Here is a 115,343-nt window from a genome sequence, read left to right as displayed (position 1 = left end):
ATTTTGGTTGAATAGTATCAGAAAACGACGGCGCAAGCGCATCCTCACTCCCTTCGGCAACCTGGAAAAGAATGCTGGCTACCGAACCTGTCTGAATACCAGAGATGCCTATATAAAACGCGGCAAGATCGGGTGCCTGCGATATGGCTGTAATGTTGCCATCAATTAAACCGTGAAATTGTTTTTTGAGGAAAGCATGCTGCTCGGCCTGGCCAAACGGTGTTTCATGAAAAAACTGAACGTTGTGGTTCACGTAGTCGGCCAGCAAACCGGCATTGTTATTACTGCTTGTCAGTTTATCAATATCGTTTGAAGCCGTTGCTTTGTAGTCGATGGTAAGCGAAGCAATTTCAGGTGTATAAGGCAGTGACGGTATAATTGCGCCGCCATCCTTTTTAATCATGGCTGCCGCAAACAGTTTAGGGTACTCACTATGCAAAAAGTCGCGGTCTAAATTGATACGGATATAGTTATCCTTCACCCCGGCCGAAAAATTTTCTGTTTGTGTTTGTACCTGCGTACCGGTTTGCTGAAAGCCTATAAAACCCAGTGTAGGAAAAAAGAACTGCATGGGCTGTACATATTGCTGCACGAGTGCTTTTTCGGCCTGAGCCCCCCATCCGTAATTAAATGCGCCGGATACGTTGAAGTAAAGATATTGGTTAACAAAACTGGGGGCCTGATTTACCGGCTGAGGCACACCATCCGGTGTTAAGGTAAATGAGTCATCAAGCACACTGATAGAACTTCCTCCATCGGGGAACCATTTTCCATCTTTAATGAACGATACCTTTGCTGTAAAGCTATCTTTATTGGCAATAACCCGGCCGCCATAATCGCTAACGGCAGAAGAAGAAGTGATTCCATAATCACCAGGCGCAAAAGTCGGCTTTACAAAATTTACCCGGTAAGCATTGTAATAATCTTCAATGGGGCTGGGTACTCCTTTCCAGTTAATTTGAGGGGTGATCTCTGTCCACTGTTTTTGAAAGATCTCGGCATTTCCAATATAAAGGTTTGAATGTATTTTGGGTACTGCCCCAAAAGCAAAGAATGGTTTTGAGGGGTCAACCTTACCGTTATCATTTTCAACCGCCAGGTTTTTCATGCCGGTTACGGCAACATCAATCTGTACGCTATCCAGCCGGGCCTTACTTAATGCCTGGTAAACAGGGTAAGCGTTGTCCTGAACGGTCATCAGCAGGCGGATAACCGGAAAATCGGTTTTGTAATTTTCTTTATGGATAGCCTGATTATAGGGCACTACCGCTTTAGCTTTAGGTGGTACATTTACAGTTATGATCAGTTTTTGCTGGTTCAGCGTAGCGGGCGCTGTTGAAGGAAAATCAGCCTGTAGCCAATCTTTTTCAGAAGTTAAGAAAACTTTAAAAAGCTGCCCTATTAATGCTGGATCAAAGGCATTGAGCCCGGTAAAGTTAAGTGTTAGGGTTATAGTACGGTCGCCCTCGCCCAGAAGTAAAACACTTGAAGCAAAAGCAAAACCCATTGACGCGGTTGGCCAGCTATTACTGCCAAAGGGGTTCCATTTAGGTACATCATCCTTAAAAGGTGTACCCAGGCCATCTGCCGAAAAAGTAACATCGGCATAAGCAACTTTATTATCTGCAGCCGATTGATACCAGCTTTTCATGGCAGCTATGGTAGCGCTGTTTACTGCCAGCTCGGCGGTGGTTTTAAAAACAATCGGTTTAGGTTTAGGGCTTTTATCCTTACCTGCATCAAGCGCTGTATCCTGCGGCAATAAAAAACCGGTGAGGTTACGGGCCAGTTCAAAAATGATGTGCACTTTATCCGGTACTTCCGGTCTGTTGCGCAACTGCAATACCCGTTTAAAATAAAAATCAAGATGACGGCCGGTAAACTGGTTCAGCGCATCTTCTGAGTGCTGCAGCAGCATAATAAAGCACATGAACAAGGCAAGGTGTGGTTCAACATCGCTTTTAATGCTTGAATCGGGAAATCCCAAACCTGCATTTTGCATTTTTACCTCAACCTGCTTCAAAAAATCCTGCAGCGCTTTTTTATCCTGGATAAAAAACGGTTTCCAATCGCCCTGGGGATAGTTGCAGTCTTTAGGGGTATAATAATTTATTTTATCGGCATAAGCAGCCGCAAACGTTAGCCAGTCTTCCATGCCCAATTCCTCAATTGGGGCGTAGGCTGGGTCAAGCGCTTTCAGAAAGCGCTGTGACTGGCTTGAGCCATCACGTTGAAGCGGATTTTTATCGTTACAGGCCATGGTTTTGGTTATGGGTTGGTAGTTATGCTGGTAATGTCATTTTTATAGTAAGGGAACACGTAGTTATACCTTGAATTGGTGGTACGTACTGTGTAGTTAAGCTTAATAAGCAAAATCCCTTCATTATCCATACTGGTGTCAACCTCGGTGCTGTTAAGCGTTATTCTTGGTTCAAAGTACAGTACAGCGGTTTCAATCAAATCTTTGATATAGGTTTTGAGGGTGAGGTTCACCGCTTCAAAAACTATTCTTTGTAAATCACACCCAAAGGTTGGCTGCATAATGCGCTCGCCCAGCCGGGTGGTAAACAATATGCCCAAACTGCTTTCAATATCAGCCTCGTCGGTAAGCATCTCAACTTTACCGGCAGCCTTGTCAAAACTTGGCGGGAAACTCCATCCCCGGCCTATAAAAGGTATTTTTGGTTCCATTGATCAACCTCCGATTATTACTGTTGGGCAGCCTAACACTATCGATCCGCCGTGGGCTGTGCTATCGCCCATGCGGGCGGCGGGTTTTCCGCCTATCAACACCGTCGCCGAACCCATGATTATTGAATCGGGCGGCCCCACACAGGTACACATATCGCCAACGCATACCGCAGGCATGCCGCCAATGAGCACCGTTGGTACTCCCGGCCCTATCACCGGCCCGCCTACATGAGGCACTACGCCTGTAACCATCGGGCAAACGTGCATATCGCCTATCCGTGCTGCTGCTCCCATTTTTGTTATTAATTTATTTGTACAATTGAGCCTTTTAATGCCGCCGTGCCGCTTGATTTAACCTCAACGCTGGCCGATCCCTCGGCCGATAGCGCGGTATTGGCTTTAAGACTTAAATTCATTCCCTCGGCATTAAAATCCTGCTGAGCTTTAAGCACCAGCTTGCCCTGGGTTTCGATGGTTATACCATCGCTATTCATTTTTATCGAGTTATTGTTCTCGTCTTTTAATTCTATCGCCCCGGCATCTTCATCCATGGTTATTTTCTTACCGGCCGGCGTTTCGATGGTTACCGATTTTTTATCGTCATCAAAAATGAGTTTCATTTTACTACGGGTTACAAAACCCTTTTGATTATTGGCATCGGCTGCAGTTAGCGGAGCCGTTTTGTTACTGCTGTTAAGCATGCCCAGCACTACCGGTTTACGCGGATCGCTGTTTAAAAAGCCTACTACTACTTCGTCGCCAACTTCGGGCAAAAAGAAACTTCCGCGGTCTTTTCCGGCATCTAAGGTGGCTACACGGGCCCAAATCCCCTGGTCATCCGGACTTATCACCGGCATGCGTACCAAAATTCGGCATTCGCCATCAGGGTCGCTTTCCAATTGGGTTACCACACCTATCTGCAAACCTGGTACCGCCTGGATCAAGGCCGAAGCAGGCTTTATACTGGTTTCAAACTTTTCGGTAAACCATTGCGGGTCTAACCCAAACTGTACCTCAAGCTGCCAGTCGCCGGCAGATACATGATGCTGAATATGACTAACAAAGGCGTTGCCGTTAAACCTATCGCTCAGGTTGCTGAGCTTGATGATCATGCCCGGCTTTACTGTGTGGATGCCTTTAAACTTTACCCTACCCCGCACTTTTGAAAGCACCTGTTTTTGCTTAAGCGCTGTTGCCCAGGCCTGCAACTCGGGCTGCGAAAGCTTGCCGCCATGATTGAGCTGATATTTACTTTCACTGAACACCCCGGCAAGATCATCGCTTGACAGGTTGCCATTCAGCTCGCCGGATGGCGGGTTGGCATCAACCTTTTCAATTTCCTGCGAAGCGGGGTTCCAGGTGCGACCGGTTATGGAAGGGAACTGAATGCGCGAATCGATCTCGGCGTCCAACTCCAGCATAGTAGCGCCAAATGATAATTCCACAACCGCTGTGCCGCTTATTTCGGGCTTTTTGATAGAAAGGGTATTATCATCTGTATAAACAAGCATTCCGTTTATTTCGGCGCGGCCGGTTATGAAATCCCAATCGGTAGCTTCATATTGCACAAGGTCGCTGGTGGTAATGTTCATATCAGCCACATCGGCAGTTAAACCGCTGTATGTACCGGCCACAGTACTTATGGCATCACTATCTTTCACATTTTCGCCAAAATATTTGCTATGGCGGGCAAGGGTCATGGCAATGGCCTTATCCCGGCATTCAATAACCAGTTGTGAACCACTGTTGCGTAATTTGATGCTGTGCTTGATAACCACGCCTTTAAACAGCGTATAATTATCCGACTCGTAACCACACAGAATCTCGATGTTTTTTCCCGGTATAAATAAGTCGCCGTTGCTGGCGTCAAACTGTTGAGCCGAGGTATCACCATCTACGATTACAAGCTTGGCAGCAGCGATGCGGTTTACGCCCTTATCAATCACAATAGCCTCCACCTGCAGGGTGCGCGGTATCTCGGTACCCTCAATTTTTACAATGGGGGTAACAACGGTACTTGGCCGGGTGGTTTCTATGGTGCGGCTATCTGCCATGATCTGTTATTGGTTTAATGGTGGGAACTTGATTTTTGTACCTGTTTCGAGATACCTGAAATCGTTGAGGTTGTTTGCCTGGGCCACTTCGATGTAATACTTTGAATCGCCGTAGATCTGGTAGCAGAGCAATGGCAACGTATCACCTTCATTGATCACCCTAACCTTAGTTAAATCGGGAGATTGGGCATTTTCTTTGGCAACCCGCTTTTTATCCTCAACCGAGCCAATAAATGAGGCTTTTACAACGGCCCTCAGCGGCCGGCCCTGGCTATCAAACAGTTTGTAGCTGATATCCATTGTTTCCAATGCGCCATCAAACTGAAGCGTGCCCCAATAAATGCTTACAAACCTTGGCCGGTGCTTATCGCCCTGGTATTCAATGATGAGCTTTTGCAGGTTGTCGATATCTTCATCAACCCCTAAATCACCGGCTGTAGCACCATTAATAACTCCGGTCCTGTCAAACATCAGCTCGAAATCCATCTTCTGCGGTTCGATTTTGGAAAACTTAGGCAGTTTGCCCGATGTTCCCTGCGCCTGCTTGTCAGAATACTTGATCTCAATTTTCTGGCTGTAGCTTTCGGGGTTCACCTGTACCGTCATGGAGCCTTCTTCCTTTTTGCTCTGCGGATCTGACCAAGCCACGATCTTCATTTTGGTTACATTATCGGCCATCAGCGTTCGTTTTTATTTTTCAAAATCTCTAATATCTGCTCAACGCATTCGGCAATGATCTCATCTTTATCACCACCTCCGCCGCCTTTTGCACCACCTCCGCCACCACCGGCATTTGAATCCTGCTCGGCCGGACTTTGGTTTACGCTCACACGGATGTTCAATTCTCTGATCTCGATTGGCATAACATCAGGTTTGAAGGGTGTAATACTGGTATTGCAGCTCAAAGCTTTCAATTGCAATACTGTTTTGCTCGGCATTCAAATCGCTCAGGCTCCATTTTTTTGGCCAGGCCTGTACTACATTCCAGGTTAAAAGCGGGTCATGCTCTTCGTTAAGCAGGCTTACGGTAAGATCTTTAGGTTCGATAATAAAATTATTGAATACGTTATTGCACCAATCCATCAGCAGTTTTGATTCGGTAATGAGCCCCCTTTTCAGCACCAGTGCCGGAAACTTGGCCCTTACCGGCAGCGCGTGTTCAAAACGGTTTTCTCCACCCTCCTTTTTGGATTCTGTTTCCATCTCCATGGATAGGCCCGATACATTCTGGAACCTGCTGTCGATGTTCTCATCGCCGATACCCGTAAACACCACCTTAAAATGAAAGCCTAAAGGCGGATAACCCGATTTTGCGTCGAAGGCCATGGTTAGCCGTTTTTGATGGTTAAACCTTCATGAGCAACCTCAAGCGTTTCAATTGCTGCCTCGTTGGCATCCGCCTTTAAATCGGCAGACTGGATCTTAACCGGGAAGGCATTTTTTACCGACCAGGTAACTACCGGCTGATGCTCTTCATTAAGCAGGTTAATGGTAAGGTCGCGACGGTCTATCTGGTTTAGTTTTACGGTGTTCATCCAATCATAAAACTCGTTGTCATTAGCAAATGTGCCGCGTTTTAGGGTGATGTTACCATATTTGCGCATACCAGGCATCTTTACCTTATTGTATTCCTTGCTGCTGCCTTCGCGGTATTCAATCACTTCGGTTTCTATCTGTAAGCCGGTTACTTCTGTAAAACCGATACGTGTGCCACCCCAGTCAACCTGGAAATGGAATTTGGGTAGAGGATAATTTGCCATTTTATTTGTTTTAAATGAAATTCAACAGATTTGATTTAATTAACTCTCCTGCATTTTGTGTGAGAAGCGGAGGATGATGAACTCGGCAGGCCTTACTGCAGCCATGCCTATTTCCACTATCATGCGGCCTTCTAAAATGTCGAGGGCGGTCATGGTTTCGTTAAGGCCAACATGTACAAAAAACGCATCTTCGGGTTTAGCGCCTTGTAAGGCACCGGCACGCCATTGCAGCGTTAAAAAGTTCTGGATCATCACCCTTACTTTTGTCCAGGTGTTGGCATCGTTATTTTCAAACACGAAAGGATAGGTAGCTTTTTTAACAGATTCTTCAACCATAATGAAGAACCGCCTTACCGGGATGTAGCGCCATTCGTTATCATTACCGGTTAAGGTACGCGCGCCCCAAACCAAAGTTCCGCGGCCGGCGAAGGCCCTGATAGCATTAATTGATTTACCGGTAGCAGTAACGTTCATATCGTCCTGATCGCTGTTGTCTATTTTTACAGCAGGGCCAATCACGTTGTTAAGACTTACGTTGGCAGGCGCTTTCCAAACGCCGCGAGAGCCATCAACATTGGCATAAACCCCGGCAATTGCCCCTGATGGCGGGATGGTGCTCATTTTAAGCGTTACTGCAGAGTTTGCCGCACCAAAAAATACATTGCCCGAAAACAAGGCCTGCTCGGCAAGGTTTTCATAAAACAATGCGCCGTTAATTAAACCGCCCAAACCTGTAAGGATAGTAGCAACGGTATCACTTAATGCCTGTACAATTGATAGTGCTCCTGCTGCATCCTTAGTAAAATTGTCGGCATTAGCCACTATCGCTGCAAAGGTTGAATTGTTTACCCACGGCGTGCCATCCAACACCGAATATGCAGTTGCCGGGGTACGGCCAGCAGTAGTATTGGCAGCTACCTTGGCATTTTTTTCATAGGCAATCAGATTGGTGATAGCAGCTTCAAGCTTGGCATCTTTGCTTAACGCGTCAATGTCTTTGCCATAAAGCGCGCCAACTGCCGGTGCGTCTTTGGCTTTTTTCCCGGCCGTTACAATTGCTGCTAATAAATCCAGGTAAGCAGTTAACTGCACATCAGGTGTTACGTTTTGTGCAATGTTGTTTGCCAGCGCAGTTAATTTTGCCGTTACAGCATCAGTGCCGGTAGTTCTTAATGCTGTTGCATCTGCAGCCGCAGTAAAAACCAGGCCGGTTACTTTATCCGTATCCTTTATTGCGCTTTGCAGGTTGGTTACCAGCGTTTTCTCGGCGGGACTTTTTGAAAAACTATCATAATTGGTGATCTTGGCCGGTGTAGCGGCATTATTCCAAAGTTCCAGCTGCCTGAAATCAACGTTAACATCGTAGCTTGTAATGATCCATGGGTAATAAGCTGCACCGTAGTTTAGGTTATTGATCCCTATCGAACTTCGGAAATTATCTATAGGCTTATTGGTTGTATCCTGACGTTTATCGCCCTGCAAAACGTCAAGTATCGAAAACCTATCCTGCATGGTAGCGCACAGGGCTAATGCTTTGGTTTGCAAACCGCTAAAGCCAACAAGGTCGGGATTACCACCGGCTAACAATTGAACCGCATCAGGGAAAAGGATCAGCGTAGGCTCATCCTCGGCCGAAAGCGTATCAATACCTCCAGATATAGGAGCTGCTGTTACCGCTGCTGAAAAATCTCCAACCGAAACAATATAACATGGCCCGCCACCATTATCAAAGTATTGTCTTAGCGATACATACAACAGAAAGCGCTTATCGGGTACTACGTTCAGGATTTGGTTTGTAGCCGGGTTAACAGTAACCTTAACGGTTGTGGATACATAGTCGCCCCCAAATAAACTTTCAAACTCCAGTAACGACTTTATGCGGGTTGGTACATTCACCAGCGATTTACCTTCGGGGGTTAGGGCAAAGGCTGTAAACCCAATAAAGGCAGGTATAGCGGTTTCAACCTGGGCAACTGATGGCGGAAACAGTGCAATCTCCTGCACGTAAACTCCGGGTGTTTTATAAGCCATGACTAATTGATTTAAGATTGAACCATTTTATGACTGAAACGCAGAATGATAAACTCGGCCGGACGAACCACAGCCATACCCACCTCAACAATGAGCCTGCCTTCAAGAATATCTAAGGAGGTCATGGTTTCGCCAAGGCCAACGTGCACAAAGAAGGCATCTTCGGGCTTAGCACCCTGTAAAGCACCTGCTCGCCATTGCAATATTAAAAAGTTGGCTATCATGCCACGCACCTTTGCCCAGGTATTACCATCATTTGGCTCAAATACGAAGGGCTGGGTTGAGTTTTTAACCGATTCTTCAACCATGTTAAAGAAACGCCTTACCGATATGTAACGCCATTCGTTATCATTACCGGCCAGTGTACGCGCGCCCCAAACCAATACACCTTTACCCGAAAATGCCCTGATGGCGTTTACCGATTTACCGGTGCTGGTAACGTTCATATCTTCCTGGTCGCTGTCGTCAATTTTAACCATTGGGGCCGATACCAGGTTGAGGCTCACATTTGCCGGCGCTTTCCAAACACCGCGGGTATTATCAACAGATGCATACACGCCTGCTATTGCCGCCGCCGGTGGCAAAATAACCGAGAACAGGTTGGTTTGCTGCGTAATATAGTTATACAGATCACTGTTGATGTGATAGATAGAATTGGCGGTATTGGTATCATCCCGCAATACCGCAGTGGCCGGAAAATCTGCAGTAGTGACGCCGGTTCCCGAAACGATCAGCTGTTTGCTTTCATTGCTGAAATAATTGATGCTGGTTTGCAGCCACGGATAATATGCGGCCCCATAACTAAGGTTATTAACCCCGATGGCTGTGCGGAAGGCTGTAGCTATATCGCCGAATGCTTTTTTGCCTTTATCGGCTACTGCCACATATGGGTCAATAAGCACCACCCTATCCTGTAAAAATGCGGCCTGAGCCAATGCTGCTGTATATAAACCGTAGTAATCTGCGGCAACAGTAAGCGTTACCGCATCGGTAAACAGCAGAATGGTGGGCTCGTCTTCTTTTTGAACTGCGGCAAGCGCATTGGTAAGCAGCGTTTTATCAACAGCAACTGCCGCACCGGTTTGCCCTGCCGAAACGATATAACAAGGCCCGCCGCCATTAGCAAAGTAAAGCTGCAGGCAATAATACATCCTGAATTTCAGGGCTGCATAAGGATCATCAATGGCAGCATCAAATGAAAACACCCCGGCCGCCTTTTTAATTTTGATACCGGTTGCTGTTCCGGTTGTGGTAAACAAAGTATTTTCGGCAAAACCAAAAATCTGCTCGTACTCTTTAAGCGATTTGATCCTGACAGGGTTGTACTGTAATGATGCCCCGTTATAGCTAATATTTTGTGTGTAGCCTATAAAGGCCGGGATAGCCGTTTCAACCTCGGCTACCGATGGAGGTAGGAGCGGAATTTCTTCCACGTAAACACCCGGAGTTTTGTATGTTGTTGCCATATTACTGTTTTTTACTTGCTAAAAAAATATGTCCGAAAAAATCTGGTTGGTTTCTGGTTTTATGAGCGACGCCGTTGCATTAGGCAAGTCGACAGTGGTCAGATTATTATTTTTATCCTTCACTTTCACGGTTATGAAACCCTGCCTTGTAAGCGGCAGCGCATTATCACTTACCGATGCGGCCCCAAAAGCTGTACCTATATAGCGCCAGTAAGTAGCCCTGTTTTTGAACCGCAAGCTAAACACCGGCGATTTCAGGGTAGTATCAGCCTGCAGAAGGTTATATACTGCATTGCTGGTTTTAACGCAGATATCAATAAAAGCCCATGCCGATGCATCTGTACTATAGTAAAACGGAAAATCATCTGTATAGCCAGTATCAGCCAGGTGGGCAGTATACAAGCCCTCAGGCAAACTGCTTATGTCGGCTTTTATAATATTCAGAGGGCCTGTTTCTACACTGGTAACTACATTCACCACGTTACCAGCCCTGTCTTTTATAGTTAATGCCGGAGTTTTATTTGCAACCGTTACCTGGTAGGTAAATACGCGCCCACACTGACGGATCAGATCGCTGTTGCCGGCGTAAGCCAACGGTTTTCCACTAACCAGCGGATCGGTGATCCAATTACCTGCAGGTGTGGCCCCGGCGGTTGGATCGAGGTTATTTTTTTTCTGGGCGATGAACAATTTGGTTGGTGTAGCCTGGTTATCAACCAACATATCACCCGGATAGTAATCGGTTGCCGCCTTATATACATTTGGTGTGGCAGTTATAAAAGGTGACACACGGGGTGATAATGACGGATCGTTAGTAAAAAAATACACCATTCCGTCGGGCGCTTTTAACGGCAGTGAACTGTAGTTGGCAAAAAGGCCATCGTTAATAGCTAAACTAAAGCTGAACACCTCGTTATCTGCCGGAACTATCTGCGGTTGTTCCTTAGTACCGTTCAAAGTATACGGGATGCCGGTAATAACACCGGTTTCAGTTTGTTTATAAACTATATGCAAACCCGCAAACTTTGCCCTTGTTGCTTTGGTAGGCGTTAAGCTCATGAAACTGCCTATGTCATAACGCTCCAGCATAGCCAGGCGCGCATCGGCGCTCAGCGTATCGAAAAGCGTTACGCCGTCATCCAGGTGATAATGATGACGGATGTCAATCTCAAATAGCGTTTCGTAGTTCAGGTCAAGTACCATCGGGTTATAATTTATAGGTTTACCGCCCGCACAAATCGTTAACTCAGTTTATCGGTCAGTTCTATCTTTTTAATGATGCCACGTGTTTCGGTTACATTGTCGCGTAATATTTCAACCAGGCGAACTCGGTATAGTACATATGGAAATTGTTTGCCACCCAGCGTGCTCCACAGGTAATTGGCCTGCTCAAATGTGGGCGAGTAGATATCGAGTATAAGGCGAAAATCGCCGAGCCCAACTTTTGTAGTAGGGCTGTTTTGTTTGGTAAACGTGTTTTTGCCCTGAAAAAACTCAACTATGTGTGACAGAAAGATCAGTGATTTTTCATACGAGCTAAAAAGACATGACGAAAACAAAACATACAGATTTAGGTACATAGGTGCATTGCGGTAATTGATATCGTCGCCATTACGCACATAGTTGGGTATGTTTTTCATGGTAAACTCTTCAGAGATATTTACCAGTGTCACCAGGATATTTTCCAAACCTTTGATCTCATCATCGCTCAGATGGGCCACATTTTTAAGCTGGGTAAAGGTTGAACTAAGCCCGCTGTTCCCGTCGGTTGTTTTGAGATAGTTATTTAACTGCTCAGCTAAAAAGCTTAAGGTTTGGTAAATCATGATAATTAGATGTTTATAGGTGGTTGCAGTTTGGCTGCTGATGTTATACCAAAGTTGGGCATCAGGCTTTAGTAACATGCAAGTGTATGCACGCTAATTACCACGTATTTATACGCAATTAAGGCACGTATAAATACGTGGTAATGAATAGGTTAAAAGAACATAAAACCTGTAAATTTCATCAAAAACAAACTTTTTAAAATGGATAGCCAGGCGGCAGAGCTTACTCTTCTTCAAACTCTATAATTTAGGCGCGGCGTAATAACGGCAAAATCGGCACAACCCGTATCTAATTGATGTTCAAACAAATATCCAAAAATCAGGATACTACTATCCTAAAGGATACCGGTATCCTTCAGGATAGTAGTATCTTTTTGATAGTTGACCGGGGTAATTTTGCTGCTACAAAATATACAGCAATGAAAATATTACATCTAATCAGCAGCCCGCAGGGCGAAGCATCTTTCAGCGTAAAATTAGGCAATGCCATTGTTAATGAATTACAATCGGCCCATCCGGATCATACATTAACTACTCATGATTTAACCACCACGCCATTCCCGCACCTGGAAGAGGCGCACCTCACCTCTTTTTATACTCCTGAAGAAAAAAGGACACCGGAGCTTGCTGAAGCAGCAAAAAATTCGGACGAGGCAATTGCCGAACTCATGAGCGCAGACGCCCTGGTTATTGATACGCCGATGTACAACTTCGGCATTCCATCAACCTTAAAAACATGGATTGACCACATTTGCCGCGCTGGTAAAACTTTCAGCTATGGTGAAAAAGGCCCTGAAGGTTTGGTTAAAAACAAAAAGGTATATCTGGCCATATCGTCAGGCGGCGTATACTCCGAAGGCTTTATGAAACCATATGACTTTACCGAGCCTTATTTAAGAACAGTTTTAGGCTTTTTAGGCATGACAGATGTTAAAACATTCCGTGTTGAGGGTGTAAAAGTGCCAAGCCTGCAGGATACCGCTTTATCCAAAGCGATAGAAGCTATTGAGCTTTAATAAAAAAGCCAAAGGGAAGCAAGTGCTTCCCTTTGGCTTTTTTATTATTCATAATTAAACCTTTACAATAAAACTATCTGTTAAAACAGATGTATTTTCATCTTCATCGGCTACAGTATAATAATCTCCGGTTAGGGTAATCCCTCTGTCATCACGTTCGATGCTTATTTTTAGGAAGCCATGCCGGGTATCGCAACTATGCAAAAGGCTTACGCCATCAAACCGGGAATCTTCGGCAGTAAACCCTTCATTGTCGGTCAAGGCAATCGGATGCAATTCGTCAAATCCGCCGGTACCGGCAACAATATAAGGCATCACGGTTAAATCATCATATTGCTTATTAAAACGCTGGTAGTTGTGTACGTGCCCGCTAAAAACTACATCAGGCCGGATGCCCGTCTCTTCAAAAACTCCCTCAAGAAAATCGATCATCGGCAAACTGGCCCCATGATTAATATCGGCCGAATAAGGTGCATGATGCATACAAAGGATAATAGCTTTGTCAGGACGTTGCATATCTGCCGATCTTAGCTCTTCCATAAACCAATTGCGTTGCTCGCGGGTAACAAAGCCGTACTTGGGCACATTGGTATGCAAACCAATAATGGTTGCCAGCGGCGTTTCCATTGTCCAGTAAATATTGGGCTGCGGCATGCTTTTGCGATTGATCTTGCGGCTTAACATTACCGGGCGCGAAACAGTATCACAAAACACTGTGGTAAACGCATCAAGGCTTTGATAGGGTATTTCGGCAGCCGGATTTACATCGCTATCATGATTGCCGGCTATCGCGAAAATTGCCCCCGGATACAGGCTATATGGCTCAAAAAACTGGTCATAATAATTTTTAGCCTCGCCGTGATTGTAAACAACATCGCCCAAATGATATAAAAACATAGGCTTATCGGCACCGGAAACATTCTTGTATTGCGCAGCCATCAAGCCGGCTATACGTCGTTGTGACCCGGGGTTACGGATACTTCCGGTATCACCTACCATATGAAAAACCATTTTATCACCGGCTATATCAGGCACTACGTCATATATAGATAAATGATATGGATAGTTACCCGATGGTTCGGGCAGAGGCTGAAATTTATAGCTGTCATCCGGCTGATCTTTCTTGATAACCGGACTGGTATGTTTTAATGCCGAAACTAAAGCCGTCTGCTCCATAATGCCCACAAAATTACGAAACCTAATATTAAGGCAGGATTAAATTCAGCCTTAATGCCTACAGCAAGCGTCTGGTGGTAATTGAAGTGCTTACCTTTGCGGCATGAAAAACTACAAAATAATCTTATCTGCAACCCTGCTTACGTTATCGGCATGTAGTGTTAACAAAGTAAAAAACACGTCTGCTGGTTCTGATTCTGCTAAAAATCAAAGTTCTGCCCCTGCTGTAAGCGCAAGCCTATTTGCCAAAATGCAAATAAAGCCTGCCGTTAAAATTGGAGACGCTGTTGAACTAAAATTCACCGTCTATAACGATGCCGACACAGCCCGTCAGTTTTGCAAATGGCATACTCCATTTGAACCTTTGATGAGCAAATACCTTGACGTTAAAGATGCAAGTGGCCAGGAAATGCAATACAAAGGTGCTATGGCCAAAAGAATCATGCCGCCACCGGCCAGCAGTTATGTTAAAGTTAACCCTAAAGATAGCTTATCAACCACTATCGACTTGTTAAAGGCGTATGATATTACTAAACCATCGAAATACACTATAGTTTACGTGGGGCAAAATATGAGTGGACTTACGATGAAAGACAGTGTAGAATTTGTTTATGAAGGGAAGTAAGAAAGGGATAAACATTTTGGGCACTCGTTGGCTCAAAACTATTATAAGTAACTCACCCTCTTTAATTTAAAAACCTTCTTTTTAAATTCCCCTCTCGAGAGGGGGCGCGAAGGGAAAGCGCGATAGCAGGGGTGTGTTGTGCGATTAGCTTATCAAAGCAGAAACACACCCCTCCGCCCCTCTCAAGAGGGGATTCGCACAATCCTCCCTTTTACAGTTGTCCTTTAAGTTAACTCCTTTACTCTTTAAGCGGTTACCGCTTTCATTTTCGCCAATGCAGTTTTTGCTACCGTTAAAGCATCCTGCGCATAATAACTCTTATTAAAAACCTCGAACGAGATCACCAGCGGCCGTTCGGGGTTTTTAACTATTTGCAGGATCTGTTTAAGCGGAGCAATACCATCGCCGCAATAAACCCTGTCCGGTTCAGAGATTTGTTCTGGACTAATACCTCCGGGATAGTCGTTTACATGAAAAATATCCAGTGCATGATGGCCAACATAATTCAGGGCCTCAACCGCCGACCGGCCTTTAAAAATGTGGAATACATCAAGCAAAATGCGGGCATTAGGATTACCACATTGCGTAGCCACATAAAGTACCTGACTTATATGTTTGAGATTTTGTGAGCCTCCCCACATCTCTAACTGAGGCATAACGCCGGTTTGCTCGCCCATTTTCAGGATGGTAAGATATCGTTCAGTAACCACATCCAGATCGATTACGGGGCCTTTGGTCATGCCTGCAGGTGGCGCCGCTATGCGGTGGCAACCTATTTTTGCCAGCATTTCCATTTCCTGCTGTAATTGTTCTAAACCTTTTTTGCGGGTTGCCTCATCATCAACCAGCCATGGGGCAAAGCCTATAGCGTCTTCAATTTTCAACCCCAATCCGTCAATGATTTTTTTTGCTTCGGTTAATGTGCCTCTACCCTGCAGATAGGTTTGCAAAGTATCTATCCAGATTTCAACAGAAGTAAAACCTGCTTTGGCGGCTACTTCAAGTTCCCTGACAAAACCAAGGTTATGCCCGCGAATAGTACTCATGTTTAACGAGTAAACAAAGCCATTACCTGCTTTTGGGGCAATTGGTGTAGCCGTTGCACCCGCTTCGCTCAACACAGCGGCACCTGCCGTTAAACCTATTGCTTTTAACACTTGCCTGCGGTTTAAATTGCTCATATATTAATCTTTTAAACCTTTCAGATAAGCAATGGTAACCGGTAACTGTTCGCTGTACGACGGACTTTCATCCTCAATAAAGTAATGTTTGATACCCGCCTTTTTCGCAGCTTTCAACACTTCGGGAATATTAATTTGGCCGGTGCCTAAAGCAACGTCATTTTTGGTATCGGTGCCGCCGGTAAGGTCATTAGCTACTCCCTTGCGGATATCTTTCAGGTGCATCAGTTTCATTCGCGAAGGATACTTATTGATCAATGCAGCCGGATCCTGCCCGCCGTGGAACGACCATAGGATATCTATCTCAAATGAAACATATTTGGGATTAGTATTTTGGGCGATATAATCAAACAGTGAACCATCATTGTAAGAGCCAAACTCATAGCCATGGTTATGGTAGCAGAAAGTTAAACCTGCTTCGCTTAAAATTTTGCCCACACGATTAAAATCTGTAACCGCCTTTTTGGCATCATCCAACGTAAACTCCTTACCATGCGGAATCCAGGCAACCATTACGTACTTAGCACCTAATATTTTGGCCAGCTTGATCACACTGCCCGGATCATTGACAATAGCCTCATACCCTGCGCCGGTTGATGGGATGCTGATTCCACGGTCATCGCACATTTTCCTGAATTCTTCAGGTGGCATGCCTTTTGGCCCTTCGCCTTCAATTTCGGTAATGCCTAATGACTTGATTGTATCTAATACAGACGCAGTGGCTTTAGGCATGCTACTGCGAAATGTGTAGGCCTGTACACCGATCTGATTGGTAAATAATGGTTTGCCTTGTGCCGAAGCTTTCTGTTGCCCTAAAGCCATGGCGGCGAAAAGGGCTATAAAGATGGTTGATTTTTTCATGTTTTTTGAAGATAAAAATGCGTCATTGCGAGGTACGAAGCAATCCCCGATTAGCAGGTTCGCTCTGTAAAGTTTGCGATTGCTTCGTTCCTCGCAATGACGGTATGTAAATAAGTCTACTCAACAAACTGAATATCCTTTAAATTTAAAATACCATCACTTGGTTTAGAATGTTTTATGGCGAAGAAATATACGTCGTGTTTTCCACTCACAGGCTTATTTAACTGTCCGGTTACTTCACCCGTTTTGTCCCAGGCACCCGTGGTTGAATAAGCTACGGAGCTGATCACCGGCCCGGCCTGCGAATCAATCCTTACTTCGATCTCGCCATCGTAATCTTTGGACGCATATTTATAAGCAAACTTGCTGATATTGGTCAGGTCGATATTTCTGAACAGCACGTATGATTTATGATTACCTGCCGAAAGATCATCTTTAAACCTGTTGAAACCTTTCAATTCATCGGCATAAACCGCCTTAATTGCCGAATTACGCAAAACCACCATATCAGTAGCCTTCAATGGGCCAACAACTTTACCGCCTTTATCGATATAAGAGGCCAACAGCGTATACTCACCACGCGGCTCAGCATTATTGAATTTTAAGTTGAGCGTACCTGTTAAAGGCAGCGGCAACACAGGGCTCTTTTTATCTGTTAGCGAAAAAATGTACTTCACAATTTCCTTCGTATCGGCATTTGATAGTTGCGGGTGCGCACTCATCACATGTTCGGTACCCCAGCTACCAGCACCACCGGCTATTATCTTTTTAGATAGCTGATCTATCGCTCCTTTCTGCATTTTATACCGGTTGGCAATAGCCAAAAAACTTGGCCCTACAGCAGTTTTGTTGATAGTGTGGCACGATTTACAATCACTGTTAGCAATCAAACCTTTGCCGGGATAACTTACTTCTGTAGTAGATAAAGCAGTCAGGTTTTGTGTTGTACTATTGGCAGATGGCTGCGGATTATATATGTAAAACAGTTTCACCTTTTTAGGGTCGATCTTGCCATCCTCCTTATCGCTAACTACTACATGATAATGGAATGGTTTACCTTTCCAGATGAATGATTTATTATCGGCGCTGGCTATAGTAACTTCAGGTTTGGTATTGCCAACCCTTACAATTACGGTATCGCGACCGGATAAACCGCCTCTATCAGTGACTTTTAAAATAGTTCTATATACACCCGGCTTAGTAAAAGTATAGCTGGCCGATGGTGTGGCTGCACCGACTGTTTTACCGTCAAACAGCCACTGGTAGGTGATCTTGTCGTCATCATCAAGGTCTTTACTGTTTTGGCTGCTGAAGCTTACTTTAAGTGGAGCCTGCCCAGCTATTTCCTTCTTCGCCGGAAATTCCTTTACCTCAGATGTCAGGAACTTCATTTTATTGAATTTATTAAAAGCAGCAGTGTCCGAAATGCTGGCTTTGGCTATCGGCGCACGGTTGCCTGTATTATACTCGATCTTGACCAAACGGGCATCTTCATTCTGCGCACCATAAACCGAACCGTATTCCAGCATATACAAAGCACCATCAGGACCAAACTGCATGTCTATTGGTCGCCTGAAATCACCGTTGGCAGGCATAAAGGCTTCGTTACGCAGGTAGTTCTCGTTCTCATCAAAACGGAGGTCTATCACCCAATTGCGCATCCAGTCGGCTACGAACAGCGTACCATCATAATATTCAGGGAATTTATTTGGATTTTTGACACTTTTATCAAACTCATAAAAATCACCACCTATGGCACAACGACCGCCCATACCTAATTCCGGAAACTCATCTGAAGCAGCATAAGGGTACCAGATCATTGCAGGCATAGCCGGAGGCAGCACATTTAAACCGGTATTATTAGGCGAATTATTTACCGGCGCTTTAGGATCAAAGTTTGGCCCCGGCTTGGCGTTCACAAAATCCCAATGCGAGTAGGCAAAATTATTGCCCACAAAATATGGCCAGCCAAAGTTCCCGGCTTTCCTTGCCTGGTTAAACTCATCATATCCGCGCGGGCCACGAGGTGAATCATTACCTGCATCCGGCCCTATCTCGCCCCAATATAAAACCGAAGTTTTAGGATTTACAGCAATACGGTAAGGATTGCGACAACCCATTACATAAATTTCGGGTTTAGTTTTAGCCATACCTTTCGGAAAAAGGTTGCCTTCGGGGATGGTATAAGTGCCGTCAGCTTCAGGATGAATGCGCAGGATCTTACCTTTAAAATCATTGGTATTGCCAGCACTGCGTTGCGCATCAAGGCTGTAATGCTCAGTACCCGGGCGTTCATCCAACGGCGCATAACCATCAGACGGAAACGGGCTTGAACTATCGCCCGTAGACAGATACAGGTTTTTATCCTTATCCCAGGCTAATGAACCACCATGGTGAGCACCACTTACTTTTTGTACAGGCACTTTAAACAAGATCTTTTCTGATTTTAGGTCGAGTACATCTGCCGGGCTTAATTTAAAACGGGAGAGCTGAAAATTAAGCGGCTCAATAGTTTGTCCGGCTGGCATGTAATAGATATAAACAAACTGGTTCTTTTCAAAATCCGGATCAAGCGTCAAACCAATTACGCCTGTACCTCCTTCATAAGTGATCGGGAACTTATGGATCACTTTAAACTTGTTGGTTTTAGTGTTGTAAACCGAAAAATTGCCCATCAATTGGGTAAAAAACACGCGACCGTCTTTGGCAGCAGCCAGTTCCATAGGCGAGGCAATGTTGCTCACCAGCACCGTTTTGATAAAGCGGGTTTGATCCGGAGCTACTTTTGAGTATGATTTGCCATAATCAAGCGGCTTGCCATTGCCCATAGCGTATTTAATGCCACCCAGCAGCTGTCCCAAAAACAAGGGATCGCTGTAGCTTTCATCGGTATGGCCGCAACCTGTGTAAAAAGCACGCCCGCCATCAAACTCATGATACCAGGTTATAGGGTGATTAGCCCCGTTGGTGCCGCCATCGTATGTATTTTCATCAAGGCTTGCCAGCACATGAATGCCGCTGTAAATAGATTTGTAGTTGTACCACTCGTCGGTACGCTCCCACCTTGTGGGCAGGTTAGCCGTAGCTGGCTGGCTTTTATCCGTTACATCAATAGTTGCCTTGCGAATATTGGAATTATTGGGGTGGCTTGAAAAATACGCGCCAACCAGTTTGCCGTACCATGGCCAGTCGTACTCGGTATCAGCGGCAGAATGTACGCCCATGAAGCCGCCGCCTGCCTGGATGTAGCGTTCAAAAGCCGCCTGTTCAACGGCATTAAGCACATTGCCAGTAGTGCAGTTAAATATTACCGCCTGGTATTTTTTAAGGTTATCATCATTAAAATTAGCCGAATTGGTGGTTGTATCTACATCGAATCCATTCTCTGTGCCTAATTTTTGAATGGCAGCTATCCCGAATGGGATGCACGAGTGATGCCAGCCTAAAGTCTTGGAAAATACAAGCACGCGCGGCTTGTCGAACGGTTTTTTAAAGGAATAAAGCAGGAAAGTTAATCCTGTCAAAAAAACGTAGGTGAGTTTTGTTTTTAATGACATGTTTGAGATTATTATTGGTTTACATTTAATGAACAGCCATAAAAGCAGCATTATTCTGCCTTGCTAAAAGGATTTACGTACAAGGCAAAAAAAATAAATGCAGTGTTGCTAAAAAGGGCTGTTCAGATAATTGGCTTACACAATAATAACTATTTAAAACATTCAGAGTGTATTAATTACACTTTATTTTATACAGCGATGGCTTTGTAATTGAATTGTTACCACCATCGATACGGAGTGATATACGGCCATCACAAAAAGACGAATAATCTTGCATATAACTCTCTTCATTGCCGTTGACTTTAGTCAACGGAATAATGGACACGATAGGTGGCTTCAGCCGAAACGCCGCCTAATTTGGGCTAAAGCCCGGTTATTTGTTTCTTTTTACCGTTGACTAAAGTCAACGGTAATGAAGAGGCTCTCTCTTTCAAAAAAGATCATTTAATTTCTTCAAAAACAACGAACCCCACAGACACCTATCCGCGGGGCTCGTACTAACCATTACAACCCAGGGCACGTCACCTAACAGCATGCCCCTTTATCTTTAAATTCCGGGCGCTACATCTTCGTAGTACTCGGGTATTATGGCTTTCTGGATCAGGGTATTCTTATGTTTTTCAAGCAGCTTTTTCCACCAGAACTGGTATTTTCGGGGGTATACTACCCTATCCTTATAATCACGTTTACACAAGCCCTCGTACGAGAGCAGTTTATTCATAACCTGGCGCGAATGGTCAACTACCATGTGCGATTTGGGTGTATATCCCATAAGTCTGTTGATCTCGCGATTGGCTTTACCAAGCAGTATCAGCTCAAAAATGTGAATGTGAAAGGTTGAAAATCCTTTTGTTCTTAAAAACGGGCGGTGAAATGTTGCTGACTCTTTCATAAAAAATAGCTTAGGTTAATAGATCCATGATTATTCTGTTTTTACTACTGTAAATTCTGTGCGTCGGTTAAGTTGCCTGCCTGCGGGGTTATCCTTGCCGTTAGGCAGTGAGTTTGGCGCTACAGGCATACTTTTTCCATATCCTTTGGCGTAGATGCGATCGCTGGTTATTCCCTGGCTTATGATATAATCCACGCATGATTGTGCCCTGGCCTGCGACAGCTTGATGTTATATTTCACGCTACCTATCGAATCTGTATGCGCGCCAAGCCTAACAATGATCTTAGGGTTATCTTTCATAATAGTAACCAGACTATTGAGCACCGTTTTAGATTCGGGCCTCAGCGTTGCCTTATTGAAATCGTATAAAATATTATTGATCACAATAGGTTTATCCTTTTCAAAGGCCTGTAAGCAGATTTCGGCATTGTACAGCGTATCGTTGCTCATCTGACCACTTGCTGGGATAGGCAATATCTTGGTGAAATAGCCTGTTTTCTCGAGCTTTAAATTGTATGGCCTTTTTGATGTTACTTTAAAAGCATATTTGGCATCGGCCCCGGTAGTTAGCTCCTTAAGCGTTTGCTTTGCCAGCGAGTCGATAAAACTCACTTTAACACCGGCCAATGGCTTGCGGGTTTCGCAATCAGTGACTATACCGGCCAGAATAAAACTCTTGTTGTGTACCTCAAACAGGTTCAAACAACAATCTGATTCCCTGTCTGAGCTGATGTACCATTTATTAGCATCCTTGTTATCGGGGATAAAATACAGATCATCTTTAGCCGAGTTCATGGGATAGCCCATGTTTACCGGTGCGCTCCAGTTGCCGATATCACCTTTACTTTCAAAAAAATCAAATCCACCTAAACCGGTAAAACCTTTCGAGCTGTATATCAACCTTTTTCCATCAGCATTATAATAAGGTGCCTGCTCATTACGATCTGTATTAATAGTGCTGCCCAGGTTCACGGCGTTCGTAGCGTCACCGTCATCGCCTAAATCACTCACCCAGATATCATCGCCGCCAAAGCCACCAGGCTTGTTTGATACGAAGAATAGCTTCTTCCCATCAGCAGTGATAAAGGGCTGTATCGCGTTATAACCTTCAGCATTAACATTATTACCGAGCTTATGTAACGGCTGCCAGCTGCTGTCCTGTTTTTGGGTAAAATAAATGCTATGGTAAACTTTGCTGCCTTCTTTATACCAGCGGGTAAGGTACATCCGTTTGCCATCGGGGGTTAATGAAGGTGTACCATATTCGGTTTCCTTTTTGGCATCATTATCTTTTAAGGTAATTACCTGCGGTTTCAAACCACCGGCAGCATTAGCCGTATAAATACGGTTGATATGCTTTTTATCATCCTTTGCAAAGCGCGATGAGGTAAACATAAAGTTATCACCTGTTTGAAGCAGTGCATAGTCTGAGCCATCCGAGTTCCAGTCGCCTTTTAGTTTTACAACTTCAAGGAGTTGCGGGTATTTGTACTGTTCCTTAGCGAAAGTGCAGTTAGCTATTTCTTTATTGGCGATAGCTTTGTTTTCGTCAGTTTTATCATAACCGGCATTAAACTGCTGCAATTCGGCAATGGCATCATCAAAGCGCTGTATGGCGCGAAGGCATACCCCATGCCAAAGTCTCGCGAGCGGGTAGGTTGACGCATCCGGCGCATCAATAGTCTTTTTATACCAGCCTTCGGCCTCGATATAGTTTTCGTATAAACGGTATGATTCGGCCAGCCTGTAGCTCACATAAGTAGCATCGGATGGCTTATCCTTTTTTGGTGCCTTGTTCATGGTTTGAAACGGCACCTCCTTGTTTTGCAGCAGGTGCATACCTTCGGCAACCTTACGGTAATAAAAGGCGGCTTCGTAATAATCCTTATCCGCAAATGCCCTATCGCCCAGGTTACGAAAATCCTTACCGTACTGGCCAAAACAAGTTAGGGTAACGGCCGATAAGAAAATAGTTATAATTATAGCTCTCATAGTTAAGCGATTAAAGCCTTGGACAAACAGGTTCAGGTTCCTGTACGCGTTTGCGGAATACATAGCTCAGCGATAGTTCAAAACCACCATTACCACCTGTGGCACGGTTTAAGGATGAAGTGTTAACATCATAACTTGCTCCTATAATGAGGCTTTTCACATGGTAACCAACATCTGCAACGGCGGCATCTTTAAAGCGGTACAGGAAACCCAGGATGAGGCCATTATCGTTCTGAAATTTAAATTCAGAGTAAGCGCCCAAACCTTTTATATCTGCGCCTTGCTGTTTGATATAAACCGCGTTTGGTGTCAGGTCGAAGAAATCAGAAGCTTTGATCTTTAAACCGCCATGAACGGTATAGCGTAGAGGAATCTTCCCACCGGATGTTGCGGAAAAAGCATCTTTAGGTCTTGATAAGTGCCCTACACTTACACCGCCAAAGGCATTAACATCCTTAAAAGGATCACCGTCGTAATAAAAGATCCCGGCGTTGGCGTCAAATACGGTGCTGTTGGTGGTATTGAAGTTTTCAAAGCTTGGCATGTTGGGGTCAAAGCCGCCTATTGGGGTGTACTGGCTGCCAAACTGCAGCTTGTTCATATCAAAACTGCGGTTGATGATACCCGCCTGTACGCCGAAGCTCAATCGCTGATTTCCATCGGCAGAAATAGAGATTGCATAGCCCAAAGCACCATAAGCACTCAGGTAATTGAAACTATGCCCACCCGACGACTGATCAAGGATATTTACACCAAGGCTTAGTTTATCGGTTGTACGCATATCGGCAGAAATAGCCGCCGTTTGATAGGCGTTATTGATGGTTGCCCATTGGCTTTTAAAGTTTGCGTTCACACGCGAATCGCCGTTAATAACTCCGGTCAAAGCAGGGTTGAGCCATAACGGGTAAGCGTAGTACTGTGAAAAATGCGGATCAACCTGAGCTGATAACCGCCCTGCTACTACAATGAGGAGCAGCAGGGTAACAATTGTGATTTTATTTCTCATCGTAGTAGATTGATAGTTCCTTTTCTTTTGATCACTTGTCCGTCGTTAAGTGTGGCCTCAACGTAGTACACGTATACGCCCACCGGCTGCGCCTTGCCCTTATAAGTTCCATCCCATCCGGCCGATTGATTGGTAGATTTGAAGAGCAATCCACCCCACTGATCATATATCGACATATTCATGCCTTTGATCACGGTACCAAATACCAGGAACGTATCGTTATTGCCGTCGCCATTAGGACTGAAGGCGTTAGGGATAAATATGCTGTTGCCAAGCGGATTGGTTGTTGTACCCGTTACTGCTGCCGAGTTATCGCTCAATTCGCAACCTGAAGTGCCCAGCGCCCTCACCACAATGGTGGCGCTTTGCAGCGGCTGCAGGTTATCAACCTTAAAGGTTAGCGCTGTACCAACACTGCTGAAGGTTGAGCCATTGTTCAGGCTGATCTCGTATCCGGTTGCCCCGGTTACTGCTGCCCAGCCAAAGGTTATACTTGTTGCTGTGGTTTCTGTAACATTAACTGCCGGCGTTGCAAGCTTTTGCAATACCTGTACAGTTACAGAAGTACGTGTGCCTGAATTACAACCACCGCTGTTTGAAGCCTCAGCATAGTAGGTAGTAGTTTGGTTTAGCGCCGGTGTAGTGAAGCTATTGCCTGTAGCCAATGCTGTTCCGCCTGTTGCATCAGCATACCACTTGATGGTAACATTAGCAGTAGCGCTAACAGTAAGTGTAGCTGTGCTGCCCGGACAAATACCTGCATTTGGCCCATTCACTGCAGGTGCAGTTGGAGCGCCAAGTATAGTTATTGCGGCAGATGCTCTTGCTGGTGAACTACATCCTGCAGCATTCACAGCTTCTGCATAATAAGTTGTGCTGGCTGTTAACGAAGGCGTAGTAAAGTTTGTACCTGTATAAACCGGTGTACCTCCTGTAGCTGCTGTATACCAGTTATAACTAAAGCCTTGCTGTGGGTTTGAGATACTTAACAATACCTGCGAACCTCCACAAGCCGTTGGGCTGCTGTTAACCAGCAACGGTGTTGATGGCGGTGCCGAAATAGTCACCTGAACAGTTGCTGCCGATGAGCTGGCACATGATCCGTTGCTGGCGTCAACGTAGAAGGTAGTATTTGCCTGGATAGGATCAGTGGTATAGGTTGAACCGGTAAACAACAGGTTGGTGCGGGCTGCATTGCTATACCATTTGTAGATGATATTTGCCTGCGGCGATTGTACCGATAAAGTCGCTGTATTTCCGCTGCACACAGGCACGTTAGCCAATGTTGGCACCGGTGTATTTGGCTGCGGAACAATAACCACATTTACGGCCAGCCTCGCCGAAGCATTACAGCTCTGGCTATTTGAAGCCTGCACGTAGTAAGTTGTATTTGCCGATAATACCGGTGTTGTAAACGCTGTACCGGTATATAGCGAGCTACCTCCGGTTGCTACGTTATACCAGTTGTAGGTAGTACCTGCATCAGGATTACTAATGTGAATTATAGCTGCGCTGTTTTGACATACAGACAGATCGGCCGCTACTACCTGTGGTGTTGGCGTTGTAGTATTGCCGATGGTTACCTGAACAGCCGTGCGCGTAGTTGAAGCACAACTTCCATTGCTTACGGCTTCAACATAATAAGTTGTAGCTGCTGTAAGCGGAGGCGTAGTGTAAGTTGCACCGGTAAATATTGGCGCACCTCCGGTTGCCGCTGTATACCAGTTAAAGCTTACATTAGGTGTAGTACTGGTAGCGGTAAGCGCTATAGTACCGCCCGAACATACGGTGGTATTTCCACCGCCTTGTGCTGTTACCGTAGGCGCGGTTGGTATTTGATTTACATTAATGCTTACGGAAGTGCGACCGGTTGATGTACAACCGGTACTGTTCACTGCCTCGGCATAGTAAGTTACGTTACCTGCAAGCGCCGGTGTATTAAAGCCTGTACCGGTAAACAATGGTGTACCTCCGTTAGCTGCACTGTACCAGTTATAGGTAAACCCAGCTTGCGGATTTGAAATACTAAGCGTTACAATACTGTTAATACAGGTTTGTACCGTGCTGCCATTGGCAATTACCGGAGCCGACGGTGCAGCCTGGATGCTCACCTGAGCTACAGTTAAGTTAGCGCTTTGGCAACCTAAGGCATTAACTGCCGCCACATAATAAGTTGTATTGGCAGTAATTGGCCCTGTAATGTAAGTTGTGCCTTCAAATACTTTGGTTGTTTGCGATGCATCGCTGAACCACCGGTAGGTGATACCCGCCACTGGCGACTGGATCTTCAATGTAGCCGGTGATCCTGAACAAACCTGAACGCTGGCGCTTTCCAATGCCGGATCGCCAGGTAACGGATTAACTGTTACTTTTACCTGCGTACGGGTTGAGGCATTACAGTTACCGGCCTGTGCTGCCTCTACATAATAAGTGGCATCTGCAGTTAATACCGGTGTATTGAACTGTGTACCGGTGTACAACAAGGTTCCTCCGGTTGCAGCGGTATACCAGCGGTAAACAACACCTGTTACAGGGTTGGCGATGCTCAGGCTTGTTGATTCACCTTCGCACACATTAAGGCCGCCTGCACTGGCTTGTATAACCGGAGCAGTTGGTATGGGCTGCACGGTAATATCGGCACGGCCGCGGGTTGGGCTTGTACATCCTGAACTGTTTGATGATTCAACAAAGTATGATGCATCAGCAGTCAAGTTATTTATAGTAAATATCGGCCCGGTAAATACGGGAGCACCGCCTGTTGCAGCTGTGTACCATTTGTAGGTTAAGCCATTAACCGGGTTGTTGACACTCAGTGTAGCACTGCCGCCGCTGCATACATTAGTGGTAGCAGCGCTCAATACCGGTGCTGTAAGCGAATTGGTTACCGTTACATCAACGGCTGTACGTGCACCGTTATTTGAACAGCTTGTAGTAGCACTGGTTGCCTGCACATAATAGGTTGCATCTTGTGTAAGAGCCGCCGTAGTGTAAGTGTTGCCAGTCTGCAACACAGTGCCGCCGGTTGCAGTCGCAAACCATTGATAGTTAACACCCGCAACCGGGTTAAGTACAGCTAAAGTAGCGGTGCTGCCCGGACAAACTTGCACATTGGCTGATTGCACTCCCGGTGCCGCCGGACGGGGATTTACCGTAATTGTAGCTTTTGTACGCGATGGGCTTACGCAGCTGCCATTGGTGATCTCGGCATAATAGCTAACTGTTGCAATTGGTGTTGCCTGGTAGTTAGCACCGGTGAATACTAAGGTACCGCCGGTTGGCGCGTCGTACCAGTTCACGGTTGCACCTGCGGCATTGGTTACCGACAAGGTAACTGCATCGCCCGAGCAAACAGATACCGCGTTTTGTGCAAGTATTGGATTTACCGGAGCAGGGGTAACATTTGCAGTTGCCGCTACCCTGTTAGGGTTAGGACAGTTGTTTGATGTACGGCTGCTTTCTACGTAGAAATTAGTGGTAGCATTTAATGCCGCAGTGGTGTAATTATTACCGGTATGGAGCAATGTACCGCCAACTGCTGCGGAGTACCATTTATAAGTTACTCCGGCAACAGGATTAGCTACTGTAAATGTAGCCGTTCCGCCGGCGCATATATTATCTGTTTTAGCTGTAAGCTGAGGTATTGGTACCTGCTTGGTTGCGTAGTAAATATTTAGCGAGTTAAACAGCGATACTGTTGTGGTTAACCTCACCTCAATGGCGTTATAAACAGCTTTAGGCACAAATTTTACCAAAGCAGTTTGACCGCCCGCAAGTATGGTTACCTTGATCAATGTGCTGCTTAGCGCAATCCTATCGTTATTATCAGTATTGCCATTGAATGAACCTATCTGCAGCTGACCTAATACACCTACCGATGCCAGGTTAACCGGTACTTTTATTTTCACCGTTACAGTATCACCGGCAAGGCCAGCATCGCCAAAAATCAGTTTCTGGCCTACGTAACCTACAGCTCCAACACCAAGGTTAAGTTGACTAAAGTTAACTGTATCAATATCTACAGCATTATCAGGATTTGTTACACCGCACAGCAAGCAGGCAACACCGCTGGTACTGTTGGTTTGGGTCGATGCAAAATCGCACGAAGTAGAGAATACCGGGTTAACGATTACTGTAACTGGCGTACGGGTTGTGCTGATACAGCCTGTAGTATTTGATACAGCCTCAACGTAGTAGGTTGTATTGGTAGTTAAAGCTGGAGTAGTAAAGGTAGCACCTGTGTGAACCGGTGTACCACCTGTTGCAGTACTATACCAGTTGAAGGTAACATTAGCAGTTGTTGAACTGGCTGAAAGTTGAGCTGTTTGCCCGGATGTGATCTGTCCGCCAACCGGAACCACCGTAATAGTAGGTGCAACCGGGGTTGGGTTTACGATGACATCGGCTTTGGCGCGGCTGGCACTTGTACAGGTGCCGGTAGCAGCTTCAACATAATATGATGTGTTGGCAGTTAAAGCAGGGGTAACGTATTGTGCACCTGTATGTACGGGGGTACCGCCTGTTGCAGTAGTATACCAGTTAAAAGTAACACCAGGCTGAGTTGATGAAGCCGTTAAGGTAACCGTTGAACCAGAGCAGGTTTGTGTACTGGCCTGTGAAACTGTAGGAGTAACAGGAGTAGCGGTTACATTTGCAGTTACTTTGGTACGGCTACTGCTGCTGCACTGACCTGCGTTTGATGCCTCAACGTAATATGAAGTAGTAGCAGTTAAAGCCGGAGTAGTGAAGCTGTTACCTGTAGTTATAGGTGTACCGCCTGTTGCAGTAGCATACCAGGTGTAGGTAACACCATTAACCGGTGTTACAGCAAAGGCAGCAGGCTGACCGGCACAAACGGTTGTATTAGGTACCGCCACAACCGGAGCAGCCGGTGGAGTAGTAACATTTACTTGTACAGGCGTACGAACAGCCTGCGAACAGCCATCGGCAGTGCGGCTGGCTTCGGCGTAATAAGTTGTTGATGCGGTTAAAGCCGGGGTAGTAAAGGTTGCACCGGTAAATACTGGTGAACCACCGGTAGCCGAAGTATACCACCTTACAGTTACGTTTGCCGGAGCAGTAGCTGTCAATGTAGCCTGTGTGCCGGAGCAGGCAGTAACTGGTGAAGCCGCTATAACAGGGGCTGGAACCGATTGTGAGGCATCATAAATATTCAGGCTGCTGAATACACCCGCAAGGGCGGCGTTCAACCTTACTTCTACCCTGTCAAATGTATGGGTGGCTTTAAAGGCTACCCTGAAACGGCTTGTACCACTCAATAACTGGATATTGATCAGTGAGCCATTTACGCTGAAATAATCGTTATTAAAGGTTGCACCATTGTAAGTACCAATCTGAATTTGAGATAGTACGCTCACGCTGGCCAGCGTTCCGGGAACACCTAATTCAACTATTATGCTGTCGCCTGCTATACCTGTATTGGCAAAGCGCAGGGTTTGGCTGGCGTATGAATTAACCAATCCCACAGGAACCAATAATTGAGAGAACGTGTTGCGATCTGCATCAACAGATCCGGTAGCGTTCAGCACACCGCAGCCTACGCATAGTAAGCCGCTGGTGGAATTGGTTTGATCGATAGCGGCGTCGCAAGGTACAGGATTTGAACCCTGCTGATTTACAGTTACTATACCGGTTGCCCTTGTGGCCGATTTTACGCCGGTTGCGGGGATTGATGACTCAGCATAGTAAATGGTATTAGCAAATTCAGGTGGAGTTGTGTAAGTAGCTCCTGTAAAGATACTTGTACCACCTGTTGGTGTAGTAAACCAGTTAAATACAGCGCCAGGCGTAGTTGATGACGCGGTGAATGCAGTAGTCTGTCCCGGACTAACCGTAGTGGTTGGCGGGGTCACATTTACATCAGGGATTATAACAGGCTGTACGCTAATGATTACAGGTGTACGTGTGGCCGACACACAATTGCCCAGCGCAGTACCTGCGTAATAGGTTTTGGTAGCTGTTAAAACCGGGGTGACATAAGGGTTACCGGTAAATACCAGGTTACCTCCTGTTGGCGCGTCAAACCATTGTATAGTAGCACCATTGCTGGCGGTTGCATTTAAAGTAGCTGTTTGCCCGGCAGTGATGGTTACATTTTGAGCGGTAACTGTTGGTGCCGGCGGAGCATCATCAACAATAACATTTACCGGGAACCTTACTGTTGAAGCGCATGAACCACGGCTATATTCTACATAATAAGTGGTGTTGGCATTTAAGGCCGGAGTTGTATACGATGAGCCGGTATGTACAACAGTACCACCAATCGGTGCATTGTACCAGGTAAATGTTCCGTTGGCAGGCGATGTAATATTGATCACTGCGCTGCTGCCTTTACAAATTTCAGGAGCAGTTGGGTTAAATACCGGTTGCGGGAATTGCTGTGCCGCGTAGTAAATATTCAAAGGCGTAAGCAAGCTTGCAACTCCAGAGTTTATTTTTATGGTGATACGATCATATGCTCCCGTTGCCGGAATTAAAACTACATATTTATTTGAGCCGCCGCCAAGCAGGGATACTTTTATCAAAGCACTGTTAAGTGCAAGCGTTGAAGTTGGAGTAGTACCGTTAGCTAATGTCACCTGGATATTACCCAGAACGGCGGCACTTAATAATCCATTAGGATTTTGCAGTACCAGTTTAATAGTATCGCCTGCAAAACCCGGCTGTTGGAACCGAAGTTCCTGCTGAGCGTATCCGCCCAATAAACCAGCCAGCACATTGATGGTTGACGCTGTCGTAGTATCGGCATCAGTTGCAAGCAATTCATTGGTTACACCGCAACCTAAACAAATACCATTGACAGTAACAGTTTCCTGGTTAGCAAATGTACAAGGTGCGTTAGTGTTAATGGTTACATTAATAGTGATTGCTGTACGGCTGGCGGATGTACAACCGGTGCTGTTAACCGCACTTACATAGTAAGTAGTATTGTTGTATAATGCCGGGGTTTGGAATGTAGTACCGGTAAATACTGGCGAAGCAGCATTTGCTGATGTATACCAGTTATAAGTAACACCGGTTTGTGTATTGGTAACGCCGATAGTAGTTTGCTGACCGGCAGCTATCGAGCTATTATTTGCTGATAAAGTTGGATTAGCCGGAAGTGGCACAACGGTAACATCAGCCTGGGTACGTTGAGCACTTGTACAGCCGCCTGCGTTTACTGCTTCTACATAATAGCTTGTGTTATTGTGTAATGCAGCTGTTGTATAAGTCGGCCCGGTAAATACTGGTGTACCACCGGTTGCTGTGGTGTACCAGTTATAGGTAGTCCCGGCGGCAGGAGTTGTTACCGCAAGGGTTGCAACGCTGCCGTCGCAAATGCTTACACTGGTAGCGTTAAGTGCGGGAAATGTTGGCGGCGGAGCCAGGGTGGCTGTTACCTGTGTACGGGTTGTACTTACACAGCTTGTGCCCGCTACGGCTTCAACAAAATAATTGGTGGTTGCATTGATAGCAGCGGTTGTAAAGCTGTTACCTGTATGAACCAGTGTACCGCCTGTCGCTGCCGAATACCAGTTATAGGTTACCCCGCTAACCGGGGTTACATTAAATGTTGCTGTTTGGCCTGCACACACACTTACATTTGCTGCCGCAACAACCGGTGCCGCAGGTATAGTTACTACATTGATAGTGACCGGTGTACGTACAGCCTGTGTACAACCGTCAGCGGTACGGCTTGCTTCGGCGTAATAAGTTGTTGATGCACTAAGGGCCGGTGTAGTGAAATTAGCACCTGTGCCAACAGCGGTACCACCGGTAGCTGAGGTATACCATTTTACAGTAACATTAGCCGGAACTGTCGCTGAAAGTGTTACCGGAGCGCCTGAGCAAGTTGTAACAGGAGTTAACGCGATAACCGGAGCCGCTACAGATTGTGAAGCGTCATATACGTTAAGAGCACTGAATACTCCTGCCAGAGCAGCGTTCAGTCTTACTTCTACCCTATCGAAGTTATGAGTTGCTTTAAAGGCTACCCTGAAACGGCTTGTGCCACTTAATAATTGGATATTGATCAATGATCCGTTTACATTGAAATAATCATTATTGAATGTCGCACCGTTATAAGTGCCAATCTGAATCTGTGAAAGTACGCTTACACTGGCCAGTGTTCCCGGAACACCTAATTCTACAATAACACTATCACCTGCAAGACCTGTATTGGTAAACCTTAATGTTTGGCTGGCATACGCATTCAGTAATCCAACCGGTACTGCTAACTGTGAGAAAGTATTCCTGTCCGCATCAACCGAACCTGTTGCGTTGAGTACCCCACAACCCATACAAAGTAAACCACTTGTGGTATTGGTTTGGTCGATAGCAGCATCGCAAGGAACAGGACTTGACGCCTGTTGATTGATAGTTACTGCGCCAGGCGCTCTTGTAGCTGATTTTACACCTGTGGCAGTCACCATAGCTTCGGCGTAAAAAGTAGTATTGGCAAACTGAGGGGGGGTAGTATAAGTAGCACCGGTAAAAATGCTTGTACCGCCGGTTGGCGTAGTAAACCAGTTAAAGGTTACCCCCGGTGTAGTTGACGAAGCAGTAAACGAAGTTGTTTGACCTGCATTAAGCGCTACTGTTGGTGGTGTTACCGATACGGTAGGGATAACTATAGGCTGAACGGTAATATTAACCGGTGTACGGGTAGCCGATACGCAACTGCCTAAAGCAGTACCAGCATAGTAAATTTTATTAGTAGTTAAAACTGGTGTAACGAATGGATTTCCTGTATGTACCAGGTTACCGCCGGTTGCTGCATCATACCATTGTATGGTAGCACCATTGCTGGCAGTGGCATTTAAAGTAGCTGGTTGTCCGCTGGTAATGGTTACGTTTTGAGCAGTAACAGTTGGCGCTGCCGGAACATCATCAACCAAAATAGTAACAGGGAACCTTACAGTACCGGTACAGGTACCACGGGTGTATTCTATGTAATAAGTTGTATTGGCATTTAAAGCCGGAGTTGTAAACGAGGTACCTGTATGTACAACGGTTCCGCCGGTTGGCGCGTTGTACCAGGTGAATGTACCGTTAGCTGGTGAAGTAATATTTATAACCGCGCTACTGCCTTTACAAATTTCAGAAGCGGTTGGGTTAAACACCGGTTTCGGAAACTGCTGCGAAGCGTAGTAAATATTAAGCGGGGTTAAAACACTGGCCAGGCCTGAATTTATACTGATAGTGATCCTGTCATAAGCACCTGTCGCCGGGATATAAACCGCGTATTTATTTGAACTGCCCGCAAGCAGGAACACTTTTATCAGTGCATTATTAAGCTGATAGCTTGCAGTAGTAGTAGTACCATTAGCAAGTGTAACTCCGATATTACCCAAAACAGCGGCGCCTAATAAACCATTAGGATTTTGCAGTACCAGCTTGATAGTGTCGCCTGCAAAACCCGGCTGTTGAAAGCGCAATTCCTGCTGAACGTTACCGCCGATTAACCCGGCCAATACGTTAATAGTTGATGCGGTAGTTGTATCCGCATCAGTAGCCAGGGCAGCATTAGTAACTGTACAACCTAAACAAAGCCCGTTTACAGTTGATGTTTGCTGATTGGCAAAAGTACAAGGTGCATTAGTATTGATGGTTACGGTAATGGTAACTGCAGTGCGATTGGCTGATGCACAACCTGTAGCGTTTACAGCGCTTACATAGTAAGTTGTATTATTATATAATAAAGGCGTTTGGAAAGTAGTGCCGGTAAATACCGGAGCACCGGCATTTGCAGATGTATACCAGTTGTAAGTAATACCTGCCTGCGGACTGGTTACGCTGATACTTGTTTTCTGTCCCGCCGCTATTGAGCTGTTTGCCGCAGATACCGCCGGATCAGCCGGTAGCGGCGTAACGGTAACAGTCGCCTGGGTACGCGCGGCGCTGCTGCATCCGCCGGCATTTACAGCTTCAACATAGTAAGTTGCATTAGCGGTTAAAGCCGCGGTAGTGTAAGTAGCTCCGGTAAATACCGGGGTGCCTCCGGTTGCGGCAGCGTACCAGTTATAAGTAGTACCTGCAACCGCTCCGCTTACCGATAAAGTAGCAACGCCACCGCTGCAAATAGTTACGTTGGCAGCAGTAAGTGTTGGCGCAACTGGTGGCGCTGTAATATTAGCAGTTATTTTGGTACGGGCTGCGCTTGCACAGCTTCCGCCTGCAACTACTGCTTCGGCGTAATAGCTTGTGGCGGCAGTTAAGGCCGGTGTAGTAAAGCTATCGCCGGTGTGTAATAATGTACCGCCGGTAGCGGCGCTATACCAGTTTATGGTAACGCCGGCTACGCTGGTGGCGGTAAACGTAGCGGTTTGCCCTGAACAAACGCTAACAGTATTGTTGGCTATAACCGGTGATGCCGGTACAGCATTTACAGTAACAGTTACTTTAGTTCGGTCCGACTCGTCGGTGCATCCACTCCGCATGGCGGCAACGTAATAGGTTGCCGAAGCTGTTAAAACAGGTGTTGTAAAGGCAGCCCCGGTAAATACTGGTGATCCGCCTGTTGCTTGTGTATACCAGTGAAATATGGTATTTGGTACCGCAGTGGCTGTGAATGTAGCTGTGGTACCTGTACAGATCTGGGCATCATTTGATGCTACGTTATTTATTTTAATTACCGGTTTGGCAATTAATCGTTGTATCTCATATAAATCGAGGGTTGACAATACGTTGGCAACGCCCCCCAGCCTTAGCTGCACCCTGTCGAAAACTTTACCCGGCACAAAAGTAATTACCACCTTGCGCCTGTTATTGGTAAGATCAAGCAAACGAACTTGTAATAATGACGAACTTAAATAAGTAAGATCATTATTATCCGTATTGCCATAATAGGTGTTTACTGATGAACCTGCCAGCAAACCAACCTGCAGCAAGGCCTCCGGCACTGAAAGGGTTAACCTCACAGAGTCACCAATTACCGATGGATTTGAAAATATGACTGTTTGTTGCGCGTATGCTCCCAGTAAGCCTACACCGGCATTTAGGGTAGATGCTGTGTTCAGGTTTCCGTCGATAGCATTCTGTGGATTTACCACCCCTCCTACGTTAAGCCCTAAATTCAGCAACGCTGAAGATATACCATGAAGCTCGTCGATAGCAGTGTTACACACAGCCGGGCCGGCGGTGGTTACAAATCCTTCATATAAATATAAGCTGCTCAATGCACCGACCAATCCGCCATTAAGTGTAACCCTTATGCCATCATAAGCTTGTGTTGGTGCAAAACTCAGTTCAACCTGGTTATTATTGCTCAATGCCGATACCAGTGTTGCCGCCGAAACTGGTGAGCCTACAGGCGTGTAACCATTATAAGCCTGTAGCGTTACACCGCCAAGCGCTGTCAAACTAAGTAAATTATCCCCCGTACCTAATTTAACCGTAACGGGAGTTCCGGCTGGTTTGGTTCCGCCAGGGAATGTAAGGGTTTGATAAGTTTGTGCAGCAACCCCCACGGTTACGTTTAAGGTAGAATATGTTTGAAGGTTGCCGTCAGCAGCATTACCCGGATTGGTTACTGTACAGCCAAGACACAATAAGCCGCCTGCGCCCGGTTGCTGGGCATTGGCATAAGTGCGCACTCCCGACGGATTTACCGGTGGCGTAGTTGAGGTACTACCTACAGTTAGCGAAATCTTTGTCCGTTCTGATTCATCGGTACAACCAGTACGCGAAGCAGATACATAATAATCAGTAGATGCTGTAAGTGCAGGTGTGGTATAGCTTGGCCCCGTAGCCACCGGCGATCCGCCAGTTGCCTGTGTGTACCAGTTAAATGTAGTATTGGCAACAGCATTGGCAGTAAGCGTTGCTGTTGAGCCCGAATTGATCTGCGCGGTAACGCCCAATACATTATTGATTTTTGTAACAGGCCTTGGTATCAACCTGACAGCCTCATAAAGGTCAAGGGTCGATAATACATTGGCAACACCACCAAGGATGAGTTGCACCCGGTCAAAAACTTGAGCAGGCGCAAAGGTTATGGTAACCTTTCGCCTGTTGTTAGTCAGGTCAAGCAGCCGCAGATTTAAAAGCGACGCGTTTATTGCACTTTGATCATTATTATAAGTATTGCCAAGATAAGTCGCTACCGATATATTTGACAGTAGCCCCACATCTATTAATGACTGCGGTATCGATAAGGTCATCCTCACAGAATCGCCTATTACAGAAGGGCTGCCATATATAATAGTTTGCTGCGCATATGCGCCAAGCAAACCCACACCTGCATTTAAGGTGGATGCCGTATTAAGGTTACCATCAATGGCATTCTGAGGATTTGCTACCCCTCCTACATCAACACCCAAACCCAATAAGCCTGATGAGATGCCATGTAATTCATCTACGGCCAAACCGCAAACACCGGCACCTGTACCGGTTGTAAAAGCATCATATAAATAAGTATTTGCCAAAACGCCGGCTAAGCCTCCGTTAACGGTTACCCTGATGCGGTCATAAGCCTGCGCAGGAGTAATGCTAACCTCAACCTGATTGTTATTGCTCACGGCGGTAAGCAATGTAGCAACGGTTACCGGGGTACCGATAGCAGTGCTTCCGTTATATGCCTGTAAAAAAACGCCTCCAAGCGCAGTTAAACTCAGTAACTTATCACCCGACCCCAATTTAACAGTGACCGGGGTGCCTGACGGCCTTGAGCTTTGAAATATTAATTCCTGGTAGGTTTGTGCTGCAACACCAACTGTTACATTTAAAGAGGAGAATGTTTGTACATTACCATCTGCTGCATTTGCTGCATTTAACACTGTGCAGTTTACACAGGCAACTCCGGTTACCCCATGTTGCTCGGTATTGGCATATGTTCGCTGCGCCTGCGCATATTTAATATTAAACAATGCCAATAAAATAAATAACACTGAAAAAGCGTTTCTGTTAAAGGCGGGGTTTCTCATAAGGCATAGATATTTGAAATAGACTCCGTAAAGCTAAATCAAGCCTATGCAATACTAAAAGGGCTTTTCATTCATTAAAAACTGTTCCAGCCATATTGTTCAGTATTTAATCACCCCCGTTCATTCTGTTTTCTATATTCATTTTCTGTTCATTTTATTCATTCGTCAAATACAACCCAAAGGAATATCATTTTCCCAAAAACATAAATCTATTTCCAATTAACATACGTATTATTGACTAAACAAAATATGTGAAAATATTTGTTTCGCCATGTATTAACAATATCCCGTTACCCCAGGGAGTTACTTGAGCCTTTTATAACATTTTACTTTAAGAGTCTTCGCTAATTGTGTTAGTGCTATTTTGTTTTAACTGACTTATGTTTTGACTGACTTAGTGGTTAATAATATTCACTTTTAAACCTTTACCAATGCATCTATTTTCGACTTATCATTTTGATCTGTTAAAAAAAGAACTGACCGAAAAAGCCGGCATGGCTTATATTACCCCTGCCGACTGCCGGGCCTTGTCATTAATGTTATTTAATAAAACTCAAAAAAGCATTAGTGAAACCACGTTGAAACGGATCTTTGGATTTGCGTACAGCAAGTTTACCCCATCATTATTCACGATGAATGCGCTTGCCGAGTTTTGCGGTTACACCGGATGGGATGCATTTTGCCAAAGCAGGCAAAAAACGATTGTCAAAAAAGAGAATCATGTGCATAAACCAGGCAAAATAACTGCCAAAGCCGAGCGTATCACCAATTTTACGTTACAAACACAGGTTAATCACTCAGGCATACCATTTCAGTATACCACACCACGAAAGTTTATTGACGACCAGTTATCCATATTCATGCAACAACCTTACACAGCTACTGTTTTTACAGCGCCAGCAGGTTATGGCAAAACAATTGGGCTATGCCATTGGGTCAAAGATTTGATAAAATCCAATATGCAAAAGGATGAAAAGGACCTGATATTATTTTTTAATGGTAACACACTCAATTCGTCTCTTCAAAATATTCACCTTAACCACTGGCTAATGGGCCTTATCGGCCTTTCGCCCGACGAAGACCTGGAAGACCTGGCCGAAATAGCTGAAGATTTTAACGGACGGCTTATATTGATCATTGACGGTTTCGACGAATTTCATTTCAGGAATAACACCTTCGAAACTGTATTTAATCAATTGGCCGATATTATAGCTATGTATCACAAATACTCATGGTTTAAGGTTATACTAACCATGCGTTCGTCTACCTGGAGCAATTTCAGGGAAGATATTATAGCAAAACCCGACATATGGTTCACTGGTTTTATGATGGATAGTAATCAAAAACTCAATGTGCCCCTGTTCACTTCTGAAGAAATCAAAAAACTTTGTGATAATATAAACCCCAATATTGCCCATGATATAACTTTACCTGTCATTGATAAACTAAGCCATCCGTTATACTTTCAATACTATTACCAGCGCTATACTGACAACTTTAGTTTAGCTCATTTTAATGACCTCACCTATTATGATCTTGTAGGTGCAAACTATTATCATAATGTTTACAAAGGCCATTATGCAATTGAAAAAGTATTATTGATCACCGGCATCATCAATCAAATGGATACCGATAACAGGGTGTATGAAGTTAGTAAGATCAGGGTATACGAGCTCATCAAAAAGTATGGATCTGCATACCAGGAAATGGTTAGCGCAGGCATTATCGAAGAGTTAAACCTATCGCGTGAAAGCAAGCTAAACTTCATTGTTAAAATGATTGATGAAGCTACCCTTGAGTATGCCCTTGCCATGATCCTCATGTACAACAATAATTATGTATTTGATGATAATCTTGTAAACTTAACCGATCTGGTATTCAGCCGTGATAAAAAACTCCCTATCATAAAATGGTTTATTTATAATGCGGTACATAAAGATTATAAATTTGAGCTTAAGGCGCTGTTGAACGTGCAACTGCTCCCAAATGAAAAATCTGAGATCATAGGCTTTATTGGCGAATTGCTTAAAATTCAACATGTGAATACGCACATGACCGAGCGGATGAAAGATCTGTTTAAACAGGTATGCAGCGAGGAGTTCTTCAATTATTTCATCAGCCTTGAGTTTATTGATGCAACCTATGAAGAAGTGCTGGAAACATTTTTACATTTCCCATTATCAACTCAACAACAAATATTGATAAAAACCTGCCTTTCTGCTATTGCAGTAATGCAGCTTGATTTAACAAAGATCGAAAAACACCTTACCGATTTAAAGCAGTATAATTTAACAGCTATACAAAATTTGCCCGTAAACCCGGTAAACTGTATCGAAACCATCCTGTTTTATCTCAAATATGGTATTATTAAAAAAGAGGCTTTAACCGAGATAACCAAATTTTACTTTAACCCAGTTCAAAGTGCAGGAGTTTCAAGGGGCTTTATCGAAGTGGTTTATCTGCTGGCCTTATACACCTCTACCATTTGCCAAAAACATAACAAAGCAGCCAAGTTCATTAATGGCTTAAATAAAGTGCACAGAGGTTCAATGGGGTATTCATTCATCTTAAAAACTATTATGGCCGAATCATACCTGGCATCAGGTTATGAAGATAAGGCAAGGGGTATTTTCAATGAAATAAGTCACGCCTATAGTGAGCAGGACGGCGGTTTTACTACTTTTATGAAAGTGCTTTATGAAGGGTTAAAAATAAAATTGGCATTACCGGTAAGCAACCACCTTTCCGTTGTTAACAATATTAAAAACCTTATTAAATTATGCGACGATTCAAAACAGACCATAGTTAAAGTTAATACGCTTGGTTTTATACTTAGTAATTATGCTATTTTAAAAGAAAACGTATATGTATTTAACGACCTGTATTTTGATTTTATAAAAAGTATCCGCAACAATGGCTGCCGCACCGAGCATTTTATGAATGATGAAATAAAATGGGCAGAGACTGTACCTGTGAATAATTCATCAAACAGGCTAAAAAGTTTTAACCTAAACCAGAATTAAGATAAGATCTGGTTCCGGTACTGGCGCGGGCTTACTTTTTTGATCACTTTAAAAAAGCGGTTAAAATTTGATACATTATTAAAACCGCATTCATAGGCTATATCTGTAATACTGGCTTCTTTATTGCCCAGCAACTTACAGGCATAGCCTATTCTTGTTTCATTTACAAACTGGGTAAATGACTTTTGGGTACGGGCCTTAAAAAACCTGCAAAATGCAAAAGTGTTCATGTTAGCAACATCAGCAATTGTATTGAGCGAGATATCCTCCCTGAAATTATCAAATATATATTTAAATACCTGGTCCATACGCTTGCTGTCATGATATTGATAATAATTGATATAATTAATACTGGCCAGCAGGCTATGCTCGGTATCCGAACTCATAATATTGAGGATTTCGAGCAAGGTGATGATCTTTTGCAATCCATCAAGTTGCAGTATCTGATACATTAGTTTTACAACCTGTTCGCGGCTTTTGCCTTTCAGCTCCACTCCTCTTTGCGCCTTATTCAAAAACGATTCTACTTTACGTATGTTCCCAAATGCCGAAAGGTGCATGAGCAATTTTGACGGATTGAAATGAATGGATAAAGAATGCGCATAAGGCTCGGCGTCATCTTCATTTGTTTGCTCCCGCGTATTGTGCCAAACATGCGGAATATTTGAGCCGAGAAAGATAAGCTCCCCGCTTTCAAAGTAATCAACCAGGTCGCCAATTATCCTTTTACCCGAACTTTTGATGATGTGCACCAACTGACATTCTTCATGAAAATGAAACTCACTTGAAAAAAAAGGAAGCTTTACCTCCCGGGCAACAAATAGGTCATCTGACTGTACGCCGTCAGATAGAACGGCCAAAATCGGTTTCATTTTAACAGAATATCACTAAAAAAGCTAAATATAAGCAAAAATACTATCGAAAGTTGCCAATTAAAGTGAAAGTAAAACAGCAAACCGAGCTAATTTTACGGTATTATACTTTATCTCAAAAGGCATAATAAACCGATTTACAAACACAGGAAACAAGATTTCATCCCGGCTTTTCTATTGAGAACAGTCTGAAATTATTTGCAAAATATATTTACTTACATGTACATTAATAAAATTGAAGTTACCGACAAGCGTTTTAATTTAGGCAATGGCGCCGGATCTGATGCTGTAAACGATTCAACCCAATATGCTTACGCCATTTGCGAACTGCACACCGATAGCAGCGTAAAAGGCATTGGCCTGGCCTTTACCCTTGGCGCCGGTAACGACCTGGTATGCAAAGCCATACAATACCTTTCCGAAACATTAAAAGGGCGCGAAATTGAAGAACTCATGGCCGATTTCGGTTCTGTTTACCGTTCTATACTTGATTCGCCCACTTACCGCTGGCTGGGCCCGCACAAAGGCGTGATGCAGTTGGCGCTGGCAGCCATAGTAAACGCATGCTTCGATCTTTGGGCTAAAAGCCGCCAGGTGCCACTTTGGAAGCTTTTGCTTGATCTAAGTCCGAAAGAACTGGTGGCTACGCTTGACCTCAACTATCTTGAAGATGTATTGACTATTGAAGACGCGGAAAATATATTAAAAGGAAACTTCGCAGACCGTACACTCCGCAACAATGTTTTGCAAACAGGCTATAAGGCATACGATACATCAGTGGGCTGGTTTAACTATTCCGATGAGAAGATCAAAGAGAACGTGGCACGTGCCATTGACCACGGTTTTACGGCCATGAAGTTAAAAGTAGGCTCCAATGATCCGCAGCGCGATATCCGCAGGGCAAAGCTGGTTAGGGCCGAAGCAGGAGATAAAACAACTATTATGCTCGATGCCAACCAAAAATGGAACCTGCCCCAGGCTATCTCCATTTGCAAAGAACTGAGCAGCATTAACCCCTACTGGATAGAGGAACCTACCCACCCCGATGACGTATTGGCACATCAAACGCTGGCAAAAGAAATTGCACCGCTTAAAATCGCTGCGGGTGAGCATATTCCTAACAAGATCATCTTTAAAAACTTTTTACAGGCCGGTGCTATGGATTTTTGCCAGGTTGATTGCGTACGCGTTGGGGGTGTATCCGAATTTTTGACGATAAGCCTGCTTGCAAAAAAATTCAATATACCCGTAGTGCCGCACGTGGGTGATATGGGGCAGATCCATCAGCATTTGGTATTGTTTAACCATATAGCTATTGGGCACGAAAACTTATTTTTGGAACATATACCGCATTTGGCCAAATATTTTAAAAATCCGGCCAATATTAGTGGGGGCTATTACGCAGTGCCTGCTGAAGCGGGCAACAGCAGCGACCTTGTAACCAGCTAAACACCCAAAATGAACCAATTATTAAACAAAGTAATATTTATTACTGGAGGCGCATCGGGCATTGGCCTGGCCTGCGCTGAGGCTTACATCCGCGAGGGGGCAACCGTTTTTATAATGGATGTAAATGAGCGCGCCCTTTATAAAACCCTCGACCGTTTTGGTGGCAACCATGAAGGTATTCCCGGCGATGTATCAAAGGCGGCTGATGTAAAAGCAGCCTTTGACGCCATACGGAAACATTATGGCAAACTTGATGCTATTCATAACAACGCGGCTATAGCGCATCCCTCAAAACCTGTTGATGAAACCGAAGAGGATGAATGGGATGCCTTGATGAACGTTAACCTCAAAAGCCTGTTTTGGACAACCAAATACGGTATTGATTTGCTTAAAGCATCAAAAGGCTGCATTTTAAATACCAGCAGTATGGCCGGCGATATTGGTCAAAGCCTGCATGCTGCTTATACCGCAACCAAAGGCGGCATTAATGCCCTTACCAAATCAATGGCGCTTGATTATGCACAATATGGCATCAGGGTAAATGCTGTTTCGCCGGCTGGCGTATGGACACCCTTACTTAAACAATGGGCAGCAGAACAGCCTGATCCCGGGTCGATAGAGAACTACCTGAATAATATCCATGCTTTAGGCTACTGCCCCGAGGGTGATGTAGTGGCAGATGCCGCAGTCTTCCTGCTTTCGGATGCGGCACGGTTTGTAACCGGCTGCATTATGCCCGTAAGCGGTGGTGCCGAATTAGGCTACAGACGATAAAACAAGATATGAACCATGAACAAAACCAACGGTAATGTAACAAAATATCTGGTGCCGCTGCTGATAGTAATGAGCCTGATGTTTTTCTGGAATTTGAGCCGTAATATTAACGACGTGCTTATTCCACACCTAAAAAGAGCTTGCCAATTATCCGATCTGCAGTCCTCGCTGATCCAGTCGGCATTTTTTGGAGCTTATTTTTTGATGGCTTTACCTGCCGGGCGTTTCATTGAAAAAATGGGTTACAGGGCAGGGATGCTCACCGGACTTATCCTGGCAGCCATTGGCGCCGCTATATTTTATCCAGCCGCCACCACCCGGTTTTACCCAGTATTCCTGTTGGCTTTATTTACCATGGCATCGGGCTTTGCTATACTGGAGGTTACCGCTACCCCCTATATTTCAAAACTTGGCGATCCGGATCATGCTTCAAGCCGGTTAAGCCTCGCTGCCGCAGTTGGTTCGATGGGAGCCACTATAGGCCCATTCATCGGCTCTAAATTTTTGCTGCATGAAAAAGATATTCCGGCAAACCTTATCCAGTCATTTAACCCAGAGCAACTAAAATCATTTTTAAGCAGCGAGGCGCATCTGGTTATTCCTCCTTACCTAACGCTGGCGGGGTTGTTTATAGCCTTATGTTTAGTACTTTACTTTTTAAAACTGCCGGTCATACACGAGAGTAATAATCGCCAAAAACTATCGGGAGTATTTAAGTTCAGGCATACCATGCTTGGCGTAATAGCAGTTTTTGCCTACTTAGGTGCCGAGGTTGGCGTGGTGAGTTTTATCATTCGCTATACAAAGTCATTAAATATTGCAGGTATTACTGAGCAAAAATCAGCGCTGTTTATCACTCTTTACATGGCACTGGTTTTAGCCGGACGCTTGCTGGGGGCATTTTTGCTTAAGCAGGTAAAACCCAATAAAGTGCTTACCCTATGCAGTGTAGGCGCGTTTACGCTGATATTGGTATCGGTACTTACCGGCGGCTATCTGTCCATAATTTCATTGTCTGTAGTAGGGTTGTTTACCTCAGTAATGTATCCTATTATTTTTACGCTCAGCATCAAAAACATAGGTAATTACACCAAGGTAGCTTCATCATTACTTATTATGGGTGTTGTAGGCGGCGCAATTATTCCTCCAGTAATGGGGGTAATATCAGATCATTTTAGCATCAGGATGGCATTCATTGCACCATTGCTTTGTTATGTGTATGTATTTTATTATGGTATAAAAGGTTATGTTGTGAAGAATAAAGCTTACTCGGATGAATCTGAAGAACCTTCATTAACGGTGATCGGGCATTAAGCTCTTTCAAACCTACGAAGTTTTAAAAACTTCGTAAGTTTTTAACGGACGAGCCATGAACCATCAACAATGAACTATTGACCAAAACCATCAATACAATATTGCGCAACTCTTTGTCTTTTTAACATTATTTAGTTGTGAAAAACACACTTATTACAACTAAATTGTTTCAAAACACCATTCTACGCACTAAAGCAAAAATACCACGTCAAAATAGTATCAAAACAAATCAATTTAAGTACAATTAATTGTTAATGCCCTACATATTTTTACGCTGATTATAAACACCAGTTTCTAAGGTTTTACAAAAAAGCTTTTTATCAAAAACAGCAATTTCAAAAAAAGACATTTTTTGAAATTGGGTTATCACAACCAAAACCGAATGATTAAATTTTTTTTGATTACGCTATTATTTGGGTTCACGGCCGGTATTGCCTCAGCACAAAACCATGAAAATGTAAGTGCAGGCAATGCCCCAGCCGTATATACAATTCAACATACAACTAATGATAGCTGGAAAGGATTTGAACGGGTCAATATCACTATAGGCCATCACAAAGCTTATTATGTAACCCCAAAAAAGTCACTTGAAGGCAATCCATGGGTATGGCGTGCCTCCTTTCCAGACTGGCACACAGATATCGACAGTATACTGTTATCCAAAGGTTTTCATGTTGCCTTTGTAAATGTTGACGACCAATACGGCAGCCCATATGCATTGCAGGTTTGGGATGCTTTTTACCAATATTTAACCACCCAAAAATCGTTTGCCGCCAAAGTTGCGCTTGAGGGTGTAAGCCGCGGCGGCTTATATGTATATGGCTGGGCCAAACGCAATCCTGATAAAGTAAGCTGCATTTATAATGAAGCCCCTGTTTGCAATATTAAAAGCTGGCCGGGCGGTAAACTCAGCGCCCCTGGCGATGCCAACCTGTGGAAACAGTTGCAGGAGGTATACCACTTTACAGAGCAACAGGCACTTGATTACAAAGACAATCCTATTGATAACCTTGATGGCCTTGCTGCATTTAAAGTACCTGTTATGCACATTATAGGTATAAATGATAAGGTAGTCCCCAATGCCGAAAACACTAATATCCTTGCTCAACGCTATACCGCGTTAGGCGGACCGATGATGATATACCCGGTAACTGCCGGTCCGCAGGAGTTGAACGGACACCACTTCCCTATTGAACATCCCGAACACTGGGCCGGTATGATCATGGGCTACAGCTATCCTATAAAAAAAATATTACCATACGCCGATTATTTTATTTGCCGTAACGGCCTTGCTAATAGCCTCAATATAATTAGTGAAGGCAAAAAAGCTACGGTAGCTTTTTTAGGCGGATCAATTACCTATAACCCTGGCTGGCGCGAAAAGATAAGCCGCTACCTTACCGAACGCTTTCCTTCAACCAGTTTTCATTTTATACAGGCCGGGATTCCCTCGTTGGGTAGTGTACCGCATGCTTTCCGCTTACAGCGGGACGTACTTGATTCGGGCAAAGTTGATTTAATGTTTGTTGAAGCTGCAGTAAACGATAATGTGAACGGGCTGGACAGCCTTACTGAAGTAAGGGCATTAGAAGGAATTGTAAGGCATGCAAAAAAAGCTAATCCGCTGATGGATATCGTCATGATGTCATTTGTTGATCCGGATAAAATCAGGGATTACAATAACGGCAAAATTCCGCTTCAAATAAAAAACCATGAACTAATTGCAGCACATTACGGCTTACCATCCGTTAACCTGGCTAAAGAAGTTACTGACAAACTTAATAACCACGAGTTTTCATGGGAATATGATTTTAAAGACTTGCACCCCGCTATTTATGGGCAGGAACTTTACTTTGCCACAATAAAAAGCCTGCTCAGTACATGCTTCGATCAGCAACAGGCAACTGCTTCTAAAGCAAATCCAATGCCCAAACCGCTTAATGCATTCAATCTCGGCAATGGCCATTATTACGACATTCAAAATGCTACGAATCTGAATGGTTGGGCAATTAATCGCGATTGGGCGCCAAACGATAAGCTAAGCACCCGTCCTGGTTTTGTGCATAAGCCCATGCTCATTGGCACTAAACCGGGGGCATCACTAACACTCCAATTTACCGGCACTGCTATAGGAATGGCAATAGCATCCGGACCGGATGCCGGCATTATAAGCTACAGTATTGACGGCGGCATCGAAAAAAAAATGGACCTGTACACAGAGTTTAGTTCATGGATCTACCTGCCATGGTACGTAACCTTTAGTACCGATCTTAAAAAAGGCACACACACGCTCAACCTGAAAATTGAAGCCGATAAGAGTAAAAACAGCAAGGGTAACACGTGTCAGGTAATCTATTTCTTAACCAATTAATTTTTTCCAAACACAGAAACAGGTCATAAACAAGGCTTAAAACTTTTAATTGTCATGTTAACATATAAAGAAATCAAATATTTCACCACTAAAAAAGCCTTTTATCATCTCCGCCTTAAACGCTGTATAAAAAAATGACCTCTGCATAGTGTCCATCTCAAAAATTTCGCAATGAAAAAAACGGCAATTATTATTCTTTACCTGTTTTCGATAATCAAAGTTGGCTTTGCCCAACAGGATATTCCTGTAAAAACCCCGAAAACGGTTTTAGATGACTTCATGTCCAAGCGCTTCGGCATGTTTATACACTTTGGGCCGGTAACCTTACGTGGTACCGAAATTGGCTGGAGCCGAAATAAAGAAGTAGCGCAGGAAGATTATGATAACCTGTACAAAGAATTTAACCCGGTTTTATTCAACGCCGATGCTATTGTAAAAGCAGCCAAAGATGCTGGTATGAAATACCTTGTGATCACCGCCAAACATCATGATGGATTTGCTTTATGGCCATCTGCCTTTACCGATTATAACATTAGTAAAACACCCTATAAACGCGATATAGTGGCCGAACTGGCTGCTGCATGTAAAAAGCAGGGTGTACTTTTTTGCATCTACCATACCGTGCTAGACTGGCACGACCCTAACTACCCTATCCACAACCCTTACGATTCGACTAAGAATGTTAAGGGTAATATGGTGGCCTTTAAAACGCAAATGAAGAATGAGTTAGAAGAACTCATCACCAAATATCATCCCTACCTGCTTTGGTTTGATGGTTACTGGGAAAAACCATGGACCAATGCCGACGGGCAGGAGATTTACAATTTCATCAAAAGTGTTGATCCAAACGTTATTGTAAATAACCGCTTAGGTAAAGAAAGCGAAAAACTGAATGACCAATCGGTAGGTGATTACCTTACCCCAGAGCAGCGCATCGGCCAGCTTAACATGAGCGAACCATGGGAAAGTTGTATCACCATTTGCCAGCAATGGGCCTGGAAACCTAACGACAAAATGAAAAGCGCACGGGAATGTATTCAAACATTGGTAAAAACCGCTGCCGGTAATGGCAACCTGCTATTTAACGTTGGCCCAATGCCAGATGGTCGTATTGAAGCCCGGCAGGTTGAAACCCTGCAGCAAATGGGTGCCTGGCTCAAAAAATATGGAGAAAGCATTTATGGCACTAAAGACGGCCCCTTCGCACCAAATGATAACTATGCTGTTACACGTAGGGGAAACAAGATCTATTTGCACATATTTCAGAAAAAAGGCAATAAAATTGCATTACCAAACTTGCCCGGTGTTAACATAGCCAATGCCTACGTGCTGGGCGGAACCAAAGTAAATTATAACCAAGATACAACGGGCTATAGCATTGATTTGCCGCAAACTTTACCCGATGCAAATAGTAATGTTATAGTACTGGAACTGAATAAAAACGCCGAAGAAATCCCTGTAATTGCAGCGGGTAAATAAACTTAAAACAGAAAACCTAATTAACATAAACATGCTAAAAAGAACGCCCCTGCTAATAACTGTAATGATAACAGGTATTACAACGTTTACTCACGCACAAACAAAACAATTAAAACTTTGGTACAAACAGCCTGCCCAACGCTGGGAAGAAACCGTAGCCCTTGGTAATGGCCGTTTAGGAATGATGCCCGACGGCGGCATCACTAACGAAAAGGTGGTATTGAATGATATTACCATGTGGTCGGGGTCATCGCAAGATGCCAATAACTACGAAGCCTATAAAAAACTACCCGAAATAAGAAGCCTACTTGCGGCAGGTAAAAATGTAGAGGCTCAGGCCATTATTGATAAATCATTTGTTTGCACAGGTAAAGGATCAGGTGGCGTGCCATTTGGCTGTTTCCAGATGCTTGGCGACCTTAACCTGAGCTACCAATACAAAGGCATTGATGATAAAGATGTAAAATATGATAACTATGAGCGCGAGCTTTCATTAAATAATGCCCTTGCTAAAACCACTTACCAGGTAAATGGCGTTACCTACAAGCGCGAATACTTTACCAGTTTTGGTAATGATGTAGATATAATAAAATTAAGCGCCGAAAAGCCAGGAATGCTTAACCTGAGCATCAATATCAGTCGCCCGGAACGTGGGGTTACCAGTACAGCAGGTAATGAACTTGATCTTACCGGTCAGCTGGATAACGGCACCGACGGCAAAGGTGTGGCTTACAAAGCGAGAGTAAAGGCAAAACTAACCGGCGGCTCGTTAAATACCACCCCTACTTCGCTGATTATTAAGGATGCAACCGAGGTGATCATTTATGTATCGGCAGGTACAGATTTTAAGAATCCGCAGTATCTCACCAAAATAGACGGCGCACTGAAGGCCGCTATGAAAAAACCTTATGCTTCAGAAAAACAACAGCATACAGCCAACTTTCAAAAGTTATTTAACAGGGTGAACATTGACCTTGGCACATCAGAGGCCGAGAAACTAACAACAGATCAAAGACTTATCGCTTTCCGCAATAACCCCGACGCGGATAAAAGCCTGCCGGCCTTATTTTACCAGTTTGGCCGCTACCTGAGCATCTGCAGCACACGTGTAGGCCTTTTGCCGCCAAACTTGCAGGGTTTATGGGCTAACGAAGTGCATACCCCATGGAACGGCGACTATCACCTGGATATCAACATTGAAATGAACCAATGGCCGGTTGAGGTCTCCAATTTATCAGAATTAAACCTGCCCCTCGCCGATCTGGTTAAAGGTATGGTGCCCCATGGCGAAAAAACAGCAAAAGCCTATTACAATGCTGATGGCTGGGTAGCCCACGTAATTACCAACCCATGGGGTTTTACCGAACCGGGTGAGAGTGCTTCATGGGGAGTTTGTAAAGTTGGCTCGGGCTGGCTTTGCGACAATCTGTGGCAGCATTATGATTTCACAGGTGATAAAAACTACCTGAAACAAATTTACCCGATACTGAAAGGTGCCGCGCAATTTTACAACAGTATGCTTATCAGCGATGCTAAAACAGGCAGGTTGGTTACCTCGCCTTCATCATCGCCCGAAAACAGTTTTTACCTGCCCGATGGCACACACGCCAGTATCTGCGTAGGCCCAACTATTGATAACCAGATTATCCGCGAGTTGTTCAATAACGTGATAACCGCAAGCAAAGTGCTGGGTACAGATGCAGCATTCAGCAAAACGCTGGCTGCCAAAGTAAAAAAACTTCCCCCTCCGGGTGTTATAGCTAAAGATGGCCGTATCCAGGAATGGATGGAAGATTACAAAGAAACCGAGCCGCAACACCGCCATGTATCACACCTGTACGGTTTATTCCCGGCATCTGAGATTACACCAGAAGCTACTCCTGCACTTGCCGAAGCCGCCAAGAAAACTTTAGAAGTACGTGGCGACGACGGCCCAAGCTGGTCTATCGCTTACAAAATACTATGGTGGGCCCGCCTGCATGATGGTAACCGTACCTACAAACTGTTTAAAGAGCTGATGAAGCCAACCATCAAAACCGATATTAATTATGGCGCTGGCGGCGGCGTATACCCTAACCTGTTATCAGCAGGTCCTCCGTTTCAGATTGACGGCAACTTTGGTGCAACAGCCGGCATTGCCGAAATGCTGATCCAAAGCCATGCAGGTTTTATTGACCTGATACCATCTATCCCCGACACATGGAAAGCACAGGGCGAAGTAAAAGGCCTTAAAGCCCGTGGCAATTTTACCGTTGATATGAAATGGAAAGATGGTAAAATAATATCTTACAAAATAACCTCTCCTACTCCACGTACGGTTAAGGTAAAAGTTAACGGACAGGTTAAAAGCATAATGGCCGCTAAAGCTTAATAATAGCTTATAAGCAAATAAGGCACCCTTTTCAGGGTGTCTTATTTATAACAAATTATTCTTTATTAAGCCGTAATTGCAAAGAATGCGATATGGTTTAAATACCCTGTTGTATATAATAAATAAAATGTAACTTAGACATTTAATAACCTAAAATTCATGCAAAACTTTCTTACCCGTTTTATAATTGCTGTGCAATTGTCCGGCTTGCTTTGCGTTTGGCAGCCGGCAATTGTTTCAGCATCGGTCAAAACCAACGCTATCCAACCAACACCGCAAGAGAATATATCGTTTTCATACGGCCCCGCCGGCATGATCAGCTACAACCAAAAAACCGGCACTTTTTCCGTTATCGAAAACGGTAAAACCGTACTTGGTAATTGTTATAGCAAAGCCGGCATCAACGGAAAATTTATTACTTCAACGGCATACAAAAGCGTTGCTTATACCAAAGCCTTAATAACCGATGGTTTTGGTAAAGGCGTAAAACATACTTTTACCTTAACAGGCAACAACTTGCCAAACATGGTGCAGGTGTTTTATACCTACCCATCGCATAAAGGCTATTTTTTTGTCGAACTTCATATTGAAGGTAAAAACCTGAAAACAAATTACATGGAGCCAATTGCAGGTAATATGGCGGCAATTGCCGGCGACGCCCGTTCCTTATTTGTACCTTTTGATAACGATACTTTCATCAGCTATGATTCAAAAACGTTTAAAGCACCGCTCACCAATACCAGCGCCGAAGTTGGAACCATTTTTGACAACAGTAGCCGCAAAGGCCTGGTGTTTGGGTCTGTAGAACACGAAACCTGGAAAACCGGTGTGCGTACCGTTGCCAAAAAAGACAGCCCCAATACGTTTGAAGTATGGGGTGGTTATACCGAAGAAGCTGTAAACCGTGATAAAATTGCTCATGGTTTTATCAGCGGCAATACAGTTAAATCGCCTAAGGTATTTGTTGGCTGCTTTGCCGACTGGCGTAACGGTATGGAGGAGTTTGGGAAAGCCAACCGAATTGCTGAGCCTCCTTACGTCTTTAACTGGACAAAACCTACCCCTGTTGGCTGGAACAGCTGGGGTGTTATGCAGGAAAAACTGAATTACGACAAAGCCATTAAAGTAACCGACTTTTTTGCCGATAGCATTCCGGCCTTCCGCAATGGCAATACTGCTTTTATTGATCTCGATTCGTTTTGGGACAACATGATCAGCGGTGGCTGGGAAGGAGATTTTAGCAAACTGAAATCATTTGCAGATTACTGCAAATCAAAAGGCTTACAACCCGGCGTGTACTGGGCCCCATTTACTGATTGGGGATGGAAAGGCGGCCCCGATCGCAAAGTTTTAGGCAGTAACTATACCTATGGCGAAACATGGACAAAAGTTGGCGATAGCTATCATGACATCGACGGTGCCCGTGCAACCGATCCAACCCATCCGGGCACTTTGCAACATATCGACTATGTGATTGGCAAATTAAAAGCATGCGGTTTTAAAATGATCAAGATCGATTTTCTTGGCCACGCGGCAGCCGAATCAAGTCATTTTTATGATCCTAAAATCACTACCGGTATGCAGGCCTATAAAAAAGGGATGGAACACCTGATTGATCAGCTTGGTGATCAGATGCTGGTTTATGCGGCCATCTCGCCCAGCCTGGCAACCGGCCGTTACGCCCACATGCGACGCATTGCATGCGACGCCTTTAAAACCATAAAGGATACCCGTTATACATTAAACAGCGTAAACTATGGCTGGTGGCAAACTTATCTGTACAATTATATCGATGCCGACCATGTTGTACTTTCAACCGAAACCGAAGGCGCTAACAGGGCAAGGATGCTCTCGGCAGTTGTTACAGGAACGTTCATAACAGGCGATGACTTCTCTACCCATGGCCAATGGGGCAACAGGGCTAAAGCTATGTATCAAAACCCTGAAATTTTAAAAGTTGTACAAAACGGAAAAGCTTTCAGACCGGTTGAGGGGAATACTGAAACAGGAACAACGGAGCAGTTTTCACTTAAAATTGGCAATAGCTTTTATCTGGCACTGTTCAATTACGGTGATACTGATAAAGCATATACTATCAACCCGAAAAGGATTAGTCTTGAGCCAGGGAAAACAGCAAATGCGAAATCGCTGCTACAAGGCACTAACGTAAACACCAATAGCGTTTTAGTAAAAGCAGGAGATGCTGAATTATTAAAATTTGAATTGAACAAATAAACGCTGCAAAGGCGCCGGCAACAGATGCCCCTTTTATCACCGGACGCCTTTTGAGGGGATGAAACCCTGTATCATTTTTAACTGTTTAATTTAACTGATTTTGCCCGTTTGCATGCAAGTGGGCATTTTGATTTTTTGGCGTTCATGCAGCATTTGTTTTTGTTGTGTTTCATGCTTGCCACATTATTTTTTTCTATCTGGAGTGAAGAAAAAAACAATCCCCCGGTAACGGCCAATATGGTAAAAAATTTCATAGCAGTAGGTTTTAACTTAAGAGACGATGTTTTTTGGAGAATGTTACAGCAATGAAACCAAATGTTGATTTTCGCACATTTTACTAACAAGGATAAGCCTAAAAGACACGTCATTGCGAGGCACGAAGCAATCCCCAATTTGCAGGTCCGCCCTGTATAGTTTGGGATTGCTTCGTGCCTCGCAATGACGAAATGGAGAGTTCCCCCCTAAAAAGCAAAAAGTCAGTGACCTCGCGTTACTGACTTTTTAATTAACTATTAACTGACCAAATATCCTTAACAAAAAACTATCTGGTACTACAAACATAGGGTGTTAAAGGCGTGCTATATGTGTGAAAAGCACCATCTTAACACAAAAAGAAAACTCTTATCACGCTGATTGCCTGTACTTTAACGGTGTAATCTTATAATGCGTGCGGAACAATCTTATGAACGAGCTTGGGCATTCGAACCCCACCATGCCAACTACCTCATTTACAGGGTAACGGGTATCTTTAAGCAGCATCAACGAGCGTTTTAAACGCAGCTGGATCAAAAACTGGTGCGGTGTTAAACCAAATGCCTGCTTAAAAGTGCGCAGCAAATGATTAACCGAAAGGCAGGCATGTTCGGCAAGATCTTCGAGGCTAATATTCTGATTATAATTACTGTACAAATATTCTTTAGCCAGGTTGAGGCGACGCAGTATCTCAACCCTGGTACCCTGGTTTAAAAAATCAAGCTTTTCGACTTTTTTACAGATCTCATCATTATAAATATGAAAATAATTGATAAGCGTATGATGCAGGTATTCGTTGATCAGCATTTCATCCTGCATTCCATTGTCCAGATGTTGTTTCAGGTGAAATACATTGTATTTTATATCACCTGCAAAAGGATATATGGTTTCATTAAATTCGGGTTGCGCTTTGCTGTTGCCATAACCTTTATTTAACAGGTTGTCATCGTCAAAAGTCCAGCAATCTTTAAAATCCTGCAAAAACTGCTGATCAAAATTAATGGCAAACGACTGCACCTGCTGATCAAGATCAGTATCGGTTGAATATTGAGTCCCCCTGTTCAGGATCAGGAATGAATCGGGGTATATAGACAAATGCCTGCGGCCAATATCATAACGTTCATTACCGCTTAAAACAAAGCGAAGGCTTAAATCTGAAGTATACTGCGGCCCCTGTCTCTGGCCACCAGTGCGGCTTACAATCTTATTGTTGTTGCGTAATACTTTTGAATAGTCCATTGTGATATGATTTTATTGTTCGTTATAATTTCTTTCTTCCAGTAACATAAATTTGTTGCCTGCCGGATCTAAAAACTCGGCCGCCAATCCGGCAGGTAAGTAAGCCGGCGATTTGCAAAAAAACACGCCTGCCGTACGAAGCAAATGATACTCTTTCAAACAGTCGGTTGTGTTTATAATAATATTACTCTTATCACTGCTGCTGTCGTTATTAGTTACAAGCAACGCCACATTTAATTTATCCGACTGGATCACCGTGCTTTCCCTACCCTCATAAAATGTCATTTTACCAGTTACCCTGAAGCCTAATTTTTGGGTATAAAACTCAATTTGGCCCTCAAAATCGGCAGTATACACAGGTAAATATTTCAATTTCATTTTTAAGTAGTTTTTAACAGAAACCAGATTTAATAATGGAAATCAGCCTGTTGGCCGGGGGCAGCATACAGGATAATTTTTTGAAGCGGGTTTACAGTAGCCGGTCAGTTAAAACTACTTAACATATCAAAGGTACTTTACCGGCGGGGGGATAGTATCCCCCTATTTGGGGGATTTATGAATTAGTAGAATTTGAGGGTTGTTGGCAGTAAATTGTTATAAGACCATATCATTGCACGAAGAAATCGCACGGAAACATGACCGCTTTGTATCGCATGCGGTTGCCACGCTGCGCTCGCAATGACATGGTTTTAAGATACACTCTAATGTAAAGCCTGATTAACTATATCAGCTTATTTTGCCTTGCCAGTTTAATAGCATCAGCACGTGAGTTTACATCAAGCTTAAGGTAAATGTTTTTGATATGGCTGCGAACGGTTTCAAGATCAATAAACAATTCATTGGCTATCTGCGCGCGGCTTTTGCCCTCACCTATCAGCTCCAGGATCTGAGTTTCACGTTTGGATAAAGGCGATTCCTGGTTTTTTTGGAACGAGCGGATCACCAGGCGGGCAATATTAATGCTCATGGGGCCACCACCTTCCCGCACTTCTTTTATGGATTCGATGATTTTGGTTGAAGGCGTATTTTTAGTAAGATATCCTGAAGCACCGTTTGCCAGCGCGTTAAAGATTTGCTTTTCCGATTCATAAACAGTCAGGATCAGGACATAGCAATTAGGCAGCAGCTTTTTTAATTTAGGAATAGCATCAATACCATTAACACCTGGCAACTCTATATCCAGCAATATTACATCTGGTTTATCTGTAGCTATTTTTTTTGAGGCTTCGTCATATGAGCAGTAAGTACTAATCACGTCATACCCCTCAGTGGCGCCAATTAAAAAGGCATAGCCATCGCGCAGGGTTTCATCATCCTCAATAATACTTACTTTAATAGTACGCGCCATGTTTAATTACTTAGTTGATTTTTGCTAAATTTTAACGTTACTGATGTGCCTTTACCAGCTTGTGAGTTAATAAGCAATGACGCGTTGATGCGTTTGGCCCGGGCATTAATATTGTTGATACCCCGGCCCCGATGGGCAGCATTACTGTCAAACCCTTTACCGTCATCTGTCACCCTCATTGCTATCGCGTTTTTATCGCTTTGATCAAGCTCAAAAATCACCAGCCCGGCATCGGCATGTTTAAGGATGTTATTTAACAGTTCCTTAAATATCATGGTGATGTTGCGGCTGTACTCCATGGGCAGCTTTATCAGCTGGATATCTTCATCAACATCGGCAAACTCAAAATCAACCGGTACATCATGAAAAACCTCTATCCCAATCTCGCGGATATGGTTGAGGGTTTCATACAGGTTATCACTTTTAGGGTCAAGTGCCCACAGGATATCTTTTGTACCGTTGTATAATGATGCTGCATTTTGCTTGATCTGATCAACAATTCCACGCTGATCTGCCTGCTCCTTATCTATTTTGGCATTCAGTATCTCTGATAAGACGGTGATACGGGTTAATTTGTTACCTAAATCGTCATGAAAATCTTCGGCTGTTTGCTGGCGGATCTTTAGCTTCTCTTCGCGCTTCATGGCTTCAATTGCCTTTTCACGTTTTATTTTACGCTGATGTACCAAATTTTGCACTCCAAAACCAAGAAACACCAACAATACAATAGCCAATAACCTGAAGGTAAATGTTTGATAAAAAGGCGGAATTATAACAAAACTAAAACTGGCCATCTGCGGCGACACCTGCCCATCCGGGCTTATTGCCTTTACCTTAAATGTATATGTACCAGGCGGCAGCGAAGGGTAATTAACCACATTATTACGCATAGGCGAACTAAACGCACTATCTAACCCAACCAGTTTATATTGATAAGTTACCGCGTCCGGGTTTTTAAGATACACCCCCAGAAAAGATATTGATAAATGGTTTTGATTATGCTTTAGTTCGGCCCAGTCATCAAGATCTATTGAGGAGCGCTTTTCACCATCTTCTTTCATCAGCTGTACCGATTTGATGAACACGTGTGGCGGTGGCGACGCAACCATTTTTGTCATCGTATTATATACCATAACGGCTTTAGTTGTGCTGATCCAAACCTGGCGGCCGCGGTGCATAATAGCGTTTTGATTGGCCTCAACTACCGGTTCCTTAGAACCTATGTTGTCAATTACCCAAAAAGTTTTCTTTATGGGATCATATTGCATCCTGTTGATTCCGCGCCCGGTGCCCATCCAAAGCCTGCCTCGTTCATCGGCCACAAGACTGTAAATACTGTTGGCCTTGAGACCGTCGTCAATATTATAAATATTTACCGCCCCGGTTGTCATATCCCAGGTGTATAAGCCGCTGTCGTCGGTGCCAACCAGCAGCAGGTCGCGATACCGGATCATGCTGTAAACCGCAGTAGCCGGAAACGATTTGAGTTTAAACGAAGGAACTATTTTTTTATTTACGGCCAGCATAACACCGCCTTGTGTTCCTATCAAAACAGAATCACGCCCCAGGCCAAGCATTGAAGCCGAATACGAAGGGATACCTTCCAGCTGTTTCAATTCGCCGTTTTGATAATAATAACAGCCCATGGAAGTGGCAAGCCAAATAGTACCGTCTTCAGTTGCTGTGATAAAGTTGTAAGCAAAGCCCGAACTGTTTTTGATTTGTCTGAAACCGGTTTTATCATATTGCCACAAACCGGTTTGACCGGTACCAATCCAAACAGTGCCGTTTTTATCGGTATATAAACTTTGTACTCCCTTTAAATATGGCGAACCTGTTGGCACAGGTACTTCGCTGGTCTTTTTTCCATCGTAGCGCAAAAGACCAGCCCCATCAATCCCCATTAAAACATTGTTGTTCCAATCCTCCGTAACCGACATTACAATTTTTGAATCCGGGATGCCCTGTGTACGGTCAAACACGGTATATCTGTCGCCTTCACAGCGGTAAAGACCATTGCCAAGGCTGCCCAGCCATAAGTTTTTATCGGCATCAAAATAAATATCGGGGATAGAGTTATCGGTAAGTCCGTTTGATGAGTTATAGTGAATTACCTCATCGTCGTCCATAATACAATAGGCACCGTTGTCGGTACCCAGCCAGATGTTGGCATCGGCATCCTGTTCAATACATAAAAGCTGGCCTTTTATTTTTCCGGTAATCATTTTTGAGTCCAGCGGTTTAGCAATCCCATCCTTTGCGCACAACAAGCTTGAACGGGTTAACAGGTAGGTTTTGCTTTTATCAAAACGATCAAAAAAAATGCGTTTGATAATCTGTTCTTCATACTGCGGGCCTACATCAATTGCATGTTCCCATTTTTTCCCTTTAAGGCGGTAAATCCCTTTTTTATAAACAGCCGCGTAAAGTATGCCTGCGCTGTTAACGGCCAAACTGGTAACAAAAATATCTGGATTATCGTTGATAGGCACGTGCTGCATCTTATCATTTTTAATCCTGAATAGTGTACCTGCAGATGTTACCCAAATAGTCCCCTCCCCGTCCTGGGTTATATTGCCTACAAAATAACGCTTCAATGGTATATCCGGCTTGTACTTTACAACGCGGCCTTTGTAAAGCCTTGCAAGGCCATTCATGGTGCCAAACCACGTACAGCCCCCTTTATCTGAAAAAATGGTTGCAACATAGTTATCAGGTAAACCGGTTAAGCGGGTATAAGCCGTAAAGTCCTTTCCGTCAAAACGGCAGGCGCCTCCAAAGGTACCTATCCACAAACGATGATCGGTATCCATCGAAAGCTTGTTAATTTGCGACTGGATAAGCCCATCTTCAATATCATAGTGCGCAAAAATGTATTTCTGTGCGTAGGTCCGGCCTGTAAACGATACCATACATACCAGCAAACACAAAAACAGAAAAACGGGGAAACGGGATAGCTTATTCAATTAAAAACGTAATTTAAATTACATGTATGGGGGTGCAATTAAAAAGTTAAATTAAAGCTAATTAAAATAAAAAAAATCACCCCAATAGGGTGATTAATTATTATCAGTTAATGGAGTAAAATTTAGTTTTTGGCTACTACAGAATTGTCGTTGGTTAAAGGTGTTTTTATATCCTCAAACATTTTGCAAACCTGGGTAATTTTCCAGTCTTGTTTGTCGTTTTTTTCGATGATCAGGTAATCATGCTGCGAACAGTTTTCATAATTAAAATCAACCCTCGCAATCACCATAGCATCGCTTTTGGCAAGTACCTCATAGCTTGACGCACAATTTTGTGTTGTACCGGCATCTTTTTTCATCATGCTCACCAGATCGTCTTTTTCCTGTACCAATACCTTTTCTCCACGCGGGATCTTCAACACAGAATTATCGCTCATGATTGATTTTAATTTCTTGAAGTTAGAGGTCATATGGCTGTCAATGAAATCGCGGATCACACTGGTGTACTCAGTTTCGGTTGCTGGTCGGGCGTAAATGGTGCTGGCAGATAATAACCCTACTATACATGCCAATAAAAATTTATTTTTCATCTGTGATATTTTTTTGATCAAATGTGGGCAGGGTTTGATCAAAAAAATATGCCTATCACACCTAAGCTACTGTACCTGGCCCGCCCATAGCTAACTTAGCAGTAAGCAGGTGTTTTTCGCCTATCAAGTTCATTTTTCGCACATTTTCCATAACCGGGCATTTAATGACAATCCGTTTTCAGATAATTCTTTAATTATCAATAAACCAAATCAGAAACCACCGCAGGTATTTAAATCTCTACGAAATATTTTTATTTTTGAGAGCATCGTTTACCTATAAAACCCCCACTGTAACTTGGAACCTACTGAAAACTTTTTCCGAAGTATTGTTGAGGCATCGCCCTTTCCTGTGTACATGTGCATGGGCAAGGATAAGTTCATAGCCATAGCCAACGAAGCTGCTTTAAAAGCCTGGGGAAAGGATAAATCAGTAATTGGGAAACCATTTGACGAAGCGCTGCCTGATCTTGATGGCCAGCCATTCAGTAGCCAGATAAGCGAGGTGTACAATACCGGCGAAACTTACTACGGCAACAATGAACCGGCCGAATTTATAATTAATGGAAAGCGACAAATCAATTACTATAAGTTTACCTTTCAGGCTGTGCGTAATACGCGTGGTAAAATTGTAGGTGTTATCTGTTTCTCGACCGATGTTACCGAAATTGAGCATGCACGGCAGGCTATGGAAGAGAGCAGGTATACTTTGTATAACATGGTGAAGCAGGCTCCTGTAGGTATCTGCATTATTAACAGCGACAACCTGGTAATTGAAGTAGTTAACGATTCGTATCTTGAGCTTGTTGGCCGAAAACGTGCAGAAATGGAAAACCGGGGCATTTGGGATGCCATACCTGAAGCCGCCGATCTATACGGGCCCGTAATGGACAATGTTATTGAAACGGGGCAACCAATTACCGCCAAAGAGCATAAATTATTACTGGTACGCAATGGAGTGCCCGAAATGGTGTTTATTGATTTTGTTTACGAGCCAATAAGAGGTTTTGACGGCGAAATCAGTGCCGTTATGGTCATTGCTATTGATGTAACTGAAAAGTTTTTTGCCCGGCGCAAAATTGAAGAAGCCGAAGAAAGAGCCAGGCTTGCAGTTGAAGCAGCCGAAATTGGCACCTTTGACCTCGATCTGGTTACGGATGAGATCCTTACCTCCGAAAGGTTTAACATTATTTTTGGCGTTGGCCGCGATGTACCGCGCGATCTGTTTTTAAACGCACTGCATCCCGATGATGTAGAATTACGCAATAATGCTCATAAAACTGCCCTTACCACCGGAAAACTATTTTATGAGGCGAGGATCATATGGCCAAATGGCTCTATACGCTGGATCAGGGCGCAGGGCAAAGTTTATTATGGCTCAATAAACAAGCCATTACGTATACTGGGCACTTTGCTTGATATTACCGATTTTAAACATTTGCAGCAGCAAAAAGACGATTTCATTAGCGTAGCCAGCCATGAGCTAAAAACACCGATGACATCCATCAAGGCGTCAATGCAACTACTGGACAGGTTGATCAAGGTTGATCCTTCGTCTGATAAGATCCCTCAATTTATCAGCCGTGGTAACAGCAGCTTAAATAAGATGCAGCAATTGGTTGATAGCTTGCTCAATGTATCAAAAATAACTGCGGGGCAGCTATCTTTACATAAAACTCATTTCCTTGCCGCACAAATGATCAATGAATGTTGTGATCATATCAGGCTTGCAGGCACGCATGAATTAGAACTCACCGGAGATACCGAACTTCTGCTATTTGCCGACAGGCAACGCATTGACCAGGTTGTTGTTAACTTCGTAAACAACGCAGTTAAATATGCACCCGAAAGCAATCATATAATAATCAACATTGCCAAACAGGACAACGAGGCCAAAATATCTATCCAGGATTTTGGTAAAGGTATTCCTGCCGATAAAATTCCGCATTTATTTGAGCGATATTATAGGGTTGACACTTCCGGGATTCAATACTCAGGACTTGGACTTGGCTTATACATCAGCGCGGAGATCATTGACCGCCATGGGGGCCAAATGGGTGTTGAAAGCGAAATTGACAAAGGCAGTACTTTTTGGTTTACATTACCGCTAAATTGAATTTAAAAATCAATTGAAAATAGTAAAACCCATACTTATTGTTCTATTGTTTTGCCTGCTTACAGTTTTCACACAAATTGGCGGGCTGGTTTATATTATTTCGATAGGCTTTCATAAACTGACCAACAACACGGTAAGCAATAAATACCGGCAACTTACAAAGCTTGCCGTTTTTATCTTTCTTTATTGCCTTGCAACTTTTTTAATTGTGCCGCCGCTTGCCAGGTTATGCGGCAGGGTGCCCCTTTCATTCTCGGAAACCAACCACTTACGGCCGTTAAACCGGCTAACCTGCTTGTTTAACCGTAATTATGTTCGCCCTCGGCTTAAGCAGGCCGCCTTTGCCGTGGCCTCCGAAATGAACAAAAAATATCCGGGTAGCACCTTAAATTATCTTGATGCAAGCTTTCCCTTTATTAACGGTTTTCCGCTTATGCCACACCTGAGCCATAATGATGGCAAAAAACTGGATCTTGCATTTTTTTATATTGATAACAAAACAGGATTGGAGACTAATAAAACGCCATCTTCAATCGGGTACGGGATTAGTGAGGGGCCGCGTGCAGGAGAAGTTAATACAACTCAGGCTTGCCTGGTAAAAGGGTATTGGCAATATAGCTTTCTAACCAAAATAGTTCCCCAGGGCAATAAAGCCAATTTTATGTTCGATAGCTTGCGAACAAAAGACCTCGTAAATTTATTTGCAGCACAAAACGCTATCAATAAAATATTTATTGAACCTCATCTAAAAACGCGGTTGGGGATCACCACACCAAAGCTCCGGTTTCATGGCTGCCGGGCAGTAAGACATGATGACCATATTCACATACAGTTATAAATTCGGCTTTTATTTAACTAAAGAACAACAATTTAACCAATACAGTTAAATCATTCTTAATTCAACAAATACATCTGTTTTGTGTTAGTAATATTTGTATTTTTAAACATAACGGCGAATTTAACCCCCAAATGACAGGCACATTAGACCCCAATCTCCAGGCTGATCTGGAAGCAGTAAACCAAATTCCCGTAGTAAGTTCAATACTGGAGGTCATTTGCCGGACAACCGGGATGGGTTTTGCAGCCGTGGCCCGTGTTACCGAAAAAAAATGGATAGCATGTGCCGTATTGGATCACATTCAGTTTGGCCTGGTACCAGGCGGCGAATTGACATTAGAAACCACTATTTGCCATGAAATAAGGCAAACCCAGGAAGCCGTTATTATTGATCATGTTGAAAAAGATGAGCGGTTTCGTAACCATCACACACCTTTAATGTACGGCTTCCAGAGCTATATCTCCATGCCTATTATCCGTAAGGATGGTAGTTTTTTTGGTACGCTTTGCGCTATTGACCCTAACCCGGCCCGGCTCAATACCCCCGAGGTTATCAATATGTTCAAGCTTTATGCCGAGCTCATCTCGTTTCATTTACAGGCGATTGAGCAACTGGCTTTTACCGAAGAGAAACTTCTGGAAGAACAAAAAACCGCCGAGCTACGCGAGCAGTTCATTGCCATTTTAGGCCACGACCTGCGTAACCCGGTAACGGCTGTATCAAATGTTGGCCAGCTCATGATGCGGATGCCGCTTGATGACCGCCTTAAGCGCCTGGCCGCCATCCTTCAGGATTCATCCATGCGTATGAAGGGACTGATAGATAACCTGCTCGATTTTGCCCGCGGCCGTCTTGGAGATGGAATTACACTATCTTTAACTCATCATGAGCATCTTGAAAAAACACTTACGCATGTAATTTCCGAGCTGCTTTTGGCATCCCCCGAACGGGAAATCATTACCGATTTTAATATTACCGGAACCGTATTTTGCGACAGCACCCGGATAGCGCAACTATTCTCTAACCTGTTATCGAACGCATTGGCACATGGTAAAAAAGATGCTCCTGTTAATGTATCTGCAAACAATACCGATGGTGGCCTTTTACTTTCAGTAAGCAACGCCGGCGAACAAATTCCGGTGGCGGCAATGGAACGATTGTTTCAACCGTTCTCGCGCGGCGAGGTTAAACCCGGACAGCAAGGCTTAGGTTTAGGTTTATACATCTCTTTAGAGATAGCAAAAGCGCATGGCGGCAAGCTCTTCGTAATGTCAACACCCGAAGAAACACGTTTTACTTTTCAGCTTTAAGTATAGGGATTATAACAGATCTCCCAGCAATTCCCTTCCGGGTCGGCAATAAAACCGGCATAACCGCCCCAAAATGTTTCTGCAGGCTGCTTTTGTATTTGTACGCCCGCTTGATCTAATTGGGCTATTGTTGTATCAACATCGGTTTTTGAGGCAAGATTTATGGTAAGATAAAAACACTTACTCCCATCATTATTGCTTATATTTGTATACTCTGCAAAAAGTAACTCACTACACAGTGTGAGTACCAAATTATCAAGCTTCAACATTACCAGCTCTTCATTTTCGGCAAGAATTTGCCATCCAAATTTTTTGGTATAAAATGCCTTGACAGCATCAAGATCTTTAACGGCAATAGTAACAGCCGCTACCTGAGTTTGCATAATGTAATTGGTTTAATTGGCTCCCTATCTCTTAAAGCTAAGGGTCAACCGGTTTTATTTCACACTGAAACTTAATCGCCAGTTAATACAGCCCGGTTAAATTTAGTTAACCAAATATATAAACATGCAAGTCAATTATTTTACAGTAGGCATTGTAATAACCCTGTTAATAGTATTAGTGGTGTGGATAGTTAAAACCGACCACAAAGATGAGAAAGACTTTGAACAACAGATTATTGATCAAGAACTTAAACCCAGGGAACAACCCAAACCGCAAAAGGCCGATAAAGCTATGTAATTGGGTAAAACCCGCTATCAACTAACGTATTTTTACGTACCACTTTGCAGCATCCTTTTTATAAATTTCACAACCCAACCTAACATCTATCTCATGGCAGCAGATAAAACTTCAGATCAGCAAGTATTTTATGTAGGACTTTGTATGGCCGGCGCCGTATCTGCCGGAGCTTATACAGCAGGTGTTATCGATTATCTTTTACAGGCATTGACCGAATGGGACAAGCGTCGCGGCCAGCCTGGCGTTCCATCTCATAGGGTGCAGATCCCGGTAATGGGCGGTGCATCGGCAGGTGGTATGACCAGTATCATGGCAGCTTCATCGCTTAACAACCCTATAACCCATATTGACAAACCATCGGGAGATATCTTAGCCGAACACCCTGAAAACAAGCTCTACCACTCATGGGTTGATCTTGTTCAGGCCGATATGTTTTCGAAAATGCTCGATACTGCTGACATTAAAAGTTCAGGTGTAATATCTGCCCTAAACTCTGATTTTATTAATGATGTTGCCAAACGTGTTGTTTCTGCCGATCCAAAACAATGGCAACCTACCCCGGCCTATATCAAACCTGGGTTAAAGATCTTTACTACGCTTACCAATCTTCAAGGCTATGCCTATAATGTTCCGTTTAATTCATCATCGCCGCAACGTACCAAATATAACATGCGTATCCATAATGATTATGCATGTTTTCAGCTAACCGAAAATGCTATTACCGGGCATAACGATGGCTGGATGCCCCTCGACCTGAAAAACAAAGTTAATACCGATATAGCAGCCGACGCAGCTATGGCAACCGGCGCTTTTCCGGTTGGCCTGCAATCGCGCATAGTTAAACGTGATGCCCAATATGTTAACAATAACCCATGGCTCAGCAACTATCTAACTAATACCCCTATTGGTGCCGGCGCATATCAAACCCTGAATGTTGACGGCGGCATGATCAATAACGAACCTTTTGATAAGGTTAGAAGCGTTTTGGATGACCTTACCGGTCAGCCGGATACGGATTACAACAACTTTAACAAGTTTGTGTCAACCGTGTTGATGATTGAACCCTTCCCTACACAGGCGCCTACGCCAATTTCGCAGTCAAGGGCTATATCAAACGTAGTAGGTTTAACGCTGTCATCCATGCTATCGCAAATGCGCTCAAAGGCTGTTAATATTAAAGACGCTATGGACGAAGATTGCGCAGGTCAGTACCTGATCACACCATCGCGAAGGGTAGATACATCGGATGGTAAATCAACCGACTTAACGGGTGAACAAGCCATAGCCTGCGGTGCGCTAAGCGGGTTTAGCGGATTCTTAAATAAAGAGTTCAGGGTTCATGATTTCTTTTTAGGACGACACAACTGCAAGATCTTTTTACGCGACTATTTTACTGTACCGGCTAAGGCGCTTACAACTAATCCGATATTTGTGGACGGCTATGCCAATGCCGACAAAGCCAAATATAAATCCACCCAAAGTGATAGCTACCAAATCATCCCTATATTTGAAGAAGATATCAAATTCCCGGATATTAAATTTAGTTCGGGCAACAACTGGCCTACTATTAAAGAACAGGATATTGACAGGTTTAGCGGAGGCTTAAAAGATAGGATCCAAACCATTATGCTTAATGTAGCAGACCTGGGCTGGCTTACTAAAAGCCTGTTGTGGATAGGTGCTAAAGTGATCCTGAACCGGATGGTAACCAATAAAATTATGGTGGTGATAAAAGGCGAACTTAAAACCTGGAAGCTGCTACCTTAAACAGTATATATAAGACTTACGAAGTTTTAAAAACTTCGTAAGTCTTCAAACGCTTTTATATCGCTTTAAACACAACAATGCCGTTATGACCGCCAAAGCCAAAAGTATTGCTCATGGCTACTTTTACTTTATGGTCGATAGCATCTTTCAATACAAACTTCAAAGAATCCGGAATGGCAGGGTCTAAAGTTGTGGTGTTGATTGTTGGCGGTATAATTTGGTTTTCGATTGACTTTATAGCGGCGATAGCTTCAATAGCACCGGCAGCACCAAGCAGGTGACCTGTCATTGATTTGGTTGAACCAATGATGGTGTTTGTTTCTTTACCTTTTGTGACAGCAAGTAAAGCGTTGATTTCTGATAAGTCGCCAACCGGGGTCGAAGTAGCGTGCATGTTCAGGTAGTCAACATCTTCAATACTTAAGCCAGATTCGGTAAGCGCCTGTTGCATGGCACGGGCAGCACCAAGGCCTTCAGGATGTGTAGCTGTCATGTGGTAAGCGTCGGCAGTCATTGATGCACCAGTTACCTCAGCGTAAATATGTGCACCACGGCTAACAGCGTGATCATAGTCTTCAAGTACTAAAGCACCGGCACCTTCGCCCATAACAAAACCATCACGATCGATATCAAACGGCCTTGAAGCATGCTGAGGGTCACTATTGCGGCCCGACATGGCTTTCATTGAGCTAAACCCACCAATAGAAGCCGGCGTAATAGGCGCTTCAGAACCACCTGTAACTATAATTTTAGCCTTGCCTAAACGGATATAGTTAAAGGCATCCATAATAGCAGTATTTGAGGTAGCACAGGCCGAAACGGTAGTATAGTTGATCCCCATAAAACCATTACGGATAGAGATCATGCCTGAAGCCATATTAGAAATAAACTTAGGTACAAAGAACGGGCTAAACCTTGGCTGTCCGTTACCTCTTGCATATTCAGTTACCTGTTCCTCAAAAGTTTCCATACCGCCTTGTCCGCTACCCCAAATGATACCAACATCAAAGGGGTCCATTTTGCTCAAATCAAATCCCGAATCTTTGATAGCCTCATCGGCCGCTACAAGCGCATATTGGGTAAAGGTATCGGTACGTTTTAATTCGGCTTTATCCAGGTGCTCTGTTATATTGAAATCTTTGAGCTCGCAGGCAAATTGCGTACGGAACAATGATGCATCAAAACGGGTGATGGTTGCTGCGCCGCTTTTACCGGCAACTAAGTTTTGCCAATAAGTTTCTACATTATTTCCAAGCGGTGTTAAGGCGCCCAGACCTGTTATAACTACTCTGTTTAACATGATGGTTTTATTAAAATCGGCGCAAAGATATAAATATATACCACTTGGTATTTTGAAAAATCAATGCGAATTAGTTTTACAGACTGAAAATTACCAGGTTATGGCATGACCAAAAGCCAAAACAGTTCAAAAACCACCACGGTTAAACCAAGGAAAGAGATTTGATTATTTCCCAAAAATCTTATTTAATTCCGAATAAGGTACAGCATCATTCACAAAACTATAACCGCCCTTTGCAAGCTCAATTGCAGCGCGCTGAAAAGCCCCCAAAGCCGCCCTTGCCAATGCCGAACCAAGGCTTACCCTTTTCACCCCTAAATCGGCAAGTTCATTAAAGCTGATATCAAATCCGGCAGCGCCAAGTACAATATTTACGGGTTTAGGTGTAACAGCTTTTACCACTTCCCTTATTTGCTCCCTTGTTTTAAGCCCCGGGGCAAAAAGTACGTCGGCCCCTGCATCGGCATAAGCAACCAGTCGCCTGATGGTATCCTGCAGGTCTATTTTACCGTGGATCATGTTTTCGGCCCTGGCCGTCAACGTAAAATGAAAAGGCAGGCTTCGCGCCGCCTCAACAGCGGCCTTTACACGTGCAACCGAAAGGTCGAAATTGTAAATTGGATCCTGATCATTCCCGGTAGCATCCTCTATCGAACCACCAACTAATCCCACGCCGGCCGCTGCTAAAATTGTTTCGGCACAGATTTCAGGTGTATCGCCAAAACCATTCTCCAAATCGGCGGCTACCGGTAAATGAGTGGCATTGATTATAGCACGTGCATTATCAAGTGTTTCGTTAAGACTAACCAAGGCGTGCCCGTCCGGGCGACCAAGTGCGTAAGCCAGCCCGGCACTTGTAGTGGTAAAAGCCTCAAAACCTAATCCCGTTAAAATTTTAGCCGAACCTGCATCCCAGGGATTGGGGATAATGAACAACCCATAGCGTTCATGCAAGGCTTTAAAAACTTCAGCTTTTTGATTTTGGATATTATTTATTGCAGATGACATTTCAAGGCAGATTAGTGTTTCCCGAAGTTAAGTTAAAAATTAGTCTGTAGTCATAAGCCTTAAGTCAAAAAGCAGATTCTAACTTAAAACTTAGTACTTCTAACTTACAACTTAATATCCTTAATATTGCAGCTGCAATAGTTATGAAACAACAAGTAGATATTGAAAACTGGATCAGAAAAGAACATTACACCTTTTTTAAACAGTTTGAGGAGCCCTATTACGGCGTAAACGTAAACATTGACGTAACCGCCGCTTATAAGTTTGTAAAGGATAACAGTCTCTCGTTTTTCCTTTATACCATGTACCAGTCGTTAGCTGCATCGCAAACTATTGAGCCGTTTAAGTACCGCATGGAAGACGACGAAGTTTTTATTTACGACCGGATTGACGCCAGTTCAACTGTTCCACGGGCTAACGGCACATTTGGCTTTGGCGAATGGCCTTTTCATCCTTTGTTTGAAGATTTCGCCCGCGATGCAAACAAAGAAATTGAGCGCGTACAAAGCAACAACCTGCTTGAACGTAAGGCTTTGAACAACGTTATCCGTTATTCGTCACTACCGTGGATCAACTTTACCTCGTTGTCACACGCGCGTATGTTTTCATTTGTGGATAGCTGCCCCAAAATTTCCTTTGGTAAAATGACCGAACATCATGGCAAGCGCACCATGCCGTTATCCATCCATGTAAACCATGCTTTGGTTGATGGTATTCATGTAGGCCAGTATATTGATTGCTACCAGGAGTTGTTGAACAAAGGATTTTAACCCTTTTTAAACACATTTTCCTTCACCATAAACAATGGCAACGAGCCGTGGTCAAGTACGCGTGAATGGAAATCCCTGATATTAAATTTGGCGCCTTGCTTTTGTTGTAGTTCTTCTTTCCAGTGCAATATTTGCAATGCGCCATATTTGTAGGTAACAACCTGTGCCGGCCAGCGGCGCATGCGGGCTATCTCGCGCATGGCAATGTCATCCTGTCCGCGGATATTTTTTTTCCAGAAAGCCAATGCTTGCTCATCTGTCCAGCCGTAATAATTCAGAGCAACATCTAACGGTACGCGAACAGAACGTACAATATCCCACTCCCATTTACCCAGCTCATCATATGGCGTTTTATAAACGCCAAGTTGTTTGCCCAACTCTTCGGTATAAGCCCCCCAGCCTTCGGCAAAGCCCATGTAATAAAACAGCTGCTGTACCGCTGATGTCTTGGTTTGTGCTTCGATACTGGCCTGGTAATGATGCCCTGGGACACCCTCATGAATAAAAAGCCAATCAATCTGGCGTTTATTGTAAGGTTTATCAAATAGGTTATAGTAAAACACATTGCTGTCATAATAGCCGGGCGTTTGCGCCAGTTGCCGGCTTTCGCCTTTTTCAATTTTTAGCGGCGCTATATTGGTATTGTTAAATAACTTCGGCAGGTTAGCATAAATAATCTCTTTAGTATTTTCAAACGATTGCTGCACTACTTTAGGGTCACTGATAAAAAAGGACGGATCATTGAGGTGTTTATAGAAATCGTCTTCGCTTAAACCGGTTTGCAGGCGGATAGCATCGATATGTTTTTGAACGCGGCTAACTTCCGTTAGTCCAAACTGGTAAATTTCATCGGGAGTAGCATTGGCGCTTGTCCAGCGTTTAAGCAGGTAAGTATACCAGGCTTTTCCGTTGGGGATGTTGATAATACCGTTTGTTGGAACAGCCGCCGGTTTGTTTTTCAACCAGTCCTGTTCAAGAGTAATTCGTTCCAGGTTGAGGCCGGTTTCATAACTGATCAGCTCATAATCTACCTTTTCCGATTCATTTAATTGATCTGCCTCAAAAGCCGATAGGCCCGTTTTCGCTTTTGTAAAAAAGTCCAGTTGCTTTTGCACATCGGCAGCGGTACCAATATGCTCCAAACCACTTACGTAGCTTAGCTCCAATTGCGGCAGATGCAAACCGTTGTAGCCGGCTACAAAATCTTTGCAAAAGGCATCAAATGTTTGTTGCTTTTTTACCGGAAATACCGACAACATAAACGCACTGGCAGCTACAATAAAAACCTTCATAAAAACGGATTGGGTAAACAAACATAATTAATAAACCGTATTTTAATTGAGCAAAGCCCAATATCCCCCTATTGGGGTGATAAGCCAGCAATTATTACCGTATAAATTTGATAATCATGGTATATAGCAAATTAATTCCGCTTTGTGTTTTTATGCTGATTGCCTTTAGTGGATTGGCACAGATCACCTATCCCGATGCCAATTTTCCGGGTGATACGCCACGCCTGTTTGCGCAAGGTATCCTTACTGATGGGTTGAGCAACCGCGATTTTACCATCTCGCCACAGGGCGACGAAATATTTTTCACACTGCAACAACCTCGTTTTATCACCAGTACTATTTTGCATATCCAAAAGAAAAATGGCAAATGGAGCAAGCCCGAAATTGCCCCCTTCTCGGGCCGTTACCGTGACCTGGAAGCAAGCTTCTCGCCGGATGGCCAAACCATTTATTTCTCGTCAGACAGGCCTCTGAATGACACCATCGCCAAAAAGGATTTTGACATTTGGCGGGTTAAACGCGACAAGGCAGGAAACTGGGGCCAACCCGAAAATCTTGGCCCGGAAGTCAACTCAGCCAAAAGTGAATATTATCCCAGCATAGCTAAAAGCGGCAACCTATATTTTACCGTGGAAGCCGATTACGGCAAAGGCAGCGAAGATATTGTTATTTGCAAACCAAAGGCAACGGGCTATACCAAACCCGAAAGCTTACCCGAAGATGTGAATACCAAATACGATGAGTTTAACGCCTTTATTGATCCGGATGAGCAATTCATTATGTTTAGCTGCTACGGGCGCGCCGATGACCTTGGGCATGGGGACTTATACATAAGCCATAAAGATAAATTGGGCAACTGGCTGCCTGCCAAACATCTCCCTGCTCCAATAAACAGCACAGCACTTGATTACTGCCCTTATGTAACCACCGACAAAAAATACTTGATCTTTACCAGCAACCGCATTAACAGCCAGTTAAATAACGGCCAAACTAAAACGTACAGACAATTACAAGCGCTACTTAACGGCCCCGGCAATGGATGGGATGATATTTATTGGATAAAATTTAACGAAGCCTGGTGAACAATAGCCTATGTTGACTGGATATAGCTGTGCAATTGCTCGATAGTTTCCCTCTGCGAGTGGATAGTTTCGTATACCACATCACTCATCGAAATGATACCACATAACTGATCAGCAACATCAAACACCGGTAAATACCTGATGTTGTTTTCGCTCATGATCAGCATACATTCATCAACAGACGACTCGGGGGTGATCCTCGGGAAGTTGGTACTTATGATCTCGCCGGCCGTAGTTTCGTCGGAGTGTTTGCCCATCAGGATAATTTTACGGGAGTAATCCCTTTCGGTCATCAGCCCCAGGTATCTGCCGTTTTCGGTAACCACTACCGATCCTATATTTTTATCGGCCATCAACTTCAACACATTAAACACAGTAGTTTCGGCGGGTACGGCAGTAACATTGCTCCCCTTACGGGCCAGGATATGCTTTACACTTTTCATGAGTACTCAGGTTAATTTTGGTATTTTCAAGATACGAATAAGTAACAGAAAAACAATGAATTGTGGAAAATATTTTCAATTCCAGGGCATTAAACAACATAGCCCAATTCAAAAAACATAATTTATTAAACCCCATCCCAACAAAAAAGCCCCTCAGTAATTAAACCGAAGGGCTACCAACCTATATAAAAACAAACCTATTGTTTTCTCTTTCCCCAAATGGCAGTGCCATGGTTATCTAACCCGGTAAATATCAGGGTTGATGTTATTTTATTTTCCCAGTCGCGCTCACGCTCAACTTTCAGTTCATACGTGTCACCATTGCTGTATTTAAGTTCGAGCCACGGAGCGGCGAAGGTCCATTTATCTGCAGTATTGCCATCAATAGTGCCGGCTGCATCCAGCTTAAAGGTTGTTGAAACCTGAAAATCCGGATTGGTTTGCTCGGTCCCATAGCCCGGTACTACGTGATAATTCAGTATGATTTTTTCGTAGGTTCCTGCTACATCAGTTGAAGCTATGGTTGTTTGGGCAACGTTGGCATAACGCTCGGGCGATACTATCGGCCAGCCATCAGGCGTCCAGGATATTTTGCGAACGTGCAGGTCCATAAAGTACGAGTTGATCCCCGGCCTGCCCTGGTGTGCCATGTAATATTGCCCGCTGCCATTATCAAACACCGCGCAATGGCCTGTACCCTGCCAACCGCTTTGATTGGTAAACTGATACGGAGCAAGGAGCATCGGACCATGATCTTCATCGGTATTAACGTCGTGCCCGTTATAATCATAAAATGGCCCGGTCGGACTATCGGCCCGCCCTACCCTTACGTTATATTTGGTTTGCAGCCAATCATAACTGATAAACAGGAAATACTTTTTCAGATCGGGATTGTAGATCACTTCGGCACCCTCAATATTGCCGTTGTATTTACCACCTGTAAAACCACGGTTGGCTATGCGTTTCCCCTTATCACCCGGTGAAACAGCAAGGCCTGTTGAAGGATCAAGCTTCAGGATATAAATGCCATCCCAGGCCGAACCGTAGTACATATATTGCTCGCCGCTGGTCGTAGTTATTACCGTTGGATCAATAGCGTTGGTTTGGATACTGGCATCATTAGCAGATGTTACCACGATACCTTTCTCTGTCCACGGGCCATCCGGAGCTGAAGCAGTTGCCATACCAATAACACTTAAACGTGCCACTGCTGATGAAAGCGAATAGTACAACCTGTATTCAGAACCCACTTTCATTACATATGGAGCCCACAAAGCATTATAAGGCGTACCACCTTTTCCTGTTATATAAGCAGAGCCCTGTGCCGGCAACGACGAAAACACCCAGCCCACATACTCCCACTGCACCAAATCCTTCGACCGGCGAATTTGCAGCCCCGATCTTACATCGGTGCCAAAAGCCACATCAGTACTATAGCAATAGTAATAATCGCCAAATTTTTTGATAGATGGATCATGCACGTTATACACCGTCCACTTAGGATAATAGGTAAAAGCGGCTATATCGGCATACGTATCACTGATGCTATTGATATCAAAGGTGCTTGTTACCGGTGTGGTGGTAGTATCAGTTTTTGTGGTTGTTGGCACAGGTGTTTCCTTTTTTGAGCAGGAAAATATGGCCGCGGCAAGCGCCACGATTAGGTATAGATTTTTCGCTTTCATAAGCCGTCTCTATATCTCCTCCTACAGAAGAGAATTTTTTATTTGTTTATATATTAACCTTCGAGAAAAGCACGGGATTGTGCGATTCCCCTCTTGAGAGGGGTGTAGGGGTGTGTTTCTGCTCCAAGCATCGCCCGTATAACACACCCCTGCTTTCGCTCATTCCTACGCGCCCCCTCTCAAGAGGGGAACTTAAAGCGCCCCTGCGCTTTTTTATTAATACCCTGTATTCTGCACCAAACCAACATTGGTTTGTACCTCTGTAAGTGGTATTGGCAAATACTCCTTACCCGGGGTATAAGTATTAAATTCCGGATCACGTGCTTTAAGCCAGGCCAGTTTAGTTGCGTCCTGCAACCAGCCCCAGCGACGGATATCATCAAACCTGTGACCTTCCAGCGAAAACTCCAGGAAACGTTCGTGGCCTATCTGCTCGCGCATTTCGGCCTGGCTCATACCCGGTTTAACGGTAGCCAGGTTGGGCAAACCAACACGGTTACGCACCATTTGAATGTATTGATAAGCATCGTTTGTAGTGCCTAATTCGTTCAAACATTCGGCGTACATCAGCAGCACATCGGCATAACGCATGAGCCTTTCGTTAATACCCGATCTCCAGTCGTATTCATCAGCCTGCCCGCTATCACCGTTCTCATATTTGTGGCAAAACAAAGCGTTTAATGACGAGCTACCTGCGTAGCGGGTTGCAAAATCCTGGTTATACAATTTTTCACCGGGCTTGTTGTAGTACATTGTTACATCCAAACGCGGGTCTGTGCCGCCGCTGGTTGTTTTTTCCTGCAGATATTCGTTGTACAATGCTGGCGTTGGCTGCACATCGGTAAAGCCAAAACTTGCTGCACCAAAAGTGATGGCACGGGCAGATGTACGTCCCCATCCCGATGATGGGTCGCCGCCCCAGCCCAGATCAGTACCGCCAGCATCTCTTGAAAACTGCACTTCGAATATCGACTCAGCATTGTTTTCATTATTGGCAAAAAAGTTATCATAGTAATTAGGTACAAGGCTATAAAGCCCCATATCAATTACCGATTTAAACTCGGCTGCTGCCTCAGCATACTTTTTAGTAAACAGGTAGGTTTTACCCAGGTATGCTGCTGCTGCTCCTTTTGTAGCACGACCTATCTGCCCATCGGGTGATAAGCCAGTGTACGTTGTTGGCAGCATGCCTTCAGCCGCTTTAAAATCGCTGATCACCTGCGCCCAAACTACATCCTGAGGTTGTTGTTTTTGGAAATAATCGGCACTTGATGCAGCAGGAACCAACGGCATGGGCACGTTTTTATAAAAATCGGCCAGGTGGAAATAGTACAATCCACGAAGAAAATAAGCCTGACCCAATACACGTTTCTTCAGTTCGGCATCCATGTTGATGGCCGGCACATACTTCAGTACCTCGTTTGCACGTAAAATACCCTGGTAGTAGGCCGTCCATGAAAATAGTACGCCATCGCCAGTGCTCTGCATGTTAAACTTACCCATGTTATAGATCTGATCCCATGGACTGTAGCTTGTAGCATCATCGCCCCTTGTATTTTCAACTATCGGCGAAAAGCGCATGTATGAGCCATCAATAATTAAGCTGCCATATACAGCGTTAATCCCTTTTACAGCATCGCTGGAGTTTTGCCAAAATGTTTGAGTTGTTTGCGCGTTAGGGTTTACCGTAGTCAGGTCGCTCTTTTTACACCCCATGGCAAATGCGGCTACCAACAATAGCGTTAATACTGCCTTTGTATATATCGTTTTCATTATAAATAATGTTAAATCGTTAATCAGTTTTTATAATCCTAATTGTAAGCCTACCAGTAAAGTGCGTGGATTTGGGAACGAGCCATAATCAAAGCCACGGTTAATGGTACCATCGTTAATAAAATCAGGGTCGAAACCTTTGTACTTGGTAATAGTGTACAGATTTTGTCCTGACAGGTAAACTCTCAGGCTCCTGATCACGTGCGTACGGTTCAACAAACCTGCAGGCAGCGTATACCCCAATTGCGCGGTTTGTAAACGGGCATATGAGCCGCTTTGAATAAACCTGTCAGAATTGCGGTTATTGGCATTAGGATCACCGATTATTGGGCGCGGCACATTGGTATTGGTGTTATTAGGAGTCCAATAGTTCAGCTCATCGGTGCTGGCATTGGTGTACTGACCTGTCATTAAAGCCTGGTACACGCCGTTGGCAATTTTGCTGCCATAGTTGCCTTGTATAAATACTGATGCATCAAAGTTTTTGTAATTAGCGCTTAAGTTAAAACCATAGTATAATTTAGGAATAGCCGAGCCTAAGTAAACACGGTCGGCATCGTTGATGATACCGTCTTTATTGGTATCAACAAACTTAACATCGCCCGGGGCTGCTCCTGTTTGAGTGGCATGTGCCGCCACATCAGCCGCATCTTTAAAAATGCCTTCAGTTTTAAAAGCGTACAGCTCACCTACTTCGCCTCCAACAGCTGTTTTGCTGTATGCGCCGTATATCGGGTTACCACCATTGCCCAATGACGTTACTTTATTTTTCACGGTTGAAGCGTTTGCACTAATGGTGTAATTGAACGGACCGGTATCCCTGCTGCGATAAGTGACTGTAAACTCGATGCCTTTATTGGTAAACGAAGCGGCATTAACCAGCGGCGTGTTGATAGCCCCTACCGAAACCGGAATAGGTACTGATAACAGGATGCCTTTGATCTTGTTGATATAATACTCTGATGAAAAGCTTAATTGATCGTGAAACAGGCTCAAATCCAAACCAATATTAGTCGTTTGTTTTTGCTCCCATTTATTGGTTTGATCAAACACCTGGGTTTGAGTTGCTCCCGATGCAAGGGTATTGCCGAATACATAGCTGGCATTGGCATTTACTACCGCCTGGTAAGGATAAAATGCAAGGGCATTTACGTTACCCAATGTACCATAACCTGCTTTTAACTTTAACTGGCTGATGGTTTCGGGCAGGTGCAGAAATTTCTCCTTATTGATATTCCATCCCACAGATACACCGGCAAAATTACCAAAGCGGTTATATTCCGGCAGCTGCGATGTACCGTCGCGACGGTAGTTGGCAGTCAACAGGTAACGGTCGTCATAGTTATAGTTTACACGGCCAAATATTGGCGAGTAAAATTTACGCTCGTTACTGTTACCAAATACTGTTTTATCGGTAGTATTACTCACGTTATCAAACGCGAACAAGTATGGCTGAGGCAGGTTGTACGCAATGCCTGTCAGGTTATCATTTTTATCTTTTTGATAAGCTGTACCTGCCAATAATTCTACATGGTGCTTGCTGATGTCAAACTTGTAGCTTAATGTATTCTCGACAAGTGCAGTGTAATAGTTGCCGCGCGCATCACTGTAGTATGCGGTGGTATTTGGATAAAACCAGCCAAGGTCATAAATAGGATCAAAGTAAGTATTCTTGAAATCGTTACGATCGTAACTTGCGCTAAGACGGTATTTCAGATTTTTAATAAATTCTACCTCCATCCACGCCGATGCCATCATCCGGTTACGTTGCCCGGTGCTGTTTAACAGGTTATTTACGCCGATGATATTCAAAGAGATTGCCCTTTGGGTATTTTGATCAACACCACCATAACCTCCAACACGGTTAGGGTCATAAATAGGCATGGTAGGGATAGCTGTAACAAGGTCAACTATCTGGTTACCGGTTCCGTGCAGGTGAGGATAGGCCAAATTGTTATAGTCGCCTTCAGTATAAGCAAACTTACTACCGAAAGACACGATACCTTTTTTACCCTGGATATTACCGCTCAGGTTATAGCGGGTATATGAAGGGCCGGATACAGTTGTACCGGTTTGGTTAAAGTAATCAAAAGCAACGCTATAACTCATATTTTCGTTACCGCCGGATAAACCCAGATCATGACTTTGGGTATAACCCGTTCTGAACCCGGATTTTTGCCAATCGGTATTTACGTTGCTGATAAACTTGCTTGATGATGGGTCATTACCCGGAGCCAGCGATAAACCAGCATTAGTTTCGGCCGCATCGGCAATTTTCTGATAACCTACCCTATCGGTAACCGACAATGTTTTTGGATTTTTCTGGAAGCCTGCGTAACCATTATAGTTGATCTTCATGGCGCCATTACGGCCTTTTTTGGTGGTGATGATCACCACACCATTAGCGCCGCGGAAGCCATAAATAGCACCTGCAGAAGCATCTTTGATTACCTGTAAACTTTCTATATCTGTAGTCGGAAAATCAAAGGGTTCCATGGTTGGTACGCCGTCAATAATATAAAGCGGATTGTTATTGATCAGCGAGCTTACGCCGCGAATGCGGATAGAAACACCTTCGCCCGGTACACCCGAACCATTTACCTGCACACCCGCAACCTGGCCTTGTAAAGCCCTCGCAACATCAGGTGTTACACGTTTATTGGCTTCTTTAAGGTTTACCACAGCAACCGAGCCTGTAAGGTTTTCCTTTTTCTGTGTACCGTATCCAACCACAATTACTTCATTCAAAGAGTTTGAAGCTGCTTTTAACTGCACATTGATCAGGGAGCTGCCGTTAACTGTTATTTCCTGCGAGGCATAACCCACAAACGAAAACACGAGCACTACACCACTGGTATTGCTGTCTGGAATATTTAAAGTATAACGCCCCTGTAAATCGGTTTGGGCACTTACATTGGTGCCTTTCACCTTTACAGTAACACCAGGCATGGGCAAGTCAGACTCGTCAGTCACTTTACCGTTAATAGCGCCGGGAGCCATCGCTGCTCCCTTTTCTGTAAGGATAACCAGGTTATTATCGCTTACCGTATAATTCAGGTTAGTGTTGCTAAGTACAATTTTCATCACCTCTTCAAGCGATGCATCTTTTGTATTTAAACTGGCGGGCATGTCGTTTTTCAACAACATGTCGTCGTTGTACAAAAAGCGATAGTCAGACTTCTTTTCAATTTCCTTCAGCGCCTTTTTCAGCGATACGTTTTGGAAATTTACGTTGATGCGGGTCTGACCATATCCTTTTGAAAACGCCTGCAACGAGGAGACGAGTACCAGGATACAGATAAATTTAAACATAAGAAGTACTTTCAAAAATTGGTTCAGCCGCAATGGGTTAATGCGGTGTGCATTTTTTTTCATAATTTAGCATTAAGGTTATTTAACTATTGGGTTTATAGAAGGACTGGTAGTTAATTTGTACCACATTATAATGGGGGGATGCGGGAACATCTTCCCATTTTTTATGGCCTGAGGTTTTATACTTTTCTATGCATAGGCTTATCTCATAAAGTTTTAGTTATTAATAAATTACAATTTGGTTAGTGTCTATTTTATAATGGAACGCCGCTGTCCTTTGCAGGTACAACAAAGCTTTGTTAATTGGTTCTTTTTCAAACTTGCCGGTAAAGCGCAGCTTTTTAACATCTTCATTTTCAAAAACAATATTTACATTATAGCGGCGCTCCATTTTTTGGGCTATGTTTTCAAAGTCCTCGGCGTCAAAAGCCAGTTTATTTTCAAGCCATAAAGCCTCAGATGGCAAAGTATCCTTTTTGGCTTGATGAATGCGGCTTAGCGCTATAAGCGGTGTTTCTTCGGCTATCCTATCCGTAGGAATATTACCTTTAATTTGCGGCTCCTGATTGTTGATTATCGTAAGTTTTTCTGAGGGATTAAGGATGATCTTCTTTTCGGGATTTCTTAAAACGGTAAGTTCTATTTTACCGCGAATGAGTGCGGCTTCGGACGTTTTATCATTATTGTATGAGCGCACATTAAACTTAGTACCCAACACCCTGACACTGATTGTTGGCGTAGTTACTACAAAAGGATGCTGAGGATCTTTAACCACATCAAAAAATGCCTCACCAACAAGGTTTACCCTTCTTTGATCGGTACCGAAATCATTACCGTAAGTGAGCTTGCTGCCCATGTTAAGCCAAACCCGGCTACCATCTGGTAGTTGAATTTTACTGATACCATTTTTAGGGGCAGTTATTTCGTTAGATTTCCCGGTGGTGATAGTTTCCTTGCGGGTAAACCAAAATACGCCCAGCAATAAACATGCGGCGGCTAATAACGACGCCAGCTTGATGATCCTCGCTTTTTTTGCTTTGGTTTGGATTGTGATAACCTGGGCAGCTTCTGCAGCTTCCTTTTCTTCAATGGCATCAAGTTCTGCCTCAAATGCATCCCATTTGTTTAACAGCTTTTCATCCTGGCTGGCTTGCTGGTCATTTTTCCAGATCGCTTCAAGCCCATCCATTGGGTACATACCGGCTGCTTCCTGTTGCTGCAACAGTTGCTCAAGTTCAAGTAACTCTTCGGGCGAAGCTTCACCATTTAACTTTTTGCCAATAAGTATCCAGATGTTGTTGATCATTATTTACGGTTCTATATATAAAGACTGTAAATAATAGGGATACCCCAGTAGGCAGACTAAATATTTTTTGAAATTTTTTCGAGACTGGCTGGTATTGCCATTTTTTGGGTGTCTTTTAACCCTTGTGCAAGGGTTTTCAGCGCGTTGCCTATGTGGTATTCAACAGTTTTAATGGAGATATCAAGCAGATCGGCCACCTCGCGATATTTCAAACCATCCTCTTTTATCAGCTTAAAAACAAGGCGGCATTGATCGGATAGTTTGTTTAAGGTAGTATTGATCAGTTTAGTAAGATCTTCATAAACCAGCTTATCTTCGCCGGTAGCGCTTGAATCGACAACATCTACATTCACCTCATCGATATTCACACGCTTAAGCTGATTTTTTGCAAGACAGGTAAGTGACTTATTTTTAACCGATGTATAGCAGTAATAAGTAAAGTTGTTGATCTCTGCTATCGAAGCACGACGCCCCCAAAGGTTCATAAAAACATCGTTGGTGATTTCTTCAGCCAGTTCATCCTGCTTTACCAATGATTTTGCCAGGCTAAATAATTTACCATAATAAGCCAGATAGAGCCTCTTGAAAGAAGTCCTGCTGCTGTTTAAAGCAATGTCATTAAGCAAGTACCTAATCTCTGTGTCCAACATCTCCTCTATCTGTTGTATTTACTTTTATCAGAAATGGCAAAACGGTTTCTGCCGTGTTCAAATTAATATAATTGGTAATTAGCCTCGTTTAAAGCGGGATGATTGAGCTAATTAAAACCTAAGGTATAATATTTTATTTTAATTGTTCAAAAAACAATTAAAATATTTTTTGAACAATTGCGAAGCATATTCTGCTAAATTGTTTTATTGATAACAAAATGCCATTTCGTTAAAATCCTTTCCTGAAAGCTATAAAACGAAAGCTACAGCACCTTTCTCAGCGTTCTTACGAATAATTTTAATTGTCATTTTAACAATAATAAAAAACGACGCGGCTTCGCTTTCCTACACATTTGTTACATACAAACAGCCCGCCTATATCTTCAGTTAAAATAAATTTAACACTGGCGGTTTAGTTTTGCCACCACTACAAATCATGTGCTTTTTAATTAAAAGCATCCAAAATTGTCAACTTATAAAAAATGGATTCACGCAGGGATTTTCTAAAAAAAGCCGCCTTACTATCGGGCAGTGCAGCTATGTTTAATATGTTACCGCCGGTTATTCAAAAAGCATTAGCCATTAACCCCGCCCCCGGCAGTACTTTTTATGATGCCGAACATATTGTTTTCCTGATGCAGGAAAATCGCTCTTTTGATCACCAGTTAGGCACCTTAAAAGGTGTACGCGGCTTTAATGATCCCCGCGCCATTAACCTGCCAAATAAAAACAAAGTATGGTTACAAACTGATAAAAATGGTGATACCTACAGCCCATTCCATTTAAATGTAAAAGACACCAAAGTTGCCTGGATGGGTTCATTGCCTCACGGTTGGAGCGACCAAACCGACGCCATGAACGGCGGTAAATACGACCGCTGGCTGGAAGTAAAACAAACGCGCAATAAAAACTTTGCTGGTATGCCATTAACCATGGGCTATTGTAACCGTGCCGACTTCCCTTTTTACTATTCGCTTGCAGATGCCTTCACCGTATGTGATCAGAATTTTTGTTCAAGCATAACCGGTACACACCCTAACCGCCATTACTGGATGACTGGTACTGTACGCGAAAAGAATCAGCCGGAAGGCATTGCCCACCTATGGAACGTAAGCAATTATGACTATCCCGAATTAGACTGGACAACCTACCCCGAGCGACTTGAAGAAAACGGCATATCATGGAAAGTTTACCAGAATGAACTTACCATGGGCTACGGCTTAAAAAGCGAAGAAAGTGCATGGCTAAGCAATTTCGGCACTAATGTGTTGGAATATTTTAAACAATATAATGTAAGGCTGCACGCAGGCGGCATTGCCAACCTGCAAACTAAAAAGGAAAATATCGCCAAACAAATAGCCGAACTTGAACAGCAACCTGCAGATGATAAACGTAATTTAAAGTTAGCTGCTGCAAAAAAGGTGCTTGCCAGCATCGAAACTGCTTTAGGTAAATACACCAACGAAAATTTTGACAAGCTTCCAAAACAAGAGCAGGCTTTAAACAACAAAGCATTCAGTATTAATAGTAATGATCCGTTTTTTCATGATATCACACCGCTTAAGTATAGTGATAATGGCACCGAGCGGGAACTAAATGTACCTAAGGGCGATGTATTTCACCAGTTTAGGGAGGATGTAAATAACGGCACACTGCCTACAGTATCATGGATCATGCCGCCGGCACATTTCTCCGACCATCCCGGTGAGCCGTGGTTTGGCCCATGGTATGTAAGTGAGGCTATGGATATCCTGCTCAAAAACCCCGAGGTATGGAAAAAGACTATTTTTATTATTACTTACGATGAAAACGATGGCTATTTTGATCACGTGCCTCCTTATACCGTTCCCAATCCATATAAAACAGGTACCGGTAAAGTATCAAACGGAATAGATCCAAAACTTGATTTTGTTACGCGCGAACAGCAAACCAATCCATCGGCTACCGAAAGCAGTATTCGTGAGGCATCTGTGGGGCTCGGTTACCGGGTGCCTATGATCATCGCGTCACCATGGTCGCGCGGTGGGTATGTTAATTCAGAGCTTTTTGACCATACTTCTTCACTCCAGTTTTTGGAGAATTTCCTGCAAAAGAAAACAGGCAAAAAGATAATTGAAGAAAATATCACCCAATGGCGCCGCACCATTTGCGGTGACCTGACATCAGTATTTCGCCCTTATAACGGCGAAAAAATAGAAGGGCCGGTATTTTTAGATAAGAACCAGTTTATTGAGGATATTCACCAGGCAAAATTTAAAGATGCCCCGGCAAACTTCAAAAAACTCTCGACAGATGAAATTGCGCAAATCAATACAGATCACAGATCATCACCCTATTTCCCTCAACAGGAAAAGGGCATCAAACCTGCATGTGCCCTCCCTTACGAGTTATATACAGAGAGTCACTTAAATAAAGCCACCGGCAGGTTAGAGCTAAGCTTTAAAGCAGGCAATACGGTATTTGGCAGCAAAGCAGCAGGCTCACCTTTCAGGGTGTACGCCATGAACCCATACCAAAATGAAACCTTGCGTTCATGGGATTACAGCGCAGCAGCAGGCGATACATTAAAAGACGAATGGCAATTAAGCGATTTTGAAAATGGCCTGTATCACCTGCGGGTATATGCCCCCAACGGCTTTTACCGCGAGTTTACAGGCAACAATAACAATCCACTGCTACAGGTAAAATGCGATTACGAAAAAAGCAAGCTTAACCCGGCTAAACTAACCGGTAACATAGTATTGCATATTGCTAATAACGATCATAAGCCACACACCCTTATAGTTGCTGATAAGGCATACAAAACAGGCGACGTTACCAAAACCTTAGCAGCAGGCGCCAGCACCAGCATAGTACTTGATCTGTCCAAATCACATAACTGGTACGATTTCAGCGTTAAAGTTAGCGGCAATGCCTCTTTCGAAGAGCGCCTTGCAGGCCGTGTTGAAACCGGTGCAATTACGCAAACCGATCCGCTGATGGGAGGTTTGGTGTAACCTGATCGCATTTAAAGATGCCACACCATTCAATATGATGTGGCATCTTTATTTTTAGCCGCACTCATCCACACTATAAACAACCTCATGAGCTTCCCAAAGGGCCGGGACCTCCAACTTATCAATCAGCCGTTCCAAAACAATATCCGGTATGGCTGCTTCTCGGTTTTTGTTTTGCTTTAGTAACTTGGTGTAGGGCACTTCTACATAAATGATCTTTACCGCAGCTTTATAAGTGGTAAATAGTTCAATCAACTGCAAACGCATTTGCCGGGTAATGTTTGTAGCATTCCAGATAAAGCTTTTTTGCTTTCTTAAAAATACCCGGGCCTGTTCTTTTGCTTCCTGTATCACCATCCCATTACCACTTTTATCTGTAGGCGAGATACCTCGCGCCACACGGATATCATCAAGCGATACAACCGGCAGATCAGGGTAGTACTTTTGGATATAGGTATTTTTACCAGCCCCCGGCAGGCCGCTCATCATTATCACTTCGGTAACCGGATGCTCAAACGGCACATAATCCGGGTAAGCATCTTCGTGCTGCATGTAATACATTTTGGCTTCGTCCGTTGCAAAGTTACGGGCAACACCCCAGCAGTTTTGCTCCCGGCAAAAAGCCTCAAAACAATCTATTTTATAAAGCATTTCATCCTGATCCTTACAGATCCTCCCCAATACATCGGCACGGGCAAGTAATGCCAACCACTGGGTATTAACCTCCATACTTGCCATAATGAGTGCCTTTGCCGGATCGGGCTTTTCAAAAACCCAAAGCGGCAGTCCGTGATATCTTACCAGTGCAACCACCTGCTCACGTATAGCATAAGGTGCAGGCACTTCCCGGTAAAGGATCTGCCTTGCGGTCATAGCTCCTTTGCGGGCATGTCCGTTTGAGGAGATCCGACCATCGGGCTCAATTACGGTAGTACTGTACTTTTCTACATCGTGCTGCAAAGCGGCGGCCCACAGCATCTCTTGTTCCTGTTCGGCTAATTCCTGGTAAGCCAGCTGCGCTATCAGCGCCTCCAATACCATTTTGGTATGGATATCCACATTGCCTTCGGCATGATAAATGGCATCCTGGGGCACATCGCCCATCCTTTTTACCCAATCAAAACAAGTTTCAAGATGTACCCAATCTTTATTTTCAGTAATGGTCCACATAGGTACCTCCTTCATTTTTTAAAGGTGCACGTTTCCAGCTCCGTGTCCAGTGCTGGTCGGTTTTAACGTGCCCTTTTCGTACATATTTAAATACATTATGTGCAAAATCATCCACTGCATAACCCTCCGCCTTTCGGGTTACTATACCTTCGATGGTTGCAGGCTGTCCGCTCTGTACATCGTAAGGATCTAAAGTCCCTCTTCCTTTGGTAAGTGCCAAAACATCCTGCTCAAATACAGATCGTTCTGAAGGCCGCTGAACTATTCCCATTTCGGGTACAGTTGGCAGACCGATCATTGCTGCATAAAATTTAGTTTCTTCCCAGCTTAACCACCGGTCATGTTCACGGATACCGAACACATAAAAATGATGTTCAAGGTTTCGGTATTCAATGGAATGGATGGCGTAAAGATTTTCAAGGAAGATCTCCAAATTGCCAAGATCATTTTTGATCAGTTGCCAAAACCTGCGGATGCTTTCCGTCCAGGCAGAAACCGTTGGTGCTGCGTGCGAACGCGCAAAAACGCCGTATTTTGACAGGCAGTTATTCTCCCCATCCAGCTTTTCGGTATGGATAAGCGTGGGTATTTTTTGTATATGTTGCCAATAGTCGTGCTGTATCCTGTCGTCGCTGGTTGTGCCCGGCGAGAACGGATAATGATACGTACGACCATATTTTTGTGATATAGCCATGTTGTAAAATTTTAATTAAAAGAAATAGAAATTCACCTCCTCCCCGGAGTGGGGAAGCTCATTAAACGTTTATGCTAATGAGATTACATGGCTCAAGATTTTGAAAGTTTTTCTTGTTATTGGCGCAAAGGTAATAAACCGGCCGTTAATTCAAAAAACAAATAGCTCCCGGCTTAGGCCCGGGAGCTAACAAGAATAGAACTTTTTTATGCTAATATACTGTTGATCAGCTTCAGCTCTTCATCAGTAAATGAAGTATTGGCTAAACAACCAATGGAATCAGTAACCTGTTCCGGTTTGCTTGCGCCGATCAATACCGAAGTAATTCGCTTATCTTTCAAAATCCATGACAGTGCCATCTGCGCCAGATTTTGACCACGCTGTAATGCAAGTTCATTCAACTTTGCAGCTTTGGCTATATTTTGCTCAGTTATGGCGTCTTCGTCAATAGCACCATTGCCACGATGAGCCGCAGCCCTTGAACCTTCAGGGATACCTTTCAGGTACTTATTGGTTAATAAGCCTTGTGCCAGCGGTGAGAACGGGATACAGCCAATGCCTTTATCTTCCAGTACATCAAGTAACCCACCCTCAACCCACCTGTCAAACATCGAGTATTTAGGCTGATGAATTAAACATGGAGTACCAAGTTCTTTCAATACAGCAACCGCCTTTTCAGTTTCGGAGGCGCTGTAGCTCGAGATACCAACGTATAAAGCCTTACCCTGGCGTACTATCAGGTCCAACGCGCCCATAGTTTCTTCGATGGGGGTTTCCGGATCCGGACGGTGATGGTAGAAAATATCCACATAATCAAGCCCCATACGTTTCAGACTTTGATCAAGACTGGCTACCAAATATTTTTTTGAGCCCCAGTCGCCATAAGGACCAGGCCACATCCCCCAACCTGCCTTGCTTGAAATGATCAATTCATCGCGATAGTTCTTAAAGTCATCTTTAAAAATACGGCCAAAAGTTTCTTCCGCTGATCCTGCCGGTGGCCCGTAGTTATTAGCAAGATCAAAATGTGTGATGCCTTTATCAAAGGCTAAACGTAAAATATTGCGGGCATTTTCCAGGCTGTCGATACCACCGAAGTTATGCCACAGGCCAAGCGAAACCGCAGGCAGCTTTAAACCGCTGTTACCGCAACGGCGGTATTCCATATCCTGGTAACGGTTTTGATTGAGTAGATAGGTCATATTTGATCAATAAAATTATGTGCTGTAAAATTGACTTATCTATTCTGAAAATCCATTGAACTGGAACAAGAAATGAAATTATTTACAGGCCGATATTTGCTGGTATGGCCATAGCCTGACTTATATTTGAACCATGTTTCAAAATATCAATAATTACGCGGCACGGTCGGTTAGTTTAACTGTTGAGGAAACGGCGCTGTTTAACGAGATTTTGGAATATCGTAAAGTACCCAAAAAGACACGCCTGCTTGCTGCCGGCGATATCTGTAACTTCGAAGCCTACGTAAACAAAGGGTGTATCCGCGAATATATTATTGATGAGAACGGCGTGGAAGTAACCCTGCAATTTGCCATTGAAGACTGGTGGGTAAGCGATCTGGCCAGTTTCCAGGACCAAAGCCCCTGCACCATGTACATTGAAACCCTGGAAGATTGTGAGCTACTCATCCTCACCCGCGATTCAAAAGAGCGCTTGCTAACCGAAGTACCCAAACTGGAGCGCATGTTCAGGCTCATGCTGCAAAGGCATTTAACCGTGGTTCAAAAACGGTTATTTAAAACCATCTCCACCACAGCTATGGAAAAATACCTGGAGTTTATTAATCGTTATCCCAGTATTCCGCAAAGGGTGCCGCAGCATTATATAGCTTCTTATCTGGGCATCTCGCCCGAGTTTTTGAGTAAGTTAAGGGCCAGGAATTTGAAAAAGTAACTATATAAACTTCCGATAATCAACGTCCCATCAGGGTCTCTCGCAGATTTAAGTTAATCCACAAAATTCATCAACCTGAAAGTTCAATAGGAGGCACCTACGGAGCCAAAAAAAGCCCTCTTTTAATGCTATAAACACGTGGCCCCGCTGGGGCCGGCAAGGTTTTACAACATAATCAGGTATTAATTGGGATGTTTAAGGACAGATGCACCAGAGGTGCAAAAGGTTTGTAGCATAAAAATTACAGAAATACCCTTTGCCCCAGAGGGGCAAAACAAAACGCTTCGCTGATTAAACGGCAAAGCAATTTTGTGGGTAAACTTAAACTCGCAAAGGACCTTGAGAAAACACGAAAGACTTTGAAAAAGTAGGGTATTCATTTACCATCTGCTTTTTATATTTATTAAAACAAGAAGCGTCATTGCGAGGTACGAAGCAATCCCAAACTATACAGAGCGGATCTGCTTATTGGGGATTGCTTCGTACCTCGCAATGACGCTTTTGTTTGACGTTAAAAACATTGCATCTACATCAACATTTAATTCCTATGAATATGTAAGCCGTTAAACTGCCTTTTCCCGTTTTCATAAGTTGTATTGCCTTTAGCAAAGCGGGGATATTTTTCGCTGTATTTTTTAAATACGTTATCAGGCTGTTTTTTGCCGTTTACGATCAGTTCTTCGCCGTTAAATGAAAGCTCATGCAAAGCATCTTCGTTAGGAAGAATATGATCCGCTACCATATCGCCGATCATCTGTTTTAACATCCGCTGATCTTCGGCGGCACGCTCCTGATCTTTTTTGGCCTGAATTTGATCCAAGTGCGCCTGCTCCTGATCGTGTTTAGCTTGTACCTGATCGCGACTGGCTTGCTCCTGATCCCGTTTTGCTTGTTCCTGATCACGGGAAGCTTGCTCCTGGTCGCGTTTGGCCTGTAACTGATCTTTAGATGCCTGCTCCTGATCTCGCTTCGCTTGCTCCTGATCGCGCGCGGCCTCTTCCTGTTCAACTTTTGCTTGTCGCTGATCACGTTCGGCCTGCTCCTGGTCACGTTTAGCCTGCTGCTGATCACGACCCGCTTGTTCCTGATCGCGTTTAGCCTGTGCCTGATCTTTTTTTGCCTGGATCTTATCTTTCCTGATCTGCTCACGGATAGAAGCTATAACTGTGCTATATTCACTCCATTTGGTTGATGGGATAATTTCACCGTCAACGGACAACGCTACCAGCTTGTTGTTTGCCAATTCCATTTGGTAGGTTTTTCCATTCCAGTTGGTTTGGATGCGTTCGCGCCCCTTACCATCAAAAGTATCGTAATTGTTATAAGAGTTGAAGGCCGTTTTTTTTCCCGGCTTTTGCGCATTTGCAGCAGTTGTTAATGCCGTTGCAGCTATCAGCAGCAGGGCACTTCTTAAATAATTAGTTTTCATTTTTCTGTTGATTTAAAAGTTTGCGAAGGCTATAGGCCTTGTATCTGTTTATTCTTGTTATTTTTCTTTTAGTTTTTCCAATGCCTTTTTTCCACCCTCGTTTTGCGGGTTAAGAGCAATTGACTTTTGGTACATTTTTATAGCATCGTCCTTTTTACCGGCACCGGCAAGTGCTTCACCGTAACTGTCATATGTATTAAAACTTGCCGGAAATAAGAGTGTATTGAGTTTAAAAACCTCCAAGGCCTGGCTAAGAAAACCATCATTCATCATGTCATAACCCAGCCGATTTAATTCCCTTTCGTCCATGAAATAATGAGCGGTATCTGTTTTAGCCTCATTGAAAAGCACAGTTGCTGCATCGGTGCCTTTCTGATGCAGGGTTATTACGTAATCTTTAGCCAGCGAACGCTTGCCCCGGTAGATATTGTTCCCGTTATTTAAAATATAAAAGGCATTAAGTCCTTCGGGATGAAGGCCGCGGTGCGTTACATTATCAAGCAAAACAACAGTTTGCTTCCGGGTTATATTGCGAAGAAATACTGTAACCACACCCGATGAACCACCCGAATGCCATACAACTTTGCCATAAGTTGTATCCCGTAGTATCTCCCAGCCAAGACCATAATATGATTTCGTATTTGCCCAGCCAGCACTTGCTTTACTTCCGTCGTTAAGTAAGGTTGGGACAAAAGCTTCTTCAAGCACTTTCTGTTGCAGTAATTTGCCCCCGTATAAAGCTTCATCAAATTTTACCAGATCGCCGGTGGTGCTCACAACCGCGGTAGGCCCAATTATAGCACCCAATGTTACCGACTCGATATGATCGCCTTTTACCGAATCAACACGTTTCAACTGCCCCGGCGAATAGCTGATAAATTCATAGCGCTGAGCCCGGTTCTTGTCGGCCACAGGTAGCAGAGGTGTTTCAATGTACGTATGGGCCATCCCGGCAGGCTTAAAAACATATTTAGCCAAATAGTCCTGAAATTTCATCCCGCTCAACTTTTCAACTAATAGCGCAAGCAATCCGAAACCGGTATTTGAATAGCTGTACCTTTCACCCGTTTTGAATAATAAGCCACGACTGTCACTTTTCAGCGCCGGGATCAGATCATTCAATGCGTAGATCTTTTCGGGGTTTTCGCTGTAAGGTTTTTCAAAAATCTGGTAATCGGGCAAGCCGGAAGTATGTGATAACAGATGTCGTAAGGTGATCTGTTTCCAGGGGAACTCAGGAAAATACTTGATGAACGGATCATCCAATTTAAGCTTGCCGTTTTGCTTAAGCTGCAAAATAGCTACAGCCGTAAACGTCTTTGACACCGAAGCCAGGTTAAAAGCAGTTTGGTTTGTATTCAACAATTTCGAAGCCACATCGGCATAGCCAAACGAACGCCGGTAAACAACTTTCCCTTTTTCGGCAACCAGCACGTTACCGTTAAATTCGTGCTGATCATATAATGCTGTAAACAAGCTATCCAGGCGCTGTTGCTTGACCTGTGCCAGCAAAACGCTGGATGTACCGTTAAAAAGTATAAGCAACAGGCATGCAATCACCATACCTTTCGGTAAATAATGTTCTTTCATTTCCAATTAAATTTTTGTTAGTAAAAGGCAATACAATGCCACCCCGCTCAAAGCTGGTTCTTAAAACCCCGGTTTTCCTGAATTAAAAATGTAAAGCTCCGCCTGCGGGCAGCGCTGCCCGGCATAAAAAAGCCTGTTCTGTTCTTAATTAATTTACTCTACGCTTACGCTGTTTTTTGGTTTAGCTGGTTTTGGTGCTATTGGTTGTTTTACTTGCAATTGATCGCGCCGGGCCTGCTCCTGATCGCGCTTAGCTTGCACCTGGTCTCTTTCGGCCTGTTCTTCGTCAAGTTTAGCCTGAGCCTGATCACGCATGGCCTGTTCCTGATCTCGACGGGCCTGCTCCTGGTCACGGCGGGCTTGTTCCTTTTCGGGGTTGAGTTTTGTATTATTAGCTACTGTCTGCTGATTTTCCTGCTCGGCCCACCGCTTTGCAGCTAATGCGTCCCGCTCCAGCTGCTCCCCTGGAGACAATGGTTCGGCGTTAGCCATAGCTACATTTTCAATAGCACGAACGGGCTTCTGTACATCAGCAACGTATCTGCGTTTTGAACGTTTGGGCCTATCAGTTTGCTTAGCAATTGCTGCTACTTGCGTACCTGCAGGTTGCACAACCCGTTGTTCCTGCTTATATACATGAGCACTGCCACTTTCCGGGTAATTAACTTTCCTGATCTGGGCAATAGCGGCAGTAGCTATAATTGCCGAGAGGACAATAACCCCACCTATTAAAAATGCCCGCTCTCCCGAAGTTACCGTTTTGTTTTTATTACCCAGGATACGGCTTACCCTTTGCAGCAATTGGTTCTTTTTACCGGGAAACGCAACAGCATAATTTGCACCATAAAGCGAATATTCTTTAAAACTGATGAGGGCATCTATAAACTCCCGCTTATTTTTTGTTTGGGCAAGGGCCATATCGTCACAGCAGTTTTCCCGCTCATCGCGCAGCAGGGCCGAGATCCAAAGCAAACCCGGGTTAAAGAAAAATACGGTTTCGGCAATGGTTTGTAAAAAGTTAACGATATAATCGTGCCTGCGGATATGGGCGAGTTCATGCAGTAATACTGCCTCAACCTGTTCAGGCGGCAACCCTGCCAATAAACCAGCCGGGATCAGGATAACCGGCTTCAGGTGACCTATAACCATGGGCATTTTTACATAGCCCGATTCCAATAACCTCACTGCTCGCTTCAATTGCAGCTTTTCGCAAAGCAGTTCAACCCTGTTTTTCCAATACCCAACAGGTTCGGATATTTGTCGGTGTTTAGCAACATGGATAAACATGAGCCCCCGCATCATCCGTACCGACCGGAACAGGAAAAACACAAGCCATAACAACACAACCATAGGAGCATTGGCAGTAAAATATCCAACGCAGGTACTTGCAAAGGTCCTGATCCCATCGGCATTAAGGCTTAATAAAGCCGATGCCCTGCCGCCAATGGCATTACCAAACTGCACCATGCTTTGCTGAGGTGGTTTATTCCACTCCCACGCGAAAGTGAATACGCAAGCACCAACAAATAATAAAAACTGTACAAGTACCAGGTTGTACCTTACTGCCGCGCTTGTTTTTTTGGTAAGCAGCATCACCACCGCGCTGATAACCGCCAGCAACATCCCCTGCCATAATGAATGGATCAGCATCCAGCTAAAAGCCTGTATAAGGCTATGAGAAATGGTGTTGGTGTTAAGGAGCAGGTACATATCTGTAAAGGTTTAATTATTTATCGTCCATGTTTTTGAGCAGCTCTTTTATTTTTTTGAGTTCTTCGGCTGATGTTTTATCGTTACCCAACAGGGCCACCATCAAATCGCTCGGCGAACCATTGTACATCGAATCAACAAAGCGGCCGAGCATATTGCCTTTCACCTTACTTTCCTCAACCGCCGCACTGTAAATGTGTTTCATATTGGTTTCGTCCCGGTTAAGCATTCCCTTCTCTTTCATTACCTGCATCAGCTTAAGGGTGCTGGTGTAAATTACCGCTTCCTTTTGCTCATTAAGCTTATCATGCACAAATCTCACCGTCGATGGGCCGTACTGCCATAACACCTGCAAAACATCCATTTCGGTTTTGGTGGGCGTTAAATCAGCAGTAATATCCTTTTTAAATAAACTCATAAATCAAAGGTACGTATTAAAAACGTACGTTGCAATAGCTGAGTTGTTTTTTATAAAGAAATTTATCTTAAAACAAAACAACCACCCTAATACTAAGGTGGTTGCACATTATAAATAATAAGATCAGTGTTTTAAAAGCTCTTGGCGAAGGTTAAGCCTACCCTTCCGTCCTGGTAAGTTGGCAGTAATAATGAGTTATTGTTTTTCCCTTTGTCGCTGCTACCGCGGAAAACTCCGTTGCGGATAAGTGGATACAGATAATAGGCCGCTTTGGTAGACAGAATACCGAAACCTGCACCGGCCACGATATCACTAAACCAGTGTTTATTGTTATACACGCGTAATATTGCGGTAGTAGTGGCGAAAGCATAACCTACACCTCCGTATATCGGCGAGCGGTCACCATATTCCTGGGCCATAAATTCGGCCGAAACAAAAGCGTTTCCTGTATGCCCCGATGGGAATGAAAACTTATCTGAACCGTCGGGCCGCTCGCGATGGGTTACTCGTTTTAAACCAAAAGTGGTACCGGCGAATATTGCTTCGGAAAGTACTAACAGCATCGTACGGTCGATAAATGTATTTTTACCATGTACCCCAGCCGCGTTTAGTCCATAAACAGATATAATTGGCGCGTACTGAAGATAGTTATCAACTTTGGTGTGAAAGCCCGGATGGTCTTTCATCATATCAGTCCTTACATCGTAATCAATATTACGGATAAACTTCACTTTTAACGATAATAAACCGTAGGTAATAAAAGCAGCCGGTGGTATATATGACGGAAACTTACTCTGAAGGTGTTTAACCGTATCTGGCAAAGTAAGGATGTTCCTGGCAGAGTCTTTTTGCAAAGAATCCTTCTTTACTGCAACTTTCTGTAATGTATCCTTAACCTGGGCATATGATGGCAGTGAGAACGAGGCTGCCAATAGCATCGAAATAAAATAAAACCTAAATTTTTGCAAAGAATCCCCCTTATTAAGCGCTGATAAACACAATTATACAATTTAATTCTGTAGAATTTCTGAAGCGCGTAAACAATAAATTAACACGCTGTTAACGTAAATAGTATTCAATATGTTGTATCCCTTTCAAATTGATTTTAAGGTTAATAAGTTTCGTTTTAATTGTTCTTTTAACAATAAATAAAATTACCTATGTTTGATCTGTACCTCCAATAAACCTCCAAACTACCTGAATGAAGATCATCAAACTCATCTGCTGCTTTCTATTACTTACAGGCACCCGTATTTTTGCCCAGGACCAGGCACATATTACCATCAACCTAAATGATAAAATTGGCGACATGTACCCCTTTTGGGCATGGTTTGGTCATGATGAGCCTAACTACACTTACATGAAGGATGGCCGTAAACTACTTTCCGAACTGGCAGCATTAAGCCCTGTCCCTGTACGCATGCGGGTTCATAACCTGCTCACCAGTGGCGACGGTACGGCAGCATTGAAATGGGGATCGACAAATGCTTATACCGAAGATGCCAATGGCAACCCGGTTTATAACTGGCATTTGGTCGACAGCATTTTTGATACTTACATTAAACTGTGCATGAAACCTTATGCCCAGATAGGTTTTATGCCCGAGGCTTTATCAACTCATCCCAAACCTTACCGCCATTACTGGAAACCGGGCGACAATTATGATGATGTTTACACCGGCTGGGCGTATCCCCCAAAAGATTATAATAAATGGGAAGAGCTTGTTTACCAATGGGTAAAACATTCGGTACAACGTTATGGCCGGGCTGAGGTTGAGAGCTGGTACTGGGAAGTTTGGAACGAGCCAAATATTGGCTATTGGAAAGGCACCATGAAAGAATTCTTTAAGCTGTATGATTATGCGGTCCATGGCGTAAAACGGGCATTACCTACTGCGCATGTTGGCGGACCAGAAGTTGCAGGCGGCTCAAGCCCCGGCGGCATGAAATTTCTGAATGCCTTTATTAAACATTGCATTGCCGACACCAATTATGCTACAGGTAAAATAGGTTCGCCTATTGATGTAATTTCTTTTCACGCCAAGGGACAACCTACACTGGTTAACGGTAAGGTACGCATGAACATGGCCCCGCAGATCCGCGATATCAGGGAAGGTTTTAAAATAGTAGCATCATATCCTGAAACTAAAAACACACCAATAGTAATAGGCGAATCGGATCCGGAAGGTTGTGCGGCCTGTGGCATGGCTACCAATCCGTCAAATGCCTATCGTAACGGCACCATGTATTCGAGTTATACGGCGGCTTCCATTGCCCGTGAGTATCAGCTGGCCGACTCGTTAGGTGTAAACTTTATGGGCTCGGTATCCTGGTCGTTCGAGTTTGAAAACCAGCCCTGGTTTTATGGTTTTCGCGATTTGGCAACAAACGGAGTTGATAAACCGGTGCTCAACGTTTTCCGGATGTTAGGCATGATGAAAGGCAAACGCCTGAAGGTAGCCGGCGACCAGATGTATTCGCTTAAAACGGTAGCCGATTCAAGCATCAGAGGGAATCGCACGGATATAGGAGCTCTGGCTTCTGCAGATAAGAAAGAACTTACAGTACTGCTGTGGAACTATCATGATGACGACCAACACGATGCCGGAAAAACCGTAAAGATCAGGATAGAACATCTGCCACCAACCTTCGTTAAACTTACCCAATACCGCATTGATGGCGAGCACAGCAACGCTTATGAGGTATGGAAAAAAATGGGATCGCCACAAAATCCTACAGCGGCTCAAATTAAGGAACTTGAAAAAGCTGGACAGCTACAGCAGTTTGGTAAAACGGTTACGCTATTGGCCAAATCAGGATTATCGGGTGCCGAGATTTTACTTCCGAGACAAGGCGTAGCATTTTTAAAGTTTAGCTGGTAGGTAAGCCGCAAAAATCATCCCAGCTTGCGTAACCGCAATATATTGACAAAGTATTGAGCGTATAGTACGAGGGCTTAAATTTGGACGGCATAGTGCCGAATGTCATGTTTAAGGCGCTTGGGCTAATTTCACGCCCTGTTTTTTCAAGAATAAGGTCATTTAGCACTTCAGCATCAAAGTCGCCATCAAATTTGGCGAATAAAAGAACCATGCCTTTGAGTTTTTCCAGACAGGCATCAGAACAAGGTTTAATCAATTTAATCAGGACTTACAACATTAAAGCAACACATACAAGCACCGGCACAAAACAACTTTAAGTTGTAAACATCACAATTAATTTTCAAACTAACTGCACAGAGTGTCGATGAATTGGCATTTTGTATCGGTAAGCCAGTAACAATCCCTTTACTTTTTCAAAATAAGTTCTTCTTTTGCCGCCCAAAGGCTAACATCTTGTTTGGTAAGCGCAGCGGCCATCAGGTCGGGAAATTTATCGGGGGTACAGGCAAAAACAGGCACTCCCATATCGGCAAGAAATTGGGCGTTGCGATGATCATACGAGGGTGAGCCATCATCGCTCAAAGCAAGCAGAACAACCAGCTGTACCCCTGCCGAAACCAGTTCGACAGCACGGCGACGCATTTCGGTTACGTTACCGCCTTCGTAAAGGTCGGTGATCAGCACCAATACGGTATCGGTAGGCCGGGTAGCTATTTGCTGGCAATAGGTTAGTGCCGCATTGATATCTGTACCGCCACCTAATTGCACGCCAAACAATAATTCAACCGGGTCGGTTAGTTCCTCGGTCAAATCGGCAACGGCGGTATCAAATACCACCATTTTAGTTTTGATAGCCGGGATAGAAGCCATTACACTTCCAAAAATCCCCGAATAAACCACCGATGAGCCCATAGAGCCGCTTTGATCCAGGCAGAGGATCACATCTTTTAGCGATGAGCGCTTACGGCCGTAGCCGATCCTTGTTTCGGGGATAATGGTTTGGTATTCGGGTTGGTAGTGTTTAAGGTTTTTGAGGATAGTTGCCCCCCAGTTTATTTCATTATGCCGCGGCCTTGTGTTACGGGTGCTACGGCTTAAACTACCGGTTATGGCCTGGCGGGTTGGCTCAGCCAGTTTTTTGATCAATTGGTCAACCACCTTGCGCACTACCTGCCTTGCAGTATCCTTCGTTTTATCAGGGATAACACGGCTCAGGGTCATTAGCGTTGCTACCAAGTGAACATCGGGCTCAACGTTTTCCAGCATTTCCTTTTCAAACAACATTTGAGTAAGGTTAAGCCGTTTCAACGCATCCTGCTGCATTACCTGCACCACGCTTGAGGGGAAAAACGTACGGATATCCCCGAGCCAGCGGCTCACATTAGGCGATGAAGCACCAAGACTGCCGGTACGATCACTATCATACAGGGCTTCAAGGGTGCGGTCAACTTTCAGATCGGCTTCATCAAGGCGAAATTCGGTGCCTTCATTTTGGTTGCCTCCCAGTATCAATCGCCATTTGCGCAGGTGTTCTGGTTCAATTTCCATTTGTTTCGGTAGTATTTATGGTTAAACCCAGTAATTGCATAATAACCGGCAGGCTTTGTTTAGCCCGCTCGGGGTCAAAATTTGCGCCGATGTTAGTATGCTGATGCCCAGATCCTCCGCCCCAACGGGCCTTTTCGCCAAGTTTCCTCCTTTCGGGATTGGTGAAATTGGCAAACGTGCGGCGCAGTAAGGGCAGCACCTGCATAAATATATCATCAGCGAGGCCGGCGACCCAGTTATCGATCACCTGCCAAAGGTCCTGATCAAGCAGCAGCAGAGTACCACTACCTTTCAAAAATCCTTCGAGCCAGGCCGCCGCAATAACCGGTGCGGTAGCGGATGACATTGCAAAGCTGAAATATTGCATTAACTGATCTCCCTCCAGCTGCCGGGCATCGTGCAGCAAGCGGGTACTGTACCCGCCTACAACCGGCGAGGTGCTTTTATTGGCAGCTATAATTATCAATGTTTGCTGCCATATGTCAGTTATCTCCCCATCCTGTAAAAGGTTAATACCATCGTTCAGTTTAAAAAACAGCTCCAGCAGTTTTTGTGAGGCATCTTCATCAATGGCGATACAAGCATTGGGCAGGCTGATACAAACCCTGGTGATGATGCTGTTGATAATGGTCAGTACCAGCTCGGCATCTGTTTTACGTACGTTGCCATACCTTGCCACGGTTATCAACCCTGGCACCACCTCCATCAATTCAATAACATCAGCTGAGGCCGCAGCTAAATTATTAAGCTCATTGATCAATGCCTCAATAGCGCCGGGCAGCTCGGCGGGGATAGTTTTTTCAAGCAGATCGCCTATCGCTTTCAGCTCTTTTGCTTCTTTTGACTGGTTAAGTACGCTTGCTGTAGCAGCTTCAACTACGGTATTTCCCAAATTGCCGCGCTCAATGATCTCCACCGAATAACCGGGATCCCATTGTAAGCGCCATTGCTCTTTAAATGTGCCTTTACCTGTGGTGTATTGCTGCCTGCCCCAGTTGATGCCCAGCAGTTGCAGGCGGTGCAGGAAAATGCTCCTATCCAGATCGGTATCTTTCCTAAGATCGAGCGTGTAATCTTTATAATCGGCCGTGGCGGGCAGCCTTAATTTCTTTTGTTGTTTTTCAATATCGAGCTGTAGCGGTGGTTTCGGAATTTCAACAGGTACCTCTCCTATCTGGTGACCGACTATCAATTCATCCTGTACCAGTTTCAGCAAAATGCTTTCGCCGTTACAAAGCACGCTCAGCGTTGCTTCGTTCAGTTCTTCCAAACCCACTTTGGGCAGGCCGCGTAATGATGCCAGCGCGCCGGCCAATCTTACTGCTTCAATAATGTGGGCAACAGACGTATCCATCTGTTGCTTACGGAACAACTGCGCTACATTGGCCATCCACAAAGTACCATCATCATTCGGGTGGTGCCAGATATGATTATACCATCCCGGCGAGTTGATCCCCGCGCCATAACCGCTATAAAAACTCAACCGGTTAAACGTCCAGGGGATCCAGGTGCATTCTGTTTTTACCTTAGGGAGACCTTTTAACAGCTCGTTATCATCCTTTTGCGATGATTTACTCTGCAAGGCAGGTGCATGCCAGGCACCGCAGATCACTGCTATGGTATGAAACATTTCCTTTTCGGCCTGACGAATGGTGCGGCGCATATAAGCCTCGCGCATCAGTTCAAGCTTCTTATCTTTTTGAGGGAGACTTTCACGGAGCGCCTGCATAGCCTCGGCTACGGCATCAAAAACCTCGTCATTATTATTGCGGTACTCAAAAGTATGCTCCCACCATTTTTCATCGTCGGCAAAACCGGCTGCGTCAGAGAGATAGCTTATCGGACTTTTGTATAGCTGCTCGAGGCTTTGCCCCTCATTATTGATATGACCGGTATCCGGCTCCTCCTGTTGCTTAACAACCCTGTGCTCTTTTTCAACCAGCATTTGGTTGCCGGCAGGCAGATCCATAAAACGTACGTGGATGTTTTGCCTGCGGGCATAAAGGATCGCCTGCCATTCGGGCGAGAAATCAGCAAATGGATAAAAAACCGAACGCTGAGGATCATCGGGCTGATAACAAAGCAACGCTACCGGCGGTTTCAGGCCTTTGTTACTTACCCATTGCAGCATAGCATCGGCCTCCGGCGGACCTTCAACCAAAACAATATCAGGCTTAACCGTTTCCAGGAAAGCTTTCACATTACGCGCCGAACCCGGCCCGTGGTGCCTTATGCCTAAAATATGTACTGCCATTGGCTTAAGGTTGTTTGATTATAGATCGCGGCAGGCGCGGTAAATGTCGGCCCAATCGGTACGGGGTTTTACTACAGTTTCCAGGTATTCCTGCCAAACCAATTTATCCTGTACTGGGTCCTTAATTACCGAACCAATGATCCCGGCAGCAAGATCGGCCGCTTTTAATTGTCCGTCGCCAAAATAGGCCGCCATGGATAAGCCGCTATTCACTACCGAAATAGCTTCAGCAGTGCTTAAGGTACCCGATGGAACTTTGATCTTGGTTTTACCATCCAAAGTAACACCTGCACGGAGCTCGCGGAAAATGGTCACTATCCTGCGGATCTCCTGCAATGCAGGCGGTTCGGCGGGCAGTTCCATTACTTTTTCAAAGCTTTCTACACGGCGGCGCACAATGTCTATTTCTTCATCTACAGAATCAGGTAGCGGCAGGATCACCGTATTGAAACGGCGTTTTAGCGCGCTTGATAATTCATTTACGCCTTTATCACGATTGTTTGCGGTCGCTATGATATTAAAGCCTTTAACGGCCTGTACCTCGATATTAAGTTCGGGCACTGGCAATGTTTTTTCAGATAGAATGGTGATCAAAGTATCCTGCACATCAGCACCGATGCGGGTAAGCTCTTCCAGCCTAACGATCTTACCATCCTTCATGCCACGCATTACAGGCGTTTCCACCAATGCATCTGGCGATGGGCCTTGTGCAATTAAACGGGCATAATTCCAGCCGTAACGGACAGATTCTTCGCTTGTACCTGCTGTTCCCTGGATGATCATGGTCGAGTCGCCGCTTACCGCTGCCGCCAGATGCTCGCTTACCCAGCTTTTTGCCGTACCCGGCAAACCGTATAACAACAAAGCCCGATCTGTTGTGAGCGTAGCTACTGCTATTTCCATTAACCGGCGGTTACCGATGTATTTTGGCGAGACCTCGAAACCATTTTTCAGCTTACCACCAACCAGGTAGGTTACCACCGATTGCGGAGAAAGCACCCAATTGGCGGGGCGCTTATCTCCGTCCTGCTTTTTCAGTTCTTCCAGTTCGTGTGCAAATAGTTGCTCTGCATGCTGACGTAATATCTGTGACATGTTAAAGTTTTTATGCGTTAAAGGCTTTAAGCGTTTGCTGTTTTAAGCTGAGTAAATTAATTAAATGATTGCGGGTTTTATCCCAGGTTGTCTGAAGGTTAGCCTGTTGGGATGTTATATTTTCAATATGATTCAACGCTCCAACAGGGATCAGGCTGATATACCTTGTAAAAAAGCCACGGTTATATTCATAAGGCCAGTTAGCCATTTTTAGCAGAGCCGCAACGGCAAACTCGGTACCCCATTCATCATTGATCCTAATTGCGTGTGCAATTGTGTTTTGAGGATCATTGCTCAATGCTTTTAATAAATATTTTTCCTGCTCCCTGGCGCTTAGCATCGCCACGAAATCTGGATAGAACATACTCTGGCCGAGGAAAAACGGCACCCAGTTTTTTTGCTCAAACTTTGCTGCCGCGTTTGCTAAAGCCGGCACCATAGCAGGTGCATGTTTTTCAAAATATTCAACAACTTGCACAGGCGCTACTTCAAACTGTTTTTCCCAAAACGTCGGTGGTACACTGCTGATGAGTTGATATATAACATAGTTTTCATCTGTAACGGTACTTTTCGGCCCCGATAGCTTTTCGATACCCGATTTGTAAATGCTTTCATCAACAACCGGCGGGAGCTTTACCTGGATGGAAGTCTTTGTAGTTAAACCCAGCAAAGCTTTTTCCTTTTTGAGCGATACAGATTGGCTCAACAGATCTTCATATTGTTTGATAACCGATGAACCGGGAATGCTTTTGAGCAGGTGCAAAGCTTCATCTTTAACCTTTTGTCCTTTTTCATTTAGCAAACTTTCCAGCCATGGCAAATCATCTATATTACTCTTTACCTTCATTGCCTTAAGCAATTCCAGTTTACCGGCTGCATTTTCCTGCTCCCAGGTTTGTTGCAACCACTCCAATGCTTTGACAGGCTCATTTTTCCTTAAGCATTTCAGTACTTCAGCGCGTTGTGCGGGAGTACCTGTTTGCCAGAGTTCCTCATCGGCCAAAGTGCAGAACCAGTTCCATGCGGGGTTCATTTTACTAAGCCATATGCCCCTGTTTCCACTGCATTCAATAACAACTGGTCGCAATGCAATATCCTTTTGCGCTTTTTCAAGTACTGCTGGTAAGGCTTCAGGTAACAATAAACGTCCCGCTTTGTAGCATTGGTTTAACCAAAGCTGCAATAGTTGATCGTTCTCTTCATCCAGTATCGTATTCAAAACGCCAGCGGCTACCGGTGTGCAATAAAGCTTCGTTTCTTCAGCAGCCTTATTAACCGGCAGATCATTTTTTTGAAAAGGTACAAAGCCCGATTGCCTGTAATTGTAAACCACGACCGCTTTTTGCAGGTACCGCTCCTCCTTATCTAATGTTGCAGCGGCATCTATCGCGTTAGCAATTACCACTACCTCTTCGGGCAGATCGGCAATGGCGGGCGTCGGTTTATCTGTGCCCAGCATGGCGGTGTTTATGATGCTTTCCCAGGCCTTCATCAGATACTTTTATAATTATTTTGATGCCACACACCAAGCGGGCGATATTCATTTTCTTTACCGATTACCGTAATAGTTACCGGGTCGCCGCCACTTATGGCTACCAGTTGCCAGATATTGTTATAGGCAGCAGATATTTTGCAAAGGCAGCCTTCGCTGTCCTGAAGCCACCATTGTTTTTGATAGTAAACTGGCGTTAACGATGTAACCACAACAGGCATTTCGCTCCGGAAAGGTAAACGACTATTTAATGCGGTTTCGTAACCGGCTACCTGTTGCCAGCCTGTAAATGTTTGTACGGCGGCGGTATCGGTCTGCCTTATTATATTATAGTCCTTCACTATAGCACGGTAAGGTACAGTCGATGGGAAATAAACCAGCGTGGCATCCAGGTACATACCCGGCGAAAAGGCCAGCGGAGGAATCTGTCCTTTAACCGTAAATTGCAGCACCAGCGCGTAGCTATTGGTTTTTAAGCCGTAAAGCCAGTTTTGTTCAATAGTTAGCTGTTGTTCATCACGGCTTTCCTTGCCAATTACCAGCCAGGTATCCCTTACACCCGTTTGTGCCCGCAACTCTTCCTGGTTGGTGGTAAAACCTATAGTAGTGCGCAGGTCCTGCTGCAAATCGGGATCGATATTTTGAATGTTATTGTAACCTTCGGCCACGAGGTATAGTTGCAGTAGTTTATCCATGAAACCGCTTTGCCAGCCCTCGTTCCAGAAGTTGGTAGCGGCAAGGTTCCTGACCATACCCGCCAAACCAGACGCCTGCGCATCGACCATCCTACGGGCCATGTTATCCCAATAAGCAGGAGTTTTTTCGGGGATGGTTAAAATACCACCGCGTACAATATCCTTGATCCAAACCAAAAGTTCGGCTATGCCGGCACTTACCTTTTGTTCACGTGCCTGCTGGCGTTTAGCCTGGGCGTTTTCATCAACAGGTTTTTCGGCAGCTTTTTCAACCTTCTTTTCTTCCTTTTCGGCACGTTTGTTTATCCAGTCGTTCACCCAGGCCGGCATAGCCGATGTAGTAAATAAACCGGGTTGCCGTGCACAAAAAAGCATAAGTCCTAAGCCGTGCTTACAGGGAAACTTGCGACTGGGGCATGAACATTTAAAAGCAATAGCACTAAGATCAACCTGGGTTTGATAAGGTTTGCTGCCGCTGCCCTGGCATTCGCCCCACAGGGCCTGCTCATTAATGCCTTTGCTTACCCATTTGGCCGGATTAGCCAAATCGCGACCAGCTTTTTTTGAAGCTTCATCGGGCGCGAGGGCGTATATCTGATCTTCTGTTAGCTGCAAAACTTGTGATATTTAGTATAAAAACGGGTTAGGCATTTCGATCCTAAAATCAGGATAAAATAATTACGCGTCAAGCCGTAAAGCAAATAAAAACCCTCCTCCGGTAAAACCGAAAGAGGGTCAGTCAACCTAACACACCCTGGGTGAGTCGGGTCTGTTAGTTAATAGTTAATATAAGAACCTAATTACAGGGCGAATCCGTAAGCTAAACGCAGGCCAAGCATACCAAAGTGATCCTGATTAGCACCCGAAAAATTCTCGTAACGGAAGCTTACATCCCAGGTTTTATTGGCCCAGCCTATGCCTGGTGAAAGGTCAAGCCTGTGCGGGCCCCAGCCATGCTCCAGTTTTTCGTAAGCTATACCTACTTCGCCGGCCACATATACGCTTGGTATAAAAAATTCTTTAACACCAAATTTGATAGGGATTTCGCCATAGCTTCCATAACGCTGATCTGTTCCGGGGATTTTTTTAGGAAAGAAGTGGTAACCGCCCATAGTATAAGTAAGCGCAAAACTATCGCTTATGCCATATTGCAAACGGGCTGTACCGCCTAATGTAAAGGTGCTGCCAAGTTTTGCCACACCAGTGGGTAAACCGGTTTCAATTCCTAAACCTAAACGGAACGCATTTGCAGGAGTGGTTTGCGCTTTGACCGTATTTGTAAAAAACAGGGCTCCTATCACAAGGGCTGCTGCTGTTAACTTTGATAGTAATTTCATGTAGTGATATTTTGTGTACATAATGATTACTACCATTTTAAGGTTGGCGTTGCCTTGGATTGCAGATTTTTTTATGGCGGCTGTATATCGCTGCTATTCTTTGATATAATGCAGCCCTACAACGCCATTAGCCAAAGTTGTGCTTTTTTTCAGTCTAAGCTTTATTTCCACGTTGGCAAACAAGGGGATACCCGCACCAAGGATAATAGGATTTACAAACAACCAGTATTCATCTACCAGTCCTTCGGCCATTAAATAGCGTGCAAGGCCAGGGCTGCCAAACATAATAATTTCACCGCCATCCTGCTTTTTAAGGCCCTCGACCTGTGCTTTTACATCACCACTAATAAACTTGATCTTATCCGTATCCTGCTGTTCGGTAGTTTCAGATACTACATACTTGAGCGTTTTATTATACCAGGTTGAATGTTCAATGTCGTGCTTTGATGCGTCGGGCTCATCGCCGGCGGTTGGCCAGTAAGCGTCCATCATTTCAAAAGTTTTACGGCCATATAAAGCCGTATCCGCTACCTCGGTACGGGCATTGGCGTATTCAAACAGTTCATCACTTACTTTTATCCAGTTCATAGCGCCATCAGCACGGGCGGTAAAACCATCAAGCGAAATGTGCATAAATACTACTAAGTTCCTCATAACGTCATTGTTTATATTTTACATCTCAAATTTACAGGGCACCATACATTACACAAGGGGCTAAAACGACTTTTAAAGGGTGCAAAACGCCCACACAAAAAAGGCCATGCTCTCGCACAGCCTTTTATTAGTAACTAACACTTTGTTTACAACGTAGCCATATCAATTACAAACCTGTAACGCACATCGCCTTTTTCCATACGGTCATATGCGGTATGGATATCCTTAATATCAATCATCTCAATATCTGAAACGATATTATTTTCGGCACAGAAATCAAGCATCTCCTGGGTTTCTTTAATGCCTCCAATACCCGAACCTGCTAAGCTTTTACGACCGCCCAACAAACTGAAGGCAGCAATTTGAGCCGGTTTAGGAGGCACGCCTACGCATATGTGAACCCCATCTGTGCGCAATAACGACAAGTACATATTAAAGTCATGCTCGGCCGATACGGTATCCAAAATAAAATCGAATGAGTTTTTGGCAGCTTCAACCTGTTTAGGATCGGTGGTAACTACAAAGTGGTGTGCACCTAACTTTTTAGCGTCTTCTTCCTTTTTTGGCGATGTGCTTAATACGGTAACATCAGCACCGAAGGCAACACCAAATTTAACAGCCATATGGCCCAAGCCTCCTAAGCCAAGTACAGCCAGCTTATGTCCTTTGCCTACTTTCCAGTGCCTTAACGGCGAGTAAGTAGTGATACCGGCACATAATAATGGCGCAACGGCAGCAAGGTCAACACCTTCTTTAAGGTGCAATACAAAATCTTCGTTAACAACAATGGTGTTTGAGTAACCGCCGTAAGTAGGTGTTTTATGATCCTGCTCAAGACCGTTGTACGTTTGTGAACTGCCATTTAAGCAATATTGTTCCAAATCGCGTTTGCAATTTTCACACACACGGCACGAATCAACCATACAGCCAGTGGCGGCTAAATCGCCAACTTTAAAACCTTTTACATGCTCGCCAACTTTAACTACACGGCCAACAATTTCGTGTCCGGGTACCATCGGGAAAATGCCGGGGAACCAGTCGTTCTTAATCTGGTGCAAATCGGAGTGGCAAACCCCGCAATACAAAATATCAAACTGCACGTCACGAGGCCCAACTTCGCGCCTTTCAAAGGTCCAGGGGGCAAGCGGAGTATTTTCATCCTGCGCGGCATACGCTTTAGTTTCAATCATAGTAGTAAATGTTAAGTAGTGTGAATGATGATTTATGAATTGTGGAGAGGATCTCCCTAACAAATGTACAATGATATTTTTATAAATATCAACCAGGTACGGAGTTGAAATAAAAAAGTGACATACGAGGTGATAATGTTAACAACAGATAAATGCAAACCTTTAATTTAGCATATAGATAACATCGCATGAAAATAGCTATAGCCACTCCCTCTTTCCCAAAATCAATTAATGACGGTTTACAGCAAGCTGAAAAACTGATCAAGGACGCGGCAACGCAACAGGCAGAGATTATTTGTTTTCCCGAATCATATATACCCGGATACCCGGGCATGATTACTGATCCGGAACCAACATCGCCGGAGATATTGCAATCGGCATTGAATGAAGTATGCAGAATGGCTGCCGAAAATAATATAGCTGTTGTAATGCCGATGGACTGGTATGGAGATACTGGCCTTTTAAACATTGCACATGTAATATCCCAAACTGGCGATGTACTCGGCTATCAAACCAAAAACCAGTTAGACCCATCAGAAGATACCATCTGGGTGCCGGGCACACAACGAAATATTTTTGAAGTGAACGGCTTAAAATTTGGCATTACCATTTGCCACGAGGGGTTCCGTTATCCCGAATCGGTAAGGTGGGCGGCGCGCAATGGTGCACATATCGTTTTCCACCCTCATTTTTCGGGCAGCAATACCGAAGGCGTGCTGCCTACCGAATGGGGAAGCATGGCTAACCCTTATTACGAAAAAGCGATGATGATGCGGGCGCTGGAAAATACTATCTATTTTGCCAGCTCAAATTATGGCTCGCTTTATCCGGAATCAGCCAGTTCGGTTATAGCACCGGATGGTACTTGCATAGCTTACCAGGCTTATGGCACAACCGGGGTAATTATAGCCGATATTGACCTTGAAAAAGCTACCGGATACCTGGCTAAAAGATTTAAACCACAGTTGTACAATTATTAAAAGCTCAGATATTTTAGCCATTATTTGAATTTTGTAAATAATGGATTGATTTATTCAAACACCCGGCTTCCCATCTGTTTTACTTTTGTATCAAAACAAAAAGAAAATGGAAAACAGAAATAAAATTGCCGTAGTAACCGGCGGCAGCCGTGGCTTAGGCAGAGACATGGCCTTAAGGCTTGCCGAAAAAGGGATTGATGTTGTTATAACTTACAATACCAATGCAGAGGAAGCAGCCAAGGTTGTTAGCCTTGCAGAACAAACCGGAGCCAAAGCAGCAGCATTGCAACTCAATACCGGTGTAATTAAAAGCTTTGATGCATTCACTGAGAAACTCCGTGAAATTTTGACAGATAAATTTGGTACCGATCATATCGACTTTTTAGTTAATAATGCGGGGCAAGGCGGCTATAGTGCGATTAGCGATGTTACTGAGGAGTTTTTTGACGATTTGTTGAACGTACACTTTAAAGGCGTATACTTTTTAACTCAAAAGCTGATCCCGTTAATGGCAGATGGTGGTGGAATAGTCAACATATCATCCGGGTTGACGCGGGTATCGGTTCCACGTTCTTCGGCCTATGCTTCGATGAAAGGCGCCGTAGAAATTTTCACCCGTTACCTGGCTAAAGAACTTGGCGGAAGAGGTATCAGGGCCAACGTGGTTGCCCCCGGCGCTATCATGACCGATTTTGGCGGCGGCCATTTGCGCAACAGCGAGGAAACGCAAAAAATGGTAAGCAGTATAACTGCACTTGGCAGACCGGGCGTTGCAGAAGATATCGGCGGCGTAGTAGCCTTCTTATGTACTGAAGACGCACGTTGGGTTAATGGCCAGCGTATAGAAGCCTCGGGTGGTATGGCTATTTAAATAATAAACATTGAGATTAGGCGGGCGTCAGGTGGTTACAAGACGCCCGTTCTGCTTAAAGAATTTACCTTGTGCAATGATGTGCTCCGATGCATCTAAAAAACAAGAGTTTATTTCAACATTTCCAATATCAAAACCACTGCATTATTACTTAGCGCTTCCATATCTGCTTCTTCCAGCTCCCACAGCGCCAAACCATCACGGTCATGCATCAAACGCCCCTGTAGCTCAAACGCCCCGGCAAGCACAAACGCGTAAAACAATGAACCACTGTTTTGAAGCTGATAAAGGGCATCTACCCTTCCACCAAATACCCCGATATGCAATCGAAACGGGTGCATTCCGCTGGTTGGCACCAGGTCAATCAGTTCGTTTGGCCTGCCTGCAAAATCAAACTTAAAAACCGCATCACGTTGTGGGTTTAGTACATCAGTATCCTTTAGCTGCAAATAAATGTAATTGATCCAATCTTCTTTATAAAGATTGGTTAGTTCAAGTTGCTCACCGACAACGGCATAACCTACAAACATCTCCCCAACATCAATCAGGCGAATGTCTCCATTTATCCTTTTTAACAGCACCTCGCCGGTAACCGGCATTAAAACAAACCAGCCGGAGTTTTTTACAGTAACATGAACTGAATTACCTCCCGCCAGCATTTCATCATTCCATACCTCCAGCCGGCCAAATGGTTTACGATATTCATTAAAATAGTTACCATAGTTAAAACTACTGTAACGCCTCAGGGTATGGGTTTTCGTAAAACCTCTTTGGTCGGCCAAATGTATTTGTCCCGGTGAGATCTTTTCCATGTTAATTGTGATATTGTAATGAGCTTATATTTATATACGGCTGCAACTGCATAAGGTTGGTAGCTACAACATTATTTTCGGCAGCTGATTGATTTTCGGGCGAATGACCGGATACGAGCAGGTAATTATCTATGGTATCATGCCACACCAAGGGCTCGGAATAAAAATTAACGGCAACCTGGTGTTTTTCTTTATCATTAATATCCGAATTGATAATTTCCAGCTGAAACTTGCTGAACGTAAGAAACCGCCTGCCAATATTATTTAAAATATCGGGCATGATGCTGCCAAGCTGTTGAATATAACCTGTAACCGATGGGGTAACCATACCGCTTAAACGCTGGGCATTGGGCACATTTCTTAACAATTGGGCATAGGAAGTATAATCGGTCCCCTGGCTAAAATTCTGGGCCTGCATTTTAAATTCAAGGTAGGTACTTTCGAACACCAGCTTATCCCATTGCTTAACCGACCGGATATCGATGATTTTACGATAACACAAAATGATCACACGTTTTTGCATATTATGGTTAAAAAACAAGACGCCAACAATAGCCAGCGCCTTGTTACAAAACAAAAATGAAAATTTTAAGCAGGCACGCTTAGGCCGATGGTCAACACAAAACCAGCGGTGGTGCTGCCGGTAACAGCAGCGGTCTCAAGCGTATAGCCATCACTAAATACATTATCACTGGCATTGTAGGTATACCCACTCATACCTTTGGCATAGCCACTAACAGCTAAAAGCGCGGAGCCTGTACCTTCGGGAAACGCAATTTGGGTTACTTTCAACGATGTACCCGACGAGTTATAAACATGCACATGGATATGCGTGGCCCTGCCGGTATACCAGCCCGGAAATATGGACGTAAAAGTTACGAGGCCATTTGAATCGGTAGTTTGCCTGCCGCGCAAAAAATGAACTGAAGTATAATTTGTTGATTGCGTACCGCTACCACCATATTCAGAATAATTCCCTTCCGCATCGCAATGCCAAATATCAACCAGCGCGCCAGAAAGAGCACTGCAACTATTATTACTGTTATTTATTGTAATTTTTGCTGTAAGTGTATACCCGGTACGGCCATCGGTAATATCGCTCCTTACGTATGATGCAGGTGAATGTGTTGGATAAGGGCCTTCAGTTTCTGTAGGCACAACACTGCAGGTGCCTGAATCGGTTGAACCCGAAGTACTACCGGAAGATGAACTTCCCGAAGTGGTGGTCGTAGTAGTTGTGGCTGTATCGGCATCTTTTTTGCAGGCTTCAACCAATACAGACGATGACACTGCGCCGATTACCAGGCTTTTTAAAAAGTTCTTTCTTTCCATTGTTATGTCTCCTTTTAAGTTTAATCTAATTCGTTGATTCAAAAGTAAAAGCAGCAGTACCAGCATTGAAAGATGTGTCGTTTAGTTGCCTCTTTGTGTCGACAAACCGTAAACTATTGTAGTATTCTGTGGTAACATTATATAATCATACAGTTGCATGACAAGTTAAAACGGTCAAAATTCCGTATCTTTGCGTGTTTTTTGAGATATCTAACATTTATGGCATTAAAAAGTAGCGCGGTTATTACCGGTATAGGCGGCTATGTTCCTGACAACATTTTAACTAACAGCGATTTAGAGAAAATGGTTGAGACTAACAGCGATTGGATAGTTTCACGCACAGGGATCAGGGAAAGAAGGATTCTTGCCGACCGAACACTGGCTACTTCAGACATGGCTACTTTTGCAGTAAAAAATTTACTTGAAAATGCCAAAGTTGATCCTTCAGAAATTGACTGCGTTATCGTAGCCACTTCAACCCCCGACTATTTGCTTATTTCTACAGCCAGCATTGTTTGCGATAAATGCGGATTAAGCAATGCCTGGGCGTCTGATGTTAATGCTGCCTGCAGCGGTTTCCTTTATGCCTTTACCCTTGGTTCAAGCCTTGTTGAAAGTAATCGTTATAAAAAAGTAATAGTTATTGGTGCCGATCAAAACAGCGCCATTGTAAACTACGCCGACCGCAACACCTGTATCCTTTTTGGTGATGGCGCCGGTGCGGTATTGCTTGAACCATCTACCGAAGATATTGGTGTTATTGACAGTGTATTTAAAACAGATGGTCACGGACGCGAACATTTATTTGTTCCGGGTGGTGGTTCCATGAACCCGGCATCAGAAGAAACCATAGATGGAAAACTCCATTATATACGCCAGGACGGCCGCGTAGTTTTCAAAGCTGCCATTAAAGGTATGACCGAAAGCTGCACATCTATACTGCAACGTAATAACCTCGCCATAGATGATATTAACTGGCTTATCCCCCACCAGGCAAATTATCGTATTATCCACGCTGTGGGAGATGCTTTGGGTTTGCCCGAAAGCCGTGTTAAGATCAATATCGACCGTTATGGAAACACAACTGCTGCTACCATTCCGCTGGCCTTGTGGGATTATAAAGAAGATTTCAAAGAGAATGACAACGTGATCCTTACAGCCTTCGGCGCAGGCTTTTCATGGGGTGCTACCTATGTAAAATGGGGCAAACTGAGATAAACCCCACCCAACCCCTCTCCAAAGGAGAAGGAGTTAAAATCCAACTCAATGACAACTGAAGAACGAATTAAAGACGCGGAATCGCGGATATTTAAAACGGTGTTCCCGAGTGACACCAATCATTACGATACGCTTTTCGGAGGTTCGGCAATGGCCATGATGGATGAAGTAGCTTTTATTACAGCTACCCGCTTCACCCGAAAAAGAATGGTCACTGTATCATCAGACAGGATCGATTTTAAACGCCCTATTCCCGCAGGTACCATTATCGAACTTGTTGGCAGCATAGCCCATATCGGCAATACCAGCCTCAAAGTTTCGGTTGAAATTTATATCGAAGAAATGTACTCCTTTGTTCGTGAAAAGGCCATCACCGGTACTTTTACTTTTGTTGCTATTGATGAGCACAAGCACCCGGTAAGCGTTCTTTGAGCTTAAGGCCGAAAGCTTTTCCTTATCTCGCTTTAAAAAAGCTTTCGGCTTTACGCTTTAAGCTTTCCGCTTCCTAATGTAGTTTCTTTCGCTTTAGCAAACCACCGGTAGTATCATCAATACTCTGTTGCACAATAAAAGCTTTGGGATCGATACGAAGAATTGTTTGTTTGAGAGACGGGATTTCCAAGCGGGTAGCTACCGTAAAAACAATATCACGGGGATCATTAACATGGCCGTCTTTACCGTAACCGCTTTTGCCCTGGTAAATGGTAACACCACGGCCAAGAGTAACTGTTATTGCCCTGCGAATAGCATCGCTTTTGGTTGAGATGACGGTAACCCCCGAGTATTGTTCGATACCGTTCAGCAAAAAGTCGATCATTTTAGCGGCAGCCATATAGGTCAATATCGAGTACATAGCTGGTTCAACACCCAGTACCGAGGCTGCAACCCCAAATATCAAAACATTAAGCAGCAAAATAAAATCGCTAACCTTTAACAGCTGAGTCTTTTTACTTACCAGTACGGCAGCTATTTCAGTGCCATCAAGCACCGCTCCACCACGCATGGCCAGGCCACTGCCTGTACCGATAAACACACCGCCAAATACAGCTGTAAGCAATTTATCATGAGTAACATCAGGAAAGCTAACCAGTGCGAGGCAAAGAGCTAATAAGGCTATAGCAATTGTGCTTTTTATCGCAAACCAAAGCCCGAGCTTCCGGTAACCAATCCACAGGAAAGGAACATTGATTACGAAGATCAATATGGATATGGGTATGGAAGTTATATCAAATATCAGCATAGATACCCCGGTGGCACCTCCGTCAATAAAATGACTCGACAATAAAAAGCCTTTAAGACCAAAAGCTGCCGATAAAATCCCGAGTCCGATATTTGCTGAATCCTTGATGGTGTTAATTGCCTTCATGCCCAAATATAACTTTTTGAGCCTAAAGGCAGGTATCTAAACACAGCCGAATGTTAATAAAATGACTTTTTTTGACTTTTATTTAACCACCACTTGTATCGTATTCCTGCTAATTTGTTCAAGCAAAATAGTTTTGCCTTCAGTTAGTTCCTTAATGGTATTTACCCCATCATGGCGTACAGTAATGAGCATTAAACCCTCATTGTACTTTACCTTAAAATCCTGTTTAAGGCCATTCAGCAGCTTTTCAAAACGTTGCTCATTCAAATCAAAGCAAACCGAAAAACTCAATGCCGATGTTTGCATTACATTTACCTTAACATTATTCTGGGCAAACAGGCGAAACACATCACTGAGGTGATCTTCGGTAATAAATGAATAGTCTTTACCCGATACCGACAGCAATACCTGGTTTTGCTTAAGGATGATCACGGGCTTGGTAAACTGGTTATGCCCATCTTCTTTTATCACAGTACCAGCGGCCGAAGGATCAGTAAAGGGTTTTACTAATAACGGAATTTTAGCGTTTTGTAATGGTTTAATAGTTTTTGGGTGAATAACACTTGCACCGTAATAAGTCATTTCGATGGCTTCGGTGTAGGAAAGTTCATCAAATTTTACGGTATCAGCAAAGTATCTCGGATCAGCATTCAATATCCCAGGTACGTCCTTCCAGGCGGTAACCGACTCTGCACCCAAACAGGCTGCAAATATGGAAGCAGTATAATCAGAGCCCTCACGACCAAGCGTAGTTGTGAAATTTTCGGATGTGCCACCTAAGAACCCCTGCGTTACTATGATGCCTTTTTCGAGTAAGGCAGGAATATCGTTAATAATGCTTGTCTTTGTTTTATCCCATTCAACTATGCCTTCGCGGTAAGTATTATCTGTATGCACATACCCGCGCACATCAAGCCATTTGCTCTTCAGGCCCTCCTTGTTCAGATACGCATTAACAATACGTGTTGACACCAGTTCGCCGATGGATACGATCTGATCGTACACAAAATCATAGCTATCATGCGGTTCATCTTCAATAGCCCAGTCAATCTCCACAAAGGTGTTGGCCACTTCATCAAATACCGGGTGCCCGGGTTCAAACAAGCCCGCTAATATGTTATAATGATATTCCTTAATCTCATTAAAGATGTCATGCATATCATCAGCCTGATCCATATAGGCTTTGGTAAGCTTTTCGAGTGCATTGGTGGTTTTGCCCATGGCCGACACCACGATGAGCAATTGTTGATCAGTATATTGTTTTACAACATTAGCAAGGTTGGTAACACCCGCGGCATCCTTAACTGATGCCCCTCCGAATTTAAAAACAAGCATTTATTTGATGAATTGACTTACAACCGAACCCGGCTGTATTAATGATTTGATCTGTGCGTAAGGAATAAATAATTCGGTAATGCCAGCCGCATATGGCTTTATCTCGTATTGGTTATATAAAAATTTGATACCAAGGGGCGTTACCGAAAAATTATCGTTGATAGCAAATTTATCGTCTTTGAAAAAATAGTTATCTTTCAACGATGCCGTGTCACTTAGCTTTTCATTTTTCCTGAAGACCTTTTCGGCAACTGCGGTAAGTTTATCATGATAACCGGTTGCAAAAATATCGGCAAGCTTTAAATTTTTACCGGCTTTTGTATCCCAGTTAATAAACCCGGTAAACGAGCCACCATGTGCTCCACCCTGGTAACTATAGCCGCTCACCTGCAAAGCAGTAAGGCTTGAATCCTGGTGGATCACCTTGACAGAATCCTCCAGCGTAAAAAACATTCCCGACCGCGAATCATCCTTTTTAAAATCGTCATATGATTTCAGGAATTTTTTGGTCATCAGTTCCAGGCTGCTGTCTGGTTTACCATCCATAGCAAACATCACTGTAATCTTGCGGGTTATAGTATCATTTAAAGCTTTGGCGTTGTCAAAGAACGGATAGTTAATTTTCACTACTGTACAAGCGCTGTCGGGCTTTGTGCCGCAATCTGCCGCCCGTGCTTTTATTACTTTATACTCATAGTGCAGGGTATCAAACGTCTTTTCAGCAACCTTATTAGGTACGCCCCACTGACACGATGATAAGCCCAACATAATAAAAAACAACAGGCACAGATTTTTCATAGGTATGTGTTTTAGTAGTTTAGCAACTGCTCCCTCGAGAGCGAAGCATTTAACCAGCCTGCCTCAATATTCGCGCCGTACTTGTTATAAAAGTTAATTGCAGGTTCGTTCCAGTCAAGCACCTGCCAAACCATACCGCTGAAACCTTTCTCTTTAGCTTCCTGGATCAGGCGGTCGAACAGTAGTTTGCCGATCTTTTTGCCGCGCATATCTTCGGTCACTATCAGGTCTTCCAAATACATACGGCTGCCTTTCCAGGTTGAGTAGCGGATGTAGTATACCGCGAAGCCAACAACCAGGCCATCAACTTCGGCAACAAAAGCCTTCCAAACAGGATTTGGGCCAAAACCGGCTTCTTCAAAATGCTGTAGCGTAACGGTAACCTCTTCGGGAGCTTTTTCATACAAGGCAAGCTCATGCACCAACTCCATCAAGCGCGGGCAATCGGATTGAATGGCTTCCCTGATAATTACTTCAGATGTACCTTGTTCAGTTTTATTTTCTGTATTATTCATTTTATTGTTTCGCAATTATCAAAAAGCTCGGGAGATTGCGATTCCCTCCCTTGGGAGAGTAATAGCCCATCATTAGACAAAGGTCAAACTTCGTTGAATCAATAATGCGAAGTTTGATTTATTTGTCCTGTTATTGTATTTAAAGGTAAACTCATCGAGATACGCTTGCAGATGCTCAGAAGACACTTTATGGTATTGGCCATATATTCCACGTTTTAGGAGAGTCCAAAAGCCTTCAAGAGTATTTGTATGGTATTCTCCTTTGACGTACTCTTCTTTCTCTTTATTTAGAACGTGGTGCTCCTGATGTAATTTATCCAATCCCCTATAAGCTCCAAAGCCATCTGTTACTACTTTTGCATCAGCACTCACAGTTTCG

Annotated in this window: 85 protein-coding genes (1 of these 85 running past the window's edge); 24 read left to right on the top strand and 61 right to left on the bottom strand. The window is 44.0% G+C overall.

From position 1 onward, the window contains the following. The 12 genes in view from BMX50_RS14190 to BMX50_RS14135 are tightly spaced (at most 39 nt apart) and all read right to left on the bottom strand, a layout consistent with a single transcriptional unit that may run on beyond the window. Positions 1-2,260, bottom strand: partial view of a baseplate J/gp47 family protein gene (locus tag BMX50_RS14190; protein ID WP_091211207.1) — the 5' portion only. Its footprint begins 1,031 nt before the window's first position; 2,260 of the gene's 3,291 nt are visible here — the first part of the coding sequence; its start codon is at positions 2,258-2,260; the stop codon falls past the left edge of the window. Between the two features lie 8 nt (positions 2,261-2,268). Beyond that, entirely contained in the window at positions 2,269-2,691 is a 423-nt protein-coding gene (locus BMX50_RS14185) for a GPW/gp25 family protein (protein WP_091211206.1), read from the bottom strand. A 3-nt stretch (positions 2,692-2,694) separates the two neighbouring features. Further along, positions 2,695-2,985: a PAAR domain-containing protein gene (locus BMX50_RS14180; RefSeq protein ID WP_091211205.1), complete on the bottom strand. Its 291-nt coding sequence runs from the start codon at positions 2,983-2,985 to the stop codon at positions 2,695-2,697. Between the two features lie 8 nt (positions 2,986-2,993). After that, a complete protein-coding gene (vgrG, locus tag BMX50_RS14175; protein ID WP_091211204.1) occupies positions 2,994-4,745 on the bottom strand; it encodes a type VI secretion system tip protein VgrG in 1,752 nt (583 codons plus the stop codon). A gap of 6 nt (positions 4,746-4,751) precedes the next feature. After that, positions 4,752-5,423, bottom strand: a complete 672-nt coding sequence (locus tag BMX50_RS14170; protein WP_091211203.1) for a CIS tube protein — start codon at positions 5,421-5,423, stop codon at positions 4,752-4,754. After that, a complete protein-coding gene (locus BMX50_RS14165) occupies positions 5,423-5,608 on the bottom strand; it encodes a DUF5908 family protein (RefSeq protein ID WP_091211202.1) in 186 nt (61 codons plus the stop codon). Before BMX50_RS14165 ends, BMX50_RS14170 begins: the two co-directional genes overlap by 1 nt. Positions 5,609-5,612: 4 nt before the next feature. Then, entirely contained in the window at positions 5,613-6,071 is a 459-nt protein-coding gene (locus BMX50_RS14160) for a phage tail protein (RefSeq protein ID WP_090524166.1), read from the bottom strand. A gap of 2 nt (positions 6,072-6,073) precedes the next feature. Continuing rightward, positions 6,074-6,505, bottom strand: coding sequence for a phage tail protein (locus BMX50_RS14155; RefSeq protein WP_091211201.1), 432 nt, complete (start codon positions 6,503-6,505; stop codon positions 6,074-6,076). 39 nt (positions 6,506-6,544) lie between these two features. Next, complete coding sequence (locus BMX50_RS14150) at positions 6,545-8,536, bottom strand: phage tail sheath C-terminal domain-containing protein (RefSeq protein WP_091211200.1); 1,992 nt, start codon at positions 8,534-8,536, stop codon at positions 6,545-6,547. An 11-nt stretch (positions 8,537-8,547) separates the two neighbouring features. Then, a complete protein-coding gene (locus BMX50_RS14145; RefSeq protein WP_091211199.1) occupies positions 8,548-10,002 on the bottom strand; it encodes a phage tail sheath family protein in 1,455 nt (484 codons plus the stop codon). Between the two features lie 18 nt (positions 10,003-10,020). Further along, a complete protein-coding gene (locus tag BMX50_RS14140) occupies positions 10,021-11,205 on the bottom strand; it encodes a hypothetical protein (RefSeq protein WP_091211198.1) in 1,185 nt (394 codons plus the stop codon). Positions 11,206-11,243: 38 nt separating this feature from the next. Continuing rightward, the gene (locus BMX50_RS14135) at positions 11,244-11,906 is read right to left on the bottom strand and encodes a Pvc16 family protein (protein WP_091211197.1); all 663 of its coding nucleotides are present in this window, start codon (positions 11,904-11,906) and stop codon (positions 11,244-11,246) included. Between the two features lie 218 nt (positions 11,907-12,124). Here BMX50_RS14135 and BMX50_RS14130 point away from each other — a divergent pair, with 218 nt between their 5' ends. Then, complete coding sequence (locus tag BMX50_RS14130) at positions 12,125-12,844, top strand: FMN-dependent NADH-azoreductase (RefSeq protein WP_244280995.1); 720 nt, start codon at positions 12,125-12,127, stop codon at positions 12,842-12,844. A gap of 54 nt (positions 12,845-12,898) precedes the next feature. Here BMX50_RS14130 and BMX50_RS14125 read toward each other — a convergent pair whose 3' ends face one another. Further along, on the bottom strand, positions 12,899-14,020 hold the full coding sequence (locus tag BMX50_RS14125) for a metallophosphoesterase family protein (protein ID WP_091211196.1): 1,122 nt from the start codon (positions 14,018-14,020) through the stop codon (positions 12,899-12,901). 103 nt (positions 14,021-14,123) lie between these two features. Between BMX50_RS14125 and BMX50_RS14120 the strand changes: the two genes are divergently transcribed. Beyond that, entirely contained in the window at positions 14,124-14,645 is a 522-nt protein-coding gene (locus BMX50_RS14120) for a protease (protein WP_091211195.1), read from the top strand. 245 nt (positions 14,646-14,890) lie between these two features. Here the strand turns inward: BMX50_RS14120 and BMX50_RS14115 are convergent, their stop codons facing one another. The 7 genes from BMX50_RS14115 to BMX50_RS14085 all read right to left on the bottom strand — a co-directional run bounded on the left by BMX50_RS14115 (position 14,891) and on the right by BMX50_RS14085 (position 37,057). After that, positions 14,891-15,826 carry a sugar phosphate isomerase/epimerase family protein gene (locus BMX50_RS14115; protein ID WP_091211194.1) on the bottom strand — a complete coding sequence of 312 codons (936 nt, stop codon included), beginning with the start codon at positions 15,824-15,826 and terminating at the stop codon, positions 14,891-14,893. Positions 15,827-15,829: 3 nt separating this feature from the next. After that, complete coding sequence (locus tag BMX50_RS14110) at positions 15,830-16,687, bottom strand: sugar phosphate isomerase/epimerase family protein (protein ID WP_091211193.1); 858 nt, start codon at positions 16,685-16,687, stop codon at positions 15,830-15,832. Between the two features lie 116 nt (positions 16,688-16,803). Then, a complete protein-coding gene (locus BMX50_RS14105; protein WP_244280993.1) occupies positions 16,804-20,244 on the bottom strand; it encodes a ThuA domain-containing protein in 3,441 nt (1,146 codons plus the stop codon). Positions 20,245-20,791: 547 nt separating this feature from the next. Beyond that, positions 20,792-21,136: a hypothetical protein gene (locus BMX50_RS14100; RefSeq protein WP_091211191.1), complete on the bottom strand. Its 345-nt coding sequence runs from the start codon at positions 21,134-21,136 to the stop codon at positions 20,792-20,794. 30 nt (positions 21,137-21,166) lie between these two features. Next, on the bottom strand, positions 21,167-23,128 hold the full coding sequence (locus BMX50_RS14095; RefSeq protein ID WP_167667916.1) for an OmpA family protein: 1,962 nt from the start codon (positions 23,126-23,128) through the stop codon (positions 21,167-21,169). A gap of 10 nt (positions 23,129-23,138) precedes the next feature. Further along, entirely contained in the window at positions 23,139-24,134 is a 996-nt protein-coding gene (locus tag BMX50_RS14090) for a PorP/SprF family type IX secretion system membrane protein (RefSeq protein ID WP_091211189.1), read from the bottom strand. Next, positions 24,131-37,057 carry a T9SS type B sorting domain-containing protein gene (locus BMX50_RS14085; protein ID WP_091211188.1) on the bottom strand — a complete coding sequence of 4,309 codons (12,927 nt, stop codon included), beginning with the start codon at positions 37,055-37,057 and terminating at the stop codon, positions 24,131-24,133. Before BMX50_RS14085 ends, BMX50_RS14090 begins: the two co-directional genes overlap by 4 nt. Before the next feature lie 431 nt (positions 37,058-37,488). On the opposite strand from BMX50_RS14085, the gene BMX50_RS14080 reads away from it, so the two are divergent. Next, positions 37,489-40,080 carry an NACHT domain-containing protein gene (locus BMX50_RS14080; RefSeq protein ID WP_091211187.1) on the top strand — a complete coding sequence of 864 codons (2,592 nt, stop codon included), beginning with the start codon at positions 37,489-37,491 and terminating at the stop codon, positions 40,078-40,080. On the opposite strand, the gene BMX50_RS14075 is transcribed toward BMX50_RS14080, so the two are convergent. Beyond that, a complete protein-coding gene (locus BMX50_RS14075; RefSeq protein WP_091211186.1) occupies positions 40,077-40,952 on the bottom strand; it encodes an AraC family transcriptional regulator in 876 nt (291 codons plus the stop codon). The genes BMX50_RS14080 and BMX50_RS14075 overlap by 4 nt on opposite strands. A 219-nt stretch (positions 40,953-41,171) precedes the next feature. Here BMX50_RS14075 and BMX50_RS14070 point away from each other — a divergent pair, with 219 nt between their 5' ends. The 7 genes from BMX50_RS14070 to BMX50_RS14040 all read left to right on the top strand — a co-directional run bounded on the left by BMX50_RS14070 (position 41,172) and on the right by BMX50_RS14040 (position 52,945). Further along, positions 41,172-42,401 carry an enolase C-terminal domain-like protein gene (locus BMX50_RS14070; RefSeq protein WP_091211185.1) on the top strand — a complete coding sequence of 410 codons (1,230 nt, stop codon included), beginning with the start codon at positions 41,172-41,174 and terminating at the stop codon, positions 42,399-42,401. Positions 42,402-42,410: 9 nt separating this feature from the next. After that, positions 42,411-43,175: an SDR family NAD(P)-dependent oxidoreductase gene (locus tag BMX50_RS14065; protein ID WP_091211184.1), complete on the top strand. Its 765-nt coding sequence runs from the start codon at positions 42,411-42,413 to the stop codon at positions 43,173-43,175. Between the two features lie 15 nt (positions 43,176-43,190). Beyond that, positions 43,191-44,489, top strand: a complete 1,299-nt coding sequence (gene fucP, locus BMX50_RS14060) for an L-fucose:H+ symporter permease (protein WP_091211183.1) — start codon at positions 43,191-43,193, stop codon at positions 44,487-44,489. A gap of 382 nt (positions 44,490-44,871) precedes the next feature. Next, positions 44,872-46,860, top strand: a complete 1,989-nt coding sequence (locus BMX50_RS14055; RefSeq protein WP_091211182.1) for an SGNH/GDSL hydrolase family protein — start codon at positions 44,872-44,874, stop codon at positions 46,858-46,860. 171 nt (positions 46,861-47,031) lie between these two features. Then, positions 47,032-48,339 (top strand): alpha-L-fucosidase, encoded by a 1,308-nt coding sequence (locus BMX50_RS14050; protein ID WP_091211181.1) that lies wholly within the window; start codon positions 47,032-47,034, stop codon positions 48,337-48,339. 31 nt (positions 48,340-48,370) lie between these two features. Beyond that, on the top strand, positions 48,371-50,710 hold the full coding sequence (locus BMX50_RS14045) for a glycoside hydrolase family 95 protein (RefSeq protein ID WP_091211828.1): 2,340 nt from the start codon (positions 48,371-48,373) through the stop codon (positions 50,708-50,710). A 159-nt stretch (positions 50,711-50,869) separates the two neighbouring features. Beyond that, positions 50,870-52,945, top strand: coding sequence for an alpha-amylase family protein (locus BMX50_RS14040; RefSeq protein WP_091211180.1), 2,076 nt, complete (start codon positions 50,870-50,872; stop codon positions 52,943-52,945). A gap of 624 nt (positions 52,946-53,569) precedes the next feature. Here the strand turns inward: BMX50_RS14040 and BMX50_RS14030 are convergent. The 5 genes from BMX50_RS14030 to BMX50_RS14010 all read right to left on the bottom strand — a co-directional run bounded on the left by BMX50_RS14030 (position 53,570) and on the right by BMX50_RS14010 (position 59,340). After that, positions 53,570-54,436: a helix-turn-helix transcriptional regulator gene (locus tag BMX50_RS14030; protein WP_091211178.1), complete on the bottom strand. Its 867-nt coding sequence runs from the start codon at positions 54,434-54,436 to the stop codon at positions 53,570-53,572. Positions 54,437-54,448: 12 nt separating this feature from the next. Continuing rightward, positions 54,449-54,814: a VOC family protein gene (locus BMX50_RS14025; RefSeq protein ID WP_091211177.1), complete on the bottom strand. Its 366-nt coding sequence runs from the start codon at positions 54,812-54,814 to the stop codon at positions 54,449-54,451. A gap of 343 nt (positions 54,815-55,157) precedes the next feature. After that, positions 55,158-55,784, bottom strand: a complete 627-nt coding sequence (locus BMX50_RS14020) for a response regulator transcription factor (RefSeq protein ID WP_091211176.1) — start codon at positions 55,782-55,784, stop codon at positions 55,158-55,160. Positions 55,785-55,786: 2 nt separating this feature from the next. Further along, the gene (locus BMX50_RS14015) at positions 55,787-58,750 is read right to left on the bottom strand and encodes a ligand-binding sensor domain-containing protein (protein ID WP_143065178.1); all 2,964 of its coding nucleotides are present in this window, start codon (positions 58,748-58,750) and stop codon (positions 55,787-55,789) included. Positions 58,751-58,872: 122 nt separating this feature from the next. Then, positions 58,873-59,340 carry a nuclear transport factor 2 family protein gene (locus BMX50_RS14010; RefSeq protein ID WP_091211174.1) on the bottom strand — a complete coding sequence of 156 codons (468 nt, stop codon included), beginning with the start codon at positions 59,338-59,340 and terminating at the stop codon, positions 58,873-58,875. Between the two features lie 295 nt (positions 59,341-59,635). Here BMX50_RS14010 and BMX50_RS14005 point away from each other — a divergent pair, with 295 nt between their 5' ends. The 3 genes from BMX50_RS14005 to BMX50_RS13995 all read left to right on the top strand — a co-directional run bounded on the left by BMX50_RS14005 (position 59,636) and on the right by BMX50_RS13995 (position 63,601). Beyond that, positions 59,636-61,453 (top strand): PAS domain-containing sensor histidine kinase, encoded by a 1,818-nt coding sequence (locus BMX50_RS14005; protein WP_091211173.1) that lies wholly within the window; start codon positions 59,636-59,638, stop codon positions 61,451-61,453. 13 nt (positions 61,454-61,466) lie between these two features. Beyond that, a complete protein-coding gene (locus BMX50_RS14000; RefSeq protein ID WP_091211172.1) occupies positions 61,467-62,291 on the top strand; it encodes a hypothetical protein in 825 nt (274 codons plus the stop codon). 131 nt (positions 62,292-62,422) lie between these two features. Then, positions 62,423-63,601: a GAF domain-containing sensor histidine kinase gene (locus tag BMX50_RS13995; RefSeq protein ID WP_091211171.1), complete on the top strand. Its 1,179-nt coding sequence runs from the start codon at positions 62,423-62,425 to the stop codon at positions 63,599-63,601. Here BMX50_RS13995 and BMX50_RS13990 read toward each other — a convergent pair. After that, positions 63,598-63,984 (bottom strand): VOC family protein, encoded by a 387-nt coding sequence (locus BMX50_RS13990; protein ID WP_091211170.1) that lies wholly within the window; start codon positions 63,982-63,984, stop codon positions 63,598-63,600. The two genes, BMX50_RS13995 and BMX50_RS13990, sit on opposite strands and share 4 nt — an antisense overlap. A 124-nt stretch (positions 63,985-64,108) precedes the next feature. Here BMX50_RS13990 and BMX50_RS34510 point away from each other — a divergent pair, with 124 nt between their 5' ends. Beyond that, positions 64,109-64,282, top strand: a complete 174-nt coding sequence (locus BMX50_RS34510) for a hypothetical protein (protein ID WP_167667914.1) — start codon at positions 64,109-64,111, stop codon at positions 64,280-64,282. A 93-nt stretch (positions 64,283-64,375) separates the two neighbouring features. Further along, positions 64,376-66,049 (top strand): patatin-like phospholipase family protein, encoded by a 1,674-nt coding sequence (locus BMX50_RS13985; RefSeq protein ID WP_091211169.1) that lies wholly within the window; start codon positions 64,376-64,378, stop codon positions 66,047-66,049. 55 nt (positions 66,050-66,104) lie between these two features. Here the strand turns inward: BMX50_RS13985 and fabF are convergent, their stop codons facing one another. Then, the gene (fabF, locus tag BMX50_RS13980) at positions 66,105-67,349 is read right to left on the bottom strand and encodes a beta-ketoacyl-ACP synthase II (protein WP_091211168.1); all 1,245 of its coding nucleotides are present in this window, start codon (positions 67,347-67,349) and stop codon (positions 66,105-66,107) included. Positions 67,350-67,514: 165 nt separating this feature from the next. Further along, on the bottom strand, positions 67,515-68,357 hold the full coding sequence (locus BMX50_RS13975) for an isocitrate lyase/PEP mutase family protein (protein ID WP_091211167.1): 843 nt from the start codon (positions 68,355-68,357) through the stop codon (positions 67,515-67,517). A gap of 143 nt (positions 68,358-68,500) precedes the next feature. Between BMX50_RS13975 and BMX50_RS13970 the strand changes: the two genes are divergently transcribed. Continuing rightward, entirely contained in the window at positions 68,501-69,127 is a 627-nt protein-coding gene (locus BMX50_RS13970; protein WP_091211166.1) for a chloramphenicol acetyltransferase, read from the top strand. Here the strand turns inward: BMX50_RS13970 and BMX50_RS13965 are convergent. Beyond that, positions 69,124-70,419 (bottom strand): DUF885 domain-containing protein, encoded by a 1,296-nt coding sequence (locus BMX50_RS13965; RefSeq protein WP_091211165.1) that lies wholly within the window; start codon positions 70,417-70,419, stop codon positions 69,124-69,126. The two genes, BMX50_RS13970 and BMX50_RS13965, sit on opposite strands and share 4 nt — an antisense overlap. Before the next feature lie 116 nt (positions 70,420-70,535). Here BMX50_RS13965 and BMX50_RS13960 point away from each other — a divergent pair, with 116 nt between their 5' ends. Then, complete coding sequence (locus tag BMX50_RS13960) at positions 70,536-71,501, top strand: TolB-like translocation protein (protein ID WP_091211164.1); 966 nt, start codon at positions 70,536-70,538, stop codon at positions 71,499-71,501. 8 nt (positions 71,502-71,509) lie between these two features. On the opposite strand, the gene BMX50_RS13955 is transcribed toward BMX50_RS13960, so the two are convergent. From BMX50_RS13955 to BMX50_RS13930, 6 genes are all read right to left on the bottom strand, one after another. Next, complete coding sequence (locus tag BMX50_RS13955) at positions 71,510-71,944, bottom strand: CBS domain-containing protein (RefSeq protein ID WP_091211163.1); 435 nt, start codon at positions 71,942-71,944, stop codon at positions 71,510-71,512. Positions 71,945-72,141: 197 nt separating this feature from the next. Continuing rightward, on the bottom strand, positions 72,142-73,629 hold the full coding sequence (locus BMX50_RS13950) for an arabinan endo-1,5-alpha-L-arabinosidase (RefSeq protein WP_091211162.1): 1,488 nt from the start codon (positions 73,627-73,629) through the stop codon (positions 72,142-72,144). 216 nt (positions 73,630-73,845) lie between these two features. After that, positions 73,846-75,402 carry a RagB/SusD family nutrient uptake outer membrane protein gene (locus BMX50_RS13945; protein ID WP_091211161.1) on the bottom strand — a complete coding sequence of 519 codons (1,557 nt, stop codon included), beginning with the start codon at positions 75,400-75,402 and terminating at the stop codon, positions 73,846-73,848. Between the two features lie 30 nt (positions 75,403-75,432). Then, positions 75,433-78,777: a SusC/RagA family TonB-linked outer membrane protein gene (locus tag BMX50_RS13940; protein ID WP_091211160.1), complete on the bottom strand. Its 3,345-nt coding sequence runs from the start codon at positions 78,775-78,777 to the stop codon at positions 75,433-75,435. A 160-nt stretch (positions 78,778-78,937) separates the two neighbouring features. Further along, entirely contained in the window at positions 78,938-80,020 is a 1,083-nt protein-coding gene (locus BMX50_RS13935; protein ID WP_091211159.1) for a FecR family protein, read from the bottom strand. 56 nt (positions 80,021-80,076) lie between these two features. Then, the gene (locus tag BMX50_RS13930; protein WP_091211158.1) at positions 80,077-80,670 is read right to left on the bottom strand and encodes an RNA polymerase sigma-70 factor; all 594 of its coding nucleotides are present in this window, start codon (positions 80,668-80,670) and stop codon (positions 80,077-80,079) included. A gap of 482 nt (positions 80,671-81,152) precedes the next feature. On the opposite strand from BMX50_RS13930, the gene BMX50_RS13925 reads away from it, so the two are divergent. After that, entirely contained in the window at positions 81,153-83,666 is a 2,514-nt protein-coding gene (locus BMX50_RS13925; RefSeq protein WP_091211157.1) for a phosphocholine-specific phospholipase C, read from the top strand. A gap of 54 nt (positions 83,667-83,720) precedes the next feature. Here BMX50_RS13925 and BMX50_RS13920 read toward each other — a convergent pair whose 3' ends face one another. The 3 genes from BMX50_RS13920 to mgrA all read right to left on the bottom strand — a co-directional run bounded on the left by BMX50_RS13920 (position 83,721) and on the right by mgrA (position 86,732). Continuing rightward, entirely contained in the window at positions 83,721-84,851 is a 1,131-nt protein-coding gene (locus BMX50_RS13920) for an AAA family ATPase (RefSeq protein ID WP_244280992.1), read from the bottom strand. After that, positions 84,820-85,530 (bottom strand): RNA ligase family protein, encoded by a 711-nt coding sequence (locus BMX50_RS13915; RefSeq protein ID WP_091211155.1) that lies wholly within the window; start codon positions 85,528-85,530, stop codon positions 84,820-84,822. Before BMX50_RS13915 ends, BMX50_RS13920 begins: the two co-directional genes overlap by 32 nt. Before the next feature lie 206 nt (positions 85,531-85,736). After that, positions 85,737-86,732, bottom strand: a complete 996-nt coding sequence (gene mgrA, locus BMX50_RS13910) for an L-glyceraldehyde 3-phosphate reductase (RefSeq protein ID WP_091211154.1) — start codon at positions 86,730-86,732, stop codon at positions 85,737-85,739. A gap of 133 nt (positions 86,733-86,865) precedes the next feature. Here mgrA and BMX50_RS13905 point away from each other — a divergent pair, with 133 nt between their 5' ends. Next, entirely contained in the window at positions 86,866-87,444 is a 579-nt protein-coding gene (locus tag BMX50_RS13905) for a Crp/Fnr family transcriptional regulator (RefSeq protein ID WP_091211153.1), read from the top strand. A 538-nt stretch (positions 87,445-87,982) separates the two neighbouring features. Here BMX50_RS13905 and BMX50_RS13900 read toward each other — a convergent pair. The 5 genes from BMX50_RS13900 to BMX50_RS13880 form a co-directional block, all read right to left on the bottom strand. Next, a complete protein-coding gene (locus BMX50_RS13900) occupies positions 87,983-88,873 on the bottom strand; it encodes a hypothetical protein (protein WP_091211152.1) in 891 nt (296 codons plus the stop codon). Between the two features lie 57 nt (positions 88,874-88,930). Next, complete coding sequence (locus BMX50_RS13895; RefSeq protein ID WP_091211151.1) at positions 88,931-90,463, bottom strand: serine hydrolase domain-containing protein; 1,533 nt, start codon at positions 90,461-90,463, stop codon at positions 88,931-88,933. A gap of 153 nt (positions 90,464-90,616) precedes the next feature. After that, positions 90,617-92,173 (bottom strand): M56 family metallopeptidase, encoded by a 1,557-nt coding sequence (locus BMX50_RS13890; RefSeq protein WP_091211150.1) that lies wholly within the window; start codon positions 92,171-92,173, stop codon positions 90,617-90,619. A 16-nt stretch (positions 92,174-92,189) separates the two neighbouring features. Further along, positions 92,190-92,591, bottom strand: a complete 402-nt coding sequence (locus tag BMX50_RS13885) for a BlaI/MecI/CopY family transcriptional regulator (RefSeq protein WP_091211149.1) — start codon at positions 92,589-92,591, stop codon at positions 92,190-92,192. Positions 92,592-92,722: 131 nt separating this feature from the next. Next, positions 92,723-93,529, bottom strand: a complete 807-nt coding sequence (locus BMX50_RS13880) for a phosphatase PAP2 family protein (RefSeq protein ID WP_091211148.1) — start codon at positions 93,527-93,529, stop codon at positions 92,723-92,725. Positions 93,530-93,792: 263 nt separating this feature from the next. Here BMX50_RS13880 and BMX50_RS13875 point away from each other — a divergent pair, with 263 nt between their 5' ends. Continuing rightward, entirely contained in the window at positions 93,793-95,472 is a 1,680-nt protein-coding gene (locus BMX50_RS13875; protein ID WP_091211147.1) for a GH39 family glycosyl hydrolase, read from the top strand. Here the strand turns inward: BMX50_RS13875 and BMX50_RS13870 are convergent. The 9 genes from BMX50_RS13870 to BMX50_RS13830 all read right to left on the bottom strand — a co-directional run bounded on the left by BMX50_RS13870 (position 95,462) and on the right by BMX50_RS13830 (position 105,737). Next, a complete protein-coding gene (locus BMX50_RS13870; RefSeq protein WP_143065177.1) occupies positions 95,462-95,683 on the bottom strand; it encodes a hypothetical protein in 222 nt (73 codons plus the stop codon). The two genes, BMX50_RS13875 and BMX50_RS13870, sit on opposite strands and share 11 nt — an antisense overlap. 194 nt (positions 95,684-95,877) lie before the next feature. After that, positions 95,878-97,020: a VWA domain-containing protein gene (locus BMX50_RS13865; protein ID WP_091211145.1), complete on the bottom strand. Its 1,143-nt coding sequence runs from the start codon at positions 97,018-97,020 to the stop codon at positions 95,878-95,880. Next, positions 97,010-99,274: a DUF5682 family protein gene (locus BMX50_RS13860; RefSeq protein ID WP_091211144.1), complete on the bottom strand. Its 2,265-nt coding sequence runs from the start codon at positions 99,272-99,274 to the stop codon at positions 97,010-97,012. The genes BMX50_RS13865 and BMX50_RS13860 overlap by 11 nt, the downstream gene beginning before the upstream one ends. Before the next feature lie 18 nt (positions 99,275-99,292). Continuing rightward, on the bottom strand, positions 99,293-100,369 hold the full coding sequence (locus BMX50_RS13855; protein WP_091211143.1) for an ATP-binding protein: 1,077 nt from the start codon (positions 100,367-100,369) through the stop codon (positions 99,293-99,295). 10 nt (positions 100,370-100,379) lie between these two features. Next, the gene (locus tag BMX50_RS13850) at positions 100,380-101,861 is read right to left on the bottom strand and encodes a DUF5691 domain-containing protein (protein WP_091211142.1); all 1,482 of its coding nucleotides are present in this window, start codon (positions 101,859-101,861) and stop codon (positions 100,380-100,382) included. Continuing rightward, positions 101,861-103,171 (bottom strand): SWIM zinc finger family protein, encoded by a 1,311-nt coding sequence (locus BMX50_RS13845; protein WP_091211141.1) that lies wholly within the window; start codon positions 103,169-103,171, stop codon positions 101,861-101,863. Before BMX50_RS13845 ends, BMX50_RS13850 begins: the two co-directional genes overlap by 1 nt. Positions 103,172-103,356: 185 nt before the next feature. Beyond that, the gene (locus tag BMX50_RS13840) at positions 103,357-103,893 is read right to left on the bottom strand and encodes a hypothetical protein (RefSeq protein WP_091211140.1); all 537 of its coding nucleotides are present in this window, start codon (positions 103,891-103,893) and stop codon (positions 103,357-103,359) included. A 93-nt stretch (positions 103,894-103,986) separates the two neighbouring features. After that, the gene (locus tag BMX50_RS13835) at positions 103,987-104,547 is read right to left on the bottom strand and encodes a dihydrofolate reductase family protein (RefSeq protein WP_091211139.1); all 561 of its coding nucleotides are present in this window, start codon (positions 104,545-104,547) and stop codon (positions 103,987-103,989) included. 146 nt (positions 104,548-104,693) lie between these two features. After that, the gene (locus BMX50_RS13830; RefSeq protein ID WP_091211138.1) at positions 104,694-105,737 is read right to left on the bottom strand and encodes an NAD(P)-dependent alcohol dehydrogenase; all 1,044 of its coding nucleotides are present in this window, start codon (positions 105,735-105,737) and stop codon (positions 104,694-104,696) included. A gap of 188 nt (positions 105,738-105,925) precedes the next feature. Between BMX50_RS13830 and BMX50_RS13825 the strand changes: the two genes are divergently transcribed. Both BMX50_RS13825 and BMX50_RS13820 read left to right on the top strand, forming a co-directional pair. Continuing rightward, complete coding sequence (locus BMX50_RS13825; protein ID WP_091211137.1) at positions 105,926-106,717, top strand: carbon-nitrogen hydrolase family protein; 792 nt, start codon at positions 105,926-105,928, stop codon at positions 106,715-106,717. Positions 106,718-106,823: 106 nt separating this feature from the next. Beyond that, positions 106,824-107,588 carry an SDR family NAD(P)-dependent oxidoreductase gene (locus BMX50_RS13820; RefSeq protein ID WP_091211136.1) on the top strand — a complete coding sequence of 255 codons (765 nt, stop codon included), beginning with the start codon at positions 106,824-106,826 and terminating at the stop codon, positions 107,586-107,588. Between the two features lie 110 nt (positions 107,589-107,698). Here BMX50_RS13820 and BMX50_RS13815 read toward each other — a convergent pair whose 3' ends face one another. The 3 genes from BMX50_RS13815 to BMX50_RS13805 form a co-directional block, all read right to left on the bottom strand. Beyond that, positions 107,699-108,400 (bottom strand): pirin family protein, encoded by a 702-nt coding sequence (locus BMX50_RS13815; protein WP_091211135.1) that lies wholly within the window; start codon positions 108,398-108,400, stop codon positions 107,699-107,701. A gap of 1 nt (position 108,401) precedes the next feature. Then, on the bottom strand, positions 108,402-108,923 hold the full coding sequence (locus BMX50_RS13810) for a hypothetical protein (protein ID WP_091211134.1): 522 nt from the start codon (positions 108,921-108,923) through the stop codon (positions 108,402-108,404). Between the two features lie 65 nt (positions 108,924-108,988). Continuing rightward, entirely contained in the window at positions 108,989-109,732 is a 744-nt protein-coding gene (locus BMX50_RS13805) for a dioxygenase family protein (RefSeq protein ID WP_091211133.1), read from the bottom strand. A gap of 219 nt (positions 109,733-109,951) precedes the next feature. Between BMX50_RS13805 and BMX50_RS13800 the strand changes: the two genes are divergently transcribed. Together BMX50_RS13800 and BMX50_RS13795 are read left to right on the top strand one after the other, a co-directional pair. Continuing rightward, positions 109,952-110,950, top strand: a complete 999-nt coding sequence (locus BMX50_RS13800) for a beta-ketoacyl-ACP synthase III (protein ID WP_091211132.1) — start codon at positions 109,952-109,954, stop codon at positions 110,948-110,950. A 48-nt stretch (positions 110,951-110,998) separates the two neighbouring features. Then, positions 110,999-111,382, top strand: coding sequence for an acyl-CoA thioesterase (locus tag BMX50_RS13795; RefSeq protein ID WP_091211131.1), 384 nt, complete (start codon positions 110,999-111,001; stop codon positions 111,380-111,382). 73 nt (positions 111,383-111,455) lie between these two features. Here BMX50_RS13795 and BMX50_RS13790 read toward each other — a convergent pair whose 3' ends face one another. From BMX50_RS13790 to BMX50_RS13770, 5 genes are all read right to left on the bottom strand, one after another. Continuing rightward, positions 111,456-112,316, bottom strand: a complete 861-nt coding sequence (locus BMX50_RS13790) for a YitT family protein (RefSeq protein ID WP_091211130.1) — start codon at positions 112,314-112,316, stop codon at positions 111,456-111,458. A gap of 78 nt (positions 112,317-112,394) precedes the next feature. After that, positions 112,395-113,651, bottom strand: coding sequence for an aspartate kinase (locus tag BMX50_RS13785; RefSeq protein ID WP_091211129.1), 1,257 nt, complete (start codon positions 113,649-113,651; stop codon positions 112,395-112,397). Next, positions 113,652-114,449: a DUF3298 and DUF4163 domain-containing protein gene (locus BMX50_RS13780; RefSeq protein ID WP_091211128.1), complete on the bottom strand. Its 798-nt coding sequence runs from the start codon at positions 114,447-114,449 to the stop codon at positions 113,652-113,654. It abuts the gene before it with no gap. A gap of 11 nt (positions 114,450-114,460) precedes the next feature. Continuing rightward, positions 114,461-114,964, bottom strand: a complete 504-nt coding sequence (locus tag BMX50_RS13775; protein ID WP_091211127.1) for a GNAT family N-acetyltransferase — start codon at positions 114,962-114,964, stop codon at positions 114,461-114,463. A gap of 72 nt (positions 114,965-115,036) precedes the next feature. Then, positions 115,037-115,343: IS1595 family transposase (locus BMX50_RS13770; protein ID WP_143065176.1), on the bottom strand; the 307-nt coding region annotated here is incomplete at its 5' end.

It is taken from the genome of Mucilaginibacter gossypiicola (genome assembly GCF_900110105.1).
Classification (GTDB): Bacteria; Bacteroidota; Bacteroidia; order Sphingobacteriales; family Sphingobacteriaceae; genus Mucilaginibacter; species Mucilaginibacter gossypiicola.
This window is presented reverse-complemented; position numbering and strand designations above follow the sequence as displayed.

Excerpts from the sequence above, each read along its gene's own strand:
- BMX50_RS14185 (WP_091211206.1), bottom strand. The coding sequence starts at position 2,691 with ATGGAACCAAAAATACCTTTTATAGGCCGGGGATGGAGTTTCCCGCCA.
- BMX50_RS14180 (WP_091211205.1), bottom strand. The coding sequence starts at position 2,985 with ATGGGAGCAGCAGCACGGATAGGCGATATGCACGTTTGCCCGATGGTT.
- vgrG (WP_091211204.1), bottom strand. The coding sequence starts at position 4,745 with ATGGCAGATAGCCGCACCATAGAAACCACCCGGCCAAGTACCGTTGTT.
- BMX50_RS14170 (WP_091211203.1), bottom strand. The coding sequence starts at position 5,423 with ATGGCCGATAATGTAACCAAAATGAAGATCGTGGCTTGGTCAGATCCG.
- BMX50_RS14165 (WP_091211202.1), bottom strand. The coding sequence starts at position 5,608 with ATGCCAATCGAGATCAGAGAATTGAACATCCGTGTGAGCGTAAACCAA.
- BMX50_RS14160 (WP_090524166.1), bottom strand. The coding sequence starts at position 6,071 with ATGGCCTTCGACGCAAAATCGGGTTATCCGCCTTTAGGCTTTCATTTT.
- BMX50_RS14155 (WP_091211201.1), bottom strand. The coding sequence starts at position 6,505 with ATGGCAAATTATCCTCTACCCAAATTCCATTTCCAGGTTGACTGGGGT.
- BMX50_RS14150 (WP_091211200.1), bottom strand. The coding sequence starts at position 8,536 with ATGGCTTATAAAACACCCGGAGTTTACGTGCAGGAGATTGCACTGTTT.
- BMX50_RS14145 (WP_091211199.1), bottom strand. The coding sequence starts at position 10,002 with ATGGCAACAACATACAAAACTCCGGGTGTTTACGTGGAAGAAATTCCG.
- BMX50_RS14140 (WP_091211198.1), bottom strand. The coding sequence starts at position 11,205 with ATGGTACTTGACCTGAACTACGAAACGCTATTTGAGATTGACATCCGT.
- BMX50_RS14135 (WP_091211197.1), bottom strand. The coding sequence starts at position 11,906 with ATGTTACTAAAGCCTGATGCCCAACTTTGGTATAACATCAGCAGCCAA.
- BMX50_RS14130 (WP_244280995.1), top strand. The coding sequence starts at position 12,125 with ATGTTCAAACAAATATCCAAAAATCAGGATACTACTATCCTAAAGGAT.
- BMX50_RS14125 (WP_091211196.1), bottom strand. The coding sequence starts at position 14,020 with ATGGAGCAGACGGCTTTAGTTTCGGCATTAAAACATACCAGTCCGGTT.
- BMX50_RS14120 (WP_091211195.1), top strand. The coding sequence starts at position 14,124 with ATGAAAAACTACAAAATAATCTTATCTGCAACCCTGCTTACGTTATCG.
- BMX50_RS14115 (WP_091211194.1), bottom strand. The coding sequence starts at position 15,826 with ATGAGCAATTTAAACCGCAGGCAAGTGTTAAAAGCAATAGGTTTAACG.
- BMX50_RS14110 (WP_091211193.1), bottom strand. The coding sequence starts at position 16,687 with ATGAAAAAATCAACCATCTTTATAGCCCTTTTCGCCGCCATGGCTTTA.
- BMX50_RS14105 (WP_244280993.1), bottom strand. The coding sequence starts at position 20,244 with ATGTCATTAAAAACAAAACTCACCTACGTTTTTTTGACAGGATTAACT.
- BMX50_RS14100 (WP_091211191.1), bottom strand. The coding sequence starts at position 21,136 with ATGAAAGAGTCAGCAACATTTCACCGCCCGTTTTTAAGAACAAAAGGA.
- BMX50_RS14095 (WP_167667916.1), bottom strand. The coding sequence starts at position 23,128 with ATGAGAGCTATAATTATAACTATTTTCTTATCGGCCGTTACCCTAACT.
- BMX50_RS14090 (WP_091211189.1), bottom strand. The coding sequence starts at position 24,134 with ATGAGAAATAAAATCACAATTGTTACCCTGCTGCTCCTCATTGTAGTA.
- BMX50_RS14085 (WP_091211188.1), bottom strand. The coding sequence starts at position 37,057 with ATGAGAAACCCCGCCTTTAACAGAAACGCTTTTTCAGTGTTATTTATT.
- BMX50_RS14080 (WP_091211187.1), top strand. The coding sequence starts at position 37,489 with ATGCATCTATTTTCGACTTATCATTTTGATCTGTTAAAAAAAGAACTG.
- BMX50_RS14075 (WP_091211186.1), bottom strand. The coding sequence starts at position 40,952 with ATGAAACCGATTTTGGCCGTTCTATCTGACGGCGTACAGTCAGATGAC.
- BMX50_RS14070 (WP_091211185.1), top strand. The coding sequence starts at position 41,172 with ATGTACATTAATAAAATTGAAGTTACCGACAAGCGTTTTAATTTAGGC.
- BMX50_RS14065 (WP_091211184.1), top strand. The coding sequence starts at position 42,411 with ATGAACCAATTATTAAACAAAGTAATATTTATTACTGGAGGCGCATCG.
- fucP (WP_091211183.1), top strand. The coding sequence starts at position 43,191 with ATGAACAAAACCAACGGTAATGTAACAAAATATCTGGTGCCGCTGCTG.
- BMX50_RS14055 (WP_091211182.1), top strand. The coding sequence starts at position 44,872 with ATGATTAAATTTTTTTTGATTACGCTATTATTTGGGTTCACGGCCGGT.
- BMX50_RS14050 (WP_091211181.1), top strand. The coding sequence starts at position 47,032 with ATGAAAAAAACGGCAATTATTATTCTTTACCTGTTTTCGATAATCAAA.
- BMX50_RS14045 (WP_091211828.1), top strand. The coding sequence starts at position 48,371 with ATGCTAAAAAGAACGCCCCTGCTAATAACTGTAATGATAACAGGTATT.
- BMX50_RS14040 (WP_091211180.1), top strand. The coding sequence starts at position 50,870 with ATGCAAAACTTTCTTACCCGTTTTATAATTGCTGTGCAATTGTCCGGC.
- BMX50_RS14030 (WP_091211178.1), bottom strand. The coding sequence starts at position 54,436 with ATGGACTATTCAAAAGTATTACGCAACAACAATAAGATTGTAAGCCGC.
- BMX50_RS14025 (WP_091211177.1), bottom strand. The coding sequence starts at position 54,814 with ATGAAATTGAAATATTTACCTGTGTATACTGCCGATTTTGAGGGCCAA.
- BMX50_RS14020 (WP_091211176.1), bottom strand. The coding sequence starts at position 55,784 with ATGGCGCGTACTATTAAAGTAAGTATTATTGAGGATGATGAAACCCTG.
- BMX50_RS14010 (WP_091211174.1), bottom strand. The coding sequence starts at position 59,340 with ATGAAAAATAAATTTTTATTGGCATGTATAGTAGGGTTATTATCTGCC.
- BMX50_RS13995 (WP_091211171.1), top strand. The coding sequence starts at position 62,423 with ATGACAGGCACATTAGACCCCAATCTCCAGGCTGATCTGGAAGCAGTA.
- BMX50_RS13990 (WP_091211170.1), bottom strand. The coding sequence starts at position 63,984 with ATGCAAACTCAGGTAGCGGCTGTTACTATTGCCGTTAAAGATCTTGAT.
- BMX50_RS34510 (WP_167667914.1), top strand. The coding sequence starts at position 64,109 with ATGCAAGTCAATTATTTTACAGTAGGCATTGTAATAACCCTGTTAATA.
- BMX50_RS13985 (WP_091211169.1), top strand. The coding sequence starts at position 64,376 with ATGGCAGCAGATAAAACTTCAGATCAGCAAGTATTTTATGTAGGACTT.
- fabF (WP_091211168.1), bottom strand. The coding sequence starts at position 67,349 with ATGTTAAACAGAGTAGTTATAACAGGTCTGGGCGCCTTAACACCGCTT.
- BMX50_RS13975 (WP_091211167.1), bottom strand. The coding sequence starts at position 68,357 with ATGTCATCTGCAATAAATAATATCCAAAATCAAAAAGCTGAAGTTTTT.
- BMX50_RS13970 (WP_091211166.1), top strand. The coding sequence starts at position 68,501 with ATGAAACAACAAGTAGATATTGAAAACTGGATCAGAAAAGAACATTAC.
- BMX50_RS13965 (WP_091211165.1), bottom strand. The coding sequence starts at position 70,419 with ATGAAGGTTTTTATTGTAGCTGCCAGTGCGTTTATGTTGTCGGTATTT.
- BMX50_RS13960 (WP_091211164.1), top strand. The coding sequence starts at position 70,536 with ATGGTATATAGCAAATTAATTCCGCTTTGTGTTTTTATGCTGATTGCC.
- BMX50_RS13955 (WP_091211163.1), bottom strand. The coding sequence starts at position 71,944 with ATGAAAAGTGTAAAGCATATCCTGGCCCGTAAGGGGAGCAATGTTACT.
- BMX50_RS13950 (WP_091211162.1), bottom strand. The coding sequence starts at position 73,629 with ATGAAAGCGAAAAATCTATACCTAATCGTGGCGCTTGCCGCGGCCATA.
- BMX50_RS13945 (WP_091211161.1), bottom strand. The coding sequence starts at position 75,402 with ATGAAAACGATATATACAAAGGCAGTATTAACGCTATTGTTGGTAGCC.
- BMX50_RS13940 (WP_091211160.1), bottom strand. The coding sequence starts at position 78,777 with ATGAAAAAAAATGCACACCGCATTAACCCATTGCGGCTGAACCAATTT.
- BMX50_RS13935 (WP_091211159.1), bottom strand. The coding sequence starts at position 80,020 with ATGATCAACAACATCTGGATACTTATTGGCAAAAAGTTAAATGGTGAA.
- BMX50_RS13930 (WP_091211158.1), bottom strand. The coding sequence starts at position 80,670 with ATGTTGGACACAGAGATTAGGTACTTGCTTAATGACATTGCTTTAAAC.
- BMX50_RS13925 (WP_091211157.1), top strand. The coding sequence starts at position 81,153 with ATGGATTCACGCAGGGATTTTCTAAAAAAAGCCGCCTTACTATCGGGC.
- BMX50_RS13920 (WP_244280992.1), bottom strand. The coding sequence starts at position 84,851 with ATGAAGGAGGTACCTATGTGGACCATTACTGAAAATAAAGATTGGGTA.
- BMX50_RS13915 (WP_091211155.1), bottom strand. The coding sequence starts at position 85,530 with ATGGCTATATCACAAAAATATGGTCGTACGTATCATTATCCGTTCTCG.
- mgrA (WP_091211154.1), bottom strand. The coding sequence starts at position 86,732 with ATGACCTATCTACTCAATCAAAACCGTTACCAGGATATGGAATACCGC.
- BMX50_RS13905 (WP_091211153.1), top strand. The coding sequence starts at position 86,866 with ATGTTTCAAAATATCAATAATTACGCGGCACGGTCGGTTAGTTTAACT.
- BMX50_RS13900 (WP_091211152.1), bottom strand. The coding sequence starts at position 88,873 with ATGAAAACTAATTATTTAAGAAGTGCCCTGCTGCTGATAGCTGCAACG.
- BMX50_RS13895 (WP_091211151.1), bottom strand. The coding sequence starts at position 90,463 with ATGAAAGAACATTATTTACCGAAAGGTATGGTGATTGCATGCCTGTTG.
- BMX50_RS13890 (WP_091211150.1), bottom strand. The coding sequence starts at position 92,173 with ATGTACCTGCTCCTTAACACCAACACCATTTCTCATAGCCTTATACAG.
- BMX50_RS13885 (WP_091211149.1), bottom strand. The coding sequence starts at position 92,591 with ATGAGTTTATTTAAAAAGGATATTACTGCTGATTTAACGCCCACCAAA.
- BMX50_RS13880 (WP_091211148.1), bottom strand. The coding sequence starts at position 93,529 with ATGCTATTGGCAGCCTCGTTCTCACTGCCATCATATGCCCAGGTTAAG.
- BMX50_RS13875 (WP_091211147.1), top strand. The coding sequence starts at position 93,793 with ATGAAGATCATCAAACTCATCTGCTGCTTTCTATTACTTACAGGCACC.
- BMX50_RS13870 (WP_143065177.1), bottom strand. The coding sequence starts at position 95,683 with ATGGTTCTTTTATTCGCCAAATTTGATGGCGACTTTGATGCTGAAGTG.
- BMX50_RS13865 (WP_091211145.1), bottom strand. The coding sequence starts at position 97,020 with ATGGAAATTGAACCAGAACACCTGCGCAAATGGCGATTGATACTGGGA.
- BMX50_RS13860 (WP_091211144.1), bottom strand. The coding sequence starts at position 99,274 with ATGGCAGTACATATTTTAGGCATAAGGCACCACGGGCCGGGTTCGGCG.
- BMX50_RS13855 (WP_091211143.1), bottom strand. The coding sequence starts at position 100,369 with ATGTCACAGATATTACGTCAGCATGCAGAGCAACTATTTGCACACGAA.
- BMX50_RS13850 (WP_091211142.1), bottom strand. The coding sequence starts at position 101,861 with ATGAAGGCCTGGGAAAGCATCATAAACACCGCCATGCTGGGCACAGAT.
- BMX50_RS13840 (WP_091211140.1), bottom strand. The coding sequence starts at position 103,893 with ATGAAATTACTATCAAAGTTAACAGCAGCAGCCCTTGTGATAGGAGCC.
- BMX50_RS13835 (WP_091211139.1), bottom strand. The coding sequence starts at position 104,547 with ATGAGGAACTTAGTAGTATTTATGCACATTTCGCTTGATGGTTTTACC.
- BMX50_RS13830 (WP_091211138.1), bottom strand. The coding sequence starts at position 105,737 with ATGATTGAAACTAAAGCGTATGCCGCGCAGGATGAAAATACTCCGCTT.
- BMX50_RS13825 (WP_091211137.1), top strand. The coding sequence starts at position 105,926 with ATGAAAATAGCTATAGCCACTCCCTCTTTCCCAAAATCAATTAATGAC.
- BMX50_RS13820 (WP_091211136.1), top strand. The coding sequence starts at position 106,824 with ATGGAAAACAGAAATAAAATTGCCGTAGTAACCGGCGGCAGCCGTGGC.
- BMX50_RS13815 (WP_091211135.1), bottom strand. The coding sequence starts at position 108,400 with ATGGAAAAGATCTCACCGGGACAAATACATTTGGCCGACCAAAGAGGT.
- BMX50_RS13810 (WP_091211134.1), bottom strand. The coding sequence starts at position 108,923 with ATGCAAAAACGTGTGATCATTTTGTGTTATCGTAAAATCATCGATATC.
- BMX50_RS13805 (WP_091211133.1), bottom strand. The coding sequence starts at position 109,732 with ATGGAAAGAAAGAACTTTTTAAAAAGCCTGGTAATCGGCGCAGTGTCA.
- BMX50_RS13800 (WP_091211132.1), top strand. The coding sequence starts at position 109,952 with ATGGCATTAAAAAGTAGCGCGGTTATTACCGGTATAGGCGGCTATGTT.
- BMX50_RS13795 (WP_091211131.1), top strand. The coding sequence starts at position 110,999 with ATGACAACTGAAGAACGAATTAAAGACGCGGAATCGCGGATATTTAAA.
- BMX50_RS13790 (WP_091211130.1), bottom strand. The coding sequence starts at position 112,316 with ATGAAGGCAATTAACACCATCAAGGATTCAGCAAATATCGGACTCGGG.
- BMX50_RS13785 (WP_091211129.1), bottom strand. The coding sequence starts at position 113,651 with ATGCTTGTTTTTAAATTCGGAGGGGCATCAGTTAAGGATGCCGCGGGT.
- BMX50_RS13780 (WP_091211128.1), bottom strand. The coding sequence starts at position 114,449 with ATGAAAAATCTGTGCCTGTTGTTTTTTATTATGTTGGGCTTATCATCG.
- BMX50_RS13775 (WP_091211127.1), bottom strand. The coding sequence starts at position 114,964 with ATGAATAATACAGAAAATAAAACTGAACAAGGTACATCTGAAGTAATT.